Here is a 115343-nt window from a genome sequence, read left to right as displayed (position 1 = left end):
CGTCGCTCGGCCCGACCTCGCGTGAGACGACCGTCTGCAGCCGGACCACCGCCGAGGCCGCCGTGACGATCGGGTCGAGGGACGCCTGGGGAGCGGAGCCGTGGGCGCCGCGTCCGTTGAACGTCACGGTGAAGCGGTCGCTCGACGCCATCACGGCACCGGACCCCACGGCGACGACGCCGACCGGGGCCGGGGCCGAGTGCTGCCCGAGGACCACGGCGGGCGTCGGGAAGCGCTCCACGAGGCCGTCGTCGATCATCGCGCGGGCACCGGAGATGACCTCTTCCGCCGGCTGGAACACCGCGACGACGGTGCCGCTCCAGTCCGCGGTGGTCCCGACCAGACGCTCGAGTGCACCGAGCAGCCACGTCACGTGGATGTCGTGACCGCAGGCGTGCATGGTCGGCCCCTCGTTGCCGTCCTCGTCCGTCGCGCGGTCGGTGCTGGCGTAGGGCAGGCCGGTGCGCTCCTGCACGGGCAACCCGTCCATGTCGGCGCGGAGCCAGACGACCGGACCGTCACCGTTCTCGAGGACACCAACCACACCCGTCCCGCCGACGCCCGTGGTGACCGTGATGCCGCCGATCTCGGTCAGCCGGTCGACGACGACGCCCGCGGTGCGTTGCTCCTGGAAGCCGAGCTCCGGGTGGGCGTGCAGGTCCTGGTAGATCGAGAGCAGGTCGAGAGTCACCGGTCCACCGTATCTCCCGACGCCGACGGCCCGGGCACCTGCGAGCGGTGACCGGGCCGTGGGAGGGAGGACGGGCCTCCCGGGTGGTTCTGCTTACGCGTCCTGGCGCTTGAGGCGCGCGTAGGACCGCTGGCGAGCCGAAGCGTCCAGCTCGACCTTGCGGATGCGGACCGCGTCCGGGGTGACCTCGACGCACTCGTCCTCGCGGGCGAACTCGAGGCACTCCTCGAGCGACAGCTGCCGGGACGGCGTCATCGACTCGAAGGTGTCGGCGTTGGCCGACCGCATGTTGGTGAGCTTCTTCTCCTTGGTGATGTTCACGTCCATGTCGTCGGCACGCGAGTTCTCACCGATGACCATGCCCTCGTAGACCTCTTCGGTCGGGTTGACGAAGAACGACATCCGTTCCTGGAGGTTCGTGATGGCGAACGGGGTGACCACACCGGAGCGGTCGGAGACGATCGAGCCGTTGATGCGGGTCTGGATCGCGCCGGCCCACTCGTCGTAACCGTGGAAGATCGCGTTGGCGATGCCGGTGCCGCGGGTCTCCGTGAGGAAGGACGTGCGGAAGCCGATGAGGCCACGCGACGGGACGATGAACTCCATGCGGATCCAGCCGGTGCCGTGGTTCACCATGTTCTCCATGCGGCCCTTGCGGGCGGCCATGAGCTGGGTGATGGCGCCGAGGTGCTCCTCCGGCGTGTCGATCGTCATGTGCTCGTACGGCTCCTGCAGCTTGCCGTTCTCGTCACGCCTGGTGACGACCTGCGGCTTGCCGACGGTGAGCTCGAAGCCCTCACGACGCATCTGCTCGACCAGGATGGCGAGCGCGAGCTCACCACGGCCCTGGACTTCCCAGGCGTCCGGGCGGCCGATGTCGACGACCTTGAGCGAGACGTTGCCGACGAGTTCGCGGTCCAGGCGCTCCTTGACCATGCGGGCCGTGAGCTTGTGGCCCCTGACCTTGCCGACGAGCGGCGAGGTGTTGGTGCCGATCGTCATCGAGATCGCCGGGGCGTCGACCGTGATGGTCGGCAGCGGACGGACGTCCTCGGGGTCGGACAGGGTCTCACCGATGGTGATCGTGTCGAACCCGGCGACGGCGACGATGTCACCGGGGCCGGCGGACTCGGCCGGGAACCGGCTGAGCGCCTTGGTGATGAGGAGCTCGGTGATGCGGGCGTTGACGACGGTGCCGTCGTGCTTGACCCACGCGACCGTCTGGCCCTTCTTCATCTCGCCGTGGAAGATGCGCAGGAGCGCGAGGCGACCGAGGAACGGCGACGCGTCGAGGTTCGTGACGTGCGCCTGCAGCGGGTGCTCGTCGTCGTACGTCGGGGCCGGGACGTGCTGGAGGATCGCTTCGAAGAGCGGCTCGAGGTCGTCGTTGTCGGGCAGCGTGCCGTCTTCGGGCTTGTTGCGCGACGCGGCACCGTTGCGGCCGGAGGCGTAGACCACCGGCACGTCGAGGATCGCGTCGAGGTCGAGGTCGTCGACCTCGTCCGACATGTCGGAGGCGAGACCGAGGAGCAGGTCCTGGCTCTCCGAGACGACCTCGTCGATGCGCGAGTCCGGACGGTCCGTCTTGTTGACGAGCAGGATCACCGGGAGCTTGGCGGCGAGCGCCTTGCGGAGCACGAAGCGCGTCTGGGGCAGCGGGCCCTCGGACGCGTCGACGAGCAGGACGACACCGTCGACCATGGAGAGGCCGCGCTCGACCTCACCACCGAAGTCGGCGTGGCCCGGGGTGTCGATCACGTTGATCGTGATGCGGCCGCCGGGGTTGAACTCCTCTGCGTGCTTCCCGTTGTAGAGCACCGAGGTGTTCTTCGCGAGGATGGTGATGCCCTTCTCGCGCTCGAGGTCGTTCGAGTCCATCATGCGGTCTTCGCCCTCGAAGTGGGCGTCGAACGAGTTGGTCTGCGTCAGCATCGCGTCGACGAGGGTGGTCTTGCCGTGGTCGACGTGTGCCACGATGGCGACGTTGCGCAGGTCGGACCGAGTGGCGAGCGCCATACAGGACATCCTTTTGTGTTCGGAAGATGATCGGGCGAGTGCCCGGGGTTCGGGCCGGGCCCGAAGGGTTCTCAGGCTCGTCCCGAAGGGATTCGGGACCGGCCCGAGGGTGCGGGACGGTGCCCGACGGTTTTCGGGACCATGCCCGACTCGCCAGTCTACCGGTAGTTGGCAAGCAGAGGGAGTACAGCGTATGAGCCGTCGGCGAACGTGGACCGAGATCACCGTCGTCCTCATGCTCTCACTGGGTGCCAGCGCGCTCTACTCGGTGCTGCAGATCATCGACGACCTGTCCCAGACGACGCCGCTCGGACAGCAGTCGACGGCACTGAACACCTCGACGACGACAGTGCAGTACGTGGACCTCGCGCGCCAGCTCCTGGGGATCGCGGTCGACCTGGCGCCCGTGGCACTGGTCTGCATGCTGCTGTGGAGCAGCTCGCGTCCGCACCTCGGTCGGCTCGGCATCGACCGCTTCCGGGTCCGCCCTGACCTCGGCGGTGCGGCCCTGATCGCGCTCTGCATCGGGGTCCCGGGCCTCGCGCTGTACTTCACGGGCCGTGCCCTCGGGATCACCGTCGCCGTCGACCCGGCCGCCCTCGGGTCGTACTGGTGGACGATCCCGGTGCTCCTGCTGTCGGCCGTCCGATCGGGCCTGCAGGAAGAGGTGATCGTGGTCGGCTACCTGTACGCACGCCTCGGCGATCTCGGGTGGGGGCGGTGGCAGGTCATCCTGTCCACCGCGGTCCTCCGCGGGAGCTACCACCTGTACCAGGGCTTCGGCGCGTTCATCGGCAACGCGGTGATGGGCATCCTCTTCGGCTGGATCTACACGAGGTGGGGACGGCTGCTCCCCCTCGTGATCACGCACGTGCTCCTCGACGCCACCGTGTTCGTCGGCTACCCGTTCGTCGCGCGGGCGTTCCCCGGGCTCTTCTCGTGACGCGACGTCGCTTCCTCGGTCGTCCTCGATGGGACTGTTCTCCACAGGAATGCGCTCGCCTGTCGCGCTGACCCTCTGAAATGCTACGTTCCACACATTGCACCGAGCGATGTGGGGAACGATGGGGATCGAGTTCGACGACGTGGCCGCGTCACGGCTGCTCACCTGCCTGACGGACGCGGCGCTGGGCCTCCGGGCGAGCGGTGCCGGCCGACGTGCCAGCGCCGAGACGGCACTGCGCGACTTCCACGGTGCGTACGCGCGCCTGTTCGAGGCGGCCCGGACGATCGAGTCGGAGGACCGGGTCCGGTTGACGAGGGCGCTCGAGGACCTCGCCGTCCAGCTGCACGTCGTCAACCGTCAGGCGGACGAGGAGCGCCGGCGACAGGAGGCTCGTGCCGCGTGGCAGGAGCGCGAACGGGGACGGGACCGGGCCCTCCTCACCGTCGGAGCCCCGCTGCGGCCGACACTGGACTGGTCCAGCTGTCTCTGGGACCCGGAGCCGGCGGACACCCCGGTCCGTCCGACACCGCTGACGGCGTCGTTCCGTGCGCGGACCCGGCCGCGGAGCAGCGGCGGCGGCGGGAGTGGCGCGGGTGGTCCGAGCGGTGCGGGCGGCCGGAGCGGTGCCGACCCGCGGCGCCTCCGCGAGTTCAGCGGCTCGGCTCATGTGCAGGACGCGGCCACCGAACAGGACCTGACACGGGTCCGGAACGCGTGGGCGGGCTTCACCAGTCGGTGCAGTTGGGTCCCGGTCGACGAGGCCACCCTGGTCGTCGGGTTCGGGGACTACCTGGCCGAGAACGCCGAGGACGCCGCATGGGCGGCACGTATCGCAGACGCGTTCGCCGCCGCGGGTGGTCGCGTGTGCCTGGCGAACGGGACCCTCGACGTCGCCGGCACGTCGACCCTGCCAGCGGCACTCCGACGGGCACTGGACCCGTCGGCGACGCCGGCCGAGGTCGCAGCGGCTTGGCGGGGACTCGGGCTGTCGGAACACGACCTCCGCGCGCTCCCCCTGGCGACGAAGCTGCAGATCGCGAACCTCGACGGCGTCCCGGCTGCGGCGCGGGACATCGCCTCGCGCGCGGTCCTGACCGCCGCGCTGGCGAACCCGGAGCGGGTGTACCGGATGCTCGGGCTACCGTACACCTACGGGGCGGTGGGGATGGACGAGTTCCGTCGGCAGGTGGCGGCGTTGTGGAAGGGGGTACGGCGGGCGGACCGACTGGCGCAGGGACTCGACGCGCCGTCCGCGGCAGTGGCGCAGCTCGTCGGGTTCGGAGCGTCGGACGGGGCACTCGTCGCTGCGGTGTCGCTCGGGGACCTCGACACGGCGTCAAACGTCACGGTGAACGTACCGGGCGCAACCACCACGCTCGACAGCGCGGATGAGAAGGTCCGCGCCGCCAACGGCGTGGTACGCCGAGCGATGCGACTCACCCCCTCGTCGACCTTCGCCTTCGTCTCCTGGTTCGGTTACCGGGCACCGGCGGCCATCGAGGTGCCTTCCCAGCAGCGTGCGGTCGCGGGCGGGGCCGAGCTCACGTCCTTCCTCGATGGTGTCCGCGACAGCCGGAACGGCAACGGCCCTCGCCGTCTGACGGTGCTCGGACACTCCTACGGGTCTGCGGTCGCTGTCGAAGCGACCGCGCAGACGCGGTACCGGATAGATGCCGTCGTCACGTACGGGTCAGTGGGGCTCACCGACGACACGAAGCCCGAGCACCTCAACGTCGGCGAGGTCTTCGCCACGGAGGGTGAGCAGGACCACACGGCCCGCTTCGGGAGGATCGGTCGGACCGACCCGCGTGCACTGCCCAGTGTGCACGTCTTCTCGGCGGAGGCAGGGCCGGAAACGAACGCGGTCACTGGTCACGACATGTACCCGCCGCGGGGCGTGGGGTACCTGTCACCGGGAGCCACATCACAGCGGCACATCGCCGAGATCATCGCAACGGGGAGGCCGGAATGAAGACGTCGACCAGGACAGTCGGCACGATCGGTGCCGTCCTCCTGACAGTCGGGCTGACTGTCGGGTGCACGTCCGGAGAGGGAACCGTGGACGAAGACGCAGGAGCACGCACGCAGCAGGAGGTCGCCACGCTCTCCTTGCGTGAGGAGTTCGACCGCTACCGCGAGCAGTACCGGAAGATGCAGGAGGTGCTCGCCGATGCGCAGCGACAGCTGTACGAGGGAGCGTGGCGATGGAACGGCGGGGACGACATCCCACAGATCGGCGGCGACGGGACCCGCCCGCTGGCCGGCGCGGACACGCACAACACGTACGCCCTGACCTCGAGTCGCTCGTACGACCCTGAAGGCGCCGAGGGGGCCAGGTCTGACCTCGACCCCATGATCGACTACTTCACCGCGAACAGTTGGAGCTTCCACGTCGAACGGGTCGGTCGTACCTACTACCTCGACGGCTTCACCAACGACGGCTGGCGTATCGAGTACCTCGTTCAACAGAGCGGTCATTACTCGCTCACGGTCTACAGCGACCTGTTCTGGACGAACGACGCTGACGCCCTGTCCGAAGCTGTGGGCGGCCGCGCCGGAGGACGTCACCCCGCCTACTCCAGACCCGGCGAGTACCCGGATCCGCCGACATGGGACTCCCCGATCATCAGCCCACCGAAGATCTGACGATGCGACACCGGATTCGACTCGGGGTGATCGCCTCGACCGTTCTCGGGCTACTGGGCGGTTGCGCGTCGGGCGGAACAGAGATGCCGAAAGACGCCGCCGGACTCACCCAGGAACAGGTCCGGGAGCTGACACTCCACCAGGAGTACGACCGCTACCGCGACCACTACGAACACATGCAACGGCTGCTCGAGGGAGCGCAGCTCGCCGTCCACGATGGCGAATGGGAATGGGTCGCTGGCGACGGAATCCCTGGGATCGGAGGCGACGGGGTCGCTCCCCTGCCCGGAGCAGACACCAAGAACAGCTACTTCCTCACTTCTGGCCGCATCTGGATGCCACCTGGCGCCACCGGCGCGCAGCGCGACCTCGACCCCATGATCGAGTACTTCGAACACCAGGGGTGGGCGATCGACCAACGCGCGATCTCCGACAGCTACGAAGTCTGGGCCAACACCGGCGACGGATGGCAGATCAACTACAGCCTCCGCACCAACGGGCGGTACTCCCTCGACGTCTCCAGCGAACTGTTCTGGACCAACGACGCGCTCGACCTGTCGACGGCTGTGTACGGAAGGTCTGCGCTGCAGTGGCCGGACGACTCCGTCCCGGGCGAACACCCTGTCCCGCCATCATGGGAGTCGCCCATCATCAACCAGCCCGAGATCTGACGATGCGCCACCGATCGGGGCTCGTAGCCGTCGCTCTGACCGTGCTCGGGTTGGCCGGTTGCGCGGCGATGGGGCCAGAGATGCCGAGCACGCGCGATCTCCGACAGCTACGAAGTCCGGGCCGACACCGACGAACCGGAGATCTGAGCCGCACCACGAGACGGACGGGAGGCGCCTCGCACGTCGTGCGCACCGCCTCCCGTCATCCCACGGCTAGGCCGCGATCGACGGGACCTTCTCCGGGTAGTGGCACGCCGCGCGGTGGTCGACGTCCTCGCCGCGGCGGGGCGCCTTCTCGGGCGACTCCTGCTCGCAGCGGCGACGCTCCTCCTCCGGGAGGATCGCGTAGAGCGGGCAGCGTGACCGGAACCGGCAGCCGGTCGGTCGCTCGGTCGGGCTGGGTGGGTCGCCCGGCAGCAGGATCGTCGTTCGGGACCGCTCGATGACGGGGTCCGGCACCGGCACGGCGGACATGAGCGCTGCCGTGTAGGGGTGCATCGGGCGTTCGAAGACCTCGTCGACGGCACCCTCCTCGACCGTGCGGCCGAGGTACATCACGCTGACCCGGTCGGCGACGTGCCGGATGACGGAGAGGTCGTGCGAGACGAACAGGTACGAGAGCCCGAGGCGTGCCTTGAGTTCGGCGAGCAGGTTGAGCACGCCAGCCTGGATCGACACGTCGAGGGCAGAGACCGGCTCGTCGAGGACGACGAGGTCCGGCTCCACCGCGAGCGCACGCGCGATGGAGATGCGCTGCCGCTGCCCGCCGGAGAACTCGTGCGGGTAGCGGTCTGCCTCGGCGGCCTGCAGCCCGACCAGGCCGAGCAGTTCGGGCACCCGTTCGTCGATGCGGGACGCCGGCGCACCGATCGCTCGGAGCGGTTCCGCGACGACGTCGAACACCGACATGCGCGGGTCGAGGCTGGCGGACGGGTCCTGGAACACCATCGAGATGCGCTGACGCAGTGCCCGTGTGCCGGCTGCACCGCGGGCGGTGGCGTCGGCGAGTGATTCGCCGAACAGTTCGACGGTTCCCGCTTCGGGACGCTCGAGGTCCATCAGCTGGTGCAGGGTCGTCGACTTGCCGGAGCCGGACTCGCCGACGAGGCCGAGGGTCTCACCGCGGCGGATGTCGAGGTCCACTCCGTCGACGGCGTAGACGTCACCGACCTTCCGACGGAACACGGCGCCCTTGACGAGCGGGAACGTCTTGGTGAGCCCTTCGACGTGCACGACGGGCTCACGGTCGGTGCGCGACGCCTCGACCGCTGCGGCGTGCTCGGGGACGACGGGCAGGGCGAAGATCCGGCCGGCATCCGCGTGGGCGGCGGCGACCTCGGCGGTGCGGTGGCACGCGGCGGTGTGACCGGAAGCGTGCAGTGGACGGGACGCGCTGGCTGCCGAGGGCGTGGCCGTGCTCGCGGTGGTCTCGTCCGCATCCGCCCGGGTACCGACGGCGGCAGCGTCGACGGCGGCGATGCCGATGCCCACCGGCGGAGCGAGGGCGGGCTCGGTCGACCGGCAGACCTCGCTGACCAGGGGGCAACGAGCCGCGAAGGGGCAGGCGTCCGGCAGGTCGATGAGCGACGGCGGCGACCCGGGGATCGGCACGAGCGGCGACCGGTCGGTGGCGTCGAGCCGCGGCAGCGCCCCGATGAGTCCGATCGTGTACGGCATGCGCGGACGGGCGAACAGCTCTTCGGCGGTCGCCGTCTCGACGATCCGGCCGGCGTACATCACGGCGATCCGGTCGGCGATGCCCGCGATGACCCCGAGGTCGTGGCTGACGAACACCAGCGCCGCACCCGTCTCGCGCTGGGCGGTCCGGAGCACCTCGATGATCTGCGCCTGGATCGTCACGTCGAGTGCCGTGGTGGGCTCGTCCGCCAGGATCACGTCGGGGTCGTTCGCCATCGCCATCGCGATCATCGCGCGCTGCCGCATGCCGCCGGAGAACTCGTGCGGGAAGGCGTCGACGCGGCGGGCGGGCTCGGGGATCCCGACGAGTTCGAGGAGCTCGATCGCACGGGCACGGGCCTCCGCCTTCGAGGCACCGCGGTGCAGGCGGACGGTCTCCGCGATCTGGTCACCGATCGTGTACACCGGTGTGAACGCGGACAGCGGGTCCTGGAAGACCATCGCGACCTTGTCGCCACGCAGCCGGCTCATCTGCTTGTCCGAGCGCCCGAGGAGTTCCTCGCCGTCGAGTTCGACGGAGCCGGTGACCTTCGTCGTCTCGGGCAGCAGTCCGAGGACGGCCATGCTCGTCACCGACTTGCCGGACCCGGACTCCCCGACGATGCCGAGGACCTCGCCGCGTCGGAGTTCCAGGTCGACCCCGCGGACCGCGTGCACGGTCCCTCGCGGCGTCGGGAAGCGGACGTGCAGGTCGCGGACCCGCAGGATCGGCTCGGTGGTGGTCGTCGGCGTCGCGGCCGACCCGTTCGTGATGGTGCTCATGCTGCTTCCCCGGTGGTCGGTGCGGCGGTCATACGCCGGAGCCGGCTTGCGTGTTCAACGCGGCCACGTCCACGGCCGCCTGGTTCTGGTCACGACGGCGGTTGCGCTTCTCGCGCTTGCCGGTCGTCGAGGTGGGGTCGAGGGCGTCGCGGAGACCGTCACCGATCAGGTTCGCCGCGATCGCGAAGACCACGAGCGCGCCGGCTGCGAAGTAGAACAGCCACGGGCTGGTCAGCGCGTTGGCCTGGTTCTGCGCGATCAGGGTGCCCAGCGAGACGTCGGGCGCCTGCACGCCGAAGCCGAAGTAGCTCAGCGTCGTCTCGCCGAGCACCGCGGTGGCGACCTGGATCGTGCCGTCGATGATGAGGAAGGACGCCACGTTCGGCAGGATGTGCCGGAAGATGATCCGGAACGGGCCGATCCCCATGTAGCGGGCGGCCCGGACGAACTCGCGTTCCTTGACGGACAGCGTCATCGCCCGCACCACACGGGCGGTGATCATCCAGCCGAACAGCGTGATGAGCACGACCAGGACCAGCCAGCCGGCGTTCTGGATGCGCGGGCTGATGATCGCGATGATGAGGAACGACGGCAGCACGAGCAGCATGTCGACGAAGAACATCACGATGCGGTCGACCCAGCCGCCGAAGTACCCGGCGGCCGCACCCGTGATCGCCGCGATCGCGGTCGAGAAGACGGCGACGAGCAGGCCGATCAGCAGGCTCTTCTGCATGCCTCGTGCGGTCTGCGCGAACACGTCCTGCCCGATGCCGTTCGTACCGAACCAGTGCGCTGCGCTGGGCGGTCGCGTGAACGACGTGTAGTCGATCGCCGAGTACTGCCACGGGCTGACCAGCGGGCCGATGAACGCGAAGGCGAACAGCGCCACGACGACGATGACGCCGATGCCGGCGCCGCGGTTCATGAAGAGACGCCGCGTGGTCTGCAGGAACCGGTTGCCCTGCCGCTTCGGACGGGCCGGGGTGTCGCTCCGTGCGATGAGCGACGGGTCGACGGGTTCGATCCGGGTGTCGGTCATGTCATGCCCTCCTGACGCGGGGGTCGAGCGCTGCGGTCGCGACGTCGGCGAGGAACCCGGCGATGAGCACCACCACCGCGGCGAACAGCGTGTACGCCGTCACGACGTTGACGTCGTTGCCGTTCACCGCGTCGATGAACCACGAACCGAGCCCGTTCCACGCGAAGATCTTCTCGGTCAGGGTGGCCCCGGTCAGGATGCCGAGGAACCCGTAGGCGAAGAGCGTGGTCATCGGGATGAGTGCGGTGCGCAGGCCGTGCTTGAACGTGGCACGGCCCCGCGTGAGCCCCTTCGCCCGTGCGGTCCGGAGGAAGTCCGAGCCGAGGACGTCGAGCATGGTCGCGCGCTGGTAGCGGCTGTAGATGGCGATGAGGCCCACCGCGATCGAGATTGTCGGCAGCAGCAGGTGCGCGCCGCGGTCGACGAGCAGGGTCAACGCCGATCCGTCGAGTCCGGGCGTCGCTTCGCCGGTGAAGTTGATGAGTTGGCTGCCGGCGTCCTGGTTCAGCTTGGTCGCACCGATCTTCAGGAACACGGCGGTCAGGAACACGGGTGTCGAGAACAGCACGATCGAGATCGCGGCGCTCACCCGGTCCGAGATCTGGTACTGCCGGATCGCGTTCCACACGCCGACGAGCACGCCGAGCACGATGCCGGCGATCGACCCGACGAGCAGCAGTCGGAGGCTCACCCCGAGCCGCGGGAAGAACTGCTCGTTCACCGAGCGGTCCTGGATGGTCTGCCCGAGGTCACCGTGCACGACGCCGTCGAGCCAGTGGGTGTACCGGATCACCACGGGGGTCTTGTCGTTGACGCCGATGTCGTCGAGCTTGGCGTCGATGACCTGGGCGGACGGCGCGGGGTTCCGCTCCGCGTAGACGGAGCGGGGGCTGAACGTCGCTGACGCGAGGAAGTAGGTCAGCGAGGTCGCGAGGAACACGAGCACGACGTAGTACACGAATCGACGCGCCAGGAAGCGGATCATGGAGGCCACCATAGAGCCTCGTTTGTTTCCGGTACATGTCGCGCCACGGCCGGGCTCGTAACGAAAGTACGTCGGATGCAGAAAAAGCGCTCTACCCCCGCTGGGGGGCCCTAGGCTCAACGACAACTTCCAGAGGGGAACGAAATGAAGCACAGGAAAGTCATCGTGGTGACGGCGGCCCTCGCCGGCATCGCACTCGCCGTGACCGGTTGCTCCGGCGGCTCGGGTGGATCCGGCGGGTCCGCCTCGGACGACTCGGGCAAGAAGACGCTGCCGACCTCGGCACAGATCAACGCGAAGCCCGTCTCGGACCTGGAAGACGGCGGCACGCTGCGTCTGCCGATCTCGCAGTGGGTCTCGCAGTGGAACTACAACCAGCTCGACGGTCCACTCGTCGACGCGTCGACGATCGAACAGGCGACGATGCCGTTCATCTACACCATCGACGGCAAGGGGGCCCCGACGCTCAACACCGACTACGTGTCGAAGGCCGAGGTCACGAACGACGACCCGCTCACGATCTCGTACACGATCAATGACGACGCCCAGTGGAGCGACGGCTCGGAGATCACCTGGCGTGACTTCGAGAACGAGTGGAAGACCACCAACGGCAAGGACAAGGCGTACCTCATCGCCGGCTCGACCGGCTATGAGGACATCTCCTCCGTCACCAAGGGCGCGACCGACAAGGACGTCGTTGTCGAGTTCGCCACGCCGTTCTCGGACTGGAAGTCCCTGTTCAGCCCGCTGTACCCGGCCAGCCAGACCAGTACGCCGGACCAGTTCAACAACGGGTACAAGGGCAAGGTCCCGGTCTCGTCCGGTCCGTACGAGATCACCGACCTGAACGAGACCGCCGGCACCGTCACGATGAAGCCGGACGACAACTGGTGGGGCGACAAGCCGAAGCTCGACCAGGTGATCTTCCGGTCGTTGGACGGCAACGCCGACGTCGACGCGTACCTCAACAAGGAGATCGACTCCGTCCTCACGACGACGTCGGAGCGCTTCGACCGGGTGAAGAAGGTGAAGAACTCGAAGATCCTCGCCTCGACGTCCGCGCAGTACACCCACGTGGACTTCTCGTCGAACGGTCTGCTCAAGGACAAGCAGCTCCGGCTGGCGATCCAGCACGGTGTGAACCGTGACGCCCTGGCCCAGGTCATCGGCGGCACCCTGCCCTACAAGCTCGGCACGCTCGACAACCACCTGTTCCTGTCCACGGACAAGGGCTACAAGTCGAACATCAAGCCGAACGCCACCTTCGACGTCGAGAAGGCGAAGAAGCTCCTGGACGACGACGGGTGGAAGACCGACGGCGCCTACCGCTCGAAGGGCGGCAAGCAGCTGGCGATCGCCATCACGATCCCGTCCGGAGCCCCGGTGTCGCAGCAGCTGGCGCAGGTCATGCAGCAGCAGCTGAAGGAGATCGGCGTCAAGCTCACCCTGAAGTCGGTCGCCACGGACGACTTCTTCGAGCAGTACGTCACCCCGGGCAACTACGACATGACGATCTTCGTCTGGGGCGGCACCGGCTTCCACTCCAGCTCCGCGACGATCTACACCTCGGGTGCCACCGGGCAGAACTACGGCCGTGTCAGCTCGGGAGCGATCGACAAGCTGACGAAGCAGGCGCTGTCCGAGCCGGACTCGGACAAGGCCAACGCCATCTGGAACAAGATCGACAAGCAGGTCTGGTCGATCGGACACTCGATGCCGATCACCGCGAAGCCCGCGCTGGTCGCCCAGAACCCGAAGCTCGCCAACTACGGCGCGTTCGCTGGTGCGCAGAACATCGACTGGACGAAGGTCGGCTTCACCAAGTAGCCACCGACTGACGGTCAGCGAGGGGTCGGACGCACTGCGTCCGGCCCCTTCGTCGTCCCGGTTCCGTCCGGTGTGCGCTCTCGCAGGACATGCACGGTGCAGTCCCCGTCGCATCGGCTGCCCGGACCGTACTGTTGCCCCATGGCCATCCCCGACACTGGCACTGCGGCACCCGGCTTCACCCTCCCCGGCATGATCGTTCGCGACGGTGTCCGCACCGACGCGGAGTACTCGCTCGCGGCCCAGGTGGGCCGTCCGGTGGTCCTCGCCTTCTACCCCGGTGACGCCACCCCCGTCTGCACCGCGCAGCTCTGCTCCTACCAGCAGGAACTCGACGACTTCCGCGACCTCGGAGCCGTGGTCTGGGGCATCAGCCCGCAGGGCCTCGACTCGCACGAGGGCTTCGCCCGGAACGCGTCGCTCTCCTTCCCACTGCTCTCCGACGTCGCCGGTGACGTCGTCCGCGCCTACGGCGTCCACGTGCCCGGCCTCGGCCTCCGCCGCTCCGTCTTCGTCATCGGTCCGGACGGCCTGGTGCGCTGGCGGCACGTGGGCCTGGTCGGCCTCCGCTTCCCGCGCGCCGAGGTCATCCGTGACCAGATCGAGCAACTCGTCGAATGAGGCGTTGACAGGCGGGACCGACGGGGTGACGATGATTGCCCTGTAGACCTCCGGGTTCGCCTCCCCGGGACATCGGGTCTCCTGCCGGTACGTGCTCGGCCTGTCTGGTCCGCTCGGTGGGTGGTCCCGGGGAGGCGCTCTCGTCGCCCGTCGATGCGGTGTCTCCTAGGCTTGCCCCCATGCCCGAACGGACAGCGCCCACCCGGATCGTCGCGACCAACATGCGACGCTTCGCCGTCGCACTCTGGGTCGTCGCCGTCGCGCTCGTCGTCATCGGACTCGTCACGAACGGCCTCCGCGCCGCGTGGCTGGTGCCGGTGCCGTCCCTCTTCACCGCCTGGTTCGCCTGGGTCGTGCTCTGGCGTCCGCGCATCGAGCTGACCGAGGACGAGCTGGTCGTCGTCGACGTCCGCCGCACCACCCGCTTCGCCTGGCGCCGCGTGCAGGACGTCCGGTCGAAGTACGGGCTCGAGGTCGTCACCGACCAGGGCGAACAGCGGGTCTGGATCGCGCCGCGTCCGACGGCCCGGCTCGCGATCGAACGGCCGGGAGGCGCGGTGCCGCTCAGCGTCGCCGCTGCGGCGGACGAGATGCGTGCGCGGGTGCCCGCCGCGGTCACGTACGACGGCGCTCCCCCGGCGACGGTCACGGCGGCTCCGATCGTGCACCGCGTGCACGGCTGGGCGATCGTCGCCCTCGTCGTCCTCGGGATCGCCGGAAGCCTGGCCGGCGCGCGCCTCTGACCTGACCGACACCGCGGTCGACCACCGGTCCGGACCCGGTGTGTTCGTCGTGGGGCGGGCCTGGCGCCCGACACCCGGAACGACGGAACGCGCCGTCCCGAGGCGGGGCGGCGCGTTCCTCGTGTTGCGGACTCTGCGGGTCAGCGACCGAACTCGAAGCCGGCGCCGGGGATGGCGGCCAGCAGGTCCTTCGTGTACTGCTCACGCGGGTTGGCGAAGACCTCATCGGTCGTCGCCTTCTCGACGATCTGGCCCTTGCGCATCACGCACACGTTGTCCGCGACCAGACGGACCACCGCGAGGTCGTGGGTGATGAACAGGTAGGTCAGGCCGAGCTCGGACTGCAGCTCGGTCAGCAGGTCCAGGATCTGGCCCTGCACGAGCACGTCGAGCGCGGAGACCGCCTCGTCGAGGACGATGACCTCGGGCTTGAGCGCCAGCGCACGCGCGACGGCGATGCGCTGCCGCTGTCCACCGGACAGCTCGCTCGGGTACCGGTTCACCATCGACTTCGGCAGGGCCACCTGGTCGAGCAGTTCGAGGACCCGCGCACGACGCGAGGCCTTGTCGCCGACCTTGTGCGTGCTCAGGGGCTCGGCGATCGTGTTCCCGACGTTGTACATCGGGTCCAGCGAGCCGTACGGATCCTGGAACACGGGCTGGACGCGGCGACGGAAGTCGAACAGGTCCTTGCCCTTGAGTGCACCGATGTCGATGCCGTCGAACTGCACCGAACCGGACGTGATCGACTCGAGCTGCAGGACGAGCTTCGCGACGGTCGACTTGCCCGACCCGGACTCGCCGACGAGCGCCGTGGTGGTGCCCTTCGGGATCGCGAACGAGACGCCGTCGACGGCCCTGAGCTCGCGGGTCGCCATGCCCTGACCACGCAGCTTGTAGACCTTCTGCAGGTCCTTGACGACGATGAGGTCCTCGGCGGGCCTGCTCTCGCGCTCGTGGGCGCGGGCCAGGAGTTCGTCGTCCTCGCTGCCGGTGTCGGCGATCGCGACCGACTGGTGCTGCACCTTCGACTGGATACGACGGCTCGCGAGCGACGGTGCCGCGGCGACGAGGCGCTGCGTGTACGGGTGCTGCGGGTTCGCCAGGATCTCCTTGGACGGACCGGCCTCGACGACCTGGCCCTTGTACATCACCACGAGCTTCTCGGCACGCTCGGCGGCGAGGCCGAGGTCGTGGGTGATGAACAGGACCGAGGTGCCGAAGTCGCGCGTCAGGCTCTCGAGGTGGTCGAGGATGACGCGCTGCACGGTGACGTCGAGGGCCGAGGTCGGCTCGTCGGCGATGAGCAGCTTCGGGCGGCTGGACAGACCGATGCCGATGAGCACACGCTGACGCATGCCGCCGGAGAACTCGTGCGGGTACTGCTTCAGACGGCTCTCGGCGTCACCGAGTCCGGCCTCCTGCAGGACCTCGACGGCCCGGGCACGGATCGCGGACTTGCCGGTCGCCATGCCGTTCGCCTTGATGGCCTCTTCGACTTGGAACCCGATCTTCCAGAGCGGGTTGAGGTTCGACATCGGGTCCTGGGGGACGTACCCGATCTCGGTCCCGCGGATCTCGGCCATCTGCTTCTCGGTCAGGCCGACGAGCTCGCGCCCGTTCAGCTTGATCGATCCGCCGGTGATCTGGCCGGTGCCGGGCAGGAGCTTGATGATGGCCTGGGCGCTGGTGGACTTGCCGGAACCGGACTCCCCCACGATCGCCAGGCGCTCGCCCTGCTCGAGCGTCATGTTCACGCCGCGGACGGCCTGCACCAGACCGGACTGCGTCTTGAAGCCGACGTGCAGGTCGGTGATCTCCAGCAGCGGGGCGCCGGGTGTGCCGGACGCCTTGGCGTTCGGCTCGGTGAGTGTCTCGCTCATCGGCGGGCCCTCGCCTTCGGGTCGAGCGCGTCGCGGACCACGTCACCGAGGAGGAGGAACGCGAGCACGGTGATGGACAGTGCGGCGGACGGCCAGAAGATCGTCGACGGGCTGGTGCGGATCGACGACTGTGCGGCGTTGATGTCGAGACCCCAGCTGAGTGCCGACGCCGGCAGACCGATGCCGAGGAACGACAGGGTCGCCTCGGCCACGATGAACGTGCCGAGGGAGACCGTCGCGACGACGATGACCGGTGCGAGCGAGTTCGGGATGACGTGGCGCACGAGCGTGGTGAAGCGGCTGACGCCGAGCGCCGCGGAGGCGGTGACGTAGTCGGCCTGCTTCGCGCTGAGCACGGCACCGCGCATGATGCGGGCAATCTGCGGCCAGGCGAAGACGGCGAGCACGAGCGACACCGTCACGGCGTTCCGCGCCGGGAGCACCGACATGAAGACGATCGCGCCGAGGACGGTCGGGATCGAGAAGAACACGTCACCGATGCGCGAGACGATCGTGTCGAGCCAGCCACCGTAGAACCCGGCGAGGGCACCGATGACGACGCCGACGATCGTGACGAGCACGGTCGCGAGCAGGCCGACGATGAGCGAGTTCTGCGCACCCCAGATGACGCGGGCGTACACGTCGTAGCCCTGCCGCGTGAAGCCGAGCAGGTGACCGGCACGCGGGCCCTCGTTGCTGTCGTCGAGGTTCGCGGCGCGCGGGTCCAGGTGCGTGAACAGCCCGGGTGCGATCGCGACGACGATGATCAGCAGGATGAGGACCGACGAGATCCAGAACGTGGGGCGGCGACGCATGGACTCCCACGCGTCGGTCCACAGCGAACGGGTCTTCTCGTCCTCGTTGACCTGGTCGACCGCCAGGAGCGGAGTCTCCTCGATCGGCGCGACGTAGTGCGTCGCCGAACGGGGTTCGGTGTTACTTGGCATAGCGGATCCTCGGGTCCAGGACGGCGTAGAGCAGGTCGACCAGGAGGTTGGCGAGCATGAAGATGATGACCATCACGGCGACGAAGGAGACCACCGTCGGGCCCTCGCCGAGCTTGACGGCCTGGAACACCGTGCCACCCACGCCGTGGATGTTGAAGATGCCTTCGGTCACGATCGCGCCGACCATCAGGTTGCCGATGTCGACGCCCAGGTAGGTCACGACCGGGATCAGCGAGTTCCGGAAGATGTGCACCCCGACGACGCGACGACGGGACAGGCCCTTCGCGGTCGCGGTGCGCACGAAGTCGGCGCTCATGTTCTCGGCGACGCTCGCACGGGTGAGACGCACGATGTAGGCGAACGACACCGACGCCAGCACGATCGCCGGCAGCACCAGCTCGGACCACGGCGCCTGGCCGGAGACGGTCACGCGGAACAGGCCGAGGTTGATGCCGAGGACGTACTGCAGCAGGAAGCCGACGACGAAGGTCGGCACCGAGATGAGCAGCAGCGAGACGACGAGGGCCGTCGCGTCGAACAGCTTGCCCTTGCGGAGACCGGCGACGACACCCACGACGATGCCGGCGACGGCTTCGAAGACGAGTGACAGGATCGCCAGGCGCGCGGTGATCGGGAAAGCCGCTGCGAGCTGCTGGCTGACCGGCAGGCCCGAGAACGTCGTGCCGAGGTCACCGCGGAACAGGCCGCCGACCCAGAGCAGGTACTGGACGAAGAACGGCTTGTCGAGGTTGTACTGCTGCCGGATCGCTTCGATCACCTGCGGTGACGGCTGACGGTCACCGAACAGTGCGGCGACCGGGTCCCCGGGCAGCGAGAACACCATGAAGTAGATGAGGAACGTGGCCCCGAAGAAGACGGGGATGAGCTGCAGGAGGCGCTTGCCGAGGTACCAGAGCATCAGATCCCTGCCTGGTTCGCAGCGCGCATGTCGTTCAGGTTCATGTCGTGAGGGGTGGACGGTCCGAGGGTCGGCACGGGTGTCCGGTGCGGGCGGCGGCGCCCGCGTTCGTGGGGGAAGGTGTGACCGCCGTGGTACGGGGGCTCGGGGACCGTGGTCCCCGAACCCCCGTCCGGTTGGCCGCGGAGCAGGATACCTGTCCGCGATGTGTCTCGCGAGGAGACGGGTGTTACTTGGTGACCTCGATGTCGTAGTACAGCGGGACGGAGTCCCAACCGAACTTGACGTTCTTCACGTTGTCGGCAGACCAGACACCGGTGACGTTGGAGTACCAGAGCGGGATCTCGGGCAGGTCCTTGAGCAGCAGCTCCTGAGCCTGGTCGAAGGACTTGTTGCCCTCTTCGACGGACGAGGCCGAACGGCCCTTGGCGAGCAGCTCGTTGTACTCGGCCGAGTCGTAGCGCGAGTAGTTGTTCGACGAGCCTTCACCCATGGTCGGGCCGAGGAAGTTGTACAGCGACGGGTAGTCGGCCTGCCAACCGGTGCGGCTTCCGCCCGTGAGCTTGTCGTCCGTCTGCAGCGCGAGCGCCTCGGCGAACGTCGGGAGGGCCTTGCCCTCGGCCTTGATGCCCAGCGTGCTGGAGATCGAGTTGGTCACGGCGGTGACCCAGGCCTCGTGTCCACCGTCAGCGTTGTACGCGATGGTGAGCGTGTCGTTGTACGGCGAGATGTCGTCGGCCTGCTTCCACAGCTTCTTGGCCTCGGACTTGTTGTACTTGAGGACGTCGGCGCCCTTGAGGTCGCCGGTCCAGCCGTCGATCACCGGGGAGGTGAAGTCCTTGGCCGGGGTGCGGGTGCCCTGGAAGATCTTGTCGGTGATCTGCTTGCGGTTGATCGACAGCGACACCGCCTCGCGACGGAGCTTGCCCTCTTCACCCTTCCAGTGGTCGAGGTAGTAGGGCAGGTAGATCGCCTGGAAGATCGCGGCGGCCTGGTTGACGTTCGAGTCGGGGAAGTCCGACTTGTAGGTCGCGAACGCGGCGTCCGGCACGGCGTCGAGGACGTCGAGGTTGCCGCCCTGGGCGTCGGAGTACGCGGTGTCCTGGGACGTGTAGAACGTGATCGTCAGACCACCGTTCTTCGGCTTGCGCTTGCCCTGGTAGTCCTTGTTCGTGACGAGCTTGATGTCCTGGTTGTGCGTCCAGGCGCTCTTGCCGTCGAGCTTGTACGGACCGTTGCCGATCGGGTTCTCACCGAAGGCCTTGGTGTCGTCGTAGAAGACCGAGGGGAGCGGCACGAAGGCGTTGTAGCCGAGGGACAGCGGGAAGTCCGACTGCGCCGACTTCAGCGTCACCGTGAATTCATCGTCGCTCTTGACCTTGAGGCCGGTGAGCTCGGAGTCCTTGTCGGCGTCGTAGCCCTCGATGTTCTCGAAGAAGTAGCTCGCGCCCTGCGCGTTCGACTTCTGGGCTGCCCAGTTCCACGCCTTCGTGAAGGACTCGGCGGTGATGGCCTCACCGTTGGTGAACTTCCACCCCGAGTTGATCGTGATGTCGAAGGTCTTCGAGTCGTCGGTCTCGACGCTCTTGGCCAGTTCCTTCACCGGCTTGCCGTCGGCGTCGTACGAGAACAGACCGTCGAACAGCGACGTGATGATCTTGCCGCCACCGGTCTCGGTGGTGTTCGAGGGAATGAGCGGGTTCTGCGGTTCGCTGCCGTTCGTGGTGACGATGCCGGTGGCGTTGGCCGAACCGGAGCCGGAGCCGGAGCCCGAGCCGCTTCCGCCACCGTTGCCGGAGCAGCCGGTCAGGGCAATTGCTGTGGCCCCGAGCACGGCGAGGGCAGTGAGCCCAGCGCGCTTCTTGATCAAGAGTTCCTCCTGGTGCATGGGACGCGCCGGGCACAGAGGTCCCTCCCGGCACGTTTGACTCCTGAACTGTAGGCAGTGCAGAGAGAACCGACCAAACCCTGCGCGCATCGGTTACACGCCTGAAACCAAGTTGCAGGATCGTTGCGGCACAATGCAACTTCCGCGCGTCTGAGCCGGAGTACCGCTCATCTGTTGCGTTTGCATCAACGTCCGTGCAGCGTGCAGGTGACGCCCGGGTGAACCACAGGTGTCGTCCGCAACCGCTTGCATTCGGAGCGCTCCACCCCGCGTGATGCGCGCCGGAGGCCCGTGGCGATCCCGCCACGGGCCTCCCGTCCGTCCTGCCGCCCTGTCCGGGCTGGCTGTCGTCCTACGCGAACGCCTCCACCGGCGGGCAGGCGCACACGAGGTTGCGGTCCCCGTACGCCTGGTCGATCCGCCGCACCGGCGGCCAGTACTTCCGACCGGCCTGGCCGGCCGACGGGTAGACCGCCTGCTCGCGGGTGTACGCGTGCTGCCACTCCCCCGTGATCACCGACGCGGCCGTGTGCGGCGCGTTGACGAGGGGGTTGTCCTCCGCCGGCCACTCGCCCCGGGCGACGGCGTCCGCCTCGGCTCGGATGGCGAGCATCGCGTCGACGAAGCGGTCGAGCTCGGCGAGGTCTTCGCTCTCGGTCGGTTCGACCATGAGCGTGCCTGCCACGGGGAACGACATCGTCGGTGCGTGGAAGCCGTGGTCGATGAGCCGCTTGGCGACGTCGTCGACCGTGATGCCCGTGGCCTCGCGCAGGGGACGCAGGTCGAGGATGCACTCGTGCGCGACCAGGCCGGACTCCCCCGTGTAGAGGACCGGGAACGCCTCGCGTAGACGTGCCGCCAGGTAGTTCGCGCCGAGCACGGCGACCTCGGTCGCCCGGGTGAGCCCCTCGACGCCCATCATCCGGACGTAGGTCCAGGTGATCGGCAGGATGCTCGGGCTGCCGTACGGCGCTGCCGAGACCGGACCGCCCGCATGGGCCGGACGGTCCCCGTCGGTGCCCGTTGCCGCTCCGGTCCGACGATCCGCTTCCTGTGCCATCGGGTGCCCGGGCAGGAACGGCGCGAGGTGCGCCTTCGCCGCGACCGGACCGACGCCCGGACCGCCGCCGCCGTGCGGGATGCAGAACGTCTTGTGCAGGTTGAGGTGCGAGACGTCGCCACCGAAGTCCCCGAAGCGGGCGTGCCCGAGGAGCGCGTTCAGGTTCGCACCGTCGACGTAGACCTGACCCCCGGCGTCGTGCACGGCGTCGCAGATCGCGGTGATGTCGTGCTCGTAGACGCCGTGCGTCGACGGGTACGTGATCATCAGCGCGGCCAGCTGTCCGGCGTGCTCGGTCGTCTTCGCACGGAGGTCGTCGAGGTCGACGTTGCCGTCCTCGTCGCACGCCACGACGACGACCCGCATGCCGGCGAGGACCGCCGACGCCGCGTTCGTCCCGTGCGCGCTCGACGGGATGAGGCACACCGTCCGGGCCTCGTCCCCACGGGACCGGTGGTAGCCGCGGATCGCGAGCAGCCCGGCGAGTTCGCCCTGGCTGCCGGCGTTCGGCTGGACCGAGACCGTGTCGTACCCGGTGACCTCGGCGAGCCAGGTCTCGAGGTCGCCGATCATGTCGAGGTAGCCCTGCACGTCCTCGCGCGGGGCGAACGGGTGCAGCCGGGCGAACTCCGGCCAGGTCACGGCTGCCATCTCGGTCGCCGCGTTCAGCTTCATGGTGCAGCTGCCGAGCGGGATCATGCCGCGGTCGAGCGCGTAGTCCTTGTCGGAGAGGTGCTTGAGGTACCGCATCATGCGGGTCTCGCTGCGGTGCGCGGAGAAGACCGGGTGGGTCAGGAACGCGCTCTGTCGCTCGAGCGCGGCCGGGAGGCCCGTGCCCGCGTCACGCACGGCGGTCTCGGTCCCCGGGACGGTCACGTCCGCGGCACCGAACACCGCGGCGAGTGCGGCGACGTCCTCCGGCGTGGTGGTCTCGTCGGCGGACAGCTGGAGGGTGTCGGCGTCCACGAGGTGGAGCAGGTACCCGGCGTCGTGCGCGGCGCTGACGAGGGACTCGGCGCGGCCGGTGAACCGGAGCGTCAGGGTGTCGAAGAAGCCGTCGTGCACGACGTCGGCGCCCGCGGCACGGGCGACGTCGGCGAGCGCCGTGGTCGTCCGGGCGACCCGGTGCGCGATGAAGCGCAGGCCTTCGGGCCCGTGGTAGACCGCGTACATCGACGCCATCACGGCGAGGAGCACCTGCGCGGTGCAGATGTTGCTCGTCGCCTTCTCGCGGCGGATGTGCTGCTCGCGGGTCTGCAGGCTGAGGCGGTAGGCCATGCCGCCGTCGGCGTCGAAGGACACCCCGACGAGACGACCGGGCAGCTGGCGCTCGAGACCGGCACGGACGGCGAGGTAGCCGGCGTGCGGGCCGCCGAAGCCGAGCGGCACACCGAAGCGCTGGCTGGTGCCCACGGCGACGTCGGCACCGAGGTCCCCGGGGCTGGCGAGCAGGGTCATCGCGAGCAGGTCGGCCGCGACGACGGCGATGCCGCCGCCCGCGTGGACGCGCTCGATGGTGCGGCTCGGGTCGACGACCCGGCCGGAGGCGCCCGGGTACTGCAGGACCACGCCGAAGGCGCCGTCGAGCTGCTCGTCGGTGGGCCCGTCGGCGGCGTCGAAGCCGCGCAGGGTGATGCCGACGGCTTCCGCGCGGTGGCCGAGGATCGCGGCGGTCTGTGGGAGGAGGTCGGCGTCCACCAGGAACGCGTCGCCCTTGACCTTCGAGGCACGGCGGGCGAGGAGCATGCCCTCGACGACGGCGGTGCCCTCGTCGAGCATCGACGCCCCGGCGGTCGCCATGCCGGTGAGGTCGGACACCATCGTCTGGAAGTTGATCAACGCTTCCAGCCGGCCCTGCGAGATCTCCGGCTGGTACGGCGTGTAGGCCGTGTACCAGCTCGGGTTCTCGAGCACGTTCCGCTGGATGACGGCAGGCGTGTGCGTGTCGGAGTAGCCGAGGCCGATCATCGCGCGTCGGACGGTGTTGCGCCCGGCGACGGCACGCAGTTCGGCGAGCGCCTCGGTCTCCCCCACCGCGGTCGGCACCGACGAGTGCGCGATCGGTGCGGCGTGGATCGACTCGGGGACGGCGGCCCGGACGAGGGCGTCGAGCGAGGGCTGTCCGACGACGTCGAGCATGGCCTGCTGGTCGGCGGGCGTGGTGCCGATGTGACGGTCGGCGAAGGTGGTCTGCAGGTTCGTCGACGTGGTGAGGTCCTGGTCCGCGGTCATGCGATCGAGGCCCGGTACGTGTCGTGGTCCATGAGGTCCTCCGGGAAGGAGGTGCCGTCGACCTTGAGCTTGACGAGCCAGCCGGCGCCGAACGGGTCCTGGTTGACGGTGTCCGGCGTCGCGACGACGGCGTCGTTGACCTCGACGACCTCGCCCTCGATCGGGGCGAAGAGCTCTCCGACGCTCTTGGTCGACTCGATCTCACCGAGCTGCTCGCCCGCGGTCGTGGTGGTGCCCACGGCGGGGAGCTCGACGTAGACGACGTCACCGAGCTGTTCGGCCGCGTGGTCGGTGATGCCGACGGTGACGACGTCGCCCTCGACGAGGATCCACTCGTGGTCCTTGGTGTACTGCAGTGCGGTCTGGTCGGTCATGGGGATCAGCCTCTCGAAGCGCGACGGTAGAAGGGGAGAGCGGTGACGGTTCCGGGGATGGCGGTACCGCGGACGTCGATGTGGAGGACCTGTCCCCCGTCGGCGCAGTCCGGGTCGACGAAGGCCATCGCGACCGGGTGGCCGAGCGTGGGCGAGAGGGCACCGGAGGTGACGGTGCCGACGACGACTCCGTCGCGGAGCACGGCGTACCCGGCACGGGCAGCGCGGCGACCCGCCATCGTGATGCCGACGAGCACCCGCGCGTCCGGACCCGGCTGCACGCCGGCGTCACCGACGAAGGAGCCCGAGGTCGCGACGACCCGGCCGAGCCCGGCCTGCGCCGGACGGACGGAGGTGTCGAGCTCGTGACCGTAGAGCGGCATGCCCGCTTCGAGACGGAGGGTGTCGCGAGCGGCGAGTCCGGCGGGCACCACCCCGCGCTCGGCACCCGCGTCGAGCAGGGCGTCCCAGAGCACCGGCGCGGTGTCGGTGTCGCTGTACAGCTCGAACCCGTCCTCGCCGGTGTAGCCGGTGCGGGCGATGAGGACCTCGCTGCCGTCGAAGAGCGCGTGCAGCACCCGGTAGTAGCGGAGTTCGTCGAGCGGGGTCTCCGGCTGCAGGCGGTCGGCGACGACGAGGGCGTCGAGCGTCCCGGCGGCGGCCGGACCCTGGATCGCGACGAGGGCGGTCCGGTCGGAGTCGTCCGTGACCGAGACGTCGTGCCCGGCGGCGCGTTCCCGCATGGCCTGGACGGCGACGTCCCGGTTGCCGGCGTTCGCCACGACGAGGAAGACGTCGTCACCGGTGCGGTACACGACGAGGTCGTCGAGGATCCCGCCGTCCGGGGTCAGGAGCAGCGAGTACTTGGCCCGCCCGACCGGCATCGCGCCGAACGACCCGGCGAGCGCGGCGTCGAGGTACGGGACGGCGTCGGGCCCCTGCACGCCGATCTCGGCCATGTGCGAGAGGTCGAACACGCCGGCTGCCTGGCGCACCGCGTGGTGCTCGGCGAGGTCGGACGAGTAGCGGACCGGCATGCGGTGGCCGCCGAAGTCGGTGAAGGTGGCGCCGGCGGCGACGTGCGCGGCCTCGAGTGGCGATGAACGCAGCACGGACGATGGGTCTGACATGGACGGAGTTCTCCTGGCATCGGCAGGGCCCGACGACCGTCGTCGGGTGCGGAACTCCCCCTCTGTCATGGGCCTGAGAGTTTCACCGCGGCCCGTGAGGTCCGGCGGCTTTCACCGTGGGCGAGACGACGAGGCCGTGGGAGGTGCCCACGATCGCGTGTCTGCTTTTCAGAGTGGCCTGCCCGCTGCGGTGTTGGACCTGAGAGATTGGCGGGGAGCTTGCTCCTTCGGTGCCCTGGCCCGGATGCAGTGCGCTCCGGGTCGGGGGCTCTCCCGCGGCGGGTGGTCGGCCGTCGTGTTCTGTTGTCCGGCGAGCATACCGAGCCCGCGTTACGGGCATGTGTCGCGGATGCGGACCGCGGCTCCTCCGGTGGCCCTTCGACATCACGTAGAGTGACGCCGTGGCAGGACAGCGATCGCGCCCCCGTGGGCAGCTCGAGCAGGCGGTGCTCGAGGCGCTCTGGACCGCCGACGCCGGGCTCACCGCACGGCAGGTCCTCGAGGTCTTCGACGAACCGCGGCCGGCCCTGACGACGGTCCTCACCGTGCTCGACCGTCTCGGCCGCAAGGGGACGGTGGTCCGCGAGCAGCACGACGACGCCCCGCTCACCTTCCACGCCGCGCACTCGCGGGAGGACCACACCGCCTCCCTCATGACGAACGCGCTGGCCGCCTCCTCCGACCGCGAGGCAGCGCTCCTGCAGTTCACCGGCTCGCTCGCCTCCGGGGACCTCGAGGTCCTCCGCCGTGCGATCGACTCCCGAACGCGTCCCTGACCGGTCCGCCCCCGTGGTCGTCACCGGCGCCTGTCTCGTCGTCCTCGCCCTCGCCGTCGTCGCGCTCGCCCCGCGCGTGCTGACACGGGCGGGATGGACCATCGACCGTCCGCTGACCGCCATCGCCGCCTGGCAGGCGTCCGTCGTCGTCGGGGTCGCCGGCTTCGTGGTCGGGACCGCCCTGGTCGTCCTGGCCGGGCGCCCGCTGACCGACCCCTTCGGCATCGGCGACTCCCCCAGCCACGGCCTGAACGTCGGCGTCGCCGTGCTCGCCGTCGTCGCGTTCGCCGTCGCCGTCCGCGTCCGACCCGGCCCCGAGCACGAGGCCGTCCGCGAGGCGATCCGCACCGGCGCCGCTCCCCACCGCGAGGTCGACGGCACCCTCGTCGCGGTCCTGCAGGCCGAGACCGCCCTGGCCTGCGCGGTCCCCGGTCGTTCCGGCGGGGTCCTCGTCAGCACCGGGCTCACGGAACAGCTGCACACCGACGAGCTGGAGGCCGTGGTCGCCCACGAGCGCGCGCACCTGCGGCAGCACCACGCGGCCGTCGTCGGCTTCGCTGAGTCCGTCGAGCGCGCCGTCCCGTGGGTCCCGGGAGCCCGTGCGATGGCTCGGTCGACCCGAGTCCTCGTCGAGTTCGCCGCCGACGACGCAGCCGCACGCCGGGTGGGCCGCGACGCGCTGCGCCGGGCGGTCCTGGTGGCGGACGCGACGGGCGCGCTCGGGGCGGTCCGGGCCTCCAGACTGTCCTGAACCGGCCGGGAGGCCCGTGCTGCGACCGGCTGTCGGCGCACGGGGCTAGCCTGGTCCGGTCCGCCACCGCGAGGGGAACCGTGCAGCCGCTCACCGAATCCGACATCCGATCGTCCTTCGTCAACGCTACGCCCGACGAACTCGCCCAGCTCCCGATCCCGGGGCTGCACGAGACGCTGTGGAACGAACGCGAGTTCCTCGGCTGGCGTGACCCGCAGGCCGCCCGTCGCGGCTACATGGTGTCCTGGATGGACGGCAAACCGGTCGGGATCGTCGTCCGGGCAGCCGGGGGCTCCCTGCGCGCGGGCATCGCCGCGATGTGCTCGTTCTGCCACTCCCCCCAGCCGGCGACGCAGGTGCGGCTCTTCTCCGCCGCCCGCGCCGGTGAGTCCGGGCGGAACGGCAACACCATCGGCACCTACCTCTGCGAGGACCTGGGCTGCCCGATGCTGATCCGCACGGCGCCGCCGCACCTGAACCCACCGGCGACGATCGCGATGCGCTCCGAGTCGTTGCTGCAGCGGTTGCACAACTTCACGGCCGACCTACTGACGACGGAGTGAACCCGGACCGCTTCCGCACCGCGCGGTGGGCCGTCGTCGAGGAACTCGGGGACGGCCGCTGGCGTCTCACCGTCCGGGACGAAGCCGACGACGAGCTCGGGGCGTTCGGTCTGGGGGTCGAGGGGCCGTGGGATCCGGACGTCGAGCCGCACGTGGGCTTCGTGCTCACGCAGATCGGGCTCGCGCTCACCGGAGCACGGCCATGGCGTGCGGACGAGCTCGGCGACCAGCGGGCACCGGTGTTGCCGCTGGCACTCGTCGGCTGACACTCGTCCGCTGACGGGTCGCGCTGACGGTCGCGCTGACGACCGCGCTGACCGGACGGGCCCGCTCGTCAGTCCGCCGCGGCGAAGTTCCGGAGGACCTCGCGGTCGTCGTCCGACCGTGACGCCCAGACCAGCTCGCTGCGGTGTGCGCTGCCCTCGAGCGGCAGGAGCACCACGGTGTCCGGGGCCGCGAGCGCCGCACTCTCCGGCAGCACCGTCACCCCGAGCCCGACGCCGACCAGGTGCAGCACGGTCGCCCATGTCGTCGCCTCCTGCACGATGACCGGCCGTCGACCGCCGGAGGCCACGGGTGCTGTGTTCCGTTCGGTGGCGAGCGCGCCGGCCTCCGCGGGGAAGAACACGAACGGGTCGTCGAGCAGCTCCGGGCCGCGCACCGACGCGCGGCCGGCGAACCGGTGGTCCCGCGGCACGGCGGCGACGAAGGGCTCGCTACGGAACCGGACGAACCGCACCCCCTCGGCCGGGTCCGGGTCACGGACCACCGCCAGGTCGAGCTCCCCGCGCTGCACGGCCGCGACGAGCCGGGAGGAGAACCCCTCCGTCAGTTCCACGCGGACCAACGGGTAGCGCTGCCGGAACCGCTGCACCAACTCGATCGGGCCGAGCGGCAGCGCCGAGACGACGAACCCGACGTCGAGCCGCCCGGCCTCACCGCGCCCGGTCCGGATGGTCTCGTCGAGGTCCCGGCGGGTCTGGGCGAGCAGCGACCGGGCTCGTCCCTGCAGCACCCGACCGGCCGGGGTGAGCGCCACACTCCGGGAGGTCCGGGCGAACAGGTCGACACCGAGAGCGACCTCGATGCGCCGGATCAGCTGCGACAGGGCGGGTTGGGCGATGCCGAGCCCCGCCGCCGCCCGTCCGAAGTGCAACTCGTCGGCGAGCGCCAGGAACGCCCGCATCTGGCGGAGGTCGACCTCGGGAGCACGATCCATTCGCCGAGGCTATCGATCAGACCGAACGAGTATTGGACTTGACTCCATCGGTTCCGCAGGATGGAGACATGCCCGACACCACCACCGAGATCGTCATCGACGACATGTCCTCCGCTGCCGACGCCGCCGCGTTCCAGTCGCTGAACGAGCGGTGGATCACGGCGTTCTTCACGCTGGAGGACGAGGACCGCCGGCTCCTCGGCGACCCCGTGCAGCACATCGTGGACGCCGGTGGCGTGGTCCTCGTCGCCCGCCTCGGGAGTGAGGTCGTCGGCTGCGTCGGACTCGCCCCGCACGGCGCTGGAGCCACCCCGCACGAATCCGGCGAGTTCGAGCTCGTCAAGATGGCCGTCGACCCCGACCACCAGGGACACGGCACCGGCCGCCGTCTCATCCGCGCGGCGATCGACCGGGCGCGTGACCTCGGCGCCCGCCGGGTGCTGCTCGAGACGAACAGCGCGCTCACGAGCGCGATCCACCTGTACGAGACGACCGGGTTCCGGCACCTCGCAGCCGACGAGCACCCGCCCAGCCCCTACGTCCGCGCCGACGTGGCGATGGCACTCGACCTCTGACCCGGGGCAGGCCGGGAGGCCCGGGACCGGACAGCCGGTCGGCGCGAGCCGGACCACGCAGCGGTTGACGGGCCTCCCGGCCGGTCCGCGTACCGTCCGCCGCATGCCCCGCGACCAGTACGAGCACAGCGACCCGACCACCCGGTACCCCAACACCAGCCCCGAGCCGCAGCAGCAGCCCGAACCGGGCCTGGAGTCGCGGATGGACCCGAAGCCGGACCACGGCGAGGACTCGTACCGCGGGACCGGACGACTCGCCGGGCGTCGTGCGCTGATCACCGGCGCGGACTCCGGCATCGGCGCAGCGGTCGCGATCGCGTACGCGCGAGAAGGTGCCGACATCGCCCTGGCGTACCTGCCGGACGAGGAAGAGGACGCGCAGCGGATCGTCGCCCTGATCGAGGCGGCCGGACGGAAGGCCGTCACCATCCCGGGCGACCTGACCGCGAAGAACTACCCTGCCGCCCTCGTCGAACGGGCGGTCGCCGAACTCGGCGGACTCGACGCGATCGTCACCTGCGCCGGCAAGCAGCACTGGCGAGCCGAGGTCACCGACATCCCCGACGACCAGCTCGTCGACACCTTCACCGTCAACGTCCTGTCGCTCTTCCGGCTCGTCCAGGCAGCGCTGCCGCACCTGGAGCCCGGGTCGACGATCATCACCACCGCCTCGATGGAGGCGTACCAGCCGGCTCCCGACCGGCTCGACTACGCCGCGTCGAAGGCCGCCGTCAACAACTTCTCGAAGGGTCTCGCGCAGCAGCTCATCCCCCGGGGCATCCGCGTCAACGTCGTCGCTCCCGGGCCCACCTGGTCGGTGCTGCAGGTGTCCGCCGGGGTCGACCCGGAGACCCTGCCGGACTTCGGGTCGAGCGAGTCGCCGATGGGTCGGCCGGGGCAGCCCGCCGAGCTGGCACCGGCGTACGTGTTCCTGGCGTCGCACGAGTCGAGCTTCGTCGCCGGCGAGACCCTCAACGTGAACGGCGGCATGGTCACACCCTGACCGCTCGCCGCCGTGTCCTGAGGCGCTCTCGTTGCTACGCTCACGGCATGGCGACGCACGAGGTCCAGGCCGTCCGTGAGCAGGGCATGTGGCAGGTGTTCATCGACGGGTTCCCCGTGACCGAGGTCCGCCGGTGGCCGTCGGTCGCCTTCGTGGCCCGGGAGTGGATCTCGCTCACCGACCAGATCCCGTCGCGTGAGGTCGACCTGCACGTGACGGTCATCGGTCGCAACCACTTCGCGCCCGTCGCCTGACGGGAGCGAGTCTGACCGGAGTGGTCAGTCCGCAGCCGCCACGAGCTGCTGGGCGCGCTGGTACGACACGTCGAGCAGCGGACCGATCTCCCGAACGGTCAATCCGGCTTCGTGGAGCTCCTTCGCCGCCGCAACGGTCTCGTCAGCGGCCGCTCGGCGTGCGCGGTCGGCCTCGTCCCGGAGTTCGACAGCACGGTCCAGGTGCGCGCGCACCGAGTCCGGCAGGACGAACTCGACCTGGACCAGGAAGGCCTCGGCCGGGCGGTCGTGCATGTTCGCCAACCAGTCGCGGGCCATCGGTTCGACCTCGCGCTGCCGTCGAGCTTGCGTCCGGAGCTCGCCGTCGATCCAGACGAGCCAGTAGCGCCCGTCCCGCTGTGCGCGCACGTTGTGCGTCGTCGTCATGATCCGTCCTTTCCGTCATCGCAGCTGCGGATGATCGATCGTGCGAGCATCTCCCGGATCTCCCGGTGCCGGGGGATCTCGATGCGCTCACTGCCGAAGAGGAAGACGTCGTGCCTCCCGCCGTGCCGGAGGAGCACGAAGGGAACGCCACGCCGTGCCGCTCGTTGATGGAGCAGGCGAACGAGGTCCGCGCGCTTCACGGTACCTGTCCAACACGGATTGGACAAGAATGTCTAGCAGCGTTGGACGCCCCGTTGCCCTGTTGTCTGGTCTGCACGTAGCCACGATCGCTGGCCGCCGTGAGGCGGCAGGAGTGATCCGCAGTTCCTGTGGACGGACCACCGCGACACCCCGCCTGGGGAGGACAGCCGGCAGTGCCTCCCGCAGCTCGTCAGGCGACGTGCCAGACGACAGCCTCCTGCGCACTCGACGGGTACGCGGCAGCTATGCGGAACACCGCCTCGCGGAGGGTCTCCGGCGAGCACGCGAGGTTGATCCGGGCGAAGCCCTTGCCCTCGGTCCCGAACGGCAGCCCGGAGTTCAGCGCCACGAACGCGTGCTCGCGCAGCTGCACGGCCGGGTCGTCGCCGAGGCCGAGCCCGCGGAAGTCCAGCCACGCCAGGTACCCCGCCCGGGGCCGGGCGTAGACCACGCCGGGCAGGTGCTCGGCCAGGAGCTTCGCCAGCAGACGGTCGTTTGCCACGATGCGGTCGACGACGTCGTCGAGCCATTCGACAGCCAGGGTGAACGCGGCCAGGTTGGCGTGCAGCCCGAGGATGCTCGTGCGGCAGGCGACCTCTTCCCACAGGGTGTCGAGGAGCGCCGCCGTCCGTGCGTCCCCGGCGACGATGACCGAGCACTTCACGCCAGCGAGGTTCCAGCCCTTGCTCGCGCTCGTCACGCACACGCTCCGCGCACCGAGTGGTTCGGCGATCATCGCGAACGGCGTGAACTGCACGCCGGGGTGCGTCAGCGGAGCGTGGATCTCGTCGCTGATGACGAGGACGTCGTACTCGGCCGCCAGACGAGCCAGCGCCTCGAGGTCTGCCCGGTCGTGGACGAGACCGATCGGGTTGTGCGGGTTGCAGAGCAGGAACACGCGGACGCCGCCGGCGAACGCCCGCTCCAGGCTGTCCAGGTCCAGCCGGTAGACGCCCCACTGCTCACGGAGCGGGACCTCTTCCACCTGACATCGGGCCTCTTCCACGAGCTCGAAGAACGGCGGGTACACCGGCGGCGTGATCGCGACCCGTCCGCCGTCGGGCAGCGCGAGCCGGAGTGTCTCGACGATCCCCACGCTGACGTCCGTCGCCAGGTACACGCGGCCGGGGTCGACGTCCCACCCCCACCGGTCGCGGGCGAAGCCGGCGAACGCGGGTGCGAGCGGCCCGGGACCGTCGAGGTAGCCGAGGTCCGACTGCTGCACCCGTTCGACGAGGGCCTGCCGGATCTGCGGCGCGACCTCGTGGTCCATCTCGGCGACGAACAGGGGCAGCACGTCAGGCGCGTACCGCGTCCACTTGATGCTCGTCCGGACCCCGCGGAGCGTGCCGACCGGGTCCTGTTCGTCGCTGGTCATGCGTCCCAGCATGCTCCTGACGGGAGGCCCGGTGCGAGTCCGGACGTCATCCGACGTCGTCTGCCGCTCGGCGAGCGCACCCGGGCGCACCCGGGCGCACCCGGGCGCACCAGGATTCGCGCTGAGCGACAGTCCTCGGCCTGCGGTGCGCGAGGGCTGTCGCCCAGCGCGAACCCTGACGGCAGCGCGTGGCTACTGTCGGCGGCATGACCACGAGCACCGCCGAGAAGGCGACGACCCTCCAGTCCCTGCACACCGCCCCCGAGATCCTGCGCGTCGTGAACGTCTGGGACGCGATCAGCGCCAAGACCGTCGCCGCGTTCCCGGAGACCCGCGCGATCGCGACCGCCGGGCACTCGATCGCCGCGATGTACGGCTACGAGGACGGCGGCATGTCGCTCGACCTCGCCCTCGCCGGCGCGAAGACCGTCGTCGACGCGGTGGACCTACCGGTCAGCGCGGACCTCGACGACGGCTACGAGGACCCGGCCGAGACCATCCGTCGTGCGATCGGCATCGGCGTCGTCGGTGCCAACGTCGAGGACCGCCTGCGTCCGTTCGCTGAGTCCGTCGCCCGGGTGGCCGCGATCATGCGCGCAGCCGAGCAGGAGGGCATCGACTTCCAGCTGAACGCCCGGACCGACGCGATCGCCCGTGGCGGCGACCGTCCGGTCCAGGAGAGCATCGCGGACGCCATCGCCCGTGGGAAGGCCTTCCTCGACGCCGGAGCCCCGCTCGTGTTCGTCCCCGGTGCCGTCCAGCGTGAGGTCGTCGAGCAGTTGGTCGAGGGCCTGGGCCGCGGCAAGCTCAGCGTCATCGGGCTGCCGGGCGCCCTGCCCGCCGCCGAGTACCAGGCGCTGGGCGTCGCCCGCATCTCCTACGGTCCGTTGACGCAGCGCGTCGCCCTGCGGGCGCTCCGCGACCTCACGGCCGACCTGTACGCGGGCGGCGTGATCCCCGAGGACACCCCGACGCTCAACTGAGCCGTCGACGGACGGGAGGCCCGTGGCGGTGTCGCCACGGGCCTCCCGTCCGTCGGCGGTCGAGATCGCGACCGCAGGTCGCGACCTAGCCCAGCGCCGGGTACAGCGTCGGCGAGGTGCGGGCGTGCGTCGCCTGCTCGAAGCCGTAGCCGAGCCCGATGACGGTCCCCTCGTCGTACGAGCGGCCGAGGAACTCCAGGTTGACGCCGGCGCCGGTGATCGTGGCGTCCGCCGCGGTCGCCTGCCCCATCGGAACCGTGACGGCCGGCATGCCGGTGTTCGGGCTGAGGCGCATGTTCGTGCCCTGCGTGCCGTACGGGGTGCCGGACGGGTAGACGAGCGCGTCGAGGTCCTGCGCGTTCATGATCCCGGTGACCACCTGCTTGCCGGTGGCGATCTGCTTGGTGTGCGAACCGTTCGGACCCGCCCACGCCTGGTACTGCGCGTCGGTGATCGCGTCACGCTGCTGGTAGGTGCTCTTCCGGCTCGGCACGTACTCGCCCGAAGCGAGGATGCCCTGCAGCGACCGTGCGGCGACGTCCGGGTCCAGGTGCTTCGCGACGTACTGGTCCAGGTCGTGCTTGAACTCGTTCGTGCTGCCGCTGCCCTCGCTGAGCACCCGGTTGAACTCCGGCGTCGCGGTGATCGGGACGACGGTGGCGCCCTGGGCCTCGAGGGTCGCCTGCGCCTGGGCGAAGAGCCGTGCGGTGGTGCGGTTCGTCCCGACCATCGAGGTCACGTACCCGATGCGCTTGCCCCGCAGCGCGGTCGGGTCGAGGAACTGCGTGTACGAGGTCGGGACCTTGCCGGTCTGGCCTTCGGTGACCGGGTCGGCTGCGTCGACCCCGGTGACGGCGTCCAGTGCGACGGCCGCGTCGGTCACCGAGCGGGCGAGGGGCCCGCCGGTGTCCTGCGACAGTGCGAGCGGGATGATGCCGTCGCGGCTCGTCAGGCCGACGGTCGGCCGGATGCCGACGAGCTGGTTGTACGACGAGGGGATGCGGATCGAGCCGCCGGTGTCGGTGCCGAACCCGATGCCTGCCAGGTTGGCGGAGACGGCCGCACCGGTGCCACCGCTCGAGCCGCCCGCGGTCTGGCTCGTCACGTAGGGGCTGGCGACGAGGAGCGAGGACCCGGCCGGCTGGTTCGAGGAGAACTCGGAGACGAAGCCGTACGCGAACTCGTCGAGGCTGGCCTTGGCGAGGACGACTGCTCCGGCGTTCCGGAGGCCCGTGACCATCGCCGCGTCGGTGTCGGTCTGGTTGTCGTCCCAGCAGCCGCAGCCGCCCGTGGTCGGCATGTCCTTCGTGTCGTAGTTGTCCTTCAGTGCGATCGGCACGCCGAGCAGCATGCTCGTCATGCCGTGTGCCGCTCGTTCGGCGTCGGCGGCCTTCGCGGCGGCGAGTGCTCCGGCGTTGGTCGTGACGATGGAGTTGAGCGGTCGTCCGCCCGTTCCCGTGTCCGTGGTGGTCCGGTCGTAGGCGGCGATGCGGTCCAGGTAGTCCTGGGTGATCTCGGCCGAGGTCGTGACCCCGGCGTTCATCGCGGCCTGCATGTCGAGCGTCGAGGCCTCGACGAGCTGGAACGGCCCGTCGTCGTAGATCATCCGCTGGGACAGGCCGGCGACGTCCGCCAGCGTGATGGTGCCGTTGCCGTCCGCGTCGGCGGCCGAGACCGTCGACCAGTCCGGGTCGGTGCTGGTCGTGCCGAGGTGGTCGGACAGGACGGTGAGGTCGGCCTGCGTGACCTGGTCGTCGCCGGTGAGGTCGAGCGCCGTGTAGTACGGCGCGAGCATGGCGGCGGGGCTCGCGTCGACCGCGGCCGGTGCCGCGTTCGCGACGAGGGACGGGGTCGCGACGACGGCGGTGCCGACGAGGGCCAGGAGCGCGGCTCCGGCGACGGTGGTGCGGCGACGGCGGGTCGTCACGGGGGTTCCTCCGGGAGTTCGGGATGTCGTGGTGTCGTCTGCCAGGTCACGGCGACGGGGCGTGGCGGTCATCGGGCGTCCTCCGTCGATGCGGGGCGACGCGCGCGACGGCGGGCGAGGACGAGGCCGGCACCCGCGAGCAGCAGGGCTGCGCTCGCGGCGATCCAGGGTGCGAGGTCGGCGCCGGTGAACGCGAGCGAGCCGCCGACGGGCCTGCCGGAGGTGCTGCCCACCGGGTCCGTGCCCGTCCCGGCGTCGGTGCCGGTGCCGGTGCCGTCGGTCCCGCCCGCGATCGGGGTCGCGCTCGGCGTCGCCGTGGGAACGCCGGTGGGGGTGGCGGTCGGCGTCGGTGTCGGCGTCGGCGTCGGCGTCGGCGCTGCGGCGATCGTGACGGTCGTCGATGCCGGGTCGGTCAGCGTGATGGTGCTGCCGTCGGACGCGACCACGGTGACGCGCGTCACGGCGAGGTCGACGGTGGCGGGGCTCGTCGCGGTCAGCTCGACCGAGGCGGCGAGGTCGCCGGAGATCGCCGGGGAGGTCCCGAGCCGGGTGTGCAGCAGCGAGATCGTGTCGCCGTCCTGCTCGACGGAGTCGAAGCCGCCGTCCGGGCCGGTCACGCTGCCGTCGACGACCTCGAGCGAGTCCGCGTCGGCGGCGAGATCGATCTGGTACGCGAAGACGTCGGTCGTCGCGGGCAGGGTGAGGTCGACCTCGAGGGTGTCGCCGACCGTCACCGACGCCGGCGCGGTGATCGTGGCCGTCGTGGCGACCGGGGCGGCCGACGCCGGGGAAGCGGCGAGGACGGCGAGGCCGAGGCCGCCGACGGCGATGACGGCCGTCCGGAGCGTGGCGGTTCGGGGCGTCGCGGTTCGGGGCGTCGTGGTTCGGGAGCGGAGCCGAGTGCGGTGCTGCATCCGTGCGGGTCCTTCGTCAGGGTTCGGGCTGAACGCTTGCTCAGTGCTCGAACCGTAACGACGGGGTGTTTCGCGCTCAGGCCCGACCGGTTTCCCGCGTGTTACGCCTTCCGCCCGGGCCGCCGGGGCCGCTAGCGTGCGGTCATGGCCCTCGACCTCGACGCACTGCTCGCTCCGCCGACGCCGACCGCGGCCCGGGCGCTGGACGTCGTCCGCGCCTGGTCGTCGCCGGCTCTCGTGCACCACTGCCTGCGGTCCTGGGCGTGGGCGACGCTCCTGGCGCCGACGATCGAGCTCGCCCCGGACCCCGAGCTGCTCTTCGTCGCGACGATGCTCCACGACCTCGGTGTCACCCCGCACTTCGACGCCGCGCAGGTCCCCTTCGAGGTCGCTGGCGGCGCCGTGGGCAGTGTCTTCGCGATCGGCGCCGGCTGGCCCGCCGCACGCGCGCGGCGCGTCGGGGAGATCGTCGAGCGGCACATGTGGCCCTCGGTCGACCCGGACCTCGACGCCGAGGGGCACCTGCTCGAGGTCGCGACCTCGCTCGACGTCTCCGGCGTCGGCATGGAGCGCTGGGACCATGACGACCTCCGGATCGTGACCGCAGCCCTCCCCCGCCTCGGCTTCTCCGACGACTTCCACGGGCTCGTGCACGACCAAGCGGGTCGGAAGCCCGAGTCGGCAGCTGCCCGGCTGGACCACTCCGGGAACGTGCTGGCCGGTGGCCAGCGGTGGGCGAGCCTCCTGGCCGGTTGAGGCGCAACGGTGTGCCGGGCGGTCCGGTGACGGGCGGGCGGACTTGACAAGCCCTGCTCTCGTGCGTAGAGTGTCTTCCTGGTGCATTGCAGCGAACCCATCTGACTCGCGCACACCGACCGTCTCGAACCGATCCCCCTGGGTCGCATTCCAGCGAGACCACCGCTCCCCGACTGGCGAGCACTTGCACGTCGAATGCCGACGTGCGCGTCCGCGCTCCTGCGGCCGACGAGACCATCGAGTCCGTCCGGCCCCGCGCGACGCCGAACGACTGAAGAAAGACAGCACCATGACCACGAACGAACGCACCATCATCACCGGGACCGCCATCGCGGCTCCCACCGTCTCCCCCGACCGCATCGCCGAGTTCCCCGTCCGCGAGGACCGCTCGCAGCGCGAGTTCCTCGTGCGCATGCCGGCCGACGACCTCGGGCTGTTCCTCACGCCCGGCGTCCGCGTCGCCGTCGACGGCGAAGCGGGCTGGGTCGTCCCGGGCCGCTCCTGGCGCGGCGAGGCCAGCCGGACCATCCTGCAGGCGCGCGCCGTGCAGGCGCCGGAACTGGCCCTGGCCGCCTGACACCCGCACACACCGGAACGCCGTCCCTTCGGGGGCGGCGTTCAGTCGTTCCGGGCGAAGGCCCCGGCCCCGGCTCTGGCCCTGGCCCTGGCCCTGACCGGGACCCCGGTTGCGCCCTACCTCGCCTGGTCGCCCTCGGCCGCGCCGACGAACCGTCGGCCACCGTCCGCGTTCACCGGCTGCTGCCCGCCGCACTGGTCCGCGGCGTCCCGCAGCCGACGGATGAACCTCGGGTCCTCCGGTTCGAGTTCGTCGTCCGGTGCCTGACGCACCACGATCTCGCTCGACGGTCCGACGAGCATCGTCGTCCGCTCGACCGCCCCGTCCTCGCCGACCGTCGGCACCGCGATCGTGTCCGTGCGGGTGTTCGCCCCGAGCACCGCCGCGTAGTCCGCGACCGCGTCCGCGATCAGGTCCCCCGTCAGGATGTCCGTGCCGTCGTAGTGGATGTACTTCACGATGTGACCTCCCTCGTGCCGACGGTAGGCACCGGGGTGCAGCAGGAAGCACAGGATCGGGCGGGAGGCGCGGGCGATGGACAACTGGCGGCCCTCGTCGGTCTCGTTTCCGGCCCCGTATCGTCGGTAGTCGGTCGTTCGGTCGCCGATCGGCGGTCATCGCTCGGCGGTCGTCGATCAGCGAGGAGGGTCCCGTGCAGTCCGAGCGCACAGCGCGCCTGGTGCGGCTCGCTCGTGCGGACATCGGCATGAGCCTGGACGCGTTGGCTCGTGCGGTCCGCCTGTCCGCATCGACGCTCGCGGCGTACGAAGCCGGCACCGCAGTACCCGATCCGCAGACGCTCGGGATGGTCGCCGCTGCGACGGAGATGCGGCCGAGCATCCCGCTCGCCGTCCATTCGGACGACATCCGAGTCGAGGCAACGCGTCACCGTCTGCGGGACGTGCGAGTGTTCGGGTCTGTCGTCCGCGGAGCGGACACCGCCGGGAGCGATATCGACCTCCTCGTCAGGACCGAGCCCGGCGCGGACCTGTTCGACCTGGCCGGCTTCGTCGTCGCAGTCGAGGCGGTCACCGGATTCCCGGTCGACGTACTGACAGAGGACCAGCTCGACGACGAGCACTTCGCGCATGTGCGGGACGACGCAGTGCCGTTGTGAAGAACGAGTCCGTCTTCCCTCAGAGCACGTCGCCCGTGGGGTAGAGCACCCACGGGCCGCAACCGGTCTCGGGGCAGTGCTCGTCCATCACCCGCTTCACCACGTCGTAGTCCGCGGGAGCACGCCGGTACATCAGCGCGACGAGGTCCACTTCGGTCCCCACGCGACCGTCCGGCCAGCGCGCGTCGTAGTGGATCGCACGCCTCGGCCGACGGAGCCATCGTGATGGCCGGATCTCCGCGACGGCGCGGAAGACCGTCGGGAGCTCCTCCGACAGCGGAATCCGTCCGCCTGCTGCTCCGTCATCCCCCATGCCCGCGATCTTAGGACGGAGATGCGGACCAGCCGACTCAGTTGTTGAAGCGGAACTCCACCACGTCGCCGTCCTGCATGACGTACTCCTTGCCCTCGATGCGGGCCTTGCCCTGCGAGCGGGCCTCGGCGATGGAGCCGGTGGCGATGAGGTCGTCGAACGAGATGACCTCGGCCTTGATGAAGCCCTTCTCGAAGTCCGTGTGGATGACGCCGGCAGCCTGGGGAGCCTTCCACCCCTTGCCGATCGTCCACGCACGGGCTTCCTTCGGCCCCGCCGTCAGGTAGGTCTGCAGTCCGAGGGTCTCGAACCCGATGCGGGCGAGCTGGTCGAGGCCTGACTCGGTCTGACCGGTCGACTCGAGGAGCTCCTTGGCGTCCTCGGGGTCGAGGTCGATGAGTTCGGACTCGACCTGGGCGTCGAGGAACACGGCGTGCGCGGGAGCGACGAGCGCGGACAGCTCGGCCTTCCGCGACTCGTCCGTCAGGATCGCCTCGTCGACGTTGAAGACGAAGATGAACGGCTTGGCGCTGAGGAGCCCGAGCTCCTTGATCGGCTCGAGGTCGACCTTGGTCGCCGAGAGCAGGACGCCCTTTTCGAGCTCGGCCTTCGCGGCGTTCGCCGCCTCGAGGACGGCGGGCTCGGCCTGCTTCAGCTTGAGCATCTTCTCGTACCGCGGGAGCGCCTTGTCGATGGTCTCCATGTCGGCGAGGATCAGCTCGGTGTTGATGACCTCGAGGTCGTCCGCCGGCGAGACCTTGTTCGCCACGTGCACGACGTCGTCGTCGGTGAAGCCGCGGACGACCTGCGCGATGGCGTCGGCTTCGCGGATGTTGGCGAGGAACTTGTTGCCGAGCCCCTCCCCCTCGCTCGCACCCTTGACGATGCCGGCGATGTCGACGAAGGACACCGGCGCGGGCACGGTCTTCTCGGAGTGGAACAGCTCGGCGAGCTGGTCGAGACGCGGGTCGGGCAGGTTCACCACGCCGACGTTCGGCTCGATGGTGGCGAACGGGTAGTTGGCCGCGAGCACCTGGTTCTTGGTCAGGGCGTTGAACAGGGTCGACTTGCCGACGTTCGGGAGACCGACGATTCCGATGGTGAGAGCCACGGGAGCACAGCCTACCGGCGGCAGCCTGTCGGGGCCGACCCGAGCCTCCCGTCCGTCTCCCTCGTCACCGCACGCACGGCGTGCTCGACCACGGCCAGGGCCTCGGCCTGGAGGCGCTGCGACGCCTTCCAGTCGCCGGGCACCTCGAGTCGGTGGTCGGCTCGGTCGACGGTCTGGAGGCGCGCCCGCGTCCCGCGCACCAGTTCCGGCCGCCAGACGGGATCCGCCGAACCGCCGAGTGCGGTGTGCGCGTCGTCGGCTGCGGCGAGCGCGGCCCGCACCGCTTCGTGGGTGAGGACCGGCGTCAGCCAGACGCCGGGGACGCTCGCATCGATCGCCCAGGGCAGGGCGGCGCAGCCGAACGACTTGGCGACGACGAGGTCCGGCCGTCGTCCGGCGAGCGCGGTCGTCAGCGCCTGCTGCACGAAACGGACCGGGTCGGCCTCGGCGACGTCGTCGACGACCCATCGGGGCGCGACGACCTCGCAGCCGGCTTGCCGGGCGATGGCGTCCGTCCACCAGAGCAGCGGCGCCTGCTGGCCGTACCCGGCGCCCGCGAGGACCAGGACGAGCGGGGTGCGCCGCAGCGGGTTCTCCATGTCTCGAGGGTAGGAGCGGGCACGCCCCCTCGACGCACCACGCCGCGTCCGGTTCCGGTGATGTCGGTTCTCCGTGCAACGATCGAAGGCGTGCTGAACTTCACCGCCATCGACTTCGAGACCGCGAACAACTCGCCCGCCAGCGCGTGTTCGGTCGGACTCGTGAAGGTGCGTGGCGGTCGGGTCGTCGATCGGGCCTCGTGGTTCATCCGTCCGCCGGCCGGGCACGACGACTTCCTCGAGTGGAACACGCGCATCCACGGGATCGTCGAGTCGGACGTCGTGCACGCGAAGTCGTGGGAGCAGCAGTACCCGGACCTGGTGGCGTTCGCCGAGGGGGACGTGCTGGTCGCGCACAACGCCCGTTTCGACATGGGCGTCATCGCCGGCGGGTGTGCGGCGACGGGGATCGAACTGGCCGAGCACCACTCGATGTGCTCGCTGCAGGTCGCCCGCAAGACCTACACCCTCGACTCGTACCGTCTGCCGATGGCGGCGATGGCCGCCGGGTTCTCGGGCTTCCAGCACCACGACGCCGCCGCCGACGCCGAAGCCTGCGCCGCGATCGTCGTGCACGCTGCCGGTCACCACGGGGTGCCGACGGTCGAGGCCCTCGGCGCCGTCACCCGGGTGACGATCAACCCGGTGCGCGCCCGAGTCGAGAAGCCGAAGTCCGCAGTGCAGCCCCGGCTGTCCCGCCGTCCGATGGTCTTCTCCGACTGACGCGGTCCAGCCGGCCGGTCCTGGCAACGCCGGCCGGTCCTGGCCACGCCACGCCCGGTGGTATTGTCACGACAATCTGCCCGGCGCTGGTGCTCGGGCCCGTTCTCCCCTGCGAAGGACCGCGATGACCAACGATGGCCAGCTGCCGTCCGACCTGTTCATGGACCTGGACCGGTCGGGTCCGATGCCCCTGTACCACCAGGTCGCCTCACGTATCGAGGAGTCGATCCGCTCCGGTGCGATGCCGCCCGGCGCTCGCCTCGAGAACGAGATCGCCCTCGGCGAGCGCCTCGGCCTGTCCCGCCCGACCATCCGACGCGCGATCCAGGACCTCGTCGACAAGGGGCTGCTCGTCCGCCGACGTGGCATCGGCACGCAGGTCGTGCACGGACCGGTCACCCGCAAGGTCGAGCTGACCAGCCTGTACGACGACCTGACGCAGGGGTCGCAGCAGCCGACGACGAAGCTCCTCGACCGCAGCGACGTCCCGGCGACCCAGGCCGTGGCCGAGGCCCTCGGCGTCGAGGTCGGGGCGAGCGTCGTGCACGTCCTCCGCGTCCGGTTCGCCGAGGACGTGCCGATGGCGGTGCTCGAGAACTACCTGCCGCCCGAGTTCGCGGACATCACCGATGAGGACCTCCGCGCCCACGGCCTCTACCAACTGCTGCGGTCCCGCGGGGTGACGATGCGGGTCGCGAAGCAGCGGATCGGTGCCCGTGCGGCGACCGACGACGAGGCGGGTCTGCTCGAGATCGAGGACGGCGACCCCGTGCTGACCATGAGCCGGACGGCCTACGACGCGTCGGGTCGAGCGGTCGAGTACGGCGTGCACTGCTACCGGCCGGACCGGTACTCGTTCGAGGTCACGCTCGTCGACAAGTAGGGCCTGGCAGGCCGGTCAGCTCGCGCTGGGGACCCCGAGTTCGCCGGTCAGGTACTGGGCGCGACCGAAGCCGAACGACCAGTCCTGGGGACCGTTCTCGACGTAGCCGATGAAGACGTCCTCGGAGGCGACGCCCACCCCGGCGAGCGCGTCGTGGATCGCGGCGTAGAGCGCCTGCTTCGCGTCGTCGGACCGCCCCCGCTGGGTGAAGACCTGGATCATGACGACGCCCTCGGTGCGTTCGAAGCCGAGGCCGGCGTCCAGCGCGATGATCTGCGACGCCGGGTGTTCGGTGATGACCTGGAAGCGGTCTCGCTCCGGGATCCCGTAGACGTCGACGATCGCCTGGTGGGTGGCGTCGGCGATCGCGCGGACGGCTTCCGGGGTGCGACCGGTGGCGAGGTCGAATCGGACGAGCGGCATGGTGCCTCCTGCTGGTGGTGACTTTGTCAGGACATACTATCGCCCCAGCTGCTGTGGCGGCGACCAGCGGGCGTCGTGCGTCACCCCATGACGGACGGGAGGCGCGTCACCAGCTGGTGACGCGCCTCCCGTCCGGATCGTGGTCGGTGGACCCGCCGGGATCAGAACACCGGTGTCGGCGCGTCCGCGGTGAGCAGTCCGTCGACACGTGCCACGTCGTGCCAGGCCCCGTCGGCGAGCGAGGCCTCCGCCGCTTCCACGATCGACGCTGCTGCCAGCCCGTCCGCCACCGACGGCGCGAGTTGGCGGCCGCTCCGGACGCTCGCCAGGAACTGCGCCGCTTCGATCGTCTTGAGGTCGTCGTACCCCATCGCTGTCCCGGCGCCCGGTTGGAAGCGGGCGAACTCGCCGTCCCCGGGCGCGACGTACACGGTCGTGTAGCCGTGGGTCTCCTGCCCGTCGAGGCAGACCTGCAGTTCGTTCATCCGCTGGAAGTCCCAGCGGATCGACCCGGCGGTGCCGTAGACCTCGATCGTGTACTCGGCGTGCGGACCGCGCATCACCCGGCTGGAGTCCATCGTCCCGACCGCACCGTCGTCGAAGCGGAAGAGCAGGGCGGCGTAGTCCTCGTTCTCGACCGGCCTGCGGTCACCCGTCGCGGCGGCGCTGCGGTCGACGATCCCAGCGCCGGGCAGCGGCCGCTCCGTGATGAACGTCTCGGCGAGTGCGGTGACGCTCGCGATCCGGCCGACGAGGTACTGCGCCAGGTCCAGGCCGTGCGACAGCAGGTCACCGAGCACGCCGGACCCCGCTCGGTCGCGCTCGAAGCGCCAGGTCAGCGGAGCCGCCGGGTCGGACGAGTAGCCGGCGAGCAGGGAGCCGCGGACGTTCGTGATCCGGCCGAGCCTCCCGCTGCGGACGAGCTCACGCGCCCGCTCGACCGCGGGTGCGTGCCGGTAGTTGAACCCCACGCTCGTGACCACCCCCGCCCGTTGGACGGCGTCGTGGATGTCACGGGAGTCGCTGGCGTACCGGCCCATCGGCTTCTCGATCCAGAACGGCTTGCCCGCCTGGGCCGCCGCGACCGCCATCTCGCGGTGCAGGAAGTTCGGGGAGCAGATCGAGACGACGTCGACCTCCGGGTCCGTGAGGACCTCGTGCCAGTCGGCGACGGCCCGCTCGTAGCCGAGCCGCTCCGTGGCCTGCTCCCGCGCCGCAGGCACCGGGTCGGCCGCGACCACCAGGCGCGGGCGGACTCCGAGTTCCGGGAAGTGGTCCGGCAGCGCTCGGTAGGCGCGGGAGTGCAGGCGTCCCATCCACCCCACCGAGATGAGCCCCACCCCGACCATGTCCATCGTCGACGACCTAGGCGGCCGGGACGATGATGTCGCGCACGAGGGCGTCGAGTTGCGCATCGGCATCGAGGAACTGGCGGAGCGTCGTGACGGTCGCGCCGAACCGGTCGAACTCGTCGATGGTCATGCCGTCGACGTCATGACCACGGGCGAACTCCGGCGTCGCACGGCGGAGGGCCTCGACGACGTGTGCCGGTACCTCGTCGTCGATCGCGTCCGGACGGAACGGGAACGCGTTGTCGTTGATGTCCTTCGTCCACTGGAACGGCGGCGAAACGACGAGGTCACCGCCCTGGAACTCGGACCACTGCAGTGCGTTCCGGAAGGCCGCGACGAGGACCCGGGATCGGAAGCCGCGCTCCTGGAACACCCGGTACGCGTTCTTCACCGCGGCGACCCCGGCCCACTCGAGGTACCCCGGGTCGATCATCACGTGGTCGCGCTTGACGACGGTCTTCAGCCAGTCGTCGAACCGACCGGCCATCAGGGTGACGACGTGCCCGAACTCCTGCTCGGGCAGACCTTCGGCCGCCCGGCGGTCCAACGCCCGCTCGATCGCGTCGCCGACCGCGACGACCTGCGCCACCGTGAACGACACGGTCGCGTTGATCGAGACACCCCGGTACGCCGCTTCCTCGATGGCCGCGATGCCGACCTTCGTCGCCGGGATCTTCACGATGATGTTCGGCGCGAGGCCGGAGAAGCGCACGGCCTGCTCGACGAGGGCGTCCCGGTCGCGGTGCAGGCGCGGGTCGGTCTGCATGCTGAGCCGGCCGTTGCGACCGCCCGATGCCTCGAACGCCGGCAGCAGCTGCGCGGCAGCGTTGACCGAGAGCTCCTCGACCGCCATCCACCCGAGTGCGGACTCCCCCGCGGTCGGGTGTTCCTCGGCGAGCTGTCGGATGCGCGGGACCCAGACCTCCGGGTCCTGCCTGATGCACGTGTAGGCGATGACCGGATTGCAGGTCGCCCCGACCGCTCCGTACTCGGAGATCGCGGTCGCGAGCTCGTGCGGGTCGGCGGAGTCGTTCCACAGCGCGGTGGGCGTCTGCTCCGTCGCCTGCAGGGTGACCGGTCGGACGTCGACCGCAGCCGCGTCCTGGGTCTCGAGCGTGCTCGTCATCGGTGGAGTCCCTTCGTGATCTGGTCGAGCTGGAACCGCGACACCGCGTCGGCGTTCTCGTCCTCGGCGAAGACGCTCGACACCGCGACGGTGTCGTCACGGCCGGAGAAGCCCACGCGGTCGAGCGCGCGCCAGAACGCGTCGAAGTCGACGTCGCCCTGCCCGACCGGCAGGTGCTGGTGCACCCGGACCGGGTTGCCGGGCGGGTTCGTGATGTAGCGGAGGCCGTGCGAGCGACGGTGGTCGTACGCATCGGCCACGTGGACGAGTTGGAGGGAATCACCGGCGGCGTCGATGACCGCGTCCATGTCCCCGCCGTAGTGGAAGGTGTGGCAGGCGACGTAGACGAAGCCGACGCTCTTCGAGTTCAGCCCGCGGATCACCCGGAGCGCTTCGAGACCGTCCTCGACGAAGTCGTCGGGGTGCGGGTCGATGAGCACCCGGAGGTCCGCGTCCTCGATGATCGGCAGGAGCTCCTCCATCGCCCAGTAGAACTGTGCCTCGGACTCCTCGGCACGTTCGGGTCGACCGGAGAACTCGGTGTTGATGGTGTCCACGCCGAGCCGCTTGGTGATCTCGATGACGCGCTTCCACTGCTTGACGGCGGTCTCGCGCGTCTCCCGGTCGGGCCCGGACCAGCGGAGCACCGGCAGCACCGACGCCACCTGGACGCCGGCGTCGACGCAGGCTGCCGCGAACGCGTCGACGAGGTCGTCGTCCGCCTTCGGGTGCCGGTGGAACGGGATGAAGTCCCGGTGCGGGGTCAGCTGCAGGTACTCGTACCCCAGCTCGGCGACCTTCCGGGGGAACTCGAGCAGGTCGAGGTCGTGGTGGAACGGGGTCGGATCGAGGGCGATCTTCGGCACGGGCTACGCTCCCGCGAGGACGTCGGCCGGCGCGGCAGCCGCGTTGTAGAACGCCGGCTTGACCACCGCGTACTCCACGGGCTCGGTCACCCCGGACTGCTGCGCCCGGACGGCGACCTCGGCGACGACGGACGCCGTGTAGCCGTCCCAGGCGCTCGGCCCGTCGATGCCGCCGTCGCGAGCGGCGTCCACCCAGCGCTGCACCTCTTCGTCGTAGGCTGCCGCGAACCGTTCCTTGAACGACGGCGTGACGCCCTGACCGGAGACCCCGGCGGACACGATCGTCTGCGAGGTGTCGCGCCCGATGTAGGCGACGCCGGACTCGAACACGGCGTCGGTGGTCACCTGGTAACCGAACTGGGCGTTGACGTTGATCTCGACGATCGCCATCGTCCCCGACTCGGTCGTGAACAGCACGAACTGCGGCTCGGGCAGGTCGGCCGGTGCCAGCGAGTTCTTCCGCGGCTTCTTGACCTCGACGCTCGTGATCGCTTCGCCCGTGAGGAACGGGATGATGTCGATCTCGTGGATCACCGAGTCGTGGATGAGCATCGACTCGCTGAAGTTCGGTGGCGTGGTCGGGTTGCGGTGGGCGTGGTGCAGCGCGAGCAGAGCGCCGTTCGCGCCCGACTCCCGCAGCGCCTTGAGCTCCTGGTACCCGGCGTCGAACCGTCGCATGAACCCGACCTGGATCGTCGGCCGACCGGCGTGCTCCTGCTCGAGCTGCACGATGCGCAGGCTGTCCTCGGCACTCGTCGTCAGCGGCTTCTCGCAGAGCACGGCGAGACCGCGCTCGAGGGCGGTCACGAGGATCGGCTCGTGCAGGAACCCGGGCGTCGCGATGATGACACCGTCGATGTCGGTGGAGTCGAGGGCTTCCTCGAACGAGGCCGCGGTGATCGCACCCGGGGCCAGCGCAGCAGCGGCGGCGGCCCGGGACGCGTCCGGCTCGACGACCGCGACGACGTCGGCGTTCGAGATCTTCGCGGTGATGCGTCGGACGTGGTCCGCGCCCATCATGCCCGCGCCGACGACGGCGACGCGGAGGTTCTGCGTGGTGCTCATGACTGTCTTCCTCTGTGTGGTGGACGGTGTCGTGGTGACGGTGTCGAGCTGACGGTGGCGTTCGCGACGTCAGTCGGTCCGCGCGGCCGCGGTCGAACCGAAGATGTGCTGGAAGGTGCGCTCGGCGATCGGCCCCGGGGCGTCGACGGAGCAGCCGTACATGTCCTGCTCGACGATGCCGAACACGTCCGGGTTGATGCGGGCGACGGCCTCGATGATCGGCGCGAGCGCCGGGGTCCCGTGCGGCGGCTCGGTCATGATGCCCTGCGACACCGCGGTGGCGAACGGCACGTCGTTCTTCAGCACGTCGAACAGCAGATCGGTGTCGACCTGCTTGAGGTGCAGGTACCCGATGCGGTCCGGGTGCTCGGCGATGAGCTTCAGGTTGTCGCCGCCGTAGTAGGCGAAGTGGCCGGTGTCGAGGCACAGGTTCGTGTACCGCTGGTCGGTGACCTCGAGGAAGCGCACGGTCTCCTTGAACGTCCCGACGTGGCTGTCCGCGTGCGTGTGGAACTGCTGGTGGACACCGAACTCCTCGAGCAGCGCCTTGCCGAGTCGGTCGTGCCCCGTGCCCAGGCGCTCCCACTGCTCGTCGCTCAGCGTCCGGGGCTCGAGGACCTCCTCGGTGGCGTCCGAGCGCCACAGGTCCGGGATGGTCACGAGGTGTTCCGCCCCGAGGGCCGCTGCGAGCCCGGCGACCGCGACGGCCTGGTCCCAAGCGCGCTGGAACTGGTCGTCGCCCTTGTGGAACCCGGTGAAGACGGTGCCGGCCGACAGCCGCAGTCCCCGGGACTCGAGCTCGTCGGACAGCTGCGCCGGGTCGGTCGGCAGGTAGCCGTACGGGCCGAGCTCGATCCACCGGTACCCGGCGGCCGCGGCCTCGTCGAGGAAGCGCTGCCACGGCACCTGGTTCGGGTCGTCCGGGAACCAGACGCCCCACGAGTCGGGGGCGGTGCCGATGCGGATGCCGGCGGTGGTGGTGTCCTCGTCGGGGACCCCGGTGGGGGTGGCGGTGTCGGTCATGACGTCGCTGTCGCTTTCTGTCTCGGATCGGGTTCAGCCGAGCAGCGGACGCTGCGCGGCGACCTGTTGCTCGTACTCGGCGCGGGCGGCCTGTGTGCTGGGGAGCGTGGAGGTCTGTGCGACCGGCACGTCCCACCAGCCGTCGCCGTCCGGCGCGTACACCAGCGGGTCGGAGTTGATGTGCACGAGCGTGGTGTGCTGGTTCGCCTTGGCCTGGCGGAGCGCTGCGGTGAGGTCGGCGATGCTGTCCGGTCCGGGCTGCACCTCGATCACGTCGACGCCGTAGGACCGGGCGTTCGCAGCGAGGTCGACGGGCAACGGCTCGCCGTTGTCGAACGACTGCGTCTCGTCCAGGTAGCGGTACTTCGTGCCGTAACGCTCCGACCCCACGGTCTCCGACAGGTGGCCGATCGAGGCGTACCCGTGGTTCTGGATGAGCACCACGATGATCTTGATGCCCTCGGCGACGGCGGTCACGAGCTCCGTGTGCAGCATCAGGTACGAGCCGTCACCGACCATCACGATGGCATCGCGGTCCGGTGCTGCGCGGCGGACACCGATGCCGCCGGCGATCTCGTAGCCCATGCACGAGAAGGCGTACTCGACGTGGTAGCCGAGCGCGTCGCGGACCCGCCAGAGCTTGTGGAGGTCGCCGGGCAGCGAACCGGCGGCCTGGATGACCACGTCGCGCGGATCGCTGGCGGCCTGGACGGCGCCGATGATCTCGGCCTGCCCGGGCAGATCGGCGCCGGACGGGGCCAACGCCTCGTCGACGATGGCGTCCCACTCGCGCTTCCGGTCCCGGATCTCGGCGACGTAGCCGGCGTCGACCGCGTACGACGAGTCGGCGGTGAGGGCCGCGGTCAACGCGACCAGGGCCTCCCGGGCGTCCGCGATCACCGGCAGCTGCGTGCCGTGCTTGTAGGCGTCGAAGGACGCCACGTTGACGTTGACGAAGGTGACGTCGGGGTCCTGGAAGGCCGTGCGGGACGCCGTGGTGAAGTCGCTGTACCGCGTCCCGATCCCGATGACCACGTCGGCCTGCGCGGCGACGGCGTTCGCGGCGGCCGTGCCGGTGGCCCCGATGCCGCCGAGGTACTGCGGGTGGTCCCAGACCAGGGACCCACCACCGGCCTGCGAGGTGCCCACCGGGATGCCCGTGGCCTCGACGAAGCGGCGGAGCTCGTCCTCGGCGCCGGAGTAGAGGACCCCACCACCGGCGACGATGACCGGACGCTTCGCCTGTCGGATCGCAGCGACGGCACGCGCCAACGGACCGGTCTCCGGGATCGGCCGCCGGATGTGCCACTCGCGGGGCTGCAGGAACGCGACGGGGACGTCGAGTCGTTCGGCCTGGACGTCCTCCGGCAGGGCGATCGTCACCGCACCGGTCTCGGCCGGATCGGTGAGGACCCGCATGGCCTGGAGCGCGATCGAGAAGAGCTGCTCCGGTCGGACGACCCGATCGAAGAAGCGCGAGAGCGGACGGAACGCGTCGGTCACCTGGATCGACGTGTCGTGGGGCATCTCGATCTGCTGCAGCACCGGGTCCGTGGTCCGCGTGGCGAAGGTGTCCGAGGGCAGCAGCAGTGCCGGCAGCCGGTTCGTCGTGGCGAGCGCGGCGGCGGTGAGCATGTTCGCAGCGCCCGGCCCGACCGACGCCGTCGACGCGAAGGTCGCACGACGGCGGTGCATCCGGGCGAACCCGACGGCCTCGTGCACCATCGCCTGCTCGTTGCGGGCCTGGTGGTACGGCAGCAGTCCGGGCTGCTCGACGTGCAGCTGCTTGATCGCCTGGCCTAGCCCGGCGACGTTGCCGTGGCCGAAGATCCCGAAGACCCCCGGGATCGTGCGCTCGCGGACGTCACCGTCCACCGTCCACTGGTTCGCCAGGAACTCGACGAGCGCCTGGCCGACGGTCATGCGGCGCGTCGGTCCGGGCTGGCGCTGTGTCGTGGTCACACGTCCTCCTTCAGGTAGGGCAGGCGGGGGTCGAGCGACTCGGACTCCCAGAGCTGACGGACCCACCCGTGGGCGGGGTCGTCGGTGATGTTCCAGACGCGTTCGGGGCCGGGCCCGGCCATCACGTTGAGGTAGTACATGTCGTAGCCCGGGGCGGCGACGGCGGGTCCGTGCCAGCCGTACGGCACGAGTGCGATGTCGCCCGTGCGGACCTGCCGGAACTCGTCGATCGGCCGGTCGTCCGAGGCCGATGTCCGGTGCAGCGCGAACGGGTCGGCGGCGTCGGGAGCGACGTGCTCGGCGCCACGGGCGACGGCGGACTCGTAGTAGTAGATCTCCTCGAGCTCGGACTCCTGCCCGGGTCGTTCGGTGTCGTGCTTGTGCGCGGGCCACGAGGACCAGTTGCCCGCGGGCGTGATCACCTCGCACACGATCAGCCGTGCGGCGTCGAGCGCCGCCGGGGTCCCGAAGTTGTGGACCTGCCGGCTCGACTGCCCGGCACCACGGAGTTCGACGGGCACGTCCTGCCGCGGGATGTACACCGGCGGCTCGACCACGTCGGTGGGGGCCTCGGCGACCGCGAGTCGGCCTGTGCCCGTGATCACCGCGGCGGTCCCGGAGCCGAGGTAGAGGACGTCCGTGGGGCCCTCGAAGACGCTCGCGCGACCCTCGAGCTCCTGCACCGCGTCGCCGTACCGCACGGTGAAGCTGCCGGCGAGCGGCACGACGATCCGTTCGACCGGGGCGGAGTCCAGCCACAGCGAGCCACCGTCCGTCAGAGTCCCGGTCCGGAGGCCGGTGTGCGCCCACCCCGGCACCCGGCCGTCGACCACGTCGGTCCAGCCGTCTTCCGGCCGGCTGCCCCGCGGGTTGAACCAGTTGTCGGTCATCGTCGGATCAGCCGTTCGAGGGGAAGCCGAGGTTGATGCCGCCGTGCGAGGGGTCGAGCCACCGGGAGGTGATCGCCTTCTGCCGCGTGAAGAAGCTGACGCCGTCCGCGCCGTAGGCCTTGTGGTCGCCGAACAGCGAGTTCTTCCACCCGCCGAACGAGTAGTAGGCCACCGGCACCGGGATCGGCACGTTGATGCCGATCATCCCCACCTGCACGTCCCGCTGGAAGCGCCGGGCGGCGCCGCCGTCGTTCGTGAAGATCGCGGTGCCGTTGCCGAAGGCGCCCGAGTTGATGAGCCCCAGACCCTCTTCGTAGGTGGCGACCCGGACGACGGCGAGCACCGGACCGAAGATCTCCTCGGTGTAGACGCGGCTCGAGGTCGGCACCTCGTCGATGAGCGTCGGGCCGAGCCAGAAGCCGTTCTCGTCGCCGTCCGGACGGACGGTGCGGCCGTCCACCACGATGACCGCACCGTCCTGCTCTGCGACCTCGATGTACGAGGCGACCTTGTCCCGGTGCTGCTCGGTGACGAGTGGTCCCATGTCGCAGCCGCGGCGGCCGTCACCGATGCGCAGCGTGGCGGCGCGCTCGGCGATCTTCGCGACGAGCTCGTCGGCGACGGGCTCCACCGCGACGACGACCGAGATCGCCATGCAGCGCTCCCCCGCTGAACCGAAGCCCGCGTTGATCGCGTTGTCCGCGACGAGGTCGAGGTCGGCGTCCGGCAGCACCAGCATGTGGTTCTTCGCGCCGCCGAGGGCCTGCACGCGCTTGCCGTGCTTCGTCCCGGTCTCGTAGACGTACTGCGCGATCGGGGTCGAACCGACGAACGAGATCGACTCGACGTCGGGACTGGTCAGGAGTCCGTCGACCGCGACCTTGTCACCGTTCAGGACCGTGAACACCCCGGGCGGCAGTCCGGCCTCGGTGAACTTCGAAGCCAGCCAGATGGCCGCGGACGGGTCCTTCTCGCTCGGCTTCAGCACGACGGTGTTGCCCGCGGCGATGGCGATCGGCAGGAACCAGAGCGGCACCATCGCCGGGAAGTTGAACGGGCTGATGATGCCCACGACTCCGAGCGGCTGTCGGATCGAGTACACGTCGATGCCGGTCGACACCTGGTCGGAGAACTCACCCTTGAGCAGCTGCGGGATGCTCGTCGCCAGTTCGACGACCTCTTGCCCGCGGGCGATCTCGCCCAGTGCGTCGGAGACCACCTTGCCGTGCTCGCTCGTGATGATCTCGGCGAGTTCGGCCTTGTCGCGGTTGAGGATCTCGCGGAACGCGAACATGATCTGCTGGCGCTTGGTCAGCGACAGCTCACTCCACGCGGGGAAGGCGGCCTTCGCGCTGGCGATCGCCGTCCGGATCTCCTGCTCGTCTGCGAGGGCGACCTGCTTCGTCACGACTCCGAGGGCGGGGTCGTAGACCGGCACGGTGCGTCCGGACGTGGACGCGACGTGCGCGCCGTCGATCCAGTGCCCGACGACCGGGCTGTCGGTGCTGGTGGAGTCGGACACGGTCGTGGTGGATCCCGTGGTGGTCATGCTTTGCTTCCTTCCGAGACGGGCTCGTTGATGCTCGCGGAACCGACGGGGTCCGCAGAGGAGTCATGGGGATCTGTGGAGAGACCCGTGTGCTGGGTCCCGCTGTGGACGAGCCCCGCGGCCACGTCGACCGCTCCCGCCACGTCGCCGTCCGACGGGTAGAGGAGCGTCCTGCCGACGACCAGGCCGCGGACGCCCGGCAGCGCGAGGGCATCGGCCCACTTCGCGTAGGTCTCGAGCGGACGGGACGCCGGGTCACCGCCGAGCAGGAGTGTCGGCAGCGTCGTCGCGGCCATCACCCGCTCCATGTCGTCGACGACCGGGATCTTCAGCCAGCTGTACGCGCTCGACTCGCCGAGGCCCGCGGCGATCGCCATCGAGGTGATCACCGCCTCCGCCGACAGGTCGTTCACAACCGTCCCGTCACGACGGTCGGACATGAACGGCTCGAGCATGATCGGCAGGCGGCGCGCGGCCGACTCCGTCACGGCCCTCGCGGTGGCCTCCAACGTCGGCGCGGTGCCGGCGTCGGACAGGGCCACGCGGATGAGCAGCTTCGCGAAGTCGAACCCGGAGTCCGCGATGGACGCTGCCGAGTACGCCGTGTAGCGGTCGTCCATCTCGAAGGTCGCTCCCCGGAGACCTCCGCGGTTCATCGACCCGACGACCACCTTGTCGTCGAGCGCCCCGAGCAGCGCCAGGTCCTCCAGGATGTCGGGGGTCCCGAGCACCCCGTCGACACCGGGGCGGCCGAGGGCCACGACGAGGCGTTCGAGCAGGTCGTAGCGGTTCGCCATCGCGGCCGGGTCGTCCCGCACCGCGAGCGCGCCACGGGCGGGGTGGTCCGCTGCCACGATGAAGAGCTTGCCGTCCTCGCCCAGGAGGGGGCGCCTCCGTCGCGATGCGAGCACCGAGGCGATCCGCTCGGGGTGACCGGCGCGCGTGTCACGCAGGCGGTCGAAGTCGGAAGTGGTCAGCTCAGGCACGGAGAGCCTCCTCGGTGCTGGTTCCCTCGGTGTTGGTTCCCTCGGTCGCCGTGCCCTGCGTCGGGTTGCTCCGCAGGAAGGCTTCGATCTCGTCGCTCGTGGGCATCGCCGTCGAGCACTCGAACCGGGTCGCGACGATCGCGCCGGCCGCGTTCGCGAACGACAGGATCCGTTCGAGCCCCCAGCCCTGCAGCAACCCGTGGGTGAGCGCGCCCCCGAAACCGTCGCCGGAGCCGAGTCCGTTGACGACGTCGACGTGGTGCGGACGAACCTCGACGAACTCGTCACGGGTCTTCGCCAGGACACCCTTCGGCCCCTGCTTGACGATCGCGATCTCGACCCCGCGCTCCAGCAGGGCGTCGGCTGCGCGCACCGGGTCGGTCTCACCGACGGCGACCTCGCACTCCTCACGGTTGCCGACCGCGACGGTGGCGTGCTCGAGGGCGATGGCGACCTCCCGCGTGGCGGCGGCCGGGGTGGACCAGAACATCGACCGGTAGTCGAGGTCCAGGACGGTGTGCACCTTCGTGGTGTGCTCGGACGCGCTCCGTGCCGCGTACGCGACGTGGTGCGCGGTCCGGCTCGGTTCTTCGCTGAGTCCGGTGACGGTCGTCCAGAACACCCGCGCCCGCTCGATCTCGTGCAGCGGCAGGCTCTTCGCGGTGATCATCAGGTCCGGCGCCTTGGGCGCACGGTAGAAGTAGAGCGGGAAGTCGTCCGGCGGGAACACCTCGCAGAACGCGACCGGTGTGTTCAGGCCGTCGACCGTGGCGACGAAGTCGTTGGCGACACCGAACTCGGGCAACGTGCGGGCGATGTACCGGCCGAACGGGTCGTTGCCGGTGCGGGTGATGACAGCGGTGTCCGCGCCGTGCCGGGCCGCCGCGATCGCGACGTTCGTGGCGCTGCCGCCCACCGACTTCGAGAACGTCTCGACGTCTTCGAGGGGGCCGGTCTGCTGCGGGTAGATGTCGACGCTGACGCGTCCCATCGTGATCACGTCGTAGGCGTGCGGTGCTTCGATCGTCATGCGACAGCAGGACCTTCCGTGCGGCTTCATCGTCGGACGAGCACGACTGTACACGACCCTTGGCCTAATGTCATGACATGGTCTCGCAACGCCCTCGCGACGGCGTCGGACGGGAGGCCCGGTGTCGGTGGGTCCTGCCAGGGTCGCGTCATGCAGATCCTCGCCCTGGTCATCGGCCTCGTGCTCGGCGCCCTCGTCGGTGCACTCGTCGCGTGGACGCTCGCCAAGTCCCGTGCCGGCGTCGACGCAGCGGTCGCCCGCGCCACCGCCGAGGCGCTGCGGTCCCAGCTCGAGGAGTCGCGGAACGACGCTGACGACCGGCTCGATGCGCAGGACACGCAGTACCGACGGCAGGTCGACTCCCTCGAGCGCCGATCCGCCGAACTCGAGCACCTCGTGCAGCGGTTGCACGGTGCGGAGTCGGCTCGGGCGCAGGACGAGTCGAAGGTGCTCACGGCGCTGAGCCCGGTCGCCGACACCCTGCAGGTGATGCGCGAGAAGATCGCGGAACTCGAACGCTCCCGCAGCGAGCAGTACGGCGCGATCTCGGCCCAGCTCCGGTCCGCGGCCGAGTCCGAGGAACGGCTCCGAGCGACCGCCGAGACCCTCGCCGGTGCCCTGTCGTCGAACAGCACCCGCGGGGTGTGGGGCGAGACGCAGCTGCGCAACGTGGTCGAGGCGGCCGGTCTGCTCGAACGCGTCGACTTCGACGTGCAGTCCGCCGTGACCACCTCCGCCGGCGCTGCTCGACCGGACATGATCGTGCACCTGCCCGGCGGCAAGTCGATCGCCGTCGACGCCAAGGTGCCCTTCGCCGCGTACCTGCAGGCGTCCGAGATCCCGGCCAGTGCCACCGGCGCCGAGGCTGCGCGTCGCGACCAGCTGATGGCGCAGCACGTCAAGGCGCTCCGGGGCCACGTCGACGCCCTCGCCGCGCGGGAGTACTGGTCCGGTTACGATGCCTCACCCGAGCTGACCGTGGCGTTCATCCCGTCCGAGTCACTCATCGCCAGTGCACTCGCCGCCGACCCCGGACTGCTCGACCACGCCTTCCGGAAGCGCGTGGCGCTGGCCTCTCCAGTGACGCTGTGGTCGGTGCTGAAGACCGTGGCGTTCTCGTGGCAGCAGGACGTCGTCACGCAGGAAGCCCGAGAGCTCTTCACGATCTCTCGCGAACTGCACGGGCGACTGGCGACGATGGCCACCCACGTCGACAAGCTCGGCCGGTCCATCCGGGGCAGCGTCGTCGACTACAACCGCTTCGTGGGCTCGCTCGAGCGGCAGGTGCTGCCGAGCGCTCGACGGCTGTCACTGCTCGACGAGTCCAAGGTGATCGCGGACCCGACGAGCATCGAGGACGAGCCGCGGTTGCTGACGGCACCGGAGCTCGTCAGCGCGACGGAGGACTGAGCGCGGCGGCGCGACGCCCGCGGCGGGCGCCGTTGCCCGGTGCCGTTGCCCGGTGCCCGGCGCCGGCCGGCCGGCCCCAGCACAACAGGAACCCGCTCGAACCACGGGATGCCGTGGCGCGAGCGGGTTCCTGTTGTGCGCAGCTGATCGGCACCGCGGGCCGCACCGGCAGCCGGGGCCGGGGCCGGGGCGCCGTCGACTCAGCGGATCAGAACCACTTCTCGGCGCGGTGATCGGCCTGGATGCGGCGGATGGTGTTCGAGCGGGACCGCAGCACGAGCGAGTCGGTGTGGATGACGCCGCGCGAGCGACGGACGCCGTCGACGAGGACGCCGTCGGTGACACCGGTGGCGACGAAGAACGTGTTGTCGCCCGTCACCAGGTCGTCCTGGTCGAGGACCTTGTCCAGGTCGTGGCCGGCGTCGATCGCCTTCTGGCGCTCCTCGTCGTCCTTCGGCTGGAGCTTGCCGAGCAGGACCCCGCCGAGCGCCTTGATCGCGCAGGCCGTGATGATGCCCTCCGGCGTGCCGCCGACGCCGACGCACATGTCGATCGCCGAGCCGGGGAGCGCCGCCGCGATGCCGCCGGCGACGTCACCGTCGAGGAGCAGTCGCGTTCCGGCGCCCGTGGCACGGATGGCGCGGATGAGTTCGTCGTGGCGCGGACGGTCGAGCACGGCCACGACCATGTCCTCGAGGTCCTTGCCCTTGGCCTTCGCGAGTGCCCGGATGTTGTCGCCGATCGGCTTGTCGAGGTCCAGGACCCCGCGGCCCTCGGGACCTGCGGCGATCTTGTCCATGTAGAACACGGCCGACGGGTCGTACATCGAACCGCGGTCGGAGACGGCCATCACGGAGATGGCGTTCTGGCGGCCGGCGGCGGTGAGCGAGGTGCCGTCGATCGGGTCGACGGCGATGTCGCACGCGGGACCGTGGCCGTTGCCGACGTGCTCGCCGTTGTAGAGCATCGGGGCGTTGTCCTTCTCGCCCTCTCCGATGACGACCACGCCGTCGAAGTTCACGGTGCCGAGGAACTTCCGCATCGCGTCCACCGCGGCGCCGTCGGCGAGGTTCTTCTCACCCCGACCGACCCACGGCTGCGCACGGATCGCGGCGGCCTCCGTCGCACGCACGAGCTCGAGCGCGAGGTTGCGGTCGGGCTGGAGGAACAGGGAGCCGGTCTCAGTCGTGGGAGTCACACCCCCAGCGTACCGAGCGCCGACCGTCCGGCCTCCCCGGCGGACGGATGTGCAGAGCGCGATCCGTCCACAGGCACCCGTCACACCCACCACGCACCAACCGGCCCTGACTAGCATCGACCGGGACATCACCGAAGAAGTCGAAGGAGATCCAGTGCCCATCGCAACGCCGGAACAGTACGCCGAGATGATCGACCGCGCGAAGGCCGGGAAGTTCGCCTACCCCGCGGTCAACGTGTCGTCCTCGCAGACCATCAACGCGGTCCTCCAGGGACTGACCGAGGCGGGCTCCGACGGCATCATCCAGGTGACCACCGGCGGGGCGGACTACTTCGCCGGCCAGACCGTCAAGAACCGTGCCGCCGGCGCGCTCGCGATGGCGGCCTTCGCGCACGAGGTGGCGAAGAACTACCCGATCACCGTCGCGCTGCACACCGACCACTGCCCGAAGGACGCCCTCGACGGCTTCGTCCTGCCGCTCATCGCCGCGAGCGAGGAAGAGGTCCGCCAGGGTCGCAACCCCATCTTCCAGTCGCACATGTGGGACGGTTCGGCCGTGCCGCTCGACGAGAACATCGACATCGCCAAGACGATGATCGAGAAGACGCGCAACATCAACGCGATCCTCGAGGTCGAGATCGGCGTCGTCGGCGGCGAAGAGGACGGCGTGCAGCACGAGGGCACGAACGACGCCCTGTACACGACCGCGAACGACGTCGAGCGTGTCGTCGAGGCGCTCGGCATGGGTGACCAGGGCCGCTGGATCGCCGCGCTGACGTTCGGCAACGTGCACGGCGTCTACAAGCCGGGCAACGTCAAGCTCCGTCCCGAGCTCCTCGGCGAGATCCAGGACGCCATCGCAGAGAAGCACGGCACCGGCCAGAACCCGCTCGACCTCGTCTTCCACGGCGGGTCCGGGTCGACCGACGACGAGATCCACGAGGCCGTCCGCAACGGCGTCATCAAGATGAACATCGACACGGACACGCAGTACGCGTTCACACGATCGATCGCCGGCTCGATGTTCACGAACTACGAAGGCGTCCTCAAGCTCGACGGCGAGGTCGGCAACAAGAAGCAGTACGACCCGCGCGCCTGGGGCAAGGTCGCCGAGTCCGCGATGGCCGCTCGTGTCGTCGAGGCGACGAAGGTCCTCGGTTCGGCGGGACAGTCCCAGAGCTGACGTCGGACCGGCCAGGAGGCCCGGGGGCGCGTCCGGCGGACGGCGCCCCCGTCTGCGTCCGCGAACGCCCACTGCATGCCGGCTCACGACGACGTGCCACGATGGTCGGATGACCGTCGACGCCATCGCCAGCGAGTTCGCCCACTTCGTCACGGAGTCCCCCACCGCGTTCCATGCGGCCTCGGTCGCCCGTGACCGTCTGGTCGCCGCCGGTTTCACCGACCTCGACGAGACCCAGGCGTGGCCGACGGAACCAGGTGCCTACGTGGTGGTCCGCGACGGTGCCGTGATCGCCTGGCGCCTCCCGGACGGCGCGACCGCGACGACGCCCTTCCGCATCCTGGGCGCACACACCGACTCCCCCGGCTTCCGGATCAAGCCGAACCCGACGGTCCGCGTCGGCGGCTGGGAGCAGCTGAACGTCGAGGTCTACGGCGGCCCGGTCCTGTCGACGTGGTTCGACCGTGACCTCCGCATCGCCGGACGGGTCGTCCACCGCGACGGCACGACCGCGCTCTTCGACACCGTCGACGGGGTCGCCCGCATCCCGAACCTCGCGATCCACCTCGACCGCGGCGCCAACGACGGTCCGGCACTCGACAAGCAGCGGCACACGCTGCCGATCGTCGGCACCGACGCCAGCACGGGTGGCACCGACGTCATGGAGTGGCTACGCTCCCGACTCGGCGAGACCGCCGTCTCGTGGGACCTCTTCTTCGCGGACACGCAGGCCCCGTCGCGGATCGGCATCGACCGGGCGTTCCTGGCCTCGGGCCGGATGGACAACCTGACGAGCGTGCACGCCGGACTGCGCGGGCTGCTCGAGGCACCGGGTGACGGTGACCACATCCCGGTGTTCGCGGCGTTCGACCACGAGGAGATCGGGTCGTCCTCGCCGTCGGGTGCGGGTGGACCGTTCCTCGAGGACGTGCTGGCCCGCGTGCAGGAGGGCCTCGGCGCCACCCGGTCCGAGTCCGCCCGTGCCTTCCGTGCCTCGTGGCTGCTCTCGAGCGATGCCGGACACCTGGTGCACCCCAACCACTCCGAGAAGCACGACCCCACCAACCGCCCGCGGCCGGGTGGTGGTCCGCTCCTGAAGATCAGCGCGAACCAGCGCTACATGACCGAGGCGAAGGGCACCGCGGTGTTCGCCGCCGCGTGTGGGACGGCCGGTGTCGACCACCAGCCGTTCGTCAACGTGAACACGATCCCGGGCGGATCGACGATCGGTCCGATCGCGGCGACCCGGCTGGGGATCCCCACGATCGACATCGGCGTCGGCCTGCTGTCGATGCACTCGGTCCGCGAACTGGTGCACGTCGACGACCTCGCCGACCTGCACGCTGCGGTCGCGGCGTTCCTGGCCTGACCTGGGCGGACCCGGATCACGAGGCCCGTGTCACGAGGCCCGTGTCACGAGGCCCGGGTCACGAGGCCCGGGTCCGGAAGCCCGGTCCGGAGACCCTGGTTCAGCCGCCCGAGGCCTGACGCATCATCGCTGCGACGAAGCCGTCGTCCTGGAACACCACGATGACGAAGACGATCGAGCTGAACACCGTCGCGACGGCACCGCCGAGCAGCGGCACCCAGAAGGTGCGCCTGCCGGCCCGGAGCCGGACGACGGACCACCAGAGCACGAGGGCGAAGATCACGAGCATGCCGACGGCGCTGATCATCGCGGCGCCGTTGAGCGTGCCCGGGTCCTGCAGTTCCGTGTAGTTCGTCTCGAGGGTCTGGCGGACGGTGGAGGCGACCGAGCCGATCGACAGCGACTGCACGACGCTGACCAGTCCCATCGCCAGGAGGACGAACGTCAGGAGCACGTCGACCGGCGATGCACCGAGCCGGCGGACGGACGCGCCCTCCCGCGGGGTCGTTCCCCGACCGCGGTCCCCCTGCGGCGAGCGGGCCGAGCCGTCCGGAGCCGCCGTGCCGTTCGAACGCGCTGTGCCGTTCGAGCGCGCTGTGCCGTTCGAGCGCTCGGCGGATGCGACGGCCGACGCGGCGGCGTGATCGCGGTCCCGCTGCTCCTGCCGTTCCTGCTCGACGAGGACGGGGTTGACCCAACCCTCGGGTGCGTACTCCCCGTACTGCGGAGCCGGACGACCGGCCGCACTGGAGACACCGGCCGTGCCGGCCGTACCGGCCGCCCCGGCCGCCCCGGCTGTACCGGCCGCACCGGCCGTACCGGAACCGGCGCCACCACCCGCGGGGTCGACGGACGCGTCGGGGACGACCCGGGCCTCCCGGCCGTCCACCGCCGTCGTCGCCCGCGGCGGGACCCCGGCCCAGCCGTCCGTCTGCGGGTCGGGCCCGGTCATCGGGTGCGCCCGCCGAGCGGACGCGTCGGCTTGCCGTCCGCGTCGGTGCGGAGTTCGCGGGGCAGCGAGAACATCAGGTCCTCGTGCGCGGTGAAGACTTCCTCGACCGCACCGTAGCCGGCGTCGGCGAGCTGCTCGAGGACCTCTGCGACCAGGACCTCCGGCACGGAAGCGCCGCTCGTGACGCCGACGGTCTGCACGCCGTCGAGCCACTCCTGGCGGATCTCCTCGGCGTAGTCCACGCGGTGTGCGTCCTTCGCGCCGTACTCGAGGGCGACGTCGACCAGACGGACGCTGTTCGACGAGTTCGCGGAGCCGACGACGATGACCAGGTCCGCTGCCGGCGCGACCTTCTTGACCGCGACCTGGCGGTTCTGGGTGGCGTAGCAGATGTCGTCGGAGGGTGGGTTCTCGATCGACGGGTACTTCTCGCGCAGGAGCCGCACCGTCTCCATGGTCTCGTCGACGCTCAGGGTGGTCTGCGACAGCCACACGAGGTTGTCCGGGTCGGGGACGTCGAGCGCAGCGACGTCGGCCGGACCGTTCACCAGGATCGTCCGGTCGGGTGCGTGGCCCATGGTGCCCTCGACCTCTTCGTGGCCGGCGTGCCCGATGAGGATGATCGTGCGCTCGGCCTTGGCGAACCGGGTGGCTTCGCGGTGCACCTTGGTGACGAGCGGGCAGGTCGCGTCGATGGCGTGCAGGTCGCGGTCCGCGGCACCGGCCACGACGGCCGGGGAGACACCGTGCGCGCTGAAGACGACGTGCGACCCACGGGGCACCTCTGCGACGTCGTCGACGAAGACGGCTCCGCGCTGCTCCAGCGTGGACACCACGTGGACGTTGTGGACGATCTGCTTGCGGACGTAGACCGGCTCACCGTACTGCTCGAGCGCCTTCTCGACCGCGACCACGGCCCGGTCGACGCCGGCGCAGTACCCACGTGGTGCGGCGAGCAGGACCCGCTTGGGTCCGCTGACCGGGACGTCGCGCAGTCGACCGCGCGCTGCGGGGACCCGCGGCGGGGCGAGCGGGACCGAGTGGCCGTTGGTGATCGTCACGTCCCCGATGATAGGTGAGCAGGACCCGCGCAGCCTGGGCACCGACGAGCCTGTGGAGGAGCGTCGCCGCCCGGGATGTCCCCGGTGTCCGGCAGCATGGACCGCACGACGAGAGAGGGGCGCCATGGCGATCGAACAGGGGCCGCCCACGGCAGAGGACCCGTGGCCCGTCGCGCTGCTCGGCGCGAAGCTCCGGGACTGGATCGACCGACTCGGGGTGGCCTGGGTCGAGGGTGAGATCACCCAGTGGAACGTCGCCGGCGGCAACGTCTACGGCAAGCTCAAGGACGTCGAGGTCGACGCCACCGTCTCGTTCTCGATCTGGTCGAGCGTGCGCTCCCGGGTGCCGTCGGACCTCAAGCAGGGCGCCCGTGTCGTCGCCGCGGTGAAGCCGAACTACTGGGTCAAGGGCGGCTCGTTGACGATGCAGGTCGTCGAGATGAAGCACGTCGGGCTCGGGGACCTGCTCGAGCGCCTCGAGCGGCTGCGTCGGGCCCTGGCGGAAGAAGGGCTCTTCGACCCCGCGCGCAAGAAGCGTCTGCCGTTCCTGCCGCACCGCATCGGGCTGATCACCGGCAAGGACTCCGACGCCGAGAAGGACGTCAAGCGGAACGCGCAGCTCCGGTGGCCCCAGGTCGAGTTCCGGACCGTGCACACCGCGGTGCAGGGCGACCGAGCCGTCGCCGAGGTCACGGCAGCCATCCAGGAACTCGACGCCGACCCCACGGTCGACGTCATCATCGTCGCCCGCGGCGGCGGCGACTTCCAGAACCTGCTCGGTTTCAGCGACGAGGGCCTGGTCCGGGCCGCCGCGGCCGCGACGACGCCGATCGTCTCCGCGATCGGGCACGAGGCCGACCGACCGATCCTCGACGAGGTCGCGGACCTCCGCGCCTCCACCCCGACCGACGCAGCGAAGCGCGTGGTCCCGGACGTGGCCGAGGAACTGGCCAACGTCCGGCAGGCCCGCGCCCGGCTCGGGCTGCGGCTCTCGCACACGCTCTCGGTGGAGGCCGACCGGATCGCGGCCCTCCGCTCGCGTCCGGCACTGGCGTCCACCGCCTGGCTCGTGGACACCCGCGCCGAAGAGGTCGCTCGTGACCTCTCGCGCGCCCGGGAACTCCTCGACCGGCGCATCGAGCGCTCCCACTCCGAGGTCGGCCACCTGACCGGTCGGCTCCGCGCCCTGTCCCCGCGGGACACCCTCCGCCGCGGGTACGCGATCGTGCAGACGGACACCGGGTCGGTGGTGCGCGGCGCGGACGACCTCGACGGGGCGACACCGGTGCACGTCACGCTCGGCACGGGGACCGCGGTCGGGACGCTCGAGGCGGACGGGCCCGGTCCCGACGGCTCGGGTTCCTGAGCCGGGAGGCCCGTCCCCACTCCGCCAGGACGCACGCCACCGCCCCTCCACCACTGCCGTCCTCCACAGGCGCGGTCCTCCACAGGGTCGGGCGGCAGCCGCCACGTCGGTGGCGGCTCGGTAGGATCGGCATGTGTCTTCCGAGCAGCAGTCCGAGCAGTCCGACGTCCGCTCGCTGAGCTACGAAGCGGCGCGTGACGAACTCGTCCGTGTCGTCTCCGAGCTCGAGCAGGGTTCGGCGACCCTGGAGCGGTCCCTGGGTCTGTGGGAGCGCGGCGAAGCCCTCGCCGCGCGGTGTGAAGAGTGGCTCGTCGGCGCCCGCGCCCGACTCGACGCGGCGCGCTCCGCGACGGAGAACGGCAGCGCGGACCAGTCCGCAGCGGGAGACGCCCGATGAGCGACCCGGAGACCGGCCGCCCGATCGTCGCCGAACTCGGGCGCCCCGAGACGGCGGAGGAGACCTGGGCGCGCAAGGACACCGCCCGCCGAGCCCGCCGTGAACACCAGACGGCGTTCAACCTCGTGCTGGCGCTCATCGCGTCGCTCGGCATCGTGCTGTTCCTGGTCGCCGTCGTGGTCCGCCCCGACCAGGCCGTCGACCGCTCGGTCGACTACCGACAGGTCGCGCAGCAGGCCGACGTCTCCGGGGCGCAGCTCCTCGTGCCGGACCTGCCGTCGTCGTACACCTCGAACCACGCCGAGTACCAGTCCGGTTCGGCGCGGGGGGTCGCGGTGTGGACCATCGGCCTCCTGACGCCCGACGACCAGTACATCGGCATGCACCAGGGCATCGACGCCAACGACACCTGGATCGCCGACCAGCTCGAGCAGAAGCCCGCGACCGGGTCGCGCACGATCGCCGGGACGAAGTGGACCGTCTACGACCGCCGCGACGAGGGCAAGGGTGCGGGCAACAACGCGTACGCCCTCGTGACCACCTCCGGCAAGGACACCGTGGTGCTCGCCGGCACCGCCGACCAGGAGTCCTTCACGACGGTGGCGACGGCGGTCGGCAAGGAACTCACCCGCTAGGCAGCACCTCCGCCGGCAGCAGCCCGCGACCCCGCACACCGCCGAGAACCCGAACACCCCCCGCGAACCCGAACAGCCCGAGGAACGACACACGATGACCGACCGCGCCGCCTCCACCCCCGCCGACGCCCTGCGACTCCTCGTCGAGGGCAACGCCCGCTTCGCCGCCGACAAGCGCCGCACCGGCCGCATCGACCCCGAGCGCCGCTCCGAGCTGCAGGGCTCTCAGGCCCCGTTCGCGACCGTCCTGGGCTGCTCGGACTCCCGCGTGCCGTTCGAGCACGTCTTCGACGCCGGCATCGGCGACGTCTTCGCGATCCGCAACGCCGGGCAGATCGTGGACGACGTGGTGCTCGGCTCGATCGAGTTCGCCGTCGTCGCGCTCGGCACCCCGCTGGTCGTCGTGCTCCGCCACACCCAGTGCGGCGCCGTCGCTGCAGCACGGTCCGGCGAGCCGGTACCCGCCCCGCACCTGCAGGCTCTCGTCGACGCGATCACCCCGAGCGTCGAGCGGGTCCGCGCCACCGACCCCGACGTCGCCCAGGAGGCCGTGGGGGCTGCGCACCTCGAGTCCAGCCTGAAGGCGATCCTGGACCGGTCGGGCGCCGTCTCCGACGCGATCGCGGACGGTAGGTTGGCCGTGGTCGGCGCGACCTACGACCTGACCACGGGCGAGGTCACGATCGACACCGTCGTCGGACAGGCCTGACCCGACGACGTGACCGCTGCGGCAGCGACGAGCCGCCGGAGCGCCACCGACACCGCCGCGACCGCGACCCGGTGTGAGCACCACGAGGAAGGACCACGACGACGTGACCGACACCACCACCCCCGCTGACGGCGAGTTCCGCATCGAGCACGACACGATGGGCGAGGTGCGGGTCCCCGCGTCGGCCCTCTACCGTGCCCAGACGCAGCGGGCCGTGGAGAACTTCCCGATCTCGGGCACCGGCCTCGAGTCGGCGCAGATCGTGGCCCTCGCCCGCATCAAACGTGCCGCGGCGCTCGTGAACGGTCGCCTCGGCATCCTCGACGACGCCGTCGCGCAGGCCATCGCCACCGCGGCCGACTCGGTGATCGGTGGCGAGCACCACGACCACTTCCCGGTCGACGTCTACCAGACCGGCAGCGGCACCTCCTCGAACATGAACATGAACGAGGTACTGGCGACGCTGGCCTCCCGCGTCGCCGGCACCGAGGTCCACCCGAACGACCACGTCAACGCGTCGCAGTCCTCGAACGACGTCTTCCCCACCTCGGTGCACGTCGCTGTCACCGATGCCCTCATCCGGTCGCTCGTGCCGTCGCTGGAACACCTCGCCGAGTCCCTCGAGCGCAAGGCCGTCGAGTGGGCGGACGCGGTGAAGTCCGGCCGGACGCACCTGATGGACGCCACCCCGGTGACCCTCGGGCAGGAGTTCGGTGGCTACGCGCGGCAGATCCGCCTGGGCATCGAGCGGGTGAACGCCACGCTCCCCCGCGTCGCCGAGGTCCCGCTCGGCGGCACCGCCGTCGGCACCGGCATCAACACGCCGAAGGGGTTCCCGCAGCAGGTCATCGCCCAGCTCGCCGAGGACACCGGCCTGCCGATCACCGAGGCCCTCGACCACTTCGAGGCGCAGGGCGCCCGTGACGCCCTCGTCGAGGCGTCCGGCGCTCTGAAGGTCATCGCGGTCAGCCTGACGAAGATCAACAACGACCTGCGCTGGATGGGCTCCGGGCCGAACACGGGCCTCGGCGAGCTGCACATTCCCGACCTGCAGCCGGGCTCGTCGATCATGCCCGGCAAGGTGAACCCGGTCATCCCGGAGGCCACGCTCATGGTCGCCGCCCGGGTGATCGGCAACGACGCCACCGTGTCGTGGGCAGGCGCCTCCGGCTCGTTCGAGCTGAACGTTGCGATCCCGGTGATGGGGACGGCGCTCCTCGAGTCGATCCGACTGCTCGCGAACAGCTCCCGGGTGCTCGCCGACAAGACGGTCGACGGACTGCAGGCGGACCTCGAGCGGGCGCGTGCCTTCGCGGAGTCCTCGCCGTCGATCGTGACGCCGCTGAACCGGGTCATCGGCTACGAGTCGGCCGCGAAGGTCGCCAAGTACGCAGTCGCCGAGGGGCTCACGGTCCGCGAGGCCGTCGTCGCCCTCGGGTTCGTCGAGCGCGGCGAGGTCTCCGAGGAACAGCTCGACAGCGCCCTCGACGTCCTGAGCATGACCCACCCGAACTGACCCGTCCGCAGGACGCCGGCGTCTGCACGAGACGCCGCCGAGTGCACGAGACGCCGCCGACTTCGGCGGCGTCTCGCACGTCCAGCGGCGTCCCGGGAGCCCGGCGGCGTCTCGCACCTCCGGCGGCGTCCCGAGAGCCCGGCGCCGTCTCGCACCTCCGGCGCCGTCTCGCGAGTCTGGCGGCGTCTCGCGAGCCCGGCACCGTCCCTCGAGCCCGGCGCCGTCTCGCCAGCCCGGCGGCGTCTCGCACCGCGACGGACGGGAGGCACGGTGCGGGCACGCACCGCGCCTCCCGTCCGTCCTTGCTGGCGTCCACTGCGCCGCGGCTCGAGGCGGCTGCGCACAACGGAAACCGCTCCGAACCACGGCATCCCGAGGTTCGGAGCGGTTTCCGTTGTGCCTGTCCGGCCAGCGCCGGCGGGCCGGCCAGCGCCGGCGGGCCGGCCGCCGCGGCGGCCGCGCTGCGCTGCGCTGCGCCGCGCCGCGGCCGCGCCGGCGCCGCGGCCGCGGCGCCGGCGCGGCCGCCTGCCCGCTACGCGAGGTCCGGCGAGTCGAGCATCTCGGTCACGAGCGCCGCGATCGCGGACCGCTCCGAGCGCGTCAGCGTCACGTGTGCGAACAGCGGGTGCCCCTTGAGCCGCTCGATCACCGAGGCGACCCCGTCGTGCCGCCCGACGCGCAGGTTGTCCCGCTGGGCGACGTCGTGGGTGAGCACGACGCGGGAGTTCTGTCCGATCCGGGACAGCATGGTGAGCAGGACGTTCCGTTCGAGGGACTGCGCCTCGTCGACGATGACGAACGCGTCGTGCAGGGACCGTCCGCGGATGTGGGTGAGGGGCAGGACCTCGAGGATGCCGCGTTCGACGACCTCCTCGAGGACGTTGTCGGACACGAGTGCCCCCAGGGTGTCGAACACCGCCTGCGCCCAGGGGTTCATCTTCTCGGAGGCATCGCCCGGCAGGAACCCGAGCTCCTGCCCCCCGACGGCGTACAGCGGACGGAACACCATGATCTTCTTGTGCTGTTGGCGTTCCAGGACGGCTTCGAGTCCGGCGCACAGCGCGAGCGCCGACTTGCCGGTGCCGGCGCTGCCGCCGAGCGAGACGATGCCGATCTCCGGGTCGAGCAGGGCGTCGATCGCCAGTCGCTGTTCGGCGGAGCGGCCGCGGAGGCCGAACACCTCGCGGTCGCCGCGCACCAGCGACACCGCGCCGGCGGAGTGCACGCGGCCCAGCGCTGAGCCACGTTCGGAGTGGATGACCACGCCGGTGTTGACGGGCACGCCGTCGAGGTCGGGGGTCCGGATCTCCTCGGTCTCGTAGAGGTCGGCGACCTGGTCGCCGGACACCTGCAGGGTCGTGATGCCGGTGTAGCCGCTGTCGACGGCGAGTTCCGCGCGGTACTCCTGCGCGGCGAGGCCGATCGAGGCGGCCTTCACCCGGAGGGGCAGGTCCTTCGACACGACGACCACGTCGAGCCCGTCGTTGGCCAGGTTCGACGCGACGGCCAGGATCCGGGAGTCGTTGTCGCCGAGCTGCAGTCCGGACGGCAGGACGGACTGGTTGGAGTGGTTGAGCTCGACGCGCAAAGACCCGCCGTCACCGACCGCGACGGGGAAGTCGAGTCGTTCGTGTTCGATGCGCAGCTCGTCGAGGATCCGCAGCGCCTGCCGGGCGAAGTACCCGATCTCCGGGTCGTTGCGCTTCGACTCGAGTTCGCTCACGACCACGACCGGCAGGACCACCGCGTGCTCGTCGAAGCGGAACAGGGCGCGCGGATCGCTGAGCAGCACCGAGGTGTCCAGCACGTACGTGCGCTGGGCGACCGGCGTGGACGAGTCCGCGGCCCGGCTGCTCGCAGCGGTGTGCTGCGGCGAGGTGGAAGACGTTCCGCGAGAGACGTTCTGAGAGGTCACGACCACTCCATCCCCGGGCCGCGCTCGGCCCGGTCATGTCCTTCGACGCGGCCACTGGAGCGGTCCCGGAGCACCGACCGTGGCCGCTCCGACCGGGCGCGTTGCCCGATGTCGCCAAGCTACGACGCGCGGTGCGACGGCACCAGCGACACGCCTGGTCCTGCGGTTACGGTCGTGTGTCGTCCGGCTGAACGTCCGGGAGGCGCGGTGCGGCCCCGCCACGCGCCTCCCGCCCGTCCCGCCACGCCCCGCACCCTGCGCCGAGCGGTCACAGGACGTCGCTCCCACCGCCCCTGAGCGACGAAACGTGACCGCTCGGCTGAGTGCAGACGGGGAGTCGTGACCGCTCGGCGCCGGGCCAGAAGCGCCGGCGTCAGCCCATCGTGGCGTACGAGATGCACGCGTCGCGGAACATGCCCAGCGTCTCGTCCGTGGTGGACGCGAACGCGGACACCCGCACCTCGCCGAGACGAGCGGTCGCGGTGACGCCGTGGTTGTGCATCGCCGCGGTGAGCGCCGTGAGCCGTCCGGCGGCGGGTCGGAGGACGACGATGCCGGCACGCTCCCGGGGGTCGCGGCTGGACTCGACGGGCAGCCCGAACTCGTCCGCGATGTCGATGATCCGGTCCACCCGGTCGGCGATGCGCTCCTGCACGGCGGCGACGCCGACCGCGGTGAGGCGTTCGAGTGAGACGGCGAGGCGAGCTTGCGAGACCGGGTCGACGCGCGACATGGCGAAGGCGGCGGCTGCGGGGCGGACGCTCGGCACGTCGGTGGGCCAGCCGGTCGTGCCGTGCGGTCCGGACAGTGCCGGCTTGACGCGCTCGAGCGCACGGTCGCTGAACGCGGTGAACCCGGTGCCCCACCCGGCGTGCAGCCACTTCTGGCCGCCGGTGGCGACGACGTCGGCGACCTCGTACGGAGCGTCGACGATGCCGAAGCCCTGGATGGCGTCGACGATGAGCAGACGGTCACCGATGACGTCGCGGATGGCCGCGAGGTCGGCGAGGTACCCGGTGCGCCAGTCGACGAGGGACAGCGCGACCGCGGTGACGTCGTCGGACAGACGCTCGCGGATGAGGTCGGGCGTGAGCCAGCCGGCGCCGGACTCGATGACGACGGGCTGCACGCGGCCGCCGGTGGCCGAGGCGGCGCTGGCGAGGGCGAGCGGGAGCGACGGGTACTCGTCGGCGGCGACGAGCACCCCGCCGGTCAGGCCGAACCCGGTGTGCAGCAGGCCGGGGGTGGTGGCGGTCTGCGAGACGACCTGGTCCTCGCGGCGGCGGACGAGCCGGGCGGCGACGGCGCGGACGCGGGCGTCCTGCTCGTCGAGCGTCTCCATGGCCCCGAAGCGCATGTGCTCCTGGATGTGGCCGAGGACACGCTGCTCCTCGAGGACGGCGGTCTGCACGGGACCGAAGGCAGCGTGGTCGAGGTATCCGGGCTCCTCGGCGAAGCCGGCGACGTACTCGTCGATCGTGGTCACGGGGGCACCTTCCAGTGGGCAGAACCCTGTGAGCCTACTGGGACCCGTGCATGCGGGCGAATGCAGTCCGCGGAACGCCACGAGGCGGATGCAGGCGATCGGAGGTCATGAGAACGTCTCGCTTCCTGTGCGGGCGCTCAGAACCGTCCGGGTCAGCCGCCGAACCGGCGCGACCGCAACCCGAAGTCCCGGACCGCTCGGAGGAAGTCGACCTCCCGGAGGTCCGGGTAGAACGCCTCGACGAAGTAGAACTCGCTGTGTGCGCTCTGCCACAGCAGGAAGTCCGACAGCCGCTGTTCCCCCGAGGTCCGGATCATCAGGTCCGGGTCCGGCTGCCCCTGCGTGTACAGGTGGTCGCCGATGAGCTCGGGCGTGAGGACCTCGGCCAGGGTGTCGAGCGTCCCGCCGCCCTCACCGTGGCTCCGGACGATGCTCCGCATGGCGTCGGCGATCTCCCGCCGGCCGCCGTAGCCGACCGCCAGGTTGATGTGCAGCCCGGTGTGGTCGGCGGTGCGCTCCTCGGCGGCTGCGAGTGCCGCGACGAGCTCCGGCGGCAGGCCGTCGTTCGAGCCCACGTGCTGGACACGCCAGGTGCGGTGGTGCGAGAGCCGCTCGGCCAGGTCCGCGATGATCCCGACGAGTTGGTCGAGCTCCTCGCCGCCACGGCCCTTCAGGTTGTCGGCCGAGAGCAGGTAGAGCGTGACGACCTGGATGTCCAGGTCCTCGCACCAGGACAGGAACTCGGGGATCTTCGCCGCGCCGGCCCGGTGCCCGTGGGCGGCGGTCTCGAGGCCCAGCTGTCGGGCCCACCGTCGGTTCCCGTCGACGATCATCGCGACGTGCCGGGGCTTCTGCGCCCCGTCGATCTGGCGGCGGATGCGGTTCTGGTAGGCGCGGTAGAGGAGCCCGCGTCCCGCCCATCCCAGCCTGCCCGTCACGCGTCGACTGTAGTGCAAGGACCCCTCGTGCTGACTCTCAGCCACCGTCCCGCACGCCGGCCGTACGGTCGGAGCATGCAGTCAGACCAGGGCGTGCCCGCCCTCCCCCACGTGCCGTTCACGGAGGAGGCCGAGACCACCCCGACCACGACCGGTCCCGCCGACGCCCGCCCGGCATGGCGCGGTTGGATCCACGCCGGCACGTTCCCGTTCGCAGCGGCCATGGGCGTCGTGCTCATCACGCTCGCGGCGACCCCGGCGGCGAAGGGTGCGAGCGCCGTGTTCATGGCCACGTCGTTGATCATGTTCGGCGTCTCGGCGACCTACCACCGCTTCCCCTGGCGACCGGTCGTCAAGCGCGTGCTCAAGCGCATCGACCACACGAACATCTTCCTGCTCATCGCCGGCACCTACACACCCGTCGCGGTCTGCGCACTGCCGCACGAACTGATGGTCATCGTGCTGTGGGTGATGTGGAGCGGCGCGTTGCTCGGCGTCGCGTTCCGCGTCTTCTGGATCGGCGCACCACGGTGGTTGTACGTGCCGCTGTACCTGGCGCTCGGCTGCGCGGCGTTCCTGATCCTGCCGCAGCTCTTCGCCGCCAGCGTGCCGATGACGGTGCTCGTGCTCGCCGGCGGACTGGCCTACATCCTCGGCGCGGCCGTCTACGGCTTCAAGCGTCCGGACCCCTCGCCGACGTTCTTCGGCTTCCACGAGGTCTTCCACGCCCTCACCGTCGTCGCCTTCGCGGCGCAGTGGGCCGGCATCCTCGTGATCGCGGTGCACCCGGTGCGCTGACCCGGCCGTCAGGGTCCCCGTCTGCGCCGGACGCCGCCGTCCGAGCCAGACGCCGCCGTCCGTGCAAGACCCTGCCGGCGGCGTCCTGCGCACACGAGGGCGTCTCCCGCAGACGGCGGGGCGCGACCACACGGACGGACGGGAGGCTCCCCACCAGCCGGTGGGGAGCCTCCCGTCCGTCAGTGGGTCGCGTCAGCCGCGCTCGGTGTCGTCGCCGACGTCGGCCCGGCCGTCTTCCGCGGCACGCCGCGCCGGCTCGTCCGTCACGGCACCGTGGCCGGAGTCACCGGCGGCCTCGGCCTCCAAGCGTTCCCGGATCTCGGCGCGGTAGCGGGTCCGGCGGATGCGTCGGGTCATGTCGACCACCAGCAGGATCGTCACGATGGCGACCAGGGCGATCGCGACGAAGCCGGCGACCCCCGGGGTGACGTCGACGTCCGGGACGCCACTCGGGCTCGGACTGGGGGTGGTGGCGGCCAGTACCGCGGCGATGGTGCTCACGCGTGTGCGTCCTCTTCGGATGGGATGCCTGCGAACAGGTCGGACTCGGGGAGCTCGGTGGGGACCCGGGACTCGACGAGCTGGTAGTCCTCGGTCGGCCAGACCTCGGCGAGCAGGTCGTTCGGCCAGTAGAAGAAGGGGCTGTCCGGCGGCACCTGGCTGGCGTGTGCGCGGAGTGCGGCGTCGCGGGCGTCGAAGTACTCGTGCACGTCGACGTGGGACGTGGCGAGGTCCGGGCGGTCCGCGAACCGCTCCACCCACTCGCCGAGCTGCTCGAGGAGCGGGTTCTCGGGCTCCCGCTCACGCAGCGCCTCGTGGAAGGCGGTGAACCGGCGCGGGTTCATCGTCCGCTCGTAGTAGAGCTTCGAGACCGACCAGGCCGGTCCGGCATCCGGGTACGTCTCGGGGTCGGCGGCATCGCGCCAGGCGGCGACCGAGACCTCGTGCGTCCGGATGTGGTCCGGGTGCGGGTACCCGCCGTTCTCGTCGTACGTGACCAGGACGTGCGGACGGAAGCGCCGGATGACGCGGACCAGTGCCTCGGTGCTGTACTCGAGCGGCACGGTCGCGAAGGTGCCGGGCCGGACGGTCTCGCCCTTCTCGGCGTCGGGCAGACCGGAGTCGTGGTACCCGAGCCACACGTGGTCGATGCCGAGGGCTGCCTGCGCTGCGGCCATCTCGGTGCGCCGGAAGCCGGCCATGTCGCGGTGTGCCCGGGCCTTCGCGGTGTCCGAGAGCTGCTCGTTGAGGATGTCCCCCGCTTCGCCACCCGTGCACGAGACGACGAGGACCTGGGCGCCGTCGGCCACGTACTTCGCCGCCGTGGCCGCTCCCTTGCTCGACTCGTCGTCGGGGTGGGCGTGCACGGCCAGCAGACGATGGGGCAAGGCGTTCCTCCACAGCTCGCGGACTTGCGGTCGCGGGTGGCGCACGGCGAGCGTGAACTACCCTGGGATCAGGATAATCACCCCGGGAGCCCCGAACTGTCCGATCAGCACCACGCCCCAGCAGGCGGAACCGAACGCGGTACGTCCGCCGTCCTCGACGACCGGACGTCGCTCGACGACCGGTACGGGCGCAGCGCGGACACCCGGCGGCGCGGCAAGCTGCTGGCCGTCGTGATCGCGGTGGCCATCGCGGTCGTGTTCGCCGTCTGGGTGATCTGGGCAGGCCCCGGTCAGACGACCCACGGGCTCGACACCGACGACGTCGGGTACGAGGTCCTGTCCGACCACAGCGTCGTCGTGCACACCCAGGTCGCCGTCGACCCGGGCACCCGCGTGGAGTGCGCGGTCCAGGCGCTGGACAAGTCGTACACGATCGTCGGGTGGCGGGTCGTGACGCTGCCCGCGGAGGAGCAGCGCGACCGCTCGATCTCGACGCAGGTGAACACGACGACGCGGGCGGTCACCGGGTTGATCCACTCGTGCTGGGTTCCCTAGACTGCTCGGAATCACGAATCGAGACCGGCCGCCGGCCGGTCTCGATTCTTTTGCGCCACACGCCGTGACCGGTCCCGACCACCACGGCCGAAGGGAAACGACATGAGCAACGACACGCAGGGCACCTGGCTGACCCAGGAGGCGTTCGACCGTCTCACCGCCGAGCTCGAGCAGCTCACCGGCCCGGCCCGCATCGAGATCGCGAGCCGCATCGAGGCCGCCCGTGAAGAGGGCGACCTCAAGGAGAACGGCGGCTACCACGCCGCCAAGGACGAGCAGGGCAAGATCGAGGCCCGCATCCGGTCGCTGACCGAGCTCCTCAAGCACGCCACGGTGACGGAGGCCGAGTTCGACGGCACCGTCGAGCCGGGCACCGTCGTCACGGCCACGATCGCCGGCGACCCGTCGACGTTCCTGGTGGGCAACCGCGAGATCGTCGCCGAGGGCTCGGACCTCACCGTGTACAGCCCGGTCAGCCCGGTGGGTGCCGCGATCCTCGGCCTCCGCACCGGCGGCAAGACCTCGTACACCGCGCCGAACGGCAAGGAGATCGCGGTCGAGGTCACGAACGTCGAGCGCTACGAGCCCTAGGCCGTCGCTGCCGTCCGGCGCCTGACACTCCAGCCCGGGGTGCGCTCTCCCTCGCGCACGCCGGGCTGTTGCGTGTGCGGGCTCGTGCGTGCCCGCCGAGTGGTCACGACACCCGATCCGCGTCCGGACCCCGTCGACGGTGGCCGGCACCGTCCTGGAGGCCCGTGGCCCGTCCTGCGTGCGCCGGACGTCGGAGCCGGGGCGAGCCTCCAGGCCGCTGCCGCCGTCCGTCGATCCGTCAGTTCGTGAGCTGCTCCGGGCGGAACCCGGCTTCCTGCAGGCGCGCCATCACCTCGTCCGCGTGGCCGGGGCCGCGCGCCTCGATGGACAGGTCGAGCGCGACCTCGTTGATGACGAGTCCCTGGCCGTGCCGGGTGTGCAGGACCTCGACGACGTTCGCACCGGCGTCCGAGATGATCTGGGACACGCGGGCCAGCTGGCCCGGGCGGTCCGGCAGCATGATCCGGATGCCGATGTAGCGCGACGCGGCGACGAGGCCGCGGGTGATGATCCGCTCCATCATGAGCGGGTCGATGTTGCCGCCGCTGAGCAGCACCACGGTCCGGCCGGTGTCGTGCACGGCGCCGGACATGATCGCGGCGACGCCGACCGCTCCGGCGGCCTCGACCACGAGCTTCGCGCGCTCGAGGAGCACGAGCAGTGCCCGGGCGGTGTCGTCGTCCGAGACGGTGACGATCTCGTCGACCAGGTCGCGGATGATCGGGAAGTTCATGTCGCCCGGACGTGCCACCGCGATGCCGTCGGAGATCGTCGGTGACGTGGTGATCGTCATCGGCTCCCCCGCGACGATCGAGGACGGGTAGGCGGCGGCGTTCTCGGCCTGCACGCCGATGACCCGGATCTCGCGGCCCAGGCGTTCGGCGAGGCCCTTGACGGCGATCGCGATGCCGGAGATGACCCCGCCGCCGCCGATCGGGACGACGACCGTGTCGACGTCGGGGACCTGGTCGAGGATCTCGAGCCCGAGCGTGCCCTGACCGGCGATCACGGCGGGGTGGTCGAACGGCGGGATGAAGACCGCTCCGGTGCGGGCCGCGAACTCCTTCGCGGCGGACAGTGCCTCTTCGACGGAGTGCCCACGGAGCACCACGTCGGCGCCGTAGCGGCGGGTGGCCTGCAGCTTGGGCAGGGCGACGCCCACCGGCGTGAAGATCGTGGCGGGGATGCCGAGCTCACGGGCGGCGAAAGCGACCCCCTGCGCGTGGTTGCCGGCGCTGGCGGCGACGACCCCGGCCTCCCGTTCGGCCGCCGACAGGGTCGACAGCCGGTTGTAGGCGCCGCGGACCTTGTACGCACCGGTGCGCTGCAGGTTCTCGCACTTCAGGTGGACGGGTGAGCCGAGCAGTCCCTCGAGGAACTTCGACGTCTCCATCGGGGTGACCCGTGCGACCCCGGCGATCGTCTCGCGCGCCGCCTCGATGTCGGCGAGCGTCGGGATCGGGGGCGCAGTCGTGTCGGTCACGATCCCATCATCGTCGGTCGCGGACTCCGCGGCTGCCACGTGACGCTCAGTTGGTGCTGGCGGTGCCGGGCTCGGCGGCCGGCTGCGCGTCGCTGCCGGGCGCCGGGACGTCGTCGCCGACCTGGTGCCGTCGTCGCCGCAGCAGCTGGATCCTGCCGTGCTGACCGTGCTTCGGGGTGGCCTCGAGCACGTGGTCCGAGTCGAGCCCACGCCAGCGACCGCTCGCGATCGTGGTGACCATCGCGTTCAGGGTGGCGATCAGCGGGACGGCGAAGAACGCACCGGCGATGCCGGCCAGACCGGAGGCTGCGGTCACGCCGAGCACGACGGCCAGCGGGTGCACCTTGACCGCGTTGCCCATCACGAGCGGCTGCAGGATGTGGCCCTCGATCTGCTGCACGAGCAGGACCACGCCGAGCACCAGGAGCGCGGCCAGCGGGCCGTTGAAGATCAGGGCGACGAAGACGGCGAGGAAGCCGGTGACGATCGCACCGACGACGGGGATGAAGGCACCGAGGAACACGATGGCGGCGATCGGGATGACCAGGGGCATGCCGCCGAAGAACAGGCCGACGATGAACGCCCCCAGGCCGATGCCGACCGCGTCGACGAAGGCGACGAAGATCTGCACACGGATGAAGCTCGTCAGGGTGATCCAGCCGGCGACGCCCGCACCGTCGACGGTCGCCCGGGCCTTGCGCGGGAACAGCCGCACCGTCCAGCGCCAGACGTTCTTGCCGTCGATGAGCAGGAAGATCGTGGTGAACAGGATGATGAACAGCGCCTCGAACACGTGCGTGGCGCTCGAGCCGGCACTCGCGACGCCCGACAGGATCGTGCCGGAGTTGTCCTGCACCCACTTGGTGGCTTCGTCGAGCCAGGTGTTGACGTCTTTCTGTGAGATCCCGAATCCGGAGTTGAGCACGAACGACCGGACGTTGCCGTACTGGGACACCGTGCGGTCCCGGAGCGACGGGTACGAGGCGACGATCTGGTCGATCACGAGCCACACGAGGGCCGCTACCGCGGCGAGCCCGCCGAGCAGGCTGATGATGACCGCGAGCCACTTCGGGACGTGCCAGCGCTGCAGCCGGTTCGAGAGCGGCACGAGCAGGGCGGAGATCACGACGCCGATCAGGAAGGGGATCAGGATCTCGCTGAAGATCGTCATCAGCCAGACGAAGAGGGCGATGACGCCCGCGACGACGAGCACGCGCCACGAGAACGCCCCCGCGATGCGCATGCCGAGTGGTACCGAATCCTCGACCACGGGGTCGGGATGAGTCTTCTTTCCCCATGCCATTCCGCCACTGTAGCCACGCGGAACCGGGCAGGTGCCGGTCCGGGCATGTGCGACGTCGGTCCAGGGGCTGGTCCGGGCGTCGGCGGGGCTCGGTAGCGTTCCCGTCATGGTCAGGACCACGCTCTCCGCTGCCGAGGCCCGCCGCGTCGCCCTCGCCGCGCAGGGGTTCGGTCGGACGCCCTCGGCGGTCCCGTCGCCCTCGGGGGCGGTCCCGTCGCCCTCGGGCTCGTCGGCGATGCTCGTGCCGAACCGGGCGGTGTCGGCCGGCCTCGCCCGACTCGGTGTGCTGCAGATCGACTCCGTCAACGTCTTCGAGCGCAGCCACTACCTGCCGCTCTTCGCCCGACTGGGTCCGTACGACAAAGGCGCCCTCGACCGGCTGACCCTGACGCAGCGCAGCCCGTGGATCGAGTACTGGGCTCACGAGGCGGCGTTCGTCCCGCGTGACGACCTCCGGCTGTTCCGGTGGCGGATGGACGCGTACCGGCAGCGTGACACGACCAACCCGCTCCGGATCCCCGGCGTGGAGCGCACTGCCCGCGTGCGCGGCGAGCTCCTGGCCCTGCTCGCCGCCGAGGGACCGATGCCCGCGAGTGCGGTCGAACACGAGTCCAACGTCCGACGGGGCCCGTGGTGGGGCTGGAGCGACGTGAAGCACGGGCTCGAGCAGCTCTTCCGCTGGGGAGACGTCGTCAGCGCGGGACGGTCCGGGTTCGAGCGGGTCTACGCCCTGCCGCAGCAGGTGCTGCCGTCGGGGTACTTCGCGACCGCACCCAGCCGGGCCGACGCCGTGCGGGAGCTGGTCCGCCGCTCGGCCCGAGCCGTGGGCGTCGGCACGCGCGCGGACCTCGCCGACCACCACCGACTGCGTGCGGACGACACCGCTGCCGCGATCGCCGACCTGCAGGACGCCGGCGAGCTGGTCCCGGTCACGGTGGAGGGCTGGCGGGACCGGGCGTGGATGCACGTCGACGCCCGGGTGCCGCGTCGGGTCGAGGTCGACGCCGTCCTCAGCCCGTTCGACCCGGTGGTGTGGTTCCGTCCACGGGCTGAGCGGCTGTTCGGCTTCCACTACCGGATCGAGATCTACACGCCCGCGCCGAAACGGGTGTTCGGGTACTACGTGCTCCCGGTGCTGCAGGACGACGCCCTGGTCGGGCGGGTCGACCTGAAGAGCGATCGGCAGCGCGGCGTCCTGCACGTCCGGACGGCGTGGCACGAGCCCGGAGCCGTGATCGATGTCGAGCGGCTCGCAGCGCTACTCCGGCGGACGGCGGCGTGGCAGGGGCTCGACGGGGTCGAGGTCACCGACCGCGGCACGGCGGCACACGCACTCGCCGCAGCGCTCGGAGTCACACCCCGGCCCTGACGAGGCGTGCCGGGGATCCGATGGCCGGGACCGCTAGAACTGCACCCGCGGCGGCTCGGCGATGGCGGCCGGCTCGGCGGTCTCGAAGAACGGCGCCGGCCCGACGCCCCGACGCTTCGCGATGCTCGAAGCCGGGAACGACTTGACTTTGGTGTTGAGTTCGCGCACGCCACCGTTGTAGTGCCGGCGGGCGGACTGGATCTTGTCCTCGGTGGACACGAGCCGCGACTGCAACTCGAGGAAGGACTGGCTGGACTGCAGCTGCGGGTACCCCTCGGCCACGCGGAACACGCTCTTCAGCGCCTTCTGCATGTGCCCCTCGGCAGTGGAGGCGGCGACGGCGTCGTGCGCAGCGAGTGTCTCGGCCCGGGCGTCGGTGACGGCGGTCAGGACGGACTTCTCGTGCGCCGCATGACCCTGCACGGTGTCGACGATGGTGGGGAGGAGCTCGGCGCGTTCGTGGAGCTGCGCGGCGATCTCGGCCCAGGCGGTGTCGACGCGCTGCTGCAACGCGACGAGGGACTTCTGGCTGGACCAGAACCAGATGCCGATCACCACCACGAGGACGACGACCACAACGCCGATCACGATGAGCGTCGTGACGAGTCCGGTGTCCATTCGGGCGTACTCCTTTGCGCGTCGGGCCGCAGTTGCGTGCGGACCTCCGCAGCCCGCTGTCGGACCTCAGCGGTCCGGATCGATCTTACCGAGCGCCTCGGAGCGACCTCGCCGCTCGCCGATCTTCACGGCCGATTCCCGAGTGACGCACACCGGGCTCGCGGACCGCGTCCGGAGGGGGCCCGGATCGACGCACGGAAGGGCACGGATGATGCGGAACCGGGGTGTTCCGCCGCGCGGGGTGTTGACCGGAGGGCCCAGATCGCATGGGATGGACAGGATGGACACGGGCGGGGACAACGTGCAGCACCAGGACGTCGGGGGCGACGTCCGTCGTCGACGATCCCGGAGGACTGCCGCCCGGTCGCTCGTCACCATCGTCGGGCTGGTGCTCCTGCCCCTGGTGTCCGTTCCCGCCCTCGCGACGACCACCACGCTCCCCGGCGCCGGGACCGGGACCGGAGCCGGCATTGGAACGGTGGACGCGCCGCAGCCGTCCCGGACGCAGCCTCCCGTCTACTCCAACCCGGTGCCCGCGCCGGCGCCCGGCGCGGGGGACGCCTCGAGCCCGGTCCCGACGAACACCCCCACCCCGCCGTCCGGCGGTACCCCGACCGCGCCGACGATCGTCGACCCGGGGGACATCACGACCGCCCTCGCGCGGTTCGCCGGTCGTGCGACGCCGGGCCACCAGGTCCGCGTCGCCGAACCCGCGGTCCCCTCGGCGTCGGTCTGCCGCGCCACCGCGACGCCCGGCGGGACCTGGTCCTGCGTCGGGACGGTGCGCTCCGGCCCGGCCCAGGTCTTCACCGTCCTGGACACGACGGCGTCCGCGCTGCCGAACGCCGACGCGGCACCGTCGGACGTCATCGTGCCGCCGACCATCGACGCCCGACGCCCGACCACGGGGACCGTCACCGGCACGGGCCACCCGGGTGCCACCGTGACCGTCGCTCGGGCCGGCTCCTCCGCCGCGCTCACCGCGGTCGTCACGGCGGCCGGCACCTGGTCGGCTCGATGGGGCACCGGCCCGGGCGCACCGGCCGAGGGCAGCGTCAGTGTCAGTGCCACGCAGACCGCGAGCACCGTGACCGGCTACCGATCGGACCTCCGGAGTGCCGCCTCGGCCGCGAGGACCCTCGTCGTCGACCGGACCGCCCCGGCCGCGCCACGGATCACCGCGCCGGCCGGATCGGCCGCGGGCAGCGCGCAGCGGGTCCGGATCGCCGGGACGGCCGAGCCGCGCACCGTCGTCACCGCCTACGTCGACTCGACCGCGGTCTGCCGGGCGTCCGTCGCCGCGGACGGGTCGTGGTCCTGCCGCGCAGCCGACAGCCTCCGCGCCGGGTCGCACATGGCCCGTGCGGTCGCCCAGGACGAAGCGGGCAACACCTCGTCCGCGGCGACCGCCGTCGTGTTCCGCGTCTCCCGGGGCGCCTCCGTCGCCCCGGCCGCCAGCTCCCCCGGCACCACCCCCGGCAGTGGCGGCGGCGCGGACGGCGGCGGTCCCCACGGCAGCGGCACCGGTCCGGCCCACGGATCGGGCTCCGGTACGACCCATGGGTCCGGCATCGGCACGCCCGGAACCGGGTCGAGTGACGACGGTACGTCCGGCAGCGCGCTGCCCGGCGGTGGCGCCGGCGGTTCCGGCAGCCACGGCGGCCGTCCCGACTGGACGGGTCCCGCCGGTGACTGGACCGTCGCCACCGGGTACGACCACGCCGTGCCCACCATCCAGTCCGCGTCCTCGTGGCGCACCCTCGCCGTCGCGGCCGGCGTCGCCGCCGTGTTCCTCCTGCTCGTCGCCGGCCCGGTCCGCGTCCTCGCCGGCGCCCTCCGCGAACGGGTGCCGCTGCGGGCCGCCCGGTTCACCGGCCGCAACCGCACCCGCTCCGAACGTCGCCACGGCGACGACGCCGTGGCGAGCTGGGTGACGATCACCCTCGGGATCGCCGTCGCCGGGGTGCTCACGCTCCTGGGCACCGGCATCGCGCTGGAGGCCCGCTACGTCCGTCTCGCGATCGGCGTCGTCGCCGGCGTCGCGGTGCTCAGCGCCGTGGTCGTCCTCGCCACCCGTTGGACCGCGGGCGAGGACCGACACACCGTCACGTACCGGCTGTCCCCGGGTCTGCTCCTCGCCGCGGTCCTGGCGAGCGGGCTGACACGCGCCGCCGACCTCTCCCCCGCCCTCGTCGTCGGGGTCCTCCTCGTCCCGGTCGCCCGCACCGACGTGGGTACCGCCGCCATGCACCTCGGACGGGGCCTCGCCGCGTGTGCGCGGAGTGCGACCTGGCGCTCGGTGGCGCTGCTCGTCCTCGCGGTCGTCGGATGGGTGCTGCACAGCGTCACCCCGGCCTCCGGGTTCGCCGGGTCGCTCGTCTCCGAGTTCGCCAGCACACTCTGCGTCGGTGGGCTCGGTTCGCTCGTCGTGACGCTGCTGCCGCTCCGGGGGACCGCGGGCGCCGCGCTCGCCTCTGTCTCACGACCGAGGTACGCGGCCCTCACGGCGGTCGGCGTCGGCCTGGCCGCGGCGGTCTACTCCGGCACGGCCGGCACCCACGTCCCGGTCGGCGCCATGGCCACCGGGGTCGGCGTGGTGCTCGTGGCGGCCGCGGCCGCCTGGGCGTGGCTCCGGTTCGCCGGGGCCGGTATCCGGTCCTGACGGGCCCGGCGACGGTTGCCGTTGCGGCCGGTCACCTCGCCTGTCTGTCTGCCTGCCTGTCTGTCCGTCTGCCTGTCTGTCTGTCTGCCGGGAGGCTCCGCAAGAGCCCGCCACGGGCCTCCCGTCCGCCGTCGGCGGTGTCCCGGGACCGCGCTCAGTGCGTGGGGGCCGAGCGGGCGAACAGGCCGGGCAGGAGGCCACCGATCTTCGTGCCGACGCAGAGACTGACGAACGTCGCGAGCGGCGTCGCGAGCGCTCCGGCGTCGAAGGTCGCCACCGCGACCAGGCCGACCGTGCCCGGGACGAGCAGCAGGAACGCGGGTCGGAACGACACCGTCGCCGGGATGACCGGCACGATCCGCTCCAGCACGCGCGTCGCGACGAAGAGCAGTGCCGCGGCCAGGCCGGTCGCGACGACGCTGCCGCTGAACGGGGTCAGCCACGAGACGACCGCGTAGGCGGTGACCATCACGACGACCGAGGCCGCGGTGAGCCGCCATCCCGAGCCGAAGACCAGGCTGATGCCGGTCGCCAGGACCACGACGGCGACCCACGACACCCAGAGGGCCGGGACCGCCTCCCAGCCCGCGCGGTCCGTGCCGATGCCGGCGACCTCGCCGACGAGCGCCGCGGACGTCGGGTCGACGCGCAACCCGGTGACGGCGCTACCGGCCGCGATGCCCGCCGCCATGAAGCCGAGCATGATGAGCCCCTGCATCAGCCGCGCCGAACCGGTGACGATGTCGGCTGCCGTGAGTTCGAGCAGCGCGTTGGTGATGAGCGCTCCCGGCACGAACACCGCGACCGGCGCGCAGACGGCGTAGAGGGGGACGTGGTCGAACCCGGTGCTCGCCGCGACGAGCCCGACGACCGCGGTCGAACAGAAGGCCGCCAGGAACGGGACGACGGCGACGGCCTCCCGGAAGCGTCGGAGCAGCAGCCCGATCACCCCGACCAGCGCCCCGACGACGAGGGCCACGAGCACCGCCCACCACGGGACCCGGAACACGACGGCGAGCCCGGCCGACGTCAGCGCGTTGCCGAGCACCCACGGCAGCGGCGCCGGCGGACGGGTGCCCTGCCGGATGCTGCGGACACGGGCCGGGATCTCGGCCAGCGCGATCGCGCCGCGTTCCAGGCCGAGGACCAGACGGTTGGCGCGCGCCGACTGGCGGAACGACAGTTCGATGCCCTCGGCGTTGACGATGGTGGCGGCGCCGGTCGCCGTCTCGCTGACGATCACGAGCGCCGGCAGCACGCCGATCGCCAGACCGTCGCCGACACCGGCGGCGTCGCGGGTCTTCTCGAGCGCGGACCGGACGTCGGTGACGGAGCTGCCGGCGTCCAGCAGCAGGGTGCCGAGCGTACCGAGGAGCATGCCGATCGGGACGGTCTCACCGTCGATGACCTCGACGTGGGCCTCGGGTCGCCGGAGGGCGTCCCGGAGGTTCGTCAGCGCACTCCCGATCCCGACCACAGGGTCAGCGTAACGAGTGGTGGCGTTCCGACGGCGCTGCCCGCCCGGTCCTCGTACCCCCGGTGGGACTCGAACCCACAACTCGACGATGTTGAGTCGCCTACCCGTCCGTGCTCGTACCCCCGGTGGGACTCGAACCCACAACTCGACGATTTTAAGTCGCATGCCTCTACCGATTGGGCCACGGGGGCGCACGACCGTGACGGTCGGCCCGGGACAGCCTACCGACGCCGGAGGGCGGCCACCCATCGGGTGACCGCCCTCTCGACTGCGTGCGTGCGGTGCCTACTCGGTCTTCGCCGACTCACCGGCAGCGACGGGCTCGGCTTCCTTCGAGACGTCCTCGGCGGGCGTCGCGTAGGCGGGACCGGCTGCACCGGCGGGCTGGCCGGCGGCCGGCGACTCCGCTTCCGGAGCGGCCTCGACGGCCGGCTTCGGGCGGGAGGCCCAGGCCTCGAAGGCGGCGCGGGGGGTCTCGCGGTCGTCGAGGGACGCGATGTCGCGGCCCAGGAAGAAGTTGCCGACCCAGTCGCCGACGACACGGATCTTGCGCTCCCACGACGGCATGGCCAGGCCGTGGTAACCACGGTGGGCACCCCAGGCGAGGAAGCCCTTCATTGCGAACTTGCCGGACTGGAACACGCCGATGCCGAGACCGAGGCCCGCGACTGCGCCGAGGTTCTCGTGCTTGTAGTCGACCGTCGCCTCGCCGCGGATCGTGGCGACGAGGTTCTTGGCCAGCTGCTTGGCCTGACGGACGGCGTGCTGGGCGTTCGGGACGCACATGCCGCCGACGCCACCACCGGTGAGGTCCGGGACGGCTGCGACGTCGCCGCAGGCCCAGGCGTCGGCGATGACGGTGCCCTCGTCGACGATGCGGAGGTCGGGCTGCACGGTGATGCGGCCGCGGGGCTCGAGCGGGAAGTCGGTGCCCTTGACCATCGGGTTCGCCATCACGCCGGCGGTCCAGATGATCAGGTCGGACTCGATGACCTCGATCGACTCGTCCTTGGCCTTGAGCTGGCAGACGCCGCCCACGGCCGAGGCCAGCTGGGTCTCGAGGTGCACCGTGGCACCGCGCTCGGCGAGGTTCTTGAGCACCCAGTGCGAGGTCTCGAGCGAGACCTCGGGCATGATGCGGCCCATCGCCTCGACCAGGTGGAAGTGCGTGTCCTCGAAGGCGATCTGCGGGTAGCTGCTGAGCAGGTCCGACACGAAGGAACGGAGCTCGGCGAACACCTCGATGCCGGCGAAGCCACCACCGACGACGACGACCGTGAGCAGACGCTGACGCTCGGGGCCGGCCGGCAGGTTCGCGGCCTTGGCGAAGTTGGTGAGGATCTTGTCGCGGATCGCGGCGGCCTCTTCGATGGTCTTCAGGCCGATGGCCTCGTCCGCGACGCCCGGGATCGGGAACGTGCGGGACACGGCGCCGGCCGTCATGACGATCTGGTCGTAGGACTCTTCCCACGGCTCGCCGAGCTCGGGGGTGATCGTCGCGGTCTTGTTCGCGTGGTCGACCGCGGTGACCTTCGCGGTGACGACGCGCGTGGACTTGAGGTGGCGGCGGTGCGAGACCACGGCGTGACGCGGCTCGATGGAACCGGCCGCGACCTCCGGAAGGAACGGCTGGTACGTCATGTACGGCAGCGGGTCCACCATGACGACGTCGGCTTCGCCCTTGCGAAGGTGCTTCTCGAGCTTCCAGGCGGTGTAGAAGCCGGCGTAACCGCCGCCGACGACGAGGATCTTGGGCACGGTTCGTGTTCTCCTTGGGGTGGGGTGAGCTGCTGGGAGGCTGGTCAGTTCTCGCCGCCACCCGCCCCGACTCCGGCGTCTGCATCCTCATCATATGCCCGGCACACACACCGGGAGGGCGACCAGTCCGCGCGCTCGAGCGCGAGGTCGCCGATGGGGTTGACGCCGGGGCCGGCGGCGAGGGCATGACCGACGAGCGCGTGCAGGCACTTGACGCGGGTGGGCATGCCGCCCGCGCTGATGCCCACGATCTCCTCGACGTGCTCGATCGACTCGCGGTCGTCGAGGTACGCCTGGTGTGCGCGGCGGTACTGCTCAGCGGTGTCGGGGTCCTCGAGGAGCGCGGCCAGTTCGGGCATGACCTGGTTCGCCTCGAGGGTGCTCACCGCCGCGGTGGCGGCGGGGTGGCACAGGTAGTACAGCGTCGGGAACGGGGTGCCGTTGCCGAGGCGCGGCTTCGTGGACACGACCGTCGGGTTGCCGCAGACGCAGCGCGCCGCGATGCCGATGACGTCACGAGCGGGACGTCCGAGCTGAGCGGACACCACCGCGACGTCGTGGGCGGTCGGCGGGTCGAACGGAGGGGTCGTCACGGGGACGTGAGCCTACCGGACTCCGCGCGCCGACCCTACTTCCGTGACGAGTCGCTGTCCGTGCTGCCCGTACGCTCGAGTTCGCTGCGGGTCTCGTCGGACAGACCGGCCTGCATGACGGAGGACAGCAGCGACTGCACCCAGTCCACCTTCGGGGTCTGCACGGTGGAGCTGACCGGGGTGCCGGATTCGGTGGTGGGCGGCGGTGTCGCCGTGGTGCCCTTCTCGGCCCCCATCACGAGGTAGCTCTCCTCGCCCGGGTACACGTAGAGCAGACGGTCGCGAGCCTGCGCCTCGATGTACGCCGGGTCGTCCCAGCGGGCCAGGTCGTGCTTCTTCTGCGCCACGTCGGCCTTCTGCGCCGCCACCTGCCGCTGCATGCCGGCGATCTGCTCCTGCTGCTGCACGAGGGTCCGGAGCGACGGCGCTAGGACGACGACGAACAGCACGATGATCGCGAGCATCAGCAGGCTGAAGCCGGAGAAGTGCAGCGAGCGGTACCAGGGCTGCGCGGAGGCGGCTCCCTCGGGCATCGCCACGGGAACGCGGCGGACTCGGGGCTTCTGGCTGGGCACCCGTCGACGATAACGCGGTGCCGGCGGTGCGCCACTCCGGCACGCGCGTGTGCCGGACCCTCTCAGGGACCGCGGCCGGCCGGGAGGCGCGCCCCGGGCCTCCCGTCGGCTCGCCTCCCGTCGGCTCGCCTCCCCGGGCTCCCGCGCCGAAGCACGGCCGTGCACCGAGACGCCGGGGCGGCCGCGAGACGCCGCGGAGTCCGCGAGACGCCGCCGGGATTCGCGGCGTCTCGAGCAGACGATGGCGTCTCGAGCAGACGGGGGCGTCTCGAGCAGACGGGGGCGTCTCGGGCAGACGGGGGCGTCTCGGTCGGGAGGCTCGACCCGCCTCCCGGGAACGCACCGGCCCGACACGGCGGAACGCCGCCCTCCCGGCGGGAGGACGGCGTTCCGGAGGTGCTGGTTACAGCGAAGCCGAGCGCGGGAACGCCGAGCGGCCGGCGTAGACCGCGGCGTCGCCGAGCTCTTCCTCGATGCGGAGGAGCTGGTTGTACTTCGCGACACGGTCCGAACGAGCCGGCGCACCGGTCTTGATCTGGCCGCCGTCGACCGCGACCGCGATGTCCGCGATCGTGGTGTCCTCGGTCTCGCCGGAGCGGTGGGACAGGATCGCCGTCATGCCGTGGCGCTGCGCGAGCGAGACCGCGTCGAGGGTCTCGGTCAGCGTGCCGATCTGGTTCACCTTCACCAGGATCGAGTTGCCGGCCTTCTCGTCGATGCCGCGCTGCAGGCGCTTCGGGTTCGTCACGTACAGGTCGTCGCCGACGATCTGCAGCTTCGAGCCGAGCTCGGCGGTCAGGTGGGTCCAGCCCTCCCAGTCGTCCTCGGCCAGCGGGTCCTCGATCGTGGCGAGCGGGTAGTCACGCGCCAGGTCGACGAAGTACTGCGTGAACTCCTGGCTGGAGAGCTGCTTGCCCTCGAACGCGTACTTGCCGTCGTGGAAGAACTCGGTGCTGGCGACGTCGAGGCCCAGCGCGATGTCCTTGCCCGGGGTGAAGCCGGCCTTCTCGATCGCGGCGAGCAGGAAGTCGAGCGCCGCACGGTTCGACGCGAGCTCCGGGGCGAAACCACCCTCGTCACCGAGGCCGGTCGCGAGACCCTGCTTCTTCAGCTCGCCCTTGAGGGCGTGGTAGGTCTCGACGCCCCAGCGGAGCGCTTCCGAGAAGGACTCGGCACCGTAGGGCACCAGGAAGAACTCCTGGATGTCGACGTTGGTGTCCGCGTGGGCACCGCCGTTGACGACGTTCATGAGCGGGACCGGCAGCGTGTGCGCGTTCGGGCCACCGAGGTAGCGGAACAGCGGCAGGTCGACCGAGTCGGCGGCGGCACGGGCGACGGCGAGCGAGGCGCCGAGGATCGCGTTCGCGCCGAGGCGGGACTTGTTCTCGGTGCCGTCGAGCTCGATCAGCGCGGCGTCGACGAGGCGCTGGTCGGTGGCGTCGAAGCCCTCGAGCGCCGGGCCGATCTCGTCGAGCACGGCTTCGACGGCCTTGAGCACACCCTTGCCGCCGTAGCGCGAGTCGTCGCCGTCACGCAGTTCATACGCTTCGAAGGCACCGGTGGAGGCACCGGAGGGGACGAGCGCACGCGAGACGACGCCGTCATCCAGGAGGACCTCGACCTCGACCGTCGGGTTGCCTCGGGAATCGAGGACTTCGCGTGCGCCTACGGCATCGATCACTGCCACTTGGTACTCCCTGTCGTTGGGTTGTTGTGGTTCACGGTCGATCCTAGCGACGCCGGTCTCGGACGACGGCGGCCTGTGGATGACCGGTGGGCGTCGATCAGGCGAGCGGCCGGAACGCGACGCCGTCGAGCGTCGTCGTCTCGGCGTCCACCGTGGCGAACGACCCGAAGCCCTGCTCCACCAGGCCGGCGAGCAGGTTCTTCATGTTCTTCGTGCGCTTCTCGAGACGCACGCGGTGGTGCGACCCGAGGGCCTCCGTCTTGAGGGCGGCGAGGCGCACCGGGTCGACGTCCTTGTCGTACACGAGCACGACGGCGTCGTCCGCGTCGGCGTCCGGCAACGTGACCAGGTCGACGAGCCGTTCGAACCCGAGCGAGAACCCGACCGCCGGCACGTCCTGGCCCAGGAAGCGACCGATCATGCCGTCGTATCGCCCGCCACCGCCCAGGCTGTACCCGAAGTCCGGGTGCGCGACCTCGAAGATCGTGCCCGTGTAGTAGCCCATGCCGCGCACGAGCGTCGGGTCGAAGCGCAGGTCCACGCCCGGGAGGGCTGCCCGCAGCCGCTCGAGGTCGGCGAACGCGTCGGCGTCCAGCCACGCGGCGCCGCGGACGCTGTCCCAGTCGGCGGACTCGAGCGCGCGGATGGTGTCCGCGAGTCCGGCGCCGTCGAGGTCCAGCGACTCGCCCAGCTCCTTCGCGACGCCGTCCGGCCCGATCTTGTCGAGCTTGTCGACGGTGATGAGGGCCCGGTCGGCCGCGGCCTGCTCCGTGATCCCCCACGAGGCGAGGAGCGCGAGCAGGATGCGGCGGTCGTTGATGCGGATCGAGGTACCGGCGATTCCCAGGGCGTCGAGTGCCGCCGTGGTCGCGCGGATCAGCTCGATCTCGGCCAGCTGCCCGGGCTCTCCGAGGATGTCGATGTCGCACTGCACGAACTGGCGGTACCGGCCCTTCTGCGGCCGTTCAGCCCGCCAGACCGGCGCGATCTGCACGGCGCGGAAGACGGCGGGCAGCTCGGCGCGGTGCGACGCGTAGAAGCGGGCGAGCGGGACGGTCAGGTCGAACCGGAGGCCGAGGTCGGCGAGGTCCAGGGGCGCTCCGGCCCGCTGGAGGTCGTCGGTGGTCAGGCCACGCTTCATCACCGCGAACGCGAGCTTCTCGTTGTCGCCACCCAGTCCCGAATGCAGCCGGGCGGCGTCCTCGAGCACGGGCGTCTCGATCTCGTCGAACCCGTGGCGTGCGTACACGCCCCGGATGACCCCGAGCACGTGCTCGCGCCGGGACTTGTCCGCGGGGAGGTGGTCTCGCATGCCCCGGGGGGCCGTCACGGTCGTCGCCATGCCGTCGATTCTCGCAGAGCACGGAGCCCGGTTGCAGCCGAGTGGTGTCCGCTGATATGCTTCATCCAGAACCTCGGCCGATGGGTGCCTGATCCACTCGTCGGTCGTCAGCGGGGGCAAGTGCTGCAATCGCCCACGCGGTTCGAGCGGGATCCCCTGACGACGTTGCTCCCTGGCGACGTCTTCTCCCGCTCGCGGGCGTCCTCCTTTTTCGGGTTAGGAGGACGCCCGCTCCTCCTCGCCCTGCTGCGTCTGCGCCTCCGGTTCTTGCCCGGCCAGCGCCTGCGGTTCCTGCCCGGACAGTGCCTGCGGCTCCTGCCCGGCCTGCGCCTGCGGCTCCTGCCCGGCCAGCGCCTGCTCCGCCTGGCGAGCCGCCGTCTCCAGCAGCGCCACCGCCGCCCGCAGGCTCGCGACCGGGTCGACGCCCTGCTCGTGCACCACCGCCACCTCGGCGAGCATCCCCGCTCCCCAGGCGACGTCCACGCGGCTGCCGAACGGCTGCTGCGTGGTCGTACCCGCGTCGCCCGCGTCCGACCTGCCGGCCTGCTCGACGACACTGCCGTCCGTCACCGAGGCCACCGCCGCGTGCAGCTCGCCGCGCTCCTCCAGCCGTTCGAAGAGCTTCACGGCACGCTCGAGTGGCGGCATCGCCCGCGGCACCCCCGCGTACACGCTGCTGCGTCCGGCCTTCTCCGCGGCCTTCGCGGCGCGCCAGACGCGGACGACGTCCTCGACCGTGTGCGCCTCCTCGTCGCCGAACACGTGCGGGTGGCGGCGCTGCATCTTCTCGCGGACGGTGTCGGCGACGTCGTCCAGGTCGAACCGTCCCTCGTGCGCGGCGATCCCGGCGTGCAACACCACCTGGTAGAGCACGTCGCCGAGCTCTTCACGCAGTTCGTCGGTGTCGTCGCCGTCGATGGCGTCGACCAGCTCGTAGGTCTCCTCCACGGCGTACCGGGCGAGGCTCGCGTGGGTCTGCTCGCGGTTCCAGACGCATCCGTGCTCCGGGTCGAGCAGGCGGTCCACGACGGCGACGAGTTCGTCAACGGAAGTCATGACGCCATGCTGCCACCGTCCGCTCCGCACGGATCGGACATCAGGGTCCACCCGGTACGATGGTCGAGGCGTGTCGGGAAGTCTGGTCGACGATCTGTTCCCCGTACCCGATCGCCTCCGGAGACGCATGCCCTCCTTCGTCCGTTCCCCTCGTTTCAGCGCCATCGCGCTGCTGTCCGCCGCCGTCCTCGGCCTGGTCGTCGCGAACACCGCGCTCGGCCCCGGGCTGGAGCGCGGCCTCGACTGGCACACCCCGTGGGGAGCGATCGGCCTGGACCTGTCGATCGCGCACTGGGTCAGCGACGGTCTGCTCGCGGTCTTCTTCCTGCTCGTGGCCGTCGAACTCAAGCACGAGCTGGTGGCCGGGGAGCTCGCGAACCCGAAGACCGCCGTGGTCCCCGCGATCGCGGCCGTCGGCGGCGTGCTCGTCCCGGCGCTGGTCTACCTGCTCGTCACGTCCGGCACGCAGTACACGCACGGCTGGCCGATCCCGACCGCGACGGACATCGCGTTCGCGCTCGGGGTCCTGGCGATGTTCGGCCGCGGACTGCCCTCCACGATCCGGGTGTTCCTGCTGGCCCTCGCCGTCCTCGACGACCTCATCGCGATCGTCATCATCGCCGTCGTCTTCGCGCACGGCACCGACTTCCTGGCACTCGGTGGTGCCGCGGTCCTGCTCGTGCTGTTCGCGGTGCTCGGCCGTCGTCTGCGCCCCGGTAGCCGTGCGCAGCCGTTCCTCATCGTCGCGATGGTCCTGATCGGCCTGGTCACCTGGTGGCTCGTGTACCACTCCGGCGTGCACGCCACGATCGCCGGGGTGGCGCTGGGGCTCGTCTTGCCCCGACGTCCGGGTGGCACGCTGCACGAGCAGGTCGAGCCGTGGTCGAACGCGATCGTCCTGCCCGTGTTCGCGTTCGTCTCCGCGGCGGTGGTCATCCCCGCCGTCGGGATCGCCGAGCTCTCGCCGACCTTCTGGGGTGTCGTCCTCGCGCTGCCGATCGGCAAGGTCATCGGCATCACGCTCTTCGGCACGATCGCCGGTCGGGTCTTCCGCGGCCCCGGCCGGTCGACGCTGTCGTTCGGCTCGGTGATGACCGTCGGAGTGCTCGGCGGCATCGGCTTCACCGTGTCGCTGCTCATGAACGAGCTGGCGTTCGCCGCGAACCAGGAGATCGTCGACGAGGGCGTCCTCGCCGTGCTCGTCGGCTCGGGCATCGCGATGGTCGCCTCCGCGATCGTCGTCTCCGTCCGCGCCCGTCGCTACCGCCAGCGTCGCGAGCTCTCCGAAGCCGAAGCCACCGAGTAGCAGGACCGATGACGGACGGGAGGCCCGTGGCGGATCCGCCACGGGCCTCCCGTCCGTCAGGGGTGCAGACGGTCAGACGGTCGACGCCTCTTCGCGCGCCGGCGCCCCGTAGACGGCGGTGAGGATGCTCTCCACCCAGCCGATGAGGGCGTCGTCCGGCAGCGTCTCGCCGTGCGGCTTCGGCACCGGGATGCTCGCCGCGTCCTGCTGCGGGAACCAGCGCGCTCCCGGGAACATCCGCTTCAGACGCACCTGCGCGGAGTCCGCCAGTTCCTTGCCGGCGACGCGCAGGTTCGAGCCCATCACGACGACGTCGGACAGGCCGACCTGCTGCGCCATCCGGCGGAGACGGGAGACCTCGATCAGGGTGAGCACGGCCTGCGGCGGCGTGCCGTAGCGGTCGGTGAGCTCGTCGAGGACCATGTCGATCGCCTCGGCCTGGGCGGCCGGAGCCGACGCAGCCGAGAGCTTCTGGTAAGCCTCGAGGCGCAGGCGCTCGGACTCGACGTAGTCGTCCGGGATGTGCGCGTCGACCGGGATCTCGAGCCGGAGTTCGGTCTGCCCCTCGGCGACGTCGCCGCGGAACTGCGACACCGCCTCGCCGATCATCCGCAGGTACAGGTCGAAGCCGACGCCCGCGATGTGGCCGGACTGCTCGCCGCCGAGCAGGTTGCCGGCGCCGCGGATCTCGAGGTCCTTCATCGCCACCTGCATGCCGGCGCCGAGCTCGTTGTTCGCCGCGATCGTCTCGAGGCGGTCCTGGGCGGTCTCGGACAGCGGCTTCTCGGCGTCGTAGAGGAAGTACGCGTAGCCGCGCTCGCGTCCACGACCCACACGGCCGCGGAGCTGGTGCAGCTGCGACAGCCCGTACTTGTCGGCCTTGTCGATGATCAGGGTGTTCGCGTTCGCGATGTCCAGACCGGTCTCGATGATCGTCGTCGACACCAGGACGTCGAAGCGGCGCTCCCAGAAGTCGACCATCACCTGCTCGAGCGTGCCCTCCGCCATCTGCCCGTGCGCGACACCGATCCGCGCGTCCGGCACGATCTCGGCCAGGTGCGCGGCGACGGACTGGATGTCCTTGACGCGGTTGTGCACGTAGAACACCTGCCCCTCACGGAGCATCTCGCGCTTGATCGCGGCGGCGACCTGCAGGTCGGACTGCGGACCGACGAACGTGAGGATCGGATGCCGGTCCTCCGGCGGCGTCGCGAGCGTCGACATCTCGCGGATGCCGGTCACCGCCATCTCGAGCGAGCGCGGGATCGGCGTCGCGGACATCGCCAAGACGTCGACGTTGGTCTTGAGCTTCTTGAGCTGGTCCTTGTGCTCGACGCCGAAGCGCTGCTCCTCGTCGATGATGACCAGCCCGACGTCCTTGAACTGCACGTTCTGGGACAGGATCCGGTGCGTGCCGATGACGATGTCGACCGTGCCGTCGGCCAGCCCCGCGAGCGTCTCCTTGGTCTCCTTGTCGGTCTGGAACCGGCTCAGGGCGCGCAGGTTCACCGGGAACCCGGCGAAGCGCTCCTGGAACGTCTCCATGTGCTGACGGACGAGCAGCGTCGTCGGCACCAGGACCGCGACCTGCTTGCCGTCCTGCACGGCCTTGAACGCGGCACGGATCGCGACCTCGGTCTTGCCGTAACCGACGTCGCCGGAGAGCAGCCGGTCCATCGGGATGGGGCTCTCCATGTCGCGTTTGATCTCGTCGATCGTGGTCAGCTGGTCGGCGGTCTCAGCGAACGGGAAGGCCTCTTCCAGCTCGCGCTGCCACGGGGTGTCCGGGCCGAACGCGTGACCCTTCGACGCCATCCGCGCCGAGTACAGCTTCACGAGGTCGACCGCGATGTCGCGGACGGCCTTGCGCGCCTTCGACTTCGCGGCAGACCAGTCCGAGCCGCCCATCTTCGACAGGGTCGGGTTCTCGCCACCGACGTACCGCGAGAGCTGGTCCAGCTGGTCGGTCGGCACGAAGAGCTTGTCGCCCGGGTAGTTCCGCTTCGACGGCGCGTACTCGAGCACCAGGTACTCGCGCTGCTGCTTCACGGCGTTCCGGCCGCCGGAGCTCACCTCTCGGCTGACGAGCTCGACGAACTTGCCGATGCCGTGCGTCGCGTGCACGACGACGTCGCCCGGCTTGAGCTGCAGCGGGTCGACGACGTTCTTGCGACGGCTCGCGAGCTTCTTGACGGTCCGGGCACCCTGCTGGACGCTCCGGCCGTAGAACTCGGCCTCGCTGAGCAGCGCGATGCGCGGGTCGGCGACGGCGAACCCGTGCTCGACACTGGCGGTCGTGACGATGGCGACACCCGGTTCGGGAGGCCCGTCCAACGCCCCGGCGCGTGCGGCCACCCCGGCGTCGGCCAGCACCTGCACGGCACGCTCGACGAGCCCCTGCCCCTGCGCGGTGACCACGACGGCCCATTGGTCGGCAGTGAGCTCCTTGACGTGGGCAACGGCTCCGTCGGCGCTGCCCGCGAAGCTCGGGATCGCCTCACCCGGAACGCGGATGTACTCCCCCGCCTCGGCGACGGCGTCGGAGTCGGTGATCGGTTCGTCGGCCCCGGAGTCGAAGGGCGACACCGTCCACCAGGTGCGCTGCCCGCGGGTGTTCCTGAGCTGCTGCACCGTCATGAAGTTGCCGGCGTCGAGGTCGATCGGTGCCTGCGCCCCGGCGACCGCGGCGCTCCAGGCTGCCTGCAGGAACTCCTGGTTGGTCTCGGCCAGGCTGTGCGCACGACCGCTGACCCGCTCGGGCGAGAACACCGCGATCGTCGCTGTGTCGGGCAGGTAGTGCGTGACTGGCACGAGCTTCCGGACGAGTGCGGGTGCGAGGGACTCCATGCCCTCCACCGGGATCCCCTCGGACACCTTCGCCAGCATCTGCGACAGGTTCGGGAACTCGTGCAGCATCTCGCGTGCCCGCTGCCGGACGTCCTCGCTCAGCAGCAGTTCGCGGGAGGCGGTGAGCTCGACCGAGCCGAGGTCGTCCTCCGTCGAACGCTGGTCGGCCACCGAGAAGGCCTTGACACCGTCGATCTCGTCGCCGAAGAAGTCGACGCGCACCGGGTGGTCGGCGGTCGGCGGGAAGACGTCGAGGATGCCACCGCGGACGGCGAACTCGCCACGGCGGGTGACGAGGTCGACGCGGGCGTAGGCCAGGTCGACGAGCTGCGACGCGAGTCGGCTGAGGTCGTTGCCCCGCGACCCGGTGTGCAGGACGACCGGGGCGAGCTCGGTGAGGTTGTCGGCGATCGGCTGCAGCGCGGCCCGGACACTGGCGACGACGACGGTCGTGCGACGCTCGTCGACCGGCGTGTCCTGCCAGCGCTGCAGTGCGCGGAGCGTCGCGATGCGGGTGCCGACGGTCTGCGGGCTGGGGCTGAGGCGCTCGTGCGGCAGGGTCTCCCACGCCGGGAACTCGAGCACGTCGGCATCCAGGATCGTGCAGCTCAGGGCGTCACGGACCGCTTCGGCTTCACGGCCGGTGGCGGTGATGACGAAGGCGCACTGCGGACCGGTGCGAGCGGCCAGGAGCGCGGCGAACAGCGGCACGCGGAGCCCGTCGACGACCGAGAAGTCGGCGTCGCGAGGAGCGGCACGGAGCGCACGATCGAAGGAGGAGGCGCGCGAGAGCGCAGGGATGAGGCCCGAGATCGTCACTCACACGATGGTACCGGCGGCCCCCGACAGCGGTGGCCCCGTGCGCGACGGGCGAACAGGAGGCGCCTGGCGGAGTCGGGACGGGCCTCCCGACCGGTCCGGGGTCAGGAGCTGCCGGGCTCCAGGTCGTCCGGCGGGGTCGTCGGCTCGCTCTCGCGAGCCTGCACGGCCGCACGGCGGCCGAGGAAGCGCGCCGTCCCGACGAGCGTGAGGCCCACGACCGCGACGACGATGATCGTGCCCATCGCGAGGGGGCTCGTCGCGAGCACGACCGCGGTGGTCATGCCGGGGCGTGGAAGCGCTGCTGGGCCGCGAGCAGCCCGTCGGTCACGATCGCCTCGACCGCGTCGGCGGCGTCGGCCAACAGGTTCGGCAGCAGTTTCTTCTCGGCCGCGGAGAAGTCGCGCAGCACGTAGTCGGCCGGGTCCTGGCGTCCGGGAGGACGACCGATGCCGACCCGCACCCGCGCGAACTCGTTCGTGTTCGTCGCCTTGATGACGTCGCGGATGCCGTTGTGCCCGCCGTGTCCGCCGTTGCCCTTGAGGCGCACGGTGTCGAAGGGCAGGTCGAGCTCGTCGTGGACCAGGATCAGGTCCGCGGGCGAGACGCTGTAGAAGCCGAGGACGGCCGAGACCGGTCCCCCGGAGGTGTTCATGAACGACCCGGGCTTCGCGAGGACGAGCTTCGGGCCTCCCGGCACCAGGCGCCCCTCGGCGACCTGGTTCGGGGTCTTGTGCTTCTTGAACGTGGCGCCCATGCGGGCGGCCAGTTCATCGAGGACCATCTGGCCGACGTTGTGGCGGTTGCCCGAGTAGTCGGGCCCGGGGTTCCCGAGCCCGACCACCACGAACGTGGTGCCCGTCATGAGCACGTCGCCATCAGCGTCGACCAGATGCCTGCGAAGGGGTGTTACTCGGAGACCGGGGCGGAGCCGCCCTCGGCACCGGCTTCGGCGCCCGCCTCAGCGGAGGCCTCGTCCGCGGCCTCGTCGTCAGCGGTGCCACGCGGGGTGACGATCTGCACGACGAGTGCCTCGGGGTCGGTCTCGAGCTCGGCGCCCTCGGGGAGGGTCAGCTCGGACGCGACGATCTGCTTGCCGTCCTCGAGGCCCTCGACGTCGACCGTGACGTGCTCGGGGATGTCCGTCGCGAGGACGAGCAGCGACACGGTGTTGAGGTCCTGCACGTGGATCGTGCCGGCGAAGGACTCACCGGTGATGACCACGGGGACGTCGACGGTGACCTTCTCGCCACGGCGCAGGACGACGAGGTCGATGTGCTCGATGATCTGACGCACCGGGTCACGCTGGACGTCCTTGACGAGGGCGAGCTGGGCCGCACCCTCGATGTCGAGGTCGACGACCGCGTTGGCGGTACGGACGAGCAGCATCGTCTCGTGGCCCGGCAGGCTGATGTGCTGCGGCTCGGTACCGTGGCCGTAGACGACGGCGGGGATCTTGTCGGCGGCGCGGAGCTTGCGGGCCGCACCCTTGCCGAACTTGGTGCGGACTTCCGCCGCGAGCTTGGTGTAGTCAGCCATGATGCCTCCTGGTGTCGGGGACGACGCCGGAGTGCCGGCATCGGGGGTCTGTGGTGTTGCAACTCGAACGCGTGCACGCGTGAGGAACGGTCCCAGAGTCTGGCCGGGTCTCCCACTGCGTCGATCACGGCCGCGCGTACGCGGCCCTCGCCGAAGTCGTGCGCAAGCCTACCAGTACCAGCCCGGGCGTGTCGCACCGTGCCGCGTCAGGGCGTCCGGACGGGAGGCCCGACAGCGGTCGTCCGTGTGCCTCCCGTCCGGAGCGCCCGAGCCGGCGGCAGCTCCCCCCAGGTGCAGCTGCCGACGGCCCGACGCGTCCGTGGTGAGCAGCGGAGGTCAGCGGACGCCGGCCGGAGCCTTCGGAGCGAGCCGCCGGATCGCCTCCTCCACCCGCCTGTCCACGGTCGCCTGATTCCGGGAACCCGCCGCGAGCACCGCCGCGTCGGACGCCGTCACCCGGAGCAGCCGCCGCCACTCCGCGTCGTACAGGGCCTGCCGGTAGCCGGTCGATTCCTGGCAGGCCACGTCCTGCTCCGCGAGCCGGACCTCGGCACGCGGGACGTCCTCGTCGTCCAGGTCCGTCACCCAGTCGACGGCGCGCATCGACGCGGTCGGCAACCCCGACGGGTCGGCCGGAAGACCCCCGGCCACCGGACCGACGGCGGCGTCCGCGAGGCAGGACCGCCAGTCGGCAGTTGCGGCGACGACCGCCGGGTCCGACCGCGCCGCCACCGCTGCCAGGTAGGTGAGCCGCTGCGCCACCAGTGCCGCCCCCTGGTCCGCTCCGTCGGCGTCGGTACCGAGCGTCGCCCGCGCCTGCCGGATGCACCGCGCGGCGGTCCCCGCCGGGAGTGCGTCGAACGCCGCGTTGCGCTCCGTGGAGAAGCCCCACCGCCGGAAGCCCTCGTTGTTCGCGCCGGCGAGGGACGGACCGCGGTACCCCCGCGCGGAGGCCTCGTCGGCGGTCAACGGTCGGGTCTCGGCGAGCGCCGGCGCGGGGTTCCCTCGTGCAGCGGTCTCGTGCGCGGCGTCCTCGGCGCGGAGGCCCGCGACCGTCGCCCACGGCGGCGGATCGTCGATCCCGGCAGCTCGGAGGCACGGCTGTTCGACGAGGTTCTCGGCGTACGAGGCTGGTCCCCACGCGAGCACGTACCCGTCGAGGGGCATCGTCCACGCGGCGACGTCCTTCGTGGTCGTCGGTCGGACGGCGTGGTCGACGGGCTCCGGTAGGCCGTGCAGGACGGCTCCGCCGAGTCCGGCGAGCACGAGCACGAGGGTGCCGGTCTTCGCGGCCGTGGTGGTGATGTGCATGGTTCCCCCTGGATCGGACTGCGGTGTCTCAGGCGCGGACGAGTCCGCGTTCGTGTGCGGTGATGACGACCTGGATCCGGTTCCGGAGCCCGAGCTTGGTGAGCACCGAGCGGACGTGGGTCTTGACCGTGGCCTCGCTGAGGAAGACGGACGCGGCGATCTCCTGGTTGCTGAGCCCCTTGGCGACGAGCAGGAACACCTCGCGCTCGCGAGCCGTGAGCGCGTCGAGGACCTCGTCCCGCCGCTCGGACTCGACGAGGGTGCCCTGGGCCCGGAGGAGGTCGAGCGCCTCGGTCTCCGTGGGTGCCGGTCGTCCCTCGTGCACGTCACGGATCGTGGCCGTGACCACCTCGGGCAGCGCGTCCTTCGTGAGGAACGCCGCCGCTCCGGCCCGCAGCGCGGCGAGGACCGCGTCGTCGCGGCGGATCGTCGTGAGCGCCACCACGCGCGGCCGGTCGTCGCCCTGCTCCGCCAGGCGCGCCATCGTCTCGATGCCGTTGAGCACCGGCATCCGGAGGTCGAGGAGCAGCACGTCGGGCCGCTCGGCCGCGCAGAGTGCGAGCGCCTCGGCGCCGTCGGCAGCGGTGCCGACACAGGTCATGTCGTCCTGGGCGTCGACGAGCATCCGCACGCCCGACGCGAACAGGCGCTGGTCGTCGACGACGGCGACGCGGATCGCCGTCACCGGGACGCTCCGGTGGCGCTCGTCCCGCCGGGTCCGGTCGCGTCGACCGCTCCGGCTCCGACGACCGCCGGGAGGCCCGTGGTCGCGGCCGTCCCGGACGGTACCGACGATCCGCCGAGCGTCGGCAACCACGCGGTCACGACGTACTCGTGCTCCTCGTCGCCGACCCCGGCGCGCAGCCAACCGTCGACCAGCCGTGCGCGCTCCCGCATGCCGGCCACGCCGGACCCCGGACCGTCGAGCGCGACGAGTGGACTGCTGCCGGTGGAGGTCACGACGACCCCGAGCCCCGGCCCACGCCAGTCCAGCACCACCCGCGCGGACGCCGCCCGGCCCTGGTGTTTCAGCACGTTCGTCAGGCTCTCCTGGATGATCCGGTGCACCGCTCCCCCGGCCTCGGCCCCGATCGGCCGCGGGTCTCCGTGCTGCTCGAACACGGCCCGCATGCCGAGCTCCCGCATGTCCTCGACCAGGTGCGGGACGTCTGCCAGGCCGTGTCGGGCCTCCTGGCCGGTGCCCTGGATCCGCTCGACGAGGGCGCGGACGTCCCCGAGGGCGGTCCGGCTCACCTCGGCGATGTCCTGCAGCGCCGTAGCCGCTGGTCCGTCTCGGACCGTGAGCGCCGCGGCGCCCTGCGCCTGCGAGACGACCACGGCGAGGGAGTGCGCCAACGAGTCGTGCACGTCCCGCGCGATGCGGGCACGATCCTGCTCGGCGCGGAGTTCGGCGCTGGCGGCCTCCGTCTCCTGCTCCGCCTCGACGACGCGGACTCGCGCGAGACCGACGCGCCAGGTCGCACCGATCGCGACCCCGACGGCCCAGGCGATGCCGCTCGCGCCGGCGATCGCGAGGGCGAGGAACGCCAGGTCCGACCGCGTCCCAGAGCGCGAAGCCGTCCAGGACGCCCACACGTCCTGGTCGGCGACGGTGGGGACGACCATCGCCCAGGCCGCCACGGAACTCGCGAGGCCGAGCGCCGGGATCGCGAGCCAGCGGAGCAGACCGGAGCGCCCCGCACCGATGATGCCGACGACGATCGCGATCGCGAGGTACTCGGGCCAGGTCGTGCTCGTCGGACGGTCGAGCAGCCGGAGCGCCTGCAGGACGGGGATGACGACGACCAGACCGAGGCTCGTCGACGGCATCCAACCCGCGAGGCCGATGGTGACCGCGAAGGCCGACACCACGAGGACGTGCCCGGTGAGGTCCGCGCGACCGGCCTCGGCGACGATCCACAGTGCGAGGTACACCGCACCGGCCACCGGGGCCACGAGGTGCCGGAGCCACCGGCGGAGGAAGAGGAGCATGCCGCCGAGCGTAGGGCGGGGGTCAGGCCGGGAGCGAGCGCCGGTGGCCGCTTTCATCCGAGTGGATGAGCGGACGGGTCAGGAGCCTCCACGCCGGTGACGACGGGCGACGACGAGGGCTTCACGGGCGCGGTCGCTCGCGGCCTCGGCGTCGTCGCGCTCCTGCCCGAGCCGTTCCGCCTCCACGTCGAGGTCGGCCCGCTCGTGGTCGAGGGCGCTGAGCTGCCGCTCGAGGTCCCGACGGCGGCGGTGGAGTTCGGTACGACGGTCCTCGACGTCCTCGAGGGCGGACTCCGCCTGGTCGAGGGCGGCATCGGCGTCCCGGGAGGCCCGTCGTGCTGCCGCCTCGGCCTCGCGTGCGGAGCGACGCTCGGCTGCGGGGTCGCGCTGGTCCTCGTCGGCGGCGGGGCTCTTCCGGGCGTCCGGCTCGTCGGGAGCGTCCTGTGCGGGACCGGAGTCACGGGACCGGCGTGCCCCGCGCCTCCCGGCCGTGATCGGGATCGGTGGGGCATCACTGCCGGACCAGGCGTCGGGGACGGCGTCCGGGACGGCGAGCGCGTCCGTCAGGTCGACGTCTTCGAAGCCGACGCTCTCGAGCGGCCGGAGGAGGAGTCCTGAGCGGATCGCCGCACCGGCGTGCGGGCCCGCCATGCCGGCCTCGATGGTCGCGCGGACCTGTTCGAGCACGGCGGGGGTCGGCGGGTGCCCGGCGGCTTCCGCCCGCGCGGCACCGGCGTCGGCGAGCGCCGCCACGACCTGGGACCGCTGCTTGCGGAGCGTCGCGATCTGCTGCGGATCGGCGGAGGCCTGGGCCTGTCGGAGGGCAGGGCCGAGGTCGACGGCGTCGTCGAGCGCGTTCTCGGAGGCGAGCAGGTCGACGATCCACGCGGCCGGTGTGGGCTTCCTCAGCTTCCCGATCGCGGCCGCGAGCTCCCGGTCGTCAGTCCGGACAGCTCGTTGGCGCGTCGTCCGGTCGGCCACGAACTCACCCGGGGCGGTGCGCAGCAAGTCGCGGGCGACGTCGGCGAGCGCTGCGGAGTCCACGTCACCACTCTGCCCGTCGCCCACGGTGGGACGCCCGGGAACGGCTCACCAGTCGTGGACGGTGCCGTCGGCCAGTCGGTTGAAGGGCAGGTACGCCTGCTCGTACGGGTACTTCCCGGCCTCGTCGACGTCGAGCGAGACGCCGATGCCGGGCTCGTCACCCGGGTGCAGGAACCCGTCCGTGAAGGTGAACGACTGTCGGAACACCCGGTTCGTGCGATCCCCGTGCTGCATGTACTCCTGGATGCCGAAGTTGTGGATCGCGAGCCCGAGGTGCATCTGGGCGGCCATGCCCACCGGCGAGATGTCGGTCGGCCCGTGGAACCCGGACTTCACCTGGTACATCGCGGCGTAGTCCATCGTCTTCCGCAGCGGCGTGATCCCACCCATGTGCGTCACGGCACCGCGGACGTAGTCGATGAGCTGGTCGCGGATGAGGTCCTTGAAGTCCCAGACGGTGTTGAAGACCTCGCCGATCGCGAGCGGCGTCGTGGTGTGCTGCCGGACGAGCCGCAGCGCCTCCTGGTTCTCGGCGGGTGTGCAGTCCTCGAGCCAGAACAGGTCGTACGGCTCGAGGGACTTCCCGAGTTTCGCTGCCTGGATCGGGGTCATCCGGTGGTGCCCGTCGTGCAGGAGCGGCAGTTCCGGGCCGAACTCGTTGCGGACGGCCTCGAACACGGTGGGCAGGTGCCGCAGGTAGGCGCGGGTGTCCCAGTCCTCCATCGCCGGGAACGAGCCGCGCTGCGCCGGCTCGAAGTCGTAGCGGACGCCGGTGTTGCCCTCGGTCGTCCGGTTCGAGGCGATGCCGTAGATCGACTCCAACCCGGGCACGCCGGTCTGGACACGGATCGACCGGTAGCCCTCGGCCTGGTGCTCGCGGATCGAGTCGAAGAGCTCCGGCAGTTCCTTGCCCGAGGCGTGCCCGTACGCCATCAGGCCCGTCCGCGAAGCCCCGCCGAGCAGCTGGTACAGCGGCATGCCGGCGACCTTGGCCTTGATGTCCCAGAGGGCCATGTCGACGGCGGCGACGGCCGCCATGGTGACCGGCCCGCGCCTCCAGTACGACGACCGGTACAGGAACTGCCAGGCGTCCTCGATGCGGCTGGCGTCTCGGCCGATCAGCAGCGGGACGACGTGCTCGGACAGGTACGCGGCGACGGCGAGTTCCCGGCCGTTCAGGGTGGCGTCACCGAGGCCGGTGACGCCGTCGGCGGTGGTGAGCTTGAGGGTGACGAAGTTGCGGTCCGGGCTGGTGACGATGACCTCGGCACGGTCGAGCAGCTGGCCGCGGTCCGTGCTCGCCCAGGTGTCCGGTCTGGAGGCTGGGCCTCCGCCGTCAGGTCGGGCGTCGGTCGCACCGGGGGTCGGGTTCGCGGGATCGGTCACGGCGTCGTTCCTCCTCGAGGTGGGCGCGGCGGCCCTCCGCGGCGGTGCGGGTGCGTCCGACGTCCACGTGTCGAGCCTGGCACCGGCGGCGGCCGCGTGTCCACGGTCGGCGCCCCGGCTCAGGTGTGACGGACGTCGGGCGTCAGGTGACCGACGATGCTCAGGACGTCGTCGAGCAGTGGTATCGACCCGGTGTTCCCGGTCATCCCGTCCACCCGGGGGTGACCAGGCCGGTCTCGTAGGCGAAGACCACGAGTTGGGCGCGGTCACGAGCGCCGAGCTTGATCATCGCGCGGGAGACGTGGGTCTTCGTCGTGGCCGGGCTGACGAAGAGGCGCTCGGCGATCTCGGCGTTCGTGAGCCCGCTCGCGACCAGGCGCATGACCTGGCGTTCGCGGTCGGTCAGGGCGTCGAGCTCGGGGGCGAGCGCCGCCGGCTTCGCGTGCGCTGCGTACGCCTCGACGAGGGAACGGGTCGGTCCGGGCGACAGCAGCGACTCCCCCGCGACCACGGTGCGGATCGCCCGGAGGAGTTCGGCGGGCTCGGTGTCCTTGACGAGGAACCCGGCCGCACCACCGCGGATCGCCTCGAACACGGTGTCGTCTTCCTCGAAGGTCGTGAGGACCACCACGTGCACCGCGGCGAGCGCCGGGTCCGCGGAGATCCGCCGCGTCGCCGCGAGGCCGTCGGTCCCCGGCATGCGGATGTCCATGAGCACGACGTCGGGCAGCTCCCGTGCGGCGACCGAGACGGCAGCGTCACCGTCGGACGCTTCACCGACGACCTGCATCCCGGGCTCGGCGGAGACGAGTGCGCGGAGCCCGGCCCGGATGAGGCTCTGGTCGTCCACCAACACCACCCGGATCGGATCCGGCGTGGTGGTGGTCGCGGGCGTGGTCATCCGTCGCTCTCCTTCTGCACGGTCGCGGTGCGTGCGGGTTCGCCGATGGGCAGGCGTGCGCGGACCGACCACCCGTCGTCGGGTGTCGGTCCGACGGCGAGGGTGCCGCCGACGGCCGCGGCCCGCTCGCGCATCCCGACGAGGCCGTTGCCCTGACTGCTGCCGCTGCTGCGGTCCACCCGTTCGGCGTCGCTGTCCGGGCCCGCCGCACGAGCGAGACCGGACGAGGGACGGCGCCCATGGTGCGTCTCATCCGCTCGGGGAGCACCGGCGACGGTCGAGACGGACGACGGGACGTCGGTCACCGTGATGTCGACGACCTCGGCACCGACGTCGACAACGACCGTGGCGCGGTGGTCGGCTGCGTGCTTCATGACGTTCGTGACCGACTCCTGCACGATGCGGAACGCGTTGCGCGAGACCACGCCGGCGACGGCGTCCACCGGGCCCTCGAGGTGCAGCTCCACGTCCACTCCGGCTGCGCGGGCGCGGTCCACCAGGTCGGGGACGCGGTCGAGGCCGGCGACCGGGGCCCGGTCGGAGGTGCCGGAGGGCGCGTCGACGGCTCGCAGCACGCCGAGGATCGTCCGGAGTTCCACGAGCGCCTGCTTGCTGGAGTCGCGGATGTTCAGCAACGACTCCCGCGTCTGCTCGGGCAGTTCCGCCCCGAGGTGCAGGGCCACCCCCGCCTGCAGGTTGATGAGCGACATGCTGTGGGCGACCGAGTCGTGGAGTTCCCGGGCGATGCGGACCCGCTCGGCACCCGCGCGCTGCTGCTCCGCCGCGAGTCGGGCACGACGGGCGTCGGCGGCGCGGGCCACCCGGACCCGGACGAGCTCGGTGACGGCGATGGTGACCGTCAGCCACGCCAGGCAGAGCGTCATCGTGGTGACGGTCGGGAAGGGCGCGCGACCGGTCAGGGTGTCCGCCGAGGGCAGGACGACCGTCGCGACCGCGGCCGCGGCGTAGGTGGGGACCCGGTGTCCGCGGAACCAGGCGTTCGCGAGCGCCATGGTCAGCGCCGCGACGAACGGTCCACGCGGACTGACGACCAGGGCGTAGCCGATCGTCGTACCGAGGGTCAGGGCCAGGACCACGACCGGCCACCGCCACCGGAAGGGCAGGACGACGGTCCCGCCCACGAGCAGCACCCATGCCAGGGGCCCGAGGAACACCGGGTCGACGCCGTCACCCAGGCGCTGCGTCCACGGTGGGCCACCACCACCGACGGCACCGGGACCGACGCCGGCGGCCCACCGGGTGGCGACCAGGGTCCCGACGATCTGCACGAGCGCCACCGGCAGCACCCGTCCCACGCGGGCGAACCGATGTCCACCCACCGGGCGGGCGTCGGAACGCGTGTCGGTGGTCATGCAGCGAGCCTACGGTCGGGCCTCGCTCAGGACATCGCGCACCGGGAGGGCCTGTGGACTACGCCCGACGGAGTAGCCACCTGTGGAGGAACGGGCGAGGGTGGGCCGGCGGGAGCAGGTCGGAGTGGGCTCTCCTGGCGGACGCGGGTCGGGCCTCCCGACCGACAGCCTTGACGTGTCGCGACCGCGGCACCGCAACCGACCTCGGAGGTCCCCATGCTCACCACACTCGCTGCCACCGCTCCGTACTGGCACGGCGGCGGGATGCCGTCCCACGGGTTCCCCGTGTTCCCGGTGCTCCTGCTCCTGCTCGTCATCGGGGCGCTCGTCTTCGGAGTCCTGCGCCGCGGTGCCGGACGGGCGATCGCCGACGCGCGATCCGTGCTCGCCGACCGGTTCGCCCGCGGCGAGATCGATGCCGAGGAGTACCGCGCCCGTCGATCGGAACTCAGCCGGAAGTAGGCCCGACGGCCGGTCAGGCCGTCCGGCGCGGGATGCTCAGGGCAGGACGGCGAGGATCGCGGCGACCGTCTCGTCCACCGATCCGCGGATCGGGACCGCGGCCGAGGCCTCGTCCGGTCCGGGACGCTCGAGCGTGGCGAACTGCGAGTCGAGCAACGAGTTCGGCATGTACTCGTGGTGCCGGTGGCTCTGCCGCTCGGCGATGAGCTCACGCGAGCCGTCGAGGAACGCGATGAACAGGTCCGGGGCGTCCTCGCGCAGGCGGTCGCGGTAGGCGCGCTTCAACGCCGAGTTCGCCATGACGCACCGGGAGCCCGACTGCTGCACCTCGGCGATGCGTGCCGAGCAGGCGTCGAGCCAGGGGCGCCGGTCCTCGTCGGTCAGGGGGATGCCGGCGTGCATCTTGTCCTTGTTCGCCTGCGGGTGCAGCCCGTCCGCGTCGACGAACTCCGCCGCCTGCCCCCGATCGACGAGTGCACGGGTCAGCGCCTCACCCACCGTCGACTTGCCGGATCCGGAGACCCCCATCACGAGCACGGGCTGGAGGACGGTCGCATCGGCCATTCCTCCACAGTACGAACAGGGGGTCTCGCGATCCACAGGATGCGGAAGACCTGGGTGAGCACACGTGGCCCTGCATAGATTGGCGGTGGCCGTCCAGACACGAAGGAGTCGACGTGGCAGAGAACAACGACAAGGCGAACATCGGGGTCATCGGCCTCGCGGTGATGGGCTCGAACCTGGCGCGGAACCTCGCGTCGCGCGAAGGCAACACCGTCGCGGTCTACAACCGCACCTACGCCCGCACCGAAGAGCTCATGAACGAGCACGGTGACATGGGCTTCATCGCGTCCGAGGACATCGACGGGTTCGTCGCGTCACTGTCGAAGCCGCGCACCGCGATCATCATGGTCCAGGCCGGCACGGGCACCGACGCGGTGATCTCGCAGCTCGCCGACCGGTTCGAGGAGGGCGACATCATCGTCGACGGCGGCAACGCCAACTTCCACGACACCATCCGGCGTGAGCACGACCTGAAGGAGAAGGGCCTCAACTTCGTCGGCACCGGCATCTCCGGCGGTGAAGAAGGGGCGCTGCACGGGCCGTCGATCATGCCCGGCGGCTCGGACGAGGCATGGGAGACCCTCGGGCCGATCCTCAAGTCGATCGCCGCCGTGGCCGAGGGCGAACCCTGCGTCACGCACGTCGGCACCGACGGCGCGGGCCACTTCGTGAAGATGGTCCACAACGGCATCGAGTACGCCGACATGCAGCTCATCGCCGAGTCGTACGACCTGCTCCGCCGCGTCGGTGGCTACAGCGTCGACCAGCTCGTGCAGGTGTTCGACGAGTGGAACAAGGGCGACCTCGAGTCCTACCTGATCGAGATCACCGGAGAGGTCCTCAAGCAGCAGGACGCCGACACCGGCAAGCCGCTCGTGGACGTCATCCGTGACGCCGCCGGTTCGAAGGGCACGGGTGTGTGGACCGTGCAGAACGCGGTCGGCCTCGGCATCCCGGTGTCCGGCATCGGCGAAGCCGTGTTCGCCCGCGCGGTGTCCTCACGCGCGACGCAGCGCGCTGCGGTGCAGGAGTCGGTGCGGGAGCGCCCGTCGATCGCCGAGGTGCCCGACACCTTCGCCGATGACGTCCGCGCCGCGCTCTACGCCTCGAAGGTCGTGGCCTACGCGCAGGGGTTCGACCTCATCATCGCCGGGGCGAAGGAGTACGGCTGGGACATCGCTCTCGGGGACATGGCGAAGATCTGGCGCGGCGGCTGCATCATCCGCGCCCAGTTCCTCAACCGCATCGTCGAGGCGTACGACAAGGACCCGGAGCTCGCGTCCCTGCTCGTCGACCCGTACTTCGCGAACGCCGTCGCCGAGGGCGAAGCCGCCTGGCGCCGCATCGTCGGCATCGCAGCTGCCTCGGGGATCCCGGCACCCGGGTTCTCGTCGGCGCTGTCGTACTTCGACTCGCTGGCTTCGGAGCGCCTGCCCGCCGCCCTGATCCAGGGGCAGCGTGACTTCTTCGGAGCGCACACCTACCAGCGCACGGACAAGGACGGCACGTTCCACACGCTGTGGTCCGAAGACGGCCGCCCCGAGGTCGAGCAGGAGCCTTCGACGCACTGATCGCACGCGCTGCAGCCCGAGGGCCTCGTCGTCGACGGGGCCCTCGGTGCGTCCGGGGCAGCGCGGACCCGGCCCGCTCCTGGCCGAGCCGTGGCCGGCCGGCGGCGTCCAGCGAGCCGTGTCCGCCGGGCCGTGGTCGACTCAGGCGACGATGCGCTCGCGGGCCAGCCGGGCGAGCAGCTCGTCCAGGCGGTCGCCGCGGCCGACCAGACGGTCGGACCCCGGGGCCGCACGGACGAAGAACGTCGCGACCGCCGTGGTGTCGTCCGGTCGGACGTAGTGCAGGACGATCGCCGGCGCGGTGCGTCGCCCGGCACCGGGGACCAGGACGTCCTCGAGCCCGACGTGCACGACGCGGCTCCACCGGATGACGAGCAACCGGGTGGCGCGGCGTCCGTCGAGTTCCCACAGGGACGCCTCGGTCGCCCCGAACGCCCAGGTCACGTGCTGCGCGAGCGTGACCTCGGGGCGTGCAGCTTCCAGTGCGCCGCGCAGCTCCGGTGTGGCGGACGCTGGGACCAGCCAGACGGTCGGGTCCACGCGCCGGACGGCCACGGCGAGCAGGTCGTCCGCTCGTCGCCGGGCGATGGCCCGCGCGCGGAGGACGGCGATGACGATGACCGTCACCCCGATCGCGACGGCGGCGACCTCGGCGATGCCGAACGCCGTCAGGTCCGCGTCCGGATCGGCGTTCACGACGATGATGCGCGCGGTCACCAGGGCTGCCCAGAGTCCGACGATCGCCCACCGCAGGGCCAGGAGCCGACGGTACGGCGACCAGCGCTCCCGGTCGCCGCGGGCACGACCAGGACCCGGAACACGGATCGGTCGCCTCGGCACGGTGACGATCCTGCCACGGCGGCGGACTCCGTCGGCACGTCCGTGGATGAACGCTCCCCCAACCGGTGTCCGCACCGGATCGCCCGTTCCCAGCGGCGCTGACCTAGCATCCGAGGGTGACCGAGCCTGACCCGCGCCTCCTCCCGCACCGTCGCTGGGCCGCCGCGCTCGTCGGGGTGATCGCCATGCTCGCGTTCCTGGCCGTCGCGGAGCTCGGCGCGCTGCTGCTCGGCGGTGCCGGCAGTCCGCTCGTCGCCGTCGGTTCGGCGGTCATCGACCTCGCGCCCCGGGGAGCGAAGGACCTGATGGTGTCGCTGTTCGGCACCGGGGACAAGGTGGCGTTGTTCGCACTGATGACGGTCATCCTGGTCGTCGTCACCGCCGGCGCCGGGGTCCTCGAGCGTCGCCGACCGCCGTACGGCGCCCTGGTCTTCGCCGCCGGCGGAGTGCTCGCCCTGCTCGCCGTCACCACCCGTTCCGGCAGCGGCACCTTCGACGGCGCACCCACCGTCCTCGGGGTGGCCGCGTCGATCATCGCCCTCCGACTCCTGCTGCAGCGCCTCCGCCGGTGGGAGGACGCCCGCGCCGTCCCGACCGCCGGTGCCGACCGTGCCGGCGGGGTCCAGCGTCGCTCGTTCATCGGCTGGGCGGTGACCACCGCAGCGGTCGCGGCGGTGGTGGGGAGCGCCTCCCGGCTGGGGTCGGCGTCGCTGCAGGCCGCAGCCGCGGTCCGCCGGGCCGTGCGGCTGCCGACCCCGGTGACCACGGCGACACCGGTGCCGGCCGGCGCAAGCCTCGACGTGACGGGCATCACGCCCTACGTCACGCCGAACGCCGACTTCTACCGGATCGACACCGCGCTCCGCGTGCCGTCGATCGACCCCGCCGACTGGTCGCTGAAGATCCACGGCGAGGTCGAGGAAACGGTCGAGATCACCTGGGCAGAGTTGCTCGCCCTCCCCCTCGAAGAGCACATGGCCACGCTGAGCTGCGTCTCGAACGAGGTCGGCGGCGACCTGATCGGCAACGCGCTCTGGCTCGGCTACCCGATCCGGTCGCTCCTCGCCCGTGCCCGACCGAAGCCGGGAGCCGACATGGTCCTCTCGCGGAGCATCGACGGGTTCACCGCCGGCACACCGCTCGACGTGCTGCAGGACGACGGGACGCAGGCGCTCGTCGCCGTCGGCATGAACGGATCGCCGCTGCCCGCCGAACACGGGTTCCCCGCGCGACTCGTCGTCCCGGGACTGTTCGGGTACGTCTCCGCGACCAAGTGGGTGACCGAGCTCGAGGTGACACGGTTCGCGAGGGCGCAGGGCTACTGGACGCCCCGCGGGTGGTCCGAGCGCGGGCCGGTGAAGCTCGAGTCGCGGATCGACACACCCACCGACGGCACTTCGGTGAAGGTCGGTGACCGGGTCCCGATCGCCGGCGTCGCCTGGCAGCCGCACATCGGTGTGAAGGCCGTGCAGGTGAAGGTCGGGTCCGCCGGGTGGCAGGACGCCGAGCTCGCCGACTCCGTCTCGTCCGACACCTGGCGGCAGTGGGTCTACCGGTGGACGGCGGTCGCCGGGCAGCACGAGGTGCAGGTCCGCGCGGTCAGCGCCGAGGGCGAGGTGCAGACGAGCGTGCAGCGGCCGCCGGCTCCGAACGGTGCGAGCGGCTGGCACGGGGTCACCATCTCCGCGTCCTGACGGGAGGCGCGGGTCCCCGCCGACGGGTCCGTCGCGCCGGCGAGACGCCCCCGTCTCCCTTCGGCGCCGCAGGAGTCGCGAGACGCCGTCGACCTCGGCGGCGTCTCGGGGGTTCGCCGGCGTCTCGGGGGTTCGGCGGCGCTCGGGGGTTCGGCGGCGTTCCGGCAGGCGGCGACGTTCGGACCGCAGTCGTCAGGCGGTGAGGAGGGTCGCGACCACGCAGGTGCCGTCGACCTCGTCGTCGCGGGCGAGTTCGGCAGCGAAACCGGCTGCACGGAAGAGGCCCGCGGACACCGGCGCCTGCGCTCCCGACACCTCGATGACGACCGCCCCGCCGGGCCGCAGCCACGAAGCCGCACCGGCAGCGATCCGCCGGTGCACGTCGAGGCCGTCCGCGCCGCCGTCGAGGGCGACCCGGTGTTCGTGGTCCCGGGCCTCCGGCGGCATGGTGCCGATGGCGTCAGTCGGCACGTAGGGGGCGTTCACGGTGAGCACGTCGACCTGCCCGTGGAACCGGGTCGGCAGCGGTGCGAAGAGGTCACCCGTCACGACGATCCCCCGGTCGCCGAGGTTCTCCGCTGCCACGTCGGTGGCGTCCGGGTCGATGTCGGACGCGACGAGGTCGAGCGCTCCGATCCGTTCCAGCAGCGCCATGCCGATCGCTCCGGCACCGCAGCAGAGGTCGACGACGCGGTCGTACCGGTGCAGGCGCCGAGCGGCTTCGGTGACGACGACCCGGGTCCGGGCTCGCGGTACGAACACCCCGGGCGTCACGCGGACGCGGTGCCCGTCGAACGCTGCCCAGCCCAGGACGTACTCGAGCGGCTCCCCCGCCAGGCGCCGCTGCAGCAGTCCGCGGAGCCGCGCCGGGTCGCCGTCGCCGGCCGCGAGCAGCAGGTCGGCTTCGTCCTCGGCGAAGACGCTCCCCGCCGCGCGGAGTCGGGCGGCGAGGGCGTCCCGCGGGGTCAGTGCCACGGCTGCGTCCGAGGACTCAGGCGGCGCCGTCGAACATCGACGTCACCGAGCCGTCGTCGAAGACCTCGTGGATGGCGCGGGCGATGAGCGGTGCGATCGGCAGGACCTCGAGCTTGTCCCAGCGCTTCTCGGGCGGGACCGGCAGCGTGTCGGTGACGACGACGCGGTCGATGAACTCGCTCTGCAGCAGCTCGGTCGCCGGGTCGGAGAACACCGCATGGGTGGCTGCCACGACGACGCCCTTGGCCCCGCTGGCCTTGAGGGCCTCGGCCGCCTTGGCGATGGTGCGGCCGGTGTCGATCAGGTCGTCGACGAGCAGGCACCAGCGACCGGAGACGTCACCGACGATCTCGTGCACGGAGACCTGGTTCGGGACGAGCGGGTCGCGACGCTTGTGGATGATCGCCAGCGGCGCCCCGAGCTTCTCGGACCAGATGTCGGCGACTCGCACGCGACCCATGTCGGGCGAGACGACGGTCAGCGTCTCGGGGTCGAGCATCTCGCGGAAGCGCTCGAGGAGCACCGGCATCGCGAACAGGTGGTCGACCGGGCCGTCGAAGAATCCCTGGATCTGCGGGGCGTGCAGGTCGACACTCATGATGCGGTGCGCGCCGGCGGCCTTGAACAGGTCGGCGACCAGACGGGCCGAGATCGGCTCGCGGCCACGGCCCTTCTTGTCCTGCCGGGCGTACGGGTAGAACGGCGCGACGACCGTGATGCGCTTGGCGGAAGCACGCTTCAGGGCGTCGACCATGATGAGCTGCTCCATGAGCCACTCGTTGATCGGCGCGGTGTGCGACTGGATGACGAAGGCGTCGCAGCCGCGGACCGACTCGTCGAAGCGGGCGTAGAGCTCACCGTTGGCGAAGGTCCGGGCGTCGGTCGGGACGAGGTCGACACCGAGCTCTTCCGCGATCGACTTCGACAGTTCCGGGTGCGCTCGCCCTGCGACCAGGACGAGTCGCTTCTGGCCGGTTGTCTTGATTCCGGACACGTGTGGTGCTCACTCCCTGACCCCGTGGAGGGGCCGATCTGACCCGCCGGGGCCGATGTCCTGGGCTCCGGTCGGGGCCCACCGCTGACGGCACGGGGACCGTCGAAGGTGTCATTCGCCTCGCGCACGCCGAGCGGACTCGGCCGCCGGGGTACCGGGTCGGTTCTCCTCGACCCATCCCTCGGTGTTGCGCTGTGGGGCGTAGCTGATCGCGAGCGACCCGGCCGGCACGTCCTTGCGGACGGTCGTGCCTGCACCGGTGTACGCCCCGTCACCAATCCTAACCGGGGCGACGAACACGTTGTGCGACCCGGTCCGGACGTCGGAGCCGATGACGGTGCGGTGCTTGTGGACGCCGTCGTAGTTCGCCGTGATGGTGTTCGCGCCGATGTTGGAGTCCTCGCCGACCTCCGTGTCGCCGATGTAGGACAGGTGCGGCACCTTGCTCCCGCGGCCGATCACGGCGTTCTTCGTCTCGACGAAGGTCCCGATCTTGCCCCGCTCGCCCAGGATCGTGCCGGGCCGCAGGTAGGCGAAGGGTCCGACCGAGGCACCGTCCCCGATGACCGCGAGGGTGGCGTCGACCCGGTTCACGGTGGCGCCCGCCCCGACCTCGGTGTCCCGCAGCGTGGTGCCGGGCCCGACGACAGCGCCGGTGGCGATCGCCGTCGCACCGAGGAGCTGGGTGTCGGGCAGCAGTTCGGCATCGGGTTCGATCGTGACGTCGAGGTCGATCCACGTCGAGGCGGGGTCCTGCACGCTGACCCCGGCCAGCTGGTGCCGGCGGACGATCCGGGCGTTGAGCTCCCGCGCCGCGTCAGAGAGCTGCGCGCGGTCGTTGATGCCGGCGACGAGCCACGGGTCGGTCAGCGTGACGACGTCCACCCGGCCACCGCGGGCGGCGATGAGTGCCGGGACGTCGGTGATGTACTTCTCACCCTGGGCGTTCTCGGTCGTCAGGGACGGCAGCACGGCGCGCAGCTCGGTGACGTCGAAGGCGTAGATGCCGGCGTTGGCCTCGGTGATCTGCAGCTGCTCCGGTGTGGCGTCCTTGTGCTCGACGACCCCGGCGAACGACCCGTCGGCATTGCGCACGATCCGCCCGAGTCCGGTCGGATCGGGAGCGATCGCACTGACGAAGGTCGCGCCGTGGCCACCACCGCCGTGGGCGTTGACGAGGGTGCGCAGGCTCTGCGCGTCGAGCAGCGGGACGTCGCCGGAGAGCACCACGACGACCCCGTCGAAGTCGGCGGGGAGCGCGTGGACCGCGACCTCGACCGCACGCCCGGTCCCTGGGACGTCATCCTGGTCCACCAGGAGGGCGTCGGGGGCTCGCTCGGTGATCTCGGCGGCGACGCGGTCGCGCTCGTGCCGCACCACGACGGCGACGTGCTCCGGGGACAGCGACTCCGCGGTCCGGAGCACGTGGGCGATGAGTGGCAGGCCGGCGAGCCGGTGCAGCACCTTGGGGAGCGAGGACTTCATGCGCGTGCCCTGCCCGGCGGCGAGGACGACGACGGCGATCCGCTGGTCGGTCATGCGTCCCATCCTGGCGCACTGCCTCGGCCGCGGCTGACCGTCGCGCCGATGTGTGGGCAACTGCGCGGAGAACCGCATCGGTGCAGGGGAAGCCGCACGGAGCCGCCGAGCCACGCACCGGCTGTCACGGCCGGACCACGGGAGGCCCGGTGCCGGCCCGTCGGACCGGCACCGGGCCTCCAGGCCGGCACCACCGTCAGACGGTCAGGTCCGTCAGCTCGACCTTGATCCAGCCGGGCTCGCGGCGGTCGAACGCCTCGTAGGCCTCGATGGCGGAGCCGATGCCCTCGTGCTCGGTGATGAGCGCCGTCAGGTCGAACTGCCCGGCCGCGACCATGTCGATGAGCGGCGGCGTGACCGAGTGGTGATCGCAGTTGCCCATGCGGATGGTGAGGTTCTTGTTCATCGCCTCGCCGATCGGGTACGACTGCGCGGTCGGGCCGTAGACGCCGATGATCCCGATCCGGCCGTACTTGGCCACCGAGGCGACCGCCCAATGCGCGACCTGCGACGGTCCGTCGCCGGGCTTCCACTGCTGCTGCTCGCCGAACCCGTCGGGTGAGGCGTCCGGAGCGACCTGCTGCACCTCGGCGTCGAACGCGGCAGCCTGCTCGTCCGACACGGCGGCCGGGCCGTGCTTCGGCCGTTCCGCGTCCACGCCGACCGCGTCGATGACCGCGTCGGCACCGATGCCGTTGGTGAGGTCCATGATCGCCTGGACCGGGTCCTCCCGGTTGTAGTCGACGACCTCGCAGTGCTGCGCGAGTGCCGCGGCGAGCCGGGTCTCGTGCCCGTCGACCACGATGACGCGGCCGGCGCCCTGCTTGTAGGCGGACGCGGCCGCGAACTGGCCGACGATGCCCGCCCCGAACACCACGACCACGTCGCCGCGGCGGACGCCGGCGAGCTCGGCGCCGAACCAGCCGGTCGGGAAGATGTCCGAGAGCAGGATCGCCTGCTCGTCGCTGACGTTCTCCGGCAGCGGGTGCATGGTGTTCTGCGCCCACGGCACACGGACGTACTCGGCCTGCAGTCCGTCGACGGGGCCGGTGGACTGCGGGCCGCCGAAGAAGCTCGTGCCCGCCTGGGGTCCGTTCGGGTTCGCGACGTCGCACTGCGCGGTCTGGCCCATGCGGCAGTACCGGCAGGCGCCGCAGGAGATGGTCGAGTTGATGACGACGCGATCGCCCGGGCTGAAGCCGCGGACGGCGTCGCCGACCTGGGAGACGACGCCGACGGCCTCGTGCCCGAGGATCGTGCCCTCGATCATGGGGGCCATGGTGCCGCGCACGAAGTGCAGGTCGGTGCCGCAGATCGCCGAGCGGGTGATGTGCACGATCGCGTCGTGCGGGTCCTGGATGGTGGGCTCCGGGACCTCGTCGAGCCGGATGTCGCCGATGCCGTGCCAGACAACTGCCTTCATGGGTTCCTCCTCGTGGGTCGTCCGGGCGGACGCTACGCGCGGGGGTCCCCGCGGCCACGGAGGGCGGAGCGGCATGCGGACAGGCGGGCGGGCACGCTGGCCGGGCGGGCGCAGGGCGTCGACGCGCGCGGGCGCAGGGCGTCGAGAGGTCACGATGCGTCGCTCTGGGGGCCCGCGCGAGACGGATCGCGACACCTCGGCGGAACCGAGCGGGGTGTCGCGCGACCGCGGCAGCCCGCGGACGGGAGGCACGCCCCGCGTCCGGCACCGCGCCTCCCGCTCGCCGGCCGCCGGCCACCGCGACACCCCCGCTGCCCGACGCCGAGAGGCCGCAATGCGTCGCTCTGAGCGCCCGAGAGAGACGGATCGCGACACCTCGGCGGAACCGAGCGGGGTGTCGCGCGACCGCGGCAGCCCGCGGACGGGAGGCACGCCCCGCGTCTGGCACCGCGCCTCCCGCCCGCCGGCCGCCGCGACACCGCCGGCTGCCCGACGCCGAGAGGCCACGATGTGTCGCTCTGGGCGCCCGAGAGGGACGGATCGTGACACCTCGGCGGAACTGAGCGGGGTGTCCTGCGACCCGGCGCCCCGGACGGGAGGCACGCTCCGCGTCCGGTACCGAGCCTCCCGCCCGCCGGCCACCGTGACACCCCCGGCTGCCGACGCCGAGAGGCCGCAATGCGTCGCTCTGGGCGCCCGAGAGAGACGGATCGCGACACCTCGGCGGAAGTGAGCGGGTTGTCCTGCGACCCGGCAGCCCCGGACGGGGGGCACGCCCCGCGTCCGGCACCGCGCCCCCGCCCGCCGGCCACCGCGACACCCCCGGCTGCCGACGCCGAGATGCCGCAATGTGTCGCTCTGGGCGCCCGAGAGGGACGGATCGCGACACCTCGGCGGAACTGAGCGGGGTGTCCTGCCGCCCGGCGCCCCGGACGGGAGGCACGCTCCGCGTCCGGTACCGAGCCTCCCGCCCGCCGGCCACCGTGACACCCCCG

Annotated in this window: 104 protein-coding genes, 1 tRNA gene and 1 riboswitch (1 of these 106 running past the window's edge); of the genes, 37 read left to right on the top strand and 68 right to left on the bottom strand. The window is 71.1% G+C overall.

Going from position 1 to position 115343, the window contains the following annotated elements; all coding sequences use genetic code 11:
• Both DEJ33_RS09020 and typA read right to left on the bottom strand, forming a co-directional pair.
• A protein-coding gene (locus tag DEJ33_RS09020; protein WP_111078640.1) for an amidohydrolase crosses the window boundary here: on the bottom strand, positions 1-691 show its 5' portion. It extends 503 nt beyond the left edge of the window; only the first 691 of its 1194 coding nucleotides appear in the window; the start codon lies at positions 689-691; its stop codon lies off the left edge, out of view.
• Between the two features lie 93 nt (positions 692-784).
• Complete coding sequence (gene typA / locus DEJ33_RS09015) at positions 785-2707, bottom strand: translational GTPase TypA (protein WP_110903279.1); 1923 nt, start codon at positions 2705-2707, stop codon at positions 785-787.
• 193 nt (positions 2708-2900) lie between these two features.
• Between typA and DEJ33_RS09010 the strand changes: the two genes are divergently transcribed.
• The 4 genes from DEJ33_RS09010 to DEJ33_RS08990 all read left to right on the top strand — a co-directional run bounded on the left by DEJ33_RS09010 (position 2901) and on the right by DEJ33_RS08990 (position 6970).
• The gene (locus DEJ33_RS09010) at positions 2901-3650 is read left to right on the top strand and encodes a CPBP family intramembrane glutamic endopeptidase (RefSeq protein WP_111078639.1); all 750 of its coding nucleotides are present in this window, start codon (positions 2901-2903) and stop codon (positions 3648-3650) included.
• Between the two features lie 121 nt (positions 3651-3771).
• Complete coding sequence (locus DEJ33_RS09005; protein WP_181432909.1) at positions 3772-5625, top strand: alpha/beta hydrolase; 1854 nt, start codon at positions 3772-3774, stop codon at positions 5623-5625.
• A gap of 86 nt (positions 5626-5711) precedes the next feature.
• Positions 5712-6299, top strand: a complete 588-nt coding sequence (locus DEJ33_RS17235; protein ID WP_181432910.1) for a hypothetical protein — start codon at positions 5712-5714, stop codon at positions 6297-6299.
• A complete protein-coding gene (locus DEJ33_RS08990; RefSeq protein ID WP_146242574.1) occupies positions 6263-6970 on the top strand; it encodes a hypothetical protein in 708 nt (235 codons plus the stop codon). Before DEJ33_RS17235 ends, DEJ33_RS08990 begins: the two co-directional genes overlap by 37 nt.
• A gap of 213 nt (positions 6971-7183) precedes the next feature.
• Here the strand turns inward: DEJ33_RS08990 and DEJ33_RS08985 are convergent, their stop codons facing one another.
• The 3 genes from DEJ33_RS08985 to DEJ33_RS08975 are packed head-to-tail and all read right to left on the bottom strand — an operon-like array spanning position 7184 to position 11454.
• Positions 7184-9430, bottom strand: a complete 2247-nt coding sequence (locus DEJ33_RS08985; protein WP_111044650.1) for an ABC transporter ATP-binding protein — start codon at positions 9428-9430, stop codon at positions 7184-7186.
• A 28-nt stretch (positions 9431-9458) separates the two neighbouring features.
• Positions 9459-10469 carry an ABC transporter permease gene (locus tag DEJ33_RS08980; RefSeq protein WP_111078633.1) on the bottom strand — a complete coding sequence of 337 codons (1011 nt, stop codon included), beginning with the start codon at positions 10467-10469 and terminating at the stop codon, positions 9459-9461.
• A 1-nt stretch (position 10470) separates the two neighbouring features.
• The gene (locus tag DEJ33_RS08975; RefSeq protein WP_111078693.1) at positions 10471-11454 is read right to left on the bottom strand and encodes an ABC transporter permease; all 984 of its coding nucleotides are present in this window, start codon (positions 11452-11454) and stop codon (positions 10471-10473) included.
• A gap of 144 nt (positions 11455-11598) precedes the next feature.
• Between DEJ33_RS08975 and DEJ33_RS08970 the strand changes: the two genes are divergently transcribed.
• From DEJ33_RS08970 to DEJ33_RS08960, 3 genes are all read left to right on the top strand, one after another.
• Entirely contained in the window at positions 11599-13281 is a 1683-nt protein-coding gene (locus tag DEJ33_RS08970; RefSeq protein ID WP_111078632.1) for an ABC transporter family substrate-binding protein, read from the top strand.
• A gap of 141 nt (positions 13282-13422) precedes the next feature.
• Positions 13423-13902 (top strand): peroxiredoxin, encoded by a 480-nt coding sequence (locus DEJ33_RS08965; RefSeq protein ID WP_111078631.1) that lies wholly within the window; start codon positions 13423-13425, stop codon positions 13900-13902.
• Positions 13903-14081: 179 nt separating this feature from the next.
• A complete protein-coding gene (locus tag DEJ33_RS08960) occupies positions 14082-14645 on the top strand; it encodes a PH domain-containing protein (RefSeq protein ID WP_111194788.1) in 564 nt (187 codons plus the stop codon).
• A 140-nt stretch (positions 14646-14785) separates the two neighbouring features.
• On the opposite strand, the gene DEJ33_RS08955 is transcribed toward DEJ33_RS08960, so the two are convergent.
• The 7 genes from DEJ33_RS08955 to gcvT all read right to left on the bottom strand — a co-directional run bounded on the left by DEJ33_RS08955 (position 14786) and on the right by gcvT (position 25078).
• On the bottom strand, positions 14786-16528 hold the full coding sequence (locus DEJ33_RS08955) for an ABC transporter ATP-binding protein (RefSeq protein WP_111078629.1): 1743 nt from the start codon (positions 16526-16528) through the stop codon (positions 14786-14788).
• The gene (locus DEJ33_RS08950) at positions 16525-17475 is read right to left on the bottom strand and encodes an ABC transporter permease (RefSeq protein WP_111078628.1); all 951 of its coding nucleotides are present in this window, start codon (positions 17473-17475) and stop codon (positions 16525-16527) included. Before DEJ33_RS08950 ends, DEJ33_RS08955 begins: the two co-directional genes overlap by 4 nt.
• The gene (locus DEJ33_RS08945; RefSeq protein ID WP_110903293.1) at positions 17465-18394 is read right to left on the bottom strand and encodes an ABC transporter permease; all 930 of its coding nucleotides are present in this window, start codon (positions 18392-18394) and stop codon (positions 17465-17467) included. Before DEJ33_RS08945 ends, DEJ33_RS08950 begins: the two co-directional genes overlap by 11 nt.
• A 229-nt stretch (positions 18395-18623) precedes the next feature.
• Positions 18624-20264, bottom strand: coding sequence for an ABC transporter substrate-binding protein (locus tag DEJ33_RS08940; protein WP_181432911.1), 1641 nt, complete (start codon positions 20262-20264; stop codon positions 18624-18626).
• Positions 20265-20634: 370 nt separating this feature from the next.
• A complete protein-coding gene (gene gcvP / locus DEJ33_RS08935; RefSeq protein ID WP_111194787.1) occupies positions 20635-23574 on the bottom strand; it encodes an aminomethyl-transferring glycine dehydrogenase in 2940 nt (979 codons plus the stop codon).
• Positions 23571-23948: a glycine cleavage system protein GcvH gene (gene gcvH, locus DEJ33_RS08930; RefSeq protein ID WP_110903296.1), complete on the bottom strand. Its 378-nt coding sequence runs from the start codon at positions 23946-23948 to the stop codon at positions 23571-23573. The genes gcvP and gcvH overlap by 4 nt, the downstream gene beginning before the upstream one ends.
• 5 nt (positions 23949-23953) lie before the next feature.
• Positions 23954-25078, bottom strand: a complete 1125-nt coding sequence (gene gcvT / locus DEJ33_RS08925) for a glycine cleavage system aminomethyltransferase GcvT (protein WP_111194786.1) — start codon at positions 25076-25078, stop codon at positions 23954-23956.
• 178 nt (positions 25079-25256) lie between these two features.
• Positions 25257-25364, bottom strand: a riboswitch (glycine riboswitch).
• Positions 25365-25479: 115 nt separating this feature from the next.
• Between gcvT and DEJ33_RS08920 the strand changes: the two genes are divergently transcribed.
• The 4 genes from DEJ33_RS08920 to DEJ33_RS08905 all read left to right on the top strand — a co-directional run bounded on the left by DEJ33_RS08920 (position 25480) and on the right by DEJ33_RS08905 (position 27434).
• Positions 25480-25854: a BlaI/MecI/CopY family transcriptional regulator gene (locus DEJ33_RS08920; RefSeq protein WP_111121244.1), complete on the top strand. Its 375-nt coding sequence runs from the start codon at positions 25480-25482 to the stop codon at positions 25852-25854.
• A complete protein-coding gene (locus DEJ33_RS08915) occupies positions 25826-26605 on the top strand; it encodes a M56 family metallopeptidase (protein ID WP_146242573.1) in 780 nt (259 codons plus the stop codon). Before DEJ33_RS08920 ends, DEJ33_RS08915 begins: the two co-directional genes overlap by 29 nt.
• An 80-nt stretch (positions 26606-26685) precedes the next feature.
• The gene (locus DEJ33_RS08910; RefSeq protein ID WP_181432912.1) at positions 26686-27168 is read left to right on the top strand and encodes an FBP domain-containing protein; all 483 of its coding nucleotides are present in this window, start codon (positions 26686-26688) and stop codon (positions 27166-27168) included.
• Positions 27165-27434 carry a hypothetical protein gene (locus tag DEJ33_RS08905; protein WP_111078621.1) on the top strand — a complete coding sequence of 90 codons (270 nt, stop codon included), beginning with the start codon at positions 27165-27167 and terminating at the stop codon, positions 27432-27434. Before DEJ33_RS08910 ends, DEJ33_RS08905 begins: the two co-directional genes overlap by 4 nt.
• A 68-nt stretch (positions 27435-27502) precedes the next feature.
• Here DEJ33_RS08905 and DEJ33_RS08900 read toward each other — a convergent pair whose 3' ends face one another.
• A complete protein-coding gene (locus tag DEJ33_RS08900) occupies positions 27503-28387 on the bottom strand; it encodes a LysR substrate-binding domain-containing protein (RefSeq protein ID WP_111194783.1) in 885 nt (294 codons plus the stop codon).
• A gap of 68 nt (positions 28388-28455) precedes the next feature.
• Between DEJ33_RS08900 and DEJ33_RS08895 the strand changes: the two genes are divergently transcribed.
• The 3 genes from DEJ33_RS08895 (at position 28456) to DEJ33_RS08885 (ending at position 30219) form a co-directional block, all read left to right on the top strand.
• Entirely contained in the window at positions 28456-28962 is a 507-nt protein-coding gene (locus DEJ33_RS08895; RefSeq protein WP_111194782.1) for a GNAT family N-acetyltransferase, read from the top strand.
• Positions 28963-29065: 103 nt separating this feature from the next.
• Positions 29066-29965, top strand: a complete 900-nt coding sequence (locus DEJ33_RS08890; RefSeq protein WP_111194781.1) for an SDR family oxidoreductase — start codon at positions 29066-29068, stop codon at positions 29963-29965.
• 47 nt (positions 29966-30012) lie between these two features.
• Complete coding sequence (locus DEJ33_RS08885) at positions 30013-30219, top strand: hypothetical protein (protein WP_110903305.1); 207 nt, start codon at positions 30013-30015, stop codon at positions 30217-30219.
• A gap of 24 nt (positions 30220-30243) precedes the next feature.
• On the opposite strand, the gene DEJ33_RS08880 is transcribed toward DEJ33_RS08885, so the two are convergent.
• Together DEJ33_RS08880 and DEJ33_RS08870 are read right to left on the bottom strand one after the other, a co-directional pair.
• Entirely contained in the window at positions 30244-30624 is a 381-nt protein-coding gene (locus DEJ33_RS08880; protein ID WP_111194780.1) for a hypothetical protein, read from the bottom strand.
• A 391-nt stretch (positions 30625-31015) separates the two neighbouring features.
• Entirely contained in the window at positions 31016-32203 is a 1188-nt protein-coding gene (locus tag DEJ33_RS08870) for a MalY/PatB family protein (protein WP_258378136.1), read from the bottom strand.
• Between the two features lie 206 nt (positions 32204-32409).
• Between DEJ33_RS08870 and DEJ33_RS08865 the strand changes: the two genes are divergently transcribed.
• A complete protein-coding gene (locus DEJ33_RS08865; RefSeq protein ID WP_111194778.1) occupies positions 32410-33186 on the top strand; it encodes an isocitrate lyase/phosphoenolpyruvate mutase family protein in 777 nt (258 codons plus the stop codon).
• Positions 33187-33271: 85 nt separating this feature from the next.
• On the opposite strand, the gene DEJ33_RS08860 is transcribed toward DEJ33_RS08865, so the two are convergent.
• Both DEJ33_RS08860 and DEJ33_RS17230 read right to left on the bottom strand, forming a co-directional pair.
• Positions 33272-35113 (bottom strand): amidase family protein, encoded by a 1842-nt coding sequence (locus tag DEJ33_RS08860; RefSeq protein WP_258378135.1) that lies wholly within the window; start codon positions 35111-35113, stop codon positions 33272-33274.
• A gap of 68 nt (positions 35114-35181) precedes the next feature.
• A complete protein-coding gene (locus DEJ33_RS17230; protein ID WP_111194776.1) occupies positions 35182-36027 on the bottom strand; it encodes a cohesin domain-containing protein in 846 nt (281 codons plus the stop codon).
• Between the two features lie 144 nt (positions 36028-36171).
• Here DEJ33_RS17230 and DEJ33_RS08850 point away from each other — a divergent pair, with 144 nt between their 5' ends.
• Both DEJ33_RS08850 and DEJ33_RS08845 read left to right on the top strand, forming a co-directional pair.
• Positions 36172-36783, top strand: a complete 612-nt coding sequence (locus DEJ33_RS08850) for an HD domain-containing protein (protein WP_111078612.1) — start codon at positions 36172-36174, stop codon at positions 36781-36783.
• Positions 36784-37072: 289 nt separating this feature from the next.
• Positions 37073-37360 carry a hypothetical protein gene (locus tag DEJ33_RS08845; RefSeq protein WP_110903312.1) on the top strand — a complete coding sequence of 96 codons (288 nt, stop codon included), beginning with the start codon at positions 37073-37075 and terminating at the stop codon, positions 37358-37360.
• Positions 37361-37476: 116 nt separating this feature from the next.
• On the opposite strand, the gene DEJ33_RS08840 is transcribed toward DEJ33_RS08845, so the two are convergent.
• Positions 37477-37818: a hypothetical protein gene (locus tag DEJ33_RS08840; RefSeq protein WP_111078691.1), complete on the bottom strand. Its 342-nt coding sequence runs from the start codon at positions 37816-37818 to the stop codon at positions 37477-37479.
• Between the two features lie 194 nt (positions 37819-38012).
• Between DEJ33_RS08840 and DEJ33_RS08835 the strand changes: the two genes are divergently transcribed.
• Positions 38013-38477: a nucleotidyltransferase domain-containing protein gene (locus DEJ33_RS08835; RefSeq protein ID WP_111078611.1), complete on the top strand. Its 465-nt coding sequence runs from the start codon at positions 38013-38015 to the stop codon at positions 38475-38477.
• A 19-nt stretch (positions 38478-38496) separates the two neighbouring features.
• Here the strand turns inward: DEJ33_RS08835 and DEJ33_RS17225 are convergent, their stop codons facing one another.
• The 3 genes from DEJ33_RS17225 to DEJ33_RS08820 all read right to left on the bottom strand — a co-directional run bounded on the left by DEJ33_RS17225 (position 38497) and on the right by DEJ33_RS08820 (position 40500).
• Positions 38497-38640: a hypothetical protein gene (locus DEJ33_RS17225; protein ID WP_181432913.1), complete on the bottom strand. Its 144-nt coding sequence runs from the start codon at positions 38638-38640 to the stop codon at positions 38497-38499.
• A gap of 187 nt (positions 38641-38827) precedes the next feature.
• Positions 38828-39901, bottom strand: coding sequence for a redox-regulated ATPase YchF (gene ychF, locus DEJ33_RS08825; RefSeq protein WP_111078609.1), 1074 nt, complete (start codon positions 39899-39901; stop codon positions 38828-38830).
• Between the two features lie 11 nt (positions 39902-39912).
• Complete coding sequence (locus DEJ33_RS08820; RefSeq protein WP_111078608.1) at positions 39913-40500, bottom strand: hypothetical protein; 588 nt, start codon at positions 40498-40500, stop codon at positions 39913-39915.
• 60 nt (positions 40501-40560) lie between these two features.
• Here DEJ33_RS08820 and DEJ33_RS08815 point away from each other — a divergent pair, with 60 nt between their 5' ends.
• Both DEJ33_RS08815 and DEJ33_RS08810 read left to right on the top strand, forming a co-directional pair.
• Positions 40561-41223 (top strand): exonuclease domain-containing protein, encoded by a 663-nt coding sequence (locus DEJ33_RS08815; protein ID WP_111078607.1) that lies wholly within the window; start codon positions 40561-40563, stop codon positions 41221-41223.
• A 124-nt stretch (positions 41224-41347) separates the two neighbouring features.
• The gene (locus DEJ33_RS08810; RefSeq protein WP_111078606.1) at positions 41348-42106 is read left to right on the top strand and encodes a GntR family transcriptional regulator; all 759 of its coding nucleotides are present in this window, start codon (positions 41348-41350) and stop codon (positions 42104-42106) included.
• A gap of 15 nt (positions 42107-42121) precedes the next feature.
• Here DEJ33_RS08810 and DEJ33_RS08805 read toward each other — a convergent pair whose 3' ends face one another.
• The 11 genes from DEJ33_RS08805 to iolC all read right to left on the bottom strand — a co-directional run bounded on the left by DEJ33_RS08805 (position 42122) and on the right by iolC (position 54378).
• Complete coding sequence (locus DEJ33_RS08805) at positions 42122-42529, bottom strand: tautomerase family protein (protein WP_111194775.1); 408 nt, start codon at positions 42527-42529, stop codon at positions 42122-42124.
• A gap of 161 nt (positions 42530-42690) precedes the next feature.
• A complete protein-coding gene (locus tag DEJ33_RS08800; protein WP_111194774.1) occupies positions 42691-43884 on the bottom strand; it encodes a Gfo/Idh/MocA family protein in 1194 nt (397 codons plus the stop codon).
• A 10-nt stretch (positions 43885-43894) separates the two neighbouring features.
• Positions 43895-45007, bottom strand: coding sequence for a transaldolase family protein (locus tag DEJ33_RS08795; protein WP_111194773.1), 1113 nt, complete (start codon positions 45005-45007; stop codon positions 43895-43897).
• Positions 45004-45873 carry a sugar phosphate isomerase/epimerase family protein gene (locus DEJ33_RS08790; RefSeq protein ID WP_111078602.1) on the bottom strand — a complete coding sequence of 290 codons (870 nt, stop codon included), beginning with the start codon at positions 45871-45873 and terminating at the stop codon, positions 45004-45006. Before DEJ33_RS08790 ends, DEJ33_RS08795 begins: the two co-directional genes overlap by 4 nt.
• Positions 45874-45876: 3 nt before the next feature.
• On the bottom strand, positions 45877-46938 hold the full coding sequence (locus DEJ33_RS08785; protein ID WP_111194772.1) for a Gfo/Idh/MocA family protein: 1062 nt from the start codon (positions 46936-46938) through the stop codon (positions 45877-45879).
• A gap of 69 nt (positions 46939-47007) precedes the next feature.
• Entirely contained in the window at positions 47008-47961 is a 954-nt protein-coding gene (locus tag DEJ33_RS08780) for a sugar phosphate isomerase/epimerase (protein WP_111078600.1), read from the bottom strand.
• A 33-nt stretch (positions 47962-47994) separates the two neighbouring features.
• On the bottom strand, positions 47995-49884 hold the full coding sequence (gene iolD, locus DEJ33_RS08775; RefSeq protein WP_111194771.1) for a 3D-(3,5/4)-trihydroxycyclohexane-1,2-dione acylhydrolase (decyclizing): 1890 nt from the start codon (positions 49882-49884) through the stop codon (positions 47995-47997).
• Between the two features lie 35 nt (positions 49885-49919).
• Complete coding sequence (gene iolB / locus DEJ33_RS08770; protein ID WP_111194770.1) at positions 49920-50813, bottom strand: 5-deoxy-glucuronate isomerase; 894 nt, start codon at positions 50811-50813, stop codon at positions 49920-49922.
• 7 nt (positions 50814-50820) lie between these two features.
• Positions 50821-52362 carry a CoA-acylating methylmalonate-semialdehyde dehydrogenase gene (locus DEJ33_RS08765; RefSeq protein WP_111194769.1) on the bottom strand — a complete coding sequence of 514 codons (1542 nt, stop codon included), beginning with the start codon at positions 52360-52362 and terminating at the stop codon, positions 50821-50823.
• Positions 52359-53348: a class I fructose-bisphosphate aldolase gene (locus DEJ33_RS08760; protein ID WP_111194768.1), complete on the bottom strand. Its 990-nt coding sequence runs from the start codon at positions 53346-53348 to the stop codon at positions 52359-52361. Before DEJ33_RS08760 ends, DEJ33_RS08765 begins: the two co-directional genes overlap by 4 nt.
• Positions 53341-54378, bottom strand: coding sequence for a 5-dehydro-2-deoxygluconokinase (iolC, locus tag DEJ33_RS08755; protein WP_111194767.1), 1038 nt, complete (start codon positions 54376-54378; stop codon positions 53341-53343). Before iolC ends, DEJ33_RS08760 begins: the two co-directional genes overlap by 8 nt.
• A 150-nt stretch (positions 54379-54528) precedes the next feature.
• On the opposite strand from iolC, the gene DEJ33_RS08750 reads away from it, so the two are divergent.
• The gene (locus DEJ33_RS08750; protein WP_111194766.1) at positions 54529-55788 is read left to right on the top strand and encodes a DNA recombination protein RmuC; all 1260 of its coding nucleotides are present in this window, start codon (positions 54529-54531) and stop codon (positions 55786-55788) included.
• A gap of 208 nt (positions 55789-55996) precedes the next feature.
• On the opposite strand, the gene glpX is transcribed toward DEJ33_RS08750, so the two are convergent.
• Positions 55997-56986 carry a class II fructose-bisphosphatase gene (glpX, locus tag DEJ33_RS08745; RefSeq protein WP_111079280.1) on the bottom strand — a complete coding sequence of 330 codons (990 nt, stop codon included), beginning with the start codon at positions 56984-56986 and terminating at the stop codon, positions 55997-55999.
• 154 nt (positions 56987-57140) lie between these two features.
• Here glpX and fbaA point away from each other — a divergent pair, with 154 nt between their 5' ends.
• Both fbaA and DEJ33_RS08735 read left to right on the top strand, forming a co-directional pair.
• Positions 57141-58169, top strand: a complete 1029-nt coding sequence (fbaA, locus tag DEJ33_RS08740) for a class II fructose-bisphosphate aldolase (protein WP_111121256.1) — start codon at positions 57141-57143, stop codon at positions 58167-58169.
• Between the two features lie 109 nt (positions 58170-58278).
• Positions 58279-59538, top strand: a complete 1260-nt coding sequence (locus DEJ33_RS08735) for a M18 family aminopeptidase (protein WP_111194765.1) — start codon at positions 58279-58281, stop codon at positions 59536-59538.
• A gap of 100 nt (positions 59539-59638) precedes the next feature.
• On the opposite strand, the gene DEJ33_RS17220 is transcribed toward DEJ33_RS08735, so the two are convergent.
• Complete coding sequence (locus DEJ33_RS17220; protein WP_181437286.1) at positions 59639-60490, bottom strand: DUF6264 family protein; 852 nt, start codon at positions 60488-60490, stop codon at positions 59639-59641.
• Positions 60487-61551, bottom strand: coding sequence for a 4-hydroxy-3-methylbut-2-enyl diphosphate reductase (locus tag DEJ33_RS08720; protein ID WP_111194763.1), 1065 nt, complete (start codon positions 61549-61551; stop codon positions 60487-60489). The genes DEJ33_RS17220 and DEJ33_RS08720 overlap by 4 nt, the downstream gene beginning before the upstream one ends.
• A gap of 124 nt (positions 61552-61675) precedes the next feature.
• Here DEJ33_RS08720 and xseA point away from each other — a divergent pair, with 124 nt between their 5' ends.
• The 5 genes from xseA (at position 61676) to DEJ33_RS08695 (ending at position 66174) form a co-directional block, all read left to right on the top strand.
• Positions 61676-62917: an exodeoxyribonuclease VII large subunit gene (gene xseA, locus DEJ33_RS08715; protein WP_111194762.1), complete on the top strand. Its 1242-nt coding sequence runs from the start codon at positions 61676-61678 to the stop codon at positions 62915-62917.
• Positions 62918-63050: 133 nt separating this feature from the next.
• Positions 63051-63314 carry an exodeoxyribonuclease VII small subunit gene (locus DEJ33_RS08710; RefSeq protein ID WP_110903337.1) on the top strand — a complete coding sequence of 88 codons (264 nt, stop codon included), beginning with the start codon at positions 63051-63053 and terminating at the stop codon, positions 63312-63314.
• Complete coding sequence (locus tag DEJ33_RS08705; protein ID WP_111079277.1) at positions 63311-63949, top strand: DUF4245 domain-containing protein; 639 nt, start codon at positions 63311-63313, stop codon at positions 63947-63949. The genes DEJ33_RS08710 and DEJ33_RS08705 overlap by 4 nt, the downstream gene beginning before the upstream one ends.
• 94 nt (positions 63950-64043) lie before the next feature.
• Positions 64044-64658, top strand: coding sequence for a carbonic anhydrase (locus DEJ33_RS08700; RefSeq protein ID WP_111079276.1), 615 nt, complete (start codon positions 64044-64046; stop codon positions 64656-64658).
• A 103-nt stretch (positions 64659-64761) separates the two neighbouring features.
• Complete coding sequence (locus DEJ33_RS08695) at positions 64762-66174, top strand: aspartate ammonia-lyase (protein ID WP_111079288.1); 1413 nt, start codon at positions 64762-64764, stop codon at positions 66172-66174.
• 532 nt (positions 66175-66706) lie between these two features.
• Here DEJ33_RS08695 and DEJ33_RS08690 read toward each other — a convergent pair.
• From DEJ33_RS08690 to DEJ33_RS08680, 3 genes are all read right to left on the bottom strand, one after another.
• On the bottom strand, positions 66707-68095 hold the full coding sequence (locus tag DEJ33_RS08690) for a PhoH family protein (protein ID WP_375342148.1): 1389 nt from the start codon (positions 68093-68095) through the stop codon (positions 66707-66709).
• A gap of 367 nt (positions 68096-68462) precedes the next feature.
• Positions 68463-69575, bottom strand: coding sequence for an aminotransferase class V-fold PLP-dependent enzyme (locus DEJ33_RS08685; protein WP_111194761.1), 1113 nt, complete (start codon positions 69573-69575; stop codon positions 68463-68465).
• Positions 69576-69727: 152 nt separating this feature from the next.
• Positions 69728-70513 carry an isoprenyl transferase gene (locus DEJ33_RS08680; RefSeq protein WP_181432916.1) on the bottom strand — a complete coding sequence of 262 codons (786 nt, stop codon included), beginning with the start codon at positions 70511-70513 and terminating at the stop codon, positions 69728-69730.
• A 75-nt stretch (positions 70514-70588) separates the two neighbouring features.
• Here DEJ33_RS08680 and DEJ33_RS08675 point away from each other — a divergent pair, with 75 nt between their 5' ends.
• Positions 70589-71311 carry a hemolysin III family protein gene (locus tag DEJ33_RS08675; protein WP_111194811.1) on the top strand — a complete coding sequence of 241 codons (723 nt, stop codon included), beginning with the start codon at positions 70589-70591 and terminating at the stop codon, positions 71309-71311.
• 192 nt (positions 71312-71503) lie between these two features.
• Here the strand turns inward: DEJ33_RS08675 and DEJ33_RS08670 are convergent, their stop codons facing one another.
• On the bottom strand, positions 71504-71812 hold the full coding sequence (locus DEJ33_RS08670) for a hypothetical protein (protein WP_111194760.1): 309 nt from the start codon (positions 71810-71812) through the stop codon (positions 71504-71506).
• Positions 71809-72699 carry a mycothiol conjugate amidase Mca gene (gene mca / locus DEJ33_RS08665; protein ID WP_181436628.1) on the bottom strand — a complete coding sequence of 297 codons (891 nt, stop codon included), beginning with the start codon at positions 72697-72699 and terminating at the stop codon, positions 71809-71811. Before mca ends, DEJ33_RS08670 begins: the two co-directional genes overlap by 4 nt.
• Positions 72700-72930: 231 nt before the next feature.
• On the opposite strand from mca, the gene DEJ33_RS17215 reads away from it, so the two are divergent.
• Both DEJ33_RS17215 and greA read left to right on the top strand, forming a co-directional pair.
• Positions 72931-73254: a DUF4307 domain-containing protein gene (locus DEJ33_RS17215; RefSeq protein ID WP_181437285.1), complete on the top strand. Its 324-nt coding sequence runs from the start codon at positions 72931-72933 to the stop codon at positions 73252-73254.
• Between the two features lie 102 nt (positions 73255-73356).
• Positions 73357-73845: a transcription elongation factor GreA gene (gene greA / locus DEJ33_RS08655; protein ID WP_110903343.1), complete on the top strand. Its 489-nt coding sequence runs from the start codon at positions 73357-73359 to the stop codon at positions 73843-73845.
• Positions 73846-74083: 238 nt separating this feature from the next.
• Here greA and ilvA read toward each other — a convergent pair whose 3' ends face one another.
• The gene (ilvA, locus tag DEJ33_RS08650; RefSeq protein ID WP_111079286.1) at positions 74084-75328 is read right to left on the bottom strand and encodes a threonine ammonia-lyase; all 1245 of its coding nucleotides are present in this window, start codon (positions 75326-75328) and stop codon (positions 74084-74086) included.
• 46 nt (positions 75329-75374) lie between these two features.
• Complete coding sequence (locus DEJ33_RS08645; RefSeq protein WP_258374640.1) at positions 75375-76631, bottom strand: AI-2E family transporter; 1257 nt, start codon at positions 76629-76631, stop codon at positions 75375-75377.
• A 106-nt stretch (positions 76632-76737) separates the two neighbouring features.
• On the opposite strand from DEJ33_RS08645, the gene DEJ33_RS08640 reads away from it, so the two are divergent.
• A complete protein-coding gene (locus DEJ33_RS08640) occupies positions 76738-78000 on the top strand; it encodes a winged helix-turn-helix domain-containing protein (RefSeq protein WP_111194758.1) in 1263 nt (420 codons plus the stop codon).
• Between the two features lie 33 nt (positions 78001-78033).
• Here the strand turns inward: DEJ33_RS08640 and DEJ33_RS08635 are convergent, their stop codons facing one another.
• Positions 78034-78618 (bottom strand): LemA family protein, encoded by a 585-nt coding sequence (locus DEJ33_RS08635; protein WP_111079268.1) that lies wholly within the window; start codon positions 78616-78618, stop codon positions 78034-78036.
• A gap of 280 nt (positions 78619-78898) precedes the next feature.
• On the opposite strand from DEJ33_RS08635, the gene DEJ33_RS08630 reads away from it, so the two are divergent.
• Positions 78899-81280 (top strand): Ig-like domain-containing protein, encoded by a 2382-nt coding sequence (locus DEJ33_RS08630; protein ID WP_111079267.1) that lies wholly within the window; start codon positions 78899-78901, stop codon positions 81278-81280.
• A gap of 154 nt (positions 81281-81434) precedes the next feature.
• Here DEJ33_RS08630 and DEJ33_RS08625 read toward each other — a convergent pair whose 3' ends face one another.
• The 8 genes from DEJ33_RS08625 to DEJ33_RS17575 all read right to left on the bottom strand — a co-directional run bounded on the left by DEJ33_RS08625 (position 81435) and on the right by DEJ33_RS17575 (position 89768).
• Entirely contained in the window at positions 81435-82757 is a 1323-nt protein-coding gene (locus DEJ33_RS08625; RefSeq protein ID WP_181432920.1) for a threonine/serine exporter family protein, read from the bottom strand.
• Between the two features lie 117 nt (positions 82758-82874).
• Positions 82875-82948 (bottom strand) — tRNA-Leu (locus DEJ33_RS08620).
• Between the two features lie 94 nt (positions 82949-83042).
• Positions 83043-84515 (bottom strand): NAD(P)/FAD-dependent oxidoreductase, encoded by a 1473-nt coding sequence (locus DEJ33_RS08615; protein WP_110903349.1) that lies wholly within the window; start codon positions 84513-84515, stop codon positions 83043-83045.
• Positions 84516-84559: 44 nt separating this feature from the next.
• Positions 84560-85108 carry a DUF501 domain-containing protein gene (locus tag DEJ33_RS08610; RefSeq protein WP_111079266.1) on the bottom strand — a complete coding sequence of 183 codons (549 nt, stop codon included), beginning with the start codon at positions 85106-85108 and terminating at the stop codon, positions 84560-84562.
• A gap of 35 nt (positions 85109-85143) precedes the next feature.
• Positions 85144-85683 carry a septum formation initiator family protein gene (locus DEJ33_RS08605; protein WP_258374641.1) on the bottom strand — a complete coding sequence of 180 codons (540 nt, stop codon included), beginning with the start codon at positions 85681-85683 and terminating at the stop codon, positions 85144-85146.
• Between the two features lie 403 nt (positions 85684-86086).
• Positions 86087-87370: a phosphopyruvate hydratase gene (gene eno, locus DEJ33_RS08600; protein ID WP_111076424.1), complete on the bottom strand. Its 1284-nt coding sequence runs from the start codon at positions 87368-87370 to the stop codon at positions 86087-86089.
• A 97-nt stretch (positions 87371-87467) separates the two neighbouring features.
• Positions 87468-88712, bottom strand: a complete 1245-nt coding sequence (gene hisS, locus DEJ33_RS08595; RefSeq protein ID WP_111194757.1) for a histidine--tRNA ligase — start codon at positions 88710-88712, stop codon at positions 87468-87470.
• Between the two features lie 216 nt (positions 88713-88928).
• Positions 88929-89768: a MazG family protein gene (locus DEJ33_RS17575; protein ID WP_181432921.1), complete on the bottom strand. Its 840-nt coding sequence runs from the start codon at positions 89766-89768 to the stop codon at positions 88929-88931.
• 127 nt (positions 89769-89895) lie between these two features.
• On the opposite strand from DEJ33_RS17575, the gene nhaA reads away from it, so the two are divergent.
• On the top strand, positions 89896-91074 hold the full coding sequence (nhaA, locus tag DEJ33_RS08585) for a Na+/H+ antiporter NhaA (RefSeq protein ID WP_111194756.1): 1179 nt from the start codon (positions 89896-89898) through the stop codon (positions 91072-91074).
• A gap of 72 nt (positions 91075-91146) precedes the next feature.
• Here nhaA and mfd read toward each other — a convergent pair whose 3' ends face one another.
• The 11 genes from mfd to DEJ33_RS08535 all read right to left on the bottom strand — a co-directional run bounded on the left by mfd (position 91147) and on the right by DEJ33_RS08535 (position 104286).
• The gene (mfd, locus tag DEJ33_RS08580; protein WP_111194755.1) at positions 91147-94740 is read right to left on the bottom strand and encodes a transcription-repair coupling factor; all 3594 of its coding nucleotides are present in this window, start codon (positions 94738-94740) and stop codon (positions 91147-91149) included.
• Between the two features lie 104 nt (positions 94741-94844).
• A complete protein-coding gene (locus DEJ33_RS16895; RefSeq protein ID WP_111079261.1) occupies positions 94845-95024 on the bottom strand; it encodes a hypothetical protein in 180 nt (59 codons plus the stop codon).
• Positions 95021-95605: an aminoacyl-tRNA hydrolase gene (gene pth, locus DEJ33_RS08575; RefSeq protein ID WP_111079284.1), complete on the bottom strand. Its 585-nt coding sequence runs from the start codon at positions 95603-95605 to the stop codon at positions 95021-95023. Before pth ends, DEJ33_RS16895 begins: the two co-directional genes overlap by 4 nt.
• A gap of 44 nt (positions 95606-95649) precedes the next feature.
• Positions 95650-96279 carry a 50S ribosomal protein L25/general stress protein Ctc gene (locus DEJ33_RS08570; protein ID WP_111079260.1) on the bottom strand — a complete coding sequence of 210 codons (630 nt, stop codon included), beginning with the start codon at positions 96277-96279 and terminating at the stop codon, positions 95650-95652.
• 336 nt (positions 96280-96615) lie between these two features.
• Positions 96616-97590: a hypothetical protein gene (locus tag DEJ33_RS08565; protein WP_111194754.1), complete on the bottom strand. Its 975-nt coding sequence runs from the start codon at positions 97588-97590 to the stop codon at positions 96616-96618.
• 28 nt (positions 97591-97618) lie between these two features.
• The gene (locus tag DEJ33_RS08560; protein WP_111194753.1) at positions 97619-98275 is read right to left on the bottom strand and encodes a response regulator transcription factor; all 657 of its coding nucleotides are present in this window, start codon (positions 98273-98275) and stop codon (positions 97619-97621) included.
• Entirely contained in the window at positions 98272-99582 is a 1311-nt protein-coding gene (locus tag DEJ33_RS08555) for a sensor histidine kinase (protein WP_111194752.1), read from the bottom strand. The genes DEJ33_RS08560 and DEJ33_RS08555 overlap by 4 nt, the downstream gene beginning before the upstream one ends.
• 78 nt (positions 99583-99660) lie before the next feature.
• Entirely contained in the window at positions 99661-100626 is a 966-nt protein-coding gene (locus tag DEJ33_RS08550) for a hypothetical protein (RefSeq protein WP_146242572.1), read from the bottom strand.
• 45 nt (positions 100627-100671) lie between these two features.
• Entirely contained in the window at positions 100672-101907 is a 1236-nt protein-coding gene (gene manD, locus DEJ33_RS08545) for a D-mannonate dehydratase ManD (RefSeq protein WP_111079283.1), read from the bottom strand.
• A gap of 307 nt (positions 101908-102214) precedes the next feature.
• Positions 102215-102913 (bottom strand): response regulator transcription factor, encoded by a 699-nt coding sequence (locus DEJ33_RS08540; RefSeq protein ID WP_111079255.1) that lies wholly within the window; start codon positions 102911-102913, stop codon positions 102215-102217.
• Positions 102910-104286, bottom strand: coding sequence for a sensor histidine kinase (locus tag DEJ33_RS08535; protein WP_111079254.1), 1377 nt, complete (start codon positions 104284-104286; stop codon positions 102910-102912). The genes DEJ33_RS08540 and DEJ33_RS08535 overlap by 4 nt, the downstream gene beginning before the upstream one ends.
• Before the next feature lie 216 nt (positions 104287-104502).
• On the opposite strand from DEJ33_RS08535, the gene DEJ33_RS08530 reads away from it, so the two are divergent.
• A complete protein-coding gene (locus tag DEJ33_RS08530; protein ID WP_220034036.1) occupies positions 104503-104748 on the top strand; it encodes an SHOCT domain-containing protein in 246 nt (81 codons plus the stop codon).
• Positions 104749-104784: 36 nt separating this feature from the next.
• Here DEJ33_RS08530 and DEJ33_RS08525 read toward each other — a convergent pair whose 3' ends face one another.
• Positions 104785-105312 (bottom strand): gluconokinase, encoded by a 528-nt coding sequence (locus tag DEJ33_RS08525; protein ID WP_111194750.1) that lies wholly within the window; start codon positions 105310-105312, stop codon positions 104785-104787.
• Positions 105313-105425: 113 nt separating this feature from the next.
• On the opposite strand from DEJ33_RS08525, the gene gndA reads away from it, so the two are divergent.
• Entirely contained in the window at positions 105426-106883 is a 1458-nt protein-coding gene (gndA, locus tag DEJ33_RS08520; protein WP_111194749.1) for an NADP-dependent phosphogluconate dehydrogenase, read from the top strand.
• A gap of 141 nt (positions 106884-107024) precedes the next feature.
• Here gndA and DEJ33_RS08515 read toward each other — a convergent pair whose 3' ends face one another.
• Positions 107025-107723 (bottom strand): hypothetical protein, encoded by a 699-nt coding sequence (locus DEJ33_RS08515; RefSeq protein ID WP_111194748.1) that lies wholly within the window; start codon positions 107721-107723, stop codon positions 107025-107027.
• Between the two features lie 116 nt (positions 107724-107839).
• On the opposite strand from DEJ33_RS08515, the gene DEJ33_RS08510 reads away from it, so the two are divergent.
• A complete protein-coding gene (locus DEJ33_RS08510) occupies positions 107840-109417 on the top strand; it encodes a molybdopterin-dependent oxidoreductase (protein WP_309147117.1) in 1578 nt (525 codons plus the stop codon).
• A 192-nt stretch (positions 109418-109609) separates the two neighbouring features.
• Here the strand turns inward: DEJ33_RS08510 and DEJ33_RS08505 are convergent, their stop codons facing one another.
• The 4 genes from DEJ33_RS08505 to DEJ33_RS08490 form a co-directional block, all read right to left on the bottom strand.
• The gene (locus tag DEJ33_RS08505) at positions 109610-110392 is read right to left on the bottom strand and encodes a putative protein N(5)-glutamine methyltransferase (protein WP_258374642.1); all 783 of its coding nucleotides are present in this window, start codon (positions 110390-110392) and stop codon (positions 109610-109612) included.
• Positions 110393-110408: 16 nt separating this feature from the next.
• Positions 110409-111386: a ribose-phosphate diphosphokinase gene (locus DEJ33_RS08500; RefSeq protein WP_111079249.1), complete on the bottom strand. Its 978-nt coding sequence runs from the start codon at positions 111384-111386 to the stop codon at positions 110409-110411.
• A 111-nt stretch (positions 111387-111497) separates the two neighbouring features.
• Entirely contained in the window at positions 111498-112925 is a 1428-nt protein-coding gene (glmU, locus tag DEJ33_RS08495; protein ID WP_111079248.1) for a bifunctional UDP-N-acetylglucosamine diphosphorylase/glucosamine-1-phosphate N-acetyltransferase GlmU, read from the bottom strand.
• Positions 112926-113121: 196 nt separating this feature from the next.
• Positions 113122-114348, bottom strand: a complete 1227-nt coding sequence (locus tag DEJ33_RS08490) for an alcohol dehydrogenase catalytic domain-containing protein (protein ID WP_111194747.1) — start codon at positions 114346-114348, stop codon at positions 113122-113124.
• Positions 114349-115343: the final 995 nt, after the last annotated feature.

Source organism: Curtobacterium sp. MCPF17_047 (assembly GCF_003234045.1).
Taxonomy (GTDB): domain Bacteria; phylum Actinomycetota; class Actinomycetes; order Actinomycetales; family Microbacteriaceae; genus Curtobacterium.
Note: the sequence above shows the minus strand (reverse complement) of the source record. Positions and strands in the feature narration are given on the sequence as shown.

Excerpts from the sequence above, each read along its gene's own strand:
- typA (WP_110903279.1), bottom strand. The coding sequence starts at position 2,707 with ATGGCGCTCGCCACTCGGTCCGACCTGCGCAACGTCGCCATCGTGGCA.
- DEJ33_RS09010 (WP_111078639.1), top strand. The coding sequence starts at position 2,901 with ATGAGCCGTCGGCGAACGTGGACCGAGATCACCGTCGTCCTCATGCTC.
- DEJ33_RS09005 (WP_181432909.1), top strand. The coding sequence starts at position 3,772 with ATGGGGATCGAGTTCGACGACGTGGCCGCGTCACGGCTGCTCACCTGC.
- DEJ33_RS08990 (WP_146242574.1), top strand. The coding sequence starts at position 6,263 with ATGGGACTCCCCGATCATCAGCCCACCGAAGATCTGACGATGCGACAC.
- DEJ33_RS08985 (WP_111044650.1), bottom strand. The coding sequence starts at position 9,430 with ATGAGCACCATCACGAACGGGTCGGCCGCGACGCCGACGACCACCACC.
- DEJ33_RS08980 (WP_111078633.1), bottom strand. The coding sequence starts at position 10,469 with ATGACCGACACCCGGATCGAACCCGTCGACCCGTCGCTCATCGCACGG.
- DEJ33_RS08975 (WP_111078693.1), bottom strand. The coding sequence starts at position 11,454 with ATGATCCGCTTCCTGGCGCGTCGATTCGTGTACTACGTCGTGCTCGTG.
- DEJ33_RS08970 (WP_111078632.1), top strand. The coding sequence starts at position 11,599 with ATGAAGCACAGGAAAGTCATCGTGGTGACGGCGGCCCTCGCCGGCATC.
- DEJ33_RS08965 (WP_111078631.1), top strand. The coding sequence starts at position 13,423 with ATGGCCATCCCCGACACTGGCACTGCGGCACCCGGCTTCACCCTCCCC.
- DEJ33_RS08960 (WP_111194788.1), top strand. The coding sequence starts at position 14,082 with ATGCCCGAACGGACAGCGCCCACCCGGATCGTCGCGACCAACATGCGA.
- DEJ33_RS08955 (WP_111078629.1), bottom strand. The coding sequence starts at position 16,528 with ATGAGCGAGACACTCACCGAGCCGAACGCCAAGGCGTCCGGCACACCC.
- DEJ33_RS08950 (WP_111078628.1), bottom strand. The coding sequence starts at position 17,475 with ATGCCAAGTAACACCGAACCCCGTTCGGCGACGCACTACGTCGCGCCG.
- DEJ33_RS08945 (WP_110903293.1), bottom strand. The coding sequence starts at position 18,394 with ATGCTCTGGTACCTCGGCAAGCGCCTCCTGCAGCTCATCCCCGTCTTC.
- gcvP (WP_111194787.1), bottom strand. The coding sequence starts at position 23,574 with ATGACCGCGGACCAGGACCTCACCACGTCGACGAACCTGCAGACCACC.
- gcvH (WP_110903296.1), bottom strand. The coding sequence starts at position 23,948 with ATGACCGACCAGACCGCACTGCAGTACACCAAGGACCACGAGTGGATC.
- gcvT (WP_111194786.1), bottom strand. The coding sequence starts at position 25,078 with ATGTCAGACCCATCGTCCGTGCTGCGTTCATCGCCACTCGAGGCCGCG.
- DEJ33_RS08900 (WP_111194783.1), bottom strand. The coding sequence starts at position 28,387 with ATGGATCGTGCTCCCGAGGTCGACCTCCGCCAGATGCGGGCGTTCCTG.
- DEJ33_RS08895 (WP_111194782.1), top strand. The coding sequence starts at position 28,456 with ATGCCCGACACCACCACCGAGATCGTCATCGACGACATGTCCTCCGCT.
- DEJ33_RS08890 (WP_111194781.1), top strand. The coding sequence starts at position 29,066 with ATGCCCCGCGACCAGTACGAGCACAGCGACCCGACCACCCGGTACCCC.
- DEJ33_RS08885 (WP_110903305.1), top strand. The coding sequence starts at position 30,013 with ATGGCGACGCACGAGGTCCAGGCCGTCCGTGAGCAGGGCATGTGGCAG.
- DEJ33_RS08880 (WP_111194780.1), bottom strand. The coding sequence starts at position 30,624 with ATGACGACGACGCACAACGTGCGCGCACAGCGGGACGGGCGCTACTGG.
- DEJ33_RS08870 (WP_258378136.1), bottom strand. The coding sequence starts at position 32,203 with ATGACCAGCGACGAACAGGACCCGGTCGGCACGCTCCGCGGGGTCCGG.
- DEJ33_RS08865 (WP_111194778.1), top strand. The coding sequence starts at position 32,410 with ATGACCACGAGCACCGCCGAGAAGGCGACGACCCTCCAGTCCCTGCAC.
- DEJ33_RS17230 (WP_111194776.1), bottom strand. The coding sequence starts at position 36,027 with ATGCAGCACCGCACTCGGCTCCGCTCCCGAACCACGACGCCCCGAACC.
- DEJ33_RS08850 (WP_111078612.1), top strand. The coding sequence starts at position 36,172 with ATGGCCCTCGACCTCGACGCACTGCTCGCTCCGCCGACGCCGACCGCG.
- DEJ33_RS08845 (WP_110903312.1), top strand. The coding sequence starts at position 37,073 with ATGACCACGAACGAACGCACCATCATCACCGGGACCGCCATCGCGGCT.
- DEJ33_RS08820 (WP_111078608.1), bottom strand. The coding sequence starts at position 40,500 with ATGGAGAACCCGCTGCGGCGCACCCCGCTCGTCCTGGTCCTCGCGGGC.
- DEJ33_RS08815 (WP_111078607.1), top strand. The coding sequence starts at position 40,561 with ATGTCGGTTCTCCGTGCAACGATCGAAGGCGTGCTGAACTTCACCGCC.
- DEJ33_RS08810 (WP_111078606.1), top strand. The coding sequence starts at position 41,348 with ATGACCAACGATGGCCAGCTGCCGTCCGACCTGTTCATGGACCTGGAC.
- DEJ33_RS08805 (WP_111194775.1), bottom strand. The coding sequence starts at position 42,529 with ATGCCGCTCGTCCGATTCGACCTCGCCACCGGTCGCACCCCGGAAGCC.
- DEJ33_RS08800 (WP_111194774.1), bottom strand. The coding sequence starts at position 43,884 with ATGGACATGGTCGGGGTGGGGCTCATCTCGGTGGGGTGGATGGGACGC.
- DEJ33_RS08795 (WP_111194773.1), bottom strand. The coding sequence starts at position 45,007 with ATGACGAGCACGCTCGAGACCCAGGACGCGGCTGCGGTCGACGTCCGA.
- DEJ33_RS08785 (WP_111194772.1), bottom strand. The coding sequence starts at position 46,938 with ATGAGCACCACGCAGAACCTCCGCGTCGCCGTCGTCGGCGCGGGCATG.
- DEJ33_RS08780 (WP_111078600.1), bottom strand. The coding sequence starts at position 47,961 with ATGACCGACACCGCCACCCCCACCGGGGTCCCCGACGAGGACACCACC.
- iolD (WP_111194771.1), bottom strand. The coding sequence starts at position 49,884 with ATGACCGTCGGCCAGGCGCTCGTCGAGTTCCTGGCGAACCAGTGGACG.
- iolB (WP_111194770.1), bottom strand. The coding sequence starts at position 50,813 with ATGACCGACAACTGGTTCAACCCGCGGGGCAGCCGGCCGGAAGACGGC.
- DEJ33_RS08765 (WP_111194769.1), bottom strand. The coding sequence starts at position 52,362 with ATGACCACCACGGGATCCACCACGACCGTGTCCGACTCCACCAGCACC.
- iolC (WP_111194767.1), bottom strand. The coding sequence starts at position 54,378 with ATGACGATCGAAGCACCGCACGCCTACGACGTGATCACGATGGGACGC.
- DEJ33_RS08750 (WP_111194766.1), top strand. The coding sequence starts at position 54,529 with ATGCAGATCCTCGCCCTGGTCATCGGCCTCGTGCTCGGCGCCCTCGTC.
- DEJ33_RS08735 (WP_111194765.1), top strand. The coding sequence starts at position 58,279 with ATGACCGTCGACGCCATCGCCAGCGAGTTCGCCCACTTCGTCACGGAG.
- DEJ33_RS17220 (WP_181437286.1), bottom strand. The coding sequence starts at position 60,490 with ATGACCGGGCCCGACCCGCAGACGGACGGCTGGGCCGGGGTCCCGCCG.
- xseA (WP_111194762.1), top strand. The coding sequence starts at position 61,676 with ATGGCGATCGAACAGGGGCCGCCCACGGCAGAGGACCCGTGGCCCGTC.
- DEJ33_RS08705 (WP_111079277.1), top strand. The coding sequence starts at position 63,311 with ATGAGCGACCCGGAGACCGGCCGCCCGATCGTCGCCGAACTCGGGCGC.
- DEJ33_RS08700 (WP_111079276.1), top strand. The coding sequence starts at position 64,044 with ATGACCGACCGCGCCGCCTCCACCCCCGCCGACGCCCTGCGACTCCTC.
- DEJ33_RS08675 (WP_111194811.1), top strand. The coding sequence starts at position 70,589 with ATGCAGTCAGACCAGGGCGTGCCCGCCCTCCCCCACGTGCCGTTCACG.
- greA (WP_110903343.1), top strand. The coding sequence starts at position 73,357 with ATGAGCAACGACACGCAGGGCACCTGGCTGACCCAGGAGGCGTTCGAC.
- DEJ33_RS08645 (WP_258374640.1), bottom strand. The coding sequence starts at position 76,631 with ATGGCATGGGGAAAGAAGACTCATCCCGACCCCGTGGTCGAGGATTCG.
- DEJ33_RS08640 (WP_111194758.1), top strand. The coding sequence starts at position 76,738 with ATGGTCAGGACCACGCTCTCCGCTGCCGAGGCCCGCCGCGTCGCCCTC.
- DEJ33_RS08635 (WP_111079268.1), bottom strand. The coding sequence starts at position 78,618 with ATGGACACCGGACTCGTCACGACGCTCATCGTGATCGGCGTTGTGGTC.
- DEJ33_RS08630 (WP_111079267.1), top strand. The coding sequence starts at position 78,899 with ATGGACACGGGCGGGGACAACGTGCAGCACCAGGACGTCGGGGGCGAC.
- hisS (WP_111194757.1), bottom strand. The coding sequence starts at position 88,712 with ATGGCGACGACCGTGACGGCCCCCCGGGGCATGCGAGACCACCTCCCC.
- DEJ33_RS17575 (WP_181432921.1), bottom strand. The coding sequence starts at position 89,768 with ATGACTTCCGTTGACGAACTCGTCGCCGTCGTGGACCGCCTGCTCGAC.
- nhaA (WP_111194756.1), top strand. The coding sequence starts at position 89,896 with ATGCCCTCCTTCGTCCGTTCCCCTCGTTTCAGCGCCATCGCGCTGCTG.
- DEJ33_RS16895 (WP_111079261.1), bottom strand. The coding sequence starts at position 95,024 with ATGACCACCGCGGTCGTGCTCGCGACGAGCCCCCTCGCGATGGGCACG.
- pth (WP_111079284.1), bottom strand. The coding sequence starts at position 95,605 with ATGACGGGCACCACGTTCGTGGTGGTCGGGCTCGGGAACCCCGGGCCC.
- DEJ33_RS08570 (WP_111079260.1), bottom strand. The coding sequence starts at position 96,279 with ATGGCTGACTACACCAAGCTCGCGGCGGAAGTCCGCACCAAGTTCGGC.
- DEJ33_RS08565 (WP_111194754.1), bottom strand. The coding sequence starts at position 97,590 with ATGCACATCACCACCACGGCCGCGAAGACCGGCACCCTCGTGCTCGTG.
- DEJ33_RS08555 (WP_111194752.1), bottom strand. The coding sequence starts at position 99,582 with ATGCTCCTCTTCCTCCGCCGGTGGCTCCGGCACCTCGTGGCCCCGGTG.
- DEJ33_RS08540 (WP_111079255.1), bottom strand. The coding sequence starts at position 102,913 with ATGACCACGCCCGCGACCACCACCACGCCGGATCCGATCCGGGTGGTG.
- DEJ33_RS08535 (WP_111079254.1), bottom strand. The coding sequence starts at position 104,286 with ATGACCACCGACACGCGTTCCGACGCCCGCCCGGTGGGTGGACATCGG.
- DEJ33_RS08530 (WP_220034036.1), top strand. The coding sequence starts at position 104,503 with ATGCTCACCACACTCGCTGCCACCGCTCCGTACTGGCACGGCGGCGGG.
- DEJ33_RS08525 (WP_111194750.1), bottom strand. The coding sequence starts at position 105,312 with ATGGCCGATGCGACCGTCCTCCAGCCCGTGCTCGTGATGGGGGTCTCC.
- glmU (WP_111079248.1), bottom strand. The coding sequence starts at position 112,925 with ATGACCGACCAGCGGATCGCCGTCGTCGTCCTCGCCGCCGGGCAGGGC.
- DEJ33_RS08490 (WP_111194747.1), bottom strand. The coding sequence starts at position 114,348 with ATGAAGGCAGTTGTCTGGCACGGCATCGGCGACATCCGGCTCGACGAG.